This window comes from Microbacterium arabinogalactanolyticum (assembly GCF_030268005.1).
Classification (GTDB): Bacteria; Actinomycetota; Actinomycetes; order Actinomycetales; family Microbacteriaceae; genus Microbacterium; species Microbacterium arabinogalactanolyticum.
The window spans coordinates 746,926-856,671 of sequence record NZ_BRZC01000004.1; the positions used below are offsets into that span (position 1 = coordinate 746,926).

Annotated in this window: 114 protein-coding genes, 1 tRNA gene and 2 riboswitches (1 of these 117 only partly in view); of the genes, 48 read left to right on the plus strand and 67 right to left on the minus strand. The window is 70.0% G+C overall.

Translation table 11 applies throughout. From position 1 onward, the window contains the following. From MIAR_RS08035 to MIAR_RS08045, 3 genes are all read right to left on the minus strand, one after another. On the minus strand, window positions 1-786 hold a 786-nt coding region (locus MIAR_RS08035), incomplete at its 3' end, for an aggregation-promoting factor C-terminal-like domain-containing protein (protein WP_285633916.1). 321 nt (window positions 787-1,107) lie between these two features. After that, the gene (gene typA, locus MIAR_RS08040; RefSeq protein ID WP_285633918.1) at window positions 1,108-3,018 is read right to left on the minus strand and encodes a translational GTPase TypA; all 1,911 of its coding nucleotides are present in this window, start codon (window positions 3,016-3,018) and stop codon (window positions 1,108-1,110) included. Between the two features lie 93 nt (window positions 3,019-3,111). Further along, window positions 3,112-5,700 carry a UvrD-helicase domain-containing protein gene (locus tag MIAR_RS08045; RefSeq protein WP_285633920.1) on the minus strand — a complete coding sequence of 863 codons (2,589 nt, stop codon included), beginning with the start codon at window positions 5,698-5,700 and terminating at the stop codon, window positions 3,112-3,114. Between the two features lie 41 nt (window positions 5,701-5,741). Here MIAR_RS08045 and MIAR_RS08050 point away from each other — a divergent pair, with 41 nt between their 5' ends. After that, the gene (locus MIAR_RS08050) at window positions 5,742-6,539 is read left to right on the plus strand and encodes a CPBP family intramembrane glutamic endopeptidase (RefSeq protein ID WP_285633923.1); all 798 of its coding nucleotides are present in this window, start codon (window positions 5,742-5,744) and stop codon (window positions 6,537-6,539) included. 37 nt (window positions 6,540-6,576) lie between these two features. Here MIAR_RS08050 and MIAR_RS08055 read toward each other — a convergent pair whose 3' ends face one another. From MIAR_RS08055 to MIAR_RS08095, 9 genes are all read right to left on the minus strand, one after another. After that, window positions 6,577-7,152 carry a PH domain-containing protein gene (locus MIAR_RS08055; protein ID WP_285633925.1) on the minus strand — a complete coding sequence of 192 codons (576 nt, stop codon included), beginning with the start codon at window positions 7,150-7,152 and terminating at the stop codon, window positions 6,577-6,579. Then, window positions 7,149-8,825 (minus strand): dipeptide ABC transporter ATP-binding protein, encoded by a 1,677-nt coding sequence (locus tag MIAR_RS08060; RefSeq protein WP_285633927.1) that lies wholly within the window; start codon window positions 8,823-8,825, stop codon window positions 7,149-7,151. The genes MIAR_RS08055 and MIAR_RS08060 overlap by 4 nt, the downstream gene beginning before the upstream one ends. Next, the gene (locus tag MIAR_RS08065; protein WP_285633929.1) at window positions 8,822-9,763 is read right to left on the minus strand and encodes an ABC transporter permease; all 942 of its coding nucleotides are present in this window, start codon (window positions 9,761-9,763) and stop codon (window positions 8,822-8,824) included. The genes MIAR_RS08060 and MIAR_RS08065 overlap by 4 nt, the downstream gene beginning before the upstream one ends. Beyond that, window positions 9,756-10,682, minus strand: a complete 927-nt coding sequence (locus MIAR_RS08070) for an ABC transporter permease (protein ID WP_285633932.1) — start codon at window positions 10,680-10,682, stop codon at window positions 9,756-9,758. Before MIAR_RS08070 ends, MIAR_RS08065 begins: the two co-directional genes overlap by 8 nt. 92 nt (window positions 10,683-10,774) lie before the next feature. Continuing rightward, a complete protein-coding gene (locus tag MIAR_RS08075) occupies window positions 10,775-12,439 on the minus strand; it encodes a peptide ABC transporter substrate-binding protein (protein ID WP_285633935.1) in 1,665 nt (554 codons plus the stop codon). Window positions 12,440-12,618: 179 nt separating this feature from the next. Continuing rightward, window positions 12,619-15,438 carry an aminomethyl-transferring glycine dehydrogenase gene (gene gcvP, locus MIAR_RS08080; protein ID WP_425561587.1) on the minus strand — a complete coding sequence of 940 codons (2,820 nt, stop codon included), beginning with the start codon at window positions 15,436-15,438 and terminating at the stop codon, window positions 12,619-12,621. 56 nt (window positions 15,439-15,494) lie between these two features. After that, complete coding sequence (gcvH, locus tag MIAR_RS08085; RefSeq protein ID WP_285633941.1) at window positions 15,495-15,872, minus strand: glycine cleavage system protein GcvH; 378 nt, start codon at window positions 15,870-15,872, stop codon at window positions 15,495-15,497. Beyond that, window positions 15,869-16,975, minus strand: a complete 1,107-nt coding sequence (gene gcvT / locus MIAR_RS08090) for a glycine cleavage system aminomethyltransferase GcvT (protein ID WP_285633944.1) — start codon at window positions 16,973-16,975, stop codon at window positions 15,869-15,871. Before gcvT ends, gcvH begins: the two co-directional genes overlap by 4 nt. 50 nt (window positions 16,976-17,025) lie before the next feature. Then, window positions 17,026-17,141: riboswitch (glycine riboswitch) on the minus strand. Window position 17,142: 1 nt separating this feature from the next. Then, window positions 17,143-17,236: riboswitch (glycine riboswitch) on the minus strand. 79 nt (window positions 17,237-17,315) lie between these two features. Continuing rightward, entirely contained in the window at window positions 17,316-18,227 is a 912-nt protein-coding gene (locus tag MIAR_RS08095; protein WP_285633946.1) for an amidohydrolase family protein, read from the minus strand. Between the two features lie 72 nt (window positions 18,228-18,299). Here MIAR_RS08095 and MIAR_RS08100 point away from each other — a divergent pair, with 72 nt between their 5' ends. The 5 genes from MIAR_RS08100 (at window position 18,300) to MIAR_RS08120 (ending at window position 23,932) form a co-directional block, all read left to right on the plus strand. After that, window positions 18,300-18,923, plus strand: a complete 624-nt coding sequence (locus tag MIAR_RS08100) for an NUDIX hydrolase (RefSeq protein WP_425561588.1) — start codon at window positions 18,300-18,302, stop codon at window positions 18,921-18,923. A 107-nt stretch (window positions 18,924-19,030) separates the two neighbouring features. Then, complete coding sequence (gene nadA / locus MIAR_RS08105) at window positions 19,031-20,329, plus strand: quinolinate synthase NadA (protein WP_285633952.1); 1,299 nt, start codon at window positions 19,031-19,033, stop codon at window positions 20,327-20,329. Further along, entirely contained in the window at window positions 20,326-21,927 is a 1,602-nt protein-coding gene (nadB, locus tag MIAR_RS08110) for an L-aspartate oxidase (protein ID WP_285633955.1), read from the plus strand. Before nadA ends, nadB begins: the two co-directional genes overlap by 4 nt. After that, window positions 21,924-22,775, plus strand: a complete 852-nt coding sequence (gene nadC / locus MIAR_RS08115; protein ID WP_285633958.1) for a carboxylating nicotinate-nucleotide diphosphorylase — start codon at window positions 21,924-21,926, stop codon at window positions 22,773-22,775. The genes nadB and nadC overlap by 4 nt, the downstream gene beginning before the upstream one ends. Next, on the plus strand, window positions 22,775-23,932 hold the full coding sequence (locus MIAR_RS08120) for a cysteine desulfurase family protein (protein ID WP_285633961.1): 1,158 nt from the start codon (window positions 22,775-22,777) through the stop codon (window positions 23,930-23,932). The genes nadC and MIAR_RS08120 overlap by 1 nt, the downstream gene beginning before the upstream one ends. Before the next feature lie 147 nt (window positions 23,933-24,079). On the opposite strand, the gene MIAR_RS08125 is transcribed toward MIAR_RS08120, so the two are convergent. Beyond that, window positions 24,080-25,069: a squalene cyclase gene (locus MIAR_RS08125; RefSeq protein WP_285633964.1), complete on the minus strand. Its 990-nt coding sequence runs from the start codon at window positions 25,067-25,069 to the stop codon at window positions 24,080-24,082. Window positions 25,070-25,138: 69 nt separating this feature from the next. Here MIAR_RS08125 and MIAR_RS08130 point away from each other — a divergent pair, with 69 nt between their 5' ends. Both MIAR_RS08130 and MIAR_RS08135 read left to right on the plus strand, forming a co-directional pair. After that, complete coding sequence (locus tag MIAR_RS08130) at window positions 25,139-26,077, plus strand: glycosyltransferase family 2 protein (protein WP_344288638.1); 939 nt, start codon at window positions 25,139-25,141, stop codon at window positions 26,075-26,077. A 17-nt stretch (window positions 26,078-26,094) separates the two neighbouring features. Then, window positions 26,095-26,868 carry an SDR family NAD(P)-dependent oxidoreductase gene (locus MIAR_RS08135; protein ID WP_285633967.1) on the plus strand — a complete coding sequence of 258 codons (774 nt, stop codon included), beginning with the start codon at window positions 26,095-26,097 and terminating at the stop codon, window positions 26,866-26,868. Between the two features lie 33 nt (window positions 26,869-26,901). Here the strand turns inward: MIAR_RS08135 and MIAR_RS08140 are convergent, their stop codons facing one another. Next, window positions 26,902-28,905: an ABC transporter ATP-binding protein gene (locus tag MIAR_RS08140; RefSeq protein WP_285635705.1), complete on the minus strand. Its 2,004-nt coding sequence runs from the start codon at window positions 28,903-28,905 to the stop codon at window positions 26,902-26,904. A 170-nt stretch (window positions 28,906-29,075) separates the two neighbouring features. On the opposite strand from MIAR_RS08140, the gene MIAR_RS08145 reads away from it, so the two are divergent. The 3 genes from MIAR_RS08145 (at window position 29,076) to MIAR_RS08155 (ending at window position 32,531) form a co-directional block, all read left to right on the plus strand. Then, window positions 29,076-30,548, plus strand: coding sequence for an MDR family MFS transporter (locus MIAR_RS08145; protein WP_285633970.1), 1,473 nt, complete (start codon window positions 29,076-29,078; stop codon window positions 30,546-30,548). A 252-nt stretch (window positions 30,549-30,800) separates the two neighbouring features. After that, entirely contained in the window at window positions 30,801-31,904 is a 1,104-nt protein-coding gene (locus MIAR_RS08150; protein WP_285633973.1) for a 3-deoxy-7-phosphoheptulonate synthase, read from the plus strand. Window positions 31,905-31,952: 48 nt separating this feature from the next. Beyond that, window positions 31,953-32,531 (plus strand): carboxymuconolactone decarboxylase family protein, encoded by a 579-nt coding sequence (locus tag MIAR_RS08155; protein ID WP_285633975.1) that lies wholly within the window; start codon window positions 31,953-31,955, stop codon window positions 32,529-32,531. Between the two features lie 21 nt (window positions 32,532-32,552). Here the strand turns inward: MIAR_RS08155 and MIAR_RS08160 are convergent, their stop codons facing one another. After that, window positions 32,553-32,702 (minus strand): hypothetical protein, encoded by a 150-nt coding sequence (locus MIAR_RS08160; RefSeq protein WP_285633978.1) that lies wholly within the window; start codon window positions 32,700-32,702, stop codon window positions 32,553-32,555. A 110-nt stretch (window positions 32,703-32,812) separates the two neighbouring features. On the opposite strand from MIAR_RS08160, the gene MIAR_RS08165 reads away from it, so the two are divergent. Next, complete coding sequence (locus MIAR_RS08165) at window positions 32,813-33,286, plus strand: DUF6328 family protein (RefSeq protein WP_285633981.1); 474 nt, start codon at window positions 32,813-32,815, stop codon at window positions 33,284-33,286. Window positions 33,287-33,307: 21 nt separating this feature from the next. Here the strand turns inward: MIAR_RS08165 and MIAR_RS08170 are convergent, their stop codons facing one another. Then, a complete protein-coding gene (locus MIAR_RS08170; RefSeq protein ID WP_285633984.1) occupies window positions 33,308-33,952 on the minus strand; it encodes a DUF1345 domain-containing protein in 645 nt (214 codons plus the stop codon). 144 nt (window positions 33,953-34,096) lie between these two features. Between MIAR_RS08170 and MIAR_RS08175 the strand changes: the two genes are divergently transcribed. The 3 genes from MIAR_RS08175 to MIAR_RS08185 all read left to right on the plus strand — a co-directional run bounded on the left by MIAR_RS08175 (window position 34,097) and on the right by MIAR_RS08185 (window position 35,791). Continuing rightward, on the plus strand, window positions 34,097-34,387 hold the full coding sequence (locus MIAR_RS08175; protein WP_285633987.1) for a Fe-S cluster assembly protein HesB: 291 nt from the start codon (window positions 34,097-34,099) through the stop codon (window positions 34,385-34,387). Between the two features lie 130 nt (window positions 34,388-34,517). After that, complete coding sequence (locus tag MIAR_RS08180) at window positions 34,518-35,168, plus strand: hypothetical protein (RefSeq protein WP_285633990.1); 651 nt, start codon at window positions 34,518-34,520, stop codon at window positions 35,166-35,168. A gap of 44 nt (window positions 35,169-35,212) precedes the next feature. Next, window positions 35,213-35,791 carry a 1-acyl-sn-glycerol-3-phosphate acyltransferase gene (locus tag MIAR_RS08185; protein WP_285633993.1) on the plus strand — a complete coding sequence of 193 codons (579 nt, stop codon included), beginning with the start codon at window positions 35,213-35,215 and terminating at the stop codon, window positions 35,789-35,791. Between the two features lie 10 nt (window positions 35,792-35,801). Here MIAR_RS08185 and MIAR_RS08190 read toward each other — a convergent pair whose 3' ends face one another. The 6 genes from MIAR_RS08190 to MIAR_RS08215 all read right to left on the minus strand — a co-directional run bounded on the left by MIAR_RS08190 (window position 35,802) and on the right by MIAR_RS08215 (window position 39,959). Beyond that, window positions 35,802-36,128 (minus strand): YchJ family protein, encoded by a 327-nt coding sequence (locus MIAR_RS08190; RefSeq protein WP_285633996.1) that lies wholly within the window; start codon window positions 36,126-36,128, stop codon window positions 35,802-35,804. Window positions 36,129-36,135: 7 nt separating this feature from the next. Continuing rightward, on the minus strand, window positions 36,136-36,675 hold the full coding sequence (locus MIAR_RS08195) for an alpha/beta fold hydrolase (protein WP_285633999.1): 540 nt from the start codon (window positions 36,673-36,675) through the stop codon (window positions 36,136-36,138). Between the two features lie 120 nt (window positions 36,676-36,795). Next, window positions 36,796-37,719, minus strand: a complete 924-nt coding sequence (locus tag MIAR_RS08200) for a Dyp-type peroxidase (RefSeq protein WP_285634001.1) — start codon at window positions 37,717-37,719, stop codon at window positions 36,796-36,798. A gap of 152 nt (window positions 37,720-37,871) precedes the next feature. Continuing rightward, a complete protein-coding gene (locus MIAR_RS08205) occupies window positions 37,872-38,738 on the minus strand; it encodes an AraC family transcriptional regulator (RefSeq protein ID WP_285635708.1) in 867 nt (288 codons plus the stop codon). 78 nt (window positions 38,739-38,816) lie between these two features. Then, window positions 38,817-39,179 carry a hypothetical protein gene (locus tag MIAR_RS08210; RefSeq protein WP_285634004.1) on the minus strand — a complete coding sequence of 121 codons (363 nt, stop codon included), beginning with the start codon at window positions 39,177-39,179 and terminating at the stop codon, window positions 38,817-38,819. A 45-nt stretch (window positions 39,180-39,224) separates the two neighbouring features. Next, window positions 39,225-39,959, minus strand: a complete 735-nt coding sequence (locus tag MIAR_RS08215; RefSeq protein WP_285634007.1) for a class I SAM-dependent methyltransferase — start codon at window positions 39,957-39,959, stop codon at window positions 39,225-39,227. Window positions 39,960-40,113: 154 nt separating this feature from the next. On the opposite strand from MIAR_RS08215, the gene MIAR_RS08220 reads away from it, so the two are divergent. Both MIAR_RS08220 and arfB read left to right on the plus strand, forming a co-directional pair. Then, window positions 40,114-40,770 carry a dihydrofolate reductase family protein gene (locus tag MIAR_RS08220; protein ID WP_285634010.1) on the plus strand — a complete coding sequence of 219 codons (657 nt, stop codon included), beginning with the start codon at window positions 40,114-40,116 and terminating at the stop codon, window positions 40,768-40,770. A 17-nt stretch (window positions 40,771-40,787) separates the two neighbouring features. Beyond that, complete coding sequence (gene arfB / locus MIAR_RS08225; protein ID WP_285634013.1) at window positions 40,788-41,231, plus strand: alternative ribosome rescue aminoacyl-tRNA hydrolase ArfB; 444 nt, start codon at window positions 40,788-40,790, stop codon at window positions 41,229-41,231. Between the two features lie 27 nt (window positions 41,232-41,258). Here the strand turns inward: arfB and MIAR_RS08230 are convergent, their stop codons facing one another. Further along, window positions 41,259-42,080, minus strand: coding sequence for a DNA-formamidopyrimidine glycosylase family protein (locus tag MIAR_RS08230; RefSeq protein ID WP_285634017.1), 822 nt, complete (start codon window positions 42,078-42,080; stop codon window positions 41,259-41,261). 139 nt (window positions 42,081-42,219) lie between these two features. Next, complete coding sequence (locus MIAR_RS08235) at window positions 42,220-42,663, minus strand: hemerythrin domain-containing protein (protein WP_285634020.1); 444 nt, start codon at window positions 42,661-42,663, stop codon at window positions 42,220-42,222. Window positions 42,664-42,877: 214 nt separating this feature from the next. On the opposite strand from MIAR_RS08235, the gene MIAR_RS08240 reads away from it, so the two are divergent. Both MIAR_RS08240 and MIAR_RS08245 read left to right on the plus strand, forming a co-directional pair. Beyond that, window positions 42,878-43,480 carry a TetR/AcrR family transcriptional regulator gene (locus MIAR_RS08240; protein WP_285634022.1) on the plus strand — a complete coding sequence of 201 codons (603 nt, stop codon included), beginning with the start codon at window positions 42,878-42,880 and terminating at the stop codon, window positions 43,478-43,480. After that, window positions 43,477-45,318, plus strand: a complete 1,842-nt coding sequence (locus MIAR_RS08245; RefSeq protein ID WP_285634025.1) for an alpha/beta fold hydrolase — start codon at window positions 43,477-43,479, stop codon at window positions 45,316-45,318. Before MIAR_RS08240 ends, MIAR_RS08245 begins: the two co-directional genes overlap by 4 nt. 129 nt (window positions 45,319-45,447) lie before the next feature. Here the strand turns inward: MIAR_RS08245 and MIAR_RS08250 are convergent, their stop codons facing one another. From MIAR_RS08250 to MIAR_RS08260, 3 genes are all read right to left on the minus strand, one after another. Continuing rightward, a complete protein-coding gene (locus tag MIAR_RS08250) occupies window positions 45,448-45,618 on the minus strand; it encodes a hypothetical protein (protein ID WP_285634027.1) in 171 nt (56 codons plus the stop codon). Window positions 45,619-45,699: 81 nt separating this feature from the next. Beyond that, window positions 45,700-46,773, minus strand: coding sequence for a redox-regulated ATPase YchF (gene ychF / locus MIAR_RS08255; RefSeq protein ID WP_285634029.1), 1,074 nt, complete (start codon window positions 46,771-46,773; stop codon window positions 45,700-45,702). A 25-nt stretch (window positions 46,774-46,798) separates the two neighbouring features. Continuing rightward, window positions 46,799-47,458, minus strand: coding sequence for a Type 1 glutamine amidotransferase-like domain-containing protein (locus tag MIAR_RS08260; protein WP_285634032.1), 660 nt, complete (start codon window positions 47,456-47,458; stop codon window positions 46,799-46,801). A 115-nt stretch (window positions 47,459-47,573) separates the two neighbouring features. Between MIAR_RS08260 and MIAR_RS08265 the strand changes: the two genes are divergently transcribed. The 4 genes from MIAR_RS08265 to MIAR_RS08280 are packed head-to-tail and all read left to right on the plus strand — an operon-like array spanning window position 47,574 to window position 50,732. Beyond that, window positions 47,574-48,110, plus strand: a complete 537-nt coding sequence (locus tag MIAR_RS08265) for a hypothetical protein (protein ID WP_285634035.1) — start codon at window positions 47,574-47,576, stop codon at window positions 48,108-48,110. Continuing rightward, entirely contained in the window at window positions 48,107-48,409 is a 303-nt protein-coding gene (locus MIAR_RS08270; RefSeq protein WP_285634038.1) for a hypothetical protein, read from the plus strand. Before MIAR_RS08265 ends, MIAR_RS08270 begins: the two co-directional genes overlap by 4 nt. Then, complete coding sequence (locus MIAR_RS08275) at window positions 48,406-50,184, plus strand: alpha/beta hydrolase (protein ID WP_285634041.1); 1,779 nt, start codon at window positions 48,406-48,408, stop codon at window positions 50,182-50,184. Before MIAR_RS08270 ends, MIAR_RS08275 begins: the two co-directional genes overlap by 4 nt. A 23-nt stretch (window positions 50,185-50,207) precedes the next feature. Then, window positions 50,208-50,732, plus strand: a complete 525-nt coding sequence (locus MIAR_RS08280) for a hypothetical protein (protein ID WP_285634044.1) — start codon at window positions 50,208-50,210, stop codon at window positions 50,730-50,732. 19 nt (window positions 50,733-50,751) lie between these two features. On the opposite strand, the gene MIAR_RS08285 is transcribed toward MIAR_RS08280, so the two are convergent. Further along, window positions 50,752-51,462, minus strand: a complete 711-nt coding sequence (locus tag MIAR_RS08285; protein WP_285634047.1) for an HAD family hydrolase — start codon at window positions 51,460-51,462, stop codon at window positions 50,752-50,754. Continuing rightward, window positions 51,455-52,198 (minus strand): class I SAM-dependent methyltransferase, encoded by a 744-nt coding sequence (locus MIAR_RS08290; protein ID WP_285634050.1) that lies wholly within the window; start codon window positions 52,196-52,198, stop codon window positions 51,455-51,457. The genes MIAR_RS08285 and MIAR_RS08290 overlap by 8 nt, the downstream gene beginning before the upstream one ends. Window positions 52,199-52,258: 60 nt before the next feature. Here MIAR_RS08290 and MIAR_RS08295 point away from each other — a divergent pair, with 60 nt between their 5' ends. Beyond that, complete coding sequence (locus MIAR_RS08295) at window positions 52,259-52,852, plus strand: 3'-5' exonuclease (RefSeq protein WP_285634053.1); 594 nt, start codon at window positions 52,259-52,261, stop codon at window positions 52,850-52,852. Window positions 52,853-52,892: 40 nt separating this feature from the next. On the opposite strand, the gene MIAR_RS08300 is transcribed toward MIAR_RS08295, so the two are convergent. Next, a complete protein-coding gene (locus tag MIAR_RS08300; protein WP_285634056.1) occupies window positions 52,893-53,171 on the minus strand; it encodes a hypothetical protein in 279 nt (92 codons plus the stop codon). 127 nt (window positions 53,172-53,298) lie between these two features. Beyond that, entirely contained in the window at window positions 53,299-54,285 is a 987-nt protein-coding gene (gene glpX / locus MIAR_RS08305) for a class II fructose-bisphosphatase (RefSeq protein WP_285634059.1), read from the minus strand. Window positions 54,286-54,468: 183 nt separating this feature from the next. Between glpX and fbaA the strand changes: the two genes are divergently transcribed. Beyond that, window positions 54,469-55,497 carry a class II fructose-bisphosphate aldolase gene (gene fbaA, locus MIAR_RS08310; RefSeq protein WP_285634062.1) on the plus strand — a complete coding sequence of 343 codons (1,029 nt, stop codon included), beginning with the start codon at window positions 54,469-54,471 and terminating at the stop codon, window positions 55,495-55,497. Between the two features lie 67 nt (window positions 55,498-55,564). On the opposite strand, the gene MIAR_RS08315 is transcribed toward fbaA, so the two are convergent. From MIAR_RS08315 to MIAR_RS08325, 3 genes are all read right to left on the minus strand, one after another. Beyond that, a complete protein-coding gene (locus tag MIAR_RS08315) occupies window positions 55,565-56,095 on the minus strand; it encodes a COG4315 family predicted lipoprotein (protein WP_285634065.1) in 531 nt (176 codons plus the stop codon). Window positions 56,096-56,168: 73 nt separating this feature from the next. Further along, window positions 56,169-56,825: a zf-HC2 domain-containing protein gene (locus MIAR_RS08320; RefSeq protein ID WP_285634068.1), complete on the minus strand. Its 657-nt coding sequence runs from the start codon at window positions 56,823-56,825 to the stop codon at window positions 56,169-56,171. After that, window positions 56,822-57,379, minus strand: coding sequence for a sigma-70 family RNA polymerase sigma factor (locus tag MIAR_RS08325; protein ID WP_425561563.1), 558 nt, complete (start codon window positions 57,377-57,379; stop codon window positions 56,822-56,824). Before MIAR_RS08325 ends, MIAR_RS08320 begins: the two co-directional genes overlap by 4 nt. Before the next feature lie 47 nt (window positions 57,380-57,426). Here MIAR_RS08325 and MIAR_RS08330 point away from each other — a divergent pair, with 47 nt between their 5' ends. Continuing rightward, the gene (locus MIAR_RS08330; protein ID WP_285634073.1) at window positions 57,427-57,918 is read left to right on the plus strand and encodes a DUF2231 domain-containing protein; all 492 of its coding nucleotides are present in this window, start codon (window positions 57,427-57,429) and stop codon (window positions 57,916-57,918) included. Between the two features lie 104 nt (window positions 57,919-58,022). Further along, on the plus strand, window positions 58,023-58,625 hold the full coding sequence (locus MIAR_RS08335) for a DUF4822 domain-containing protein (protein WP_285634077.1): 603 nt from the start codon (window positions 58,023-58,025) through the stop codon (window positions 58,623-58,625). Window positions 58,626-58,690: 65 nt separating this feature from the next. Here MIAR_RS08335 and MIAR_RS08340 read toward each other — a convergent pair whose 3' ends face one another. The 3 genes from MIAR_RS08340 to MIAR_RS08350 form a co-directional block, all read right to left on the minus strand. Further along, entirely contained in the window at window positions 58,691-59,953 is a 1,263-nt protein-coding gene (locus MIAR_RS08340; protein WP_285634080.1) for a hypothetical protein, read from the minus strand. A 25-nt stretch (window positions 59,954-59,978) separates the two neighbouring features. Next, the gene (locus MIAR_RS08345) at window positions 59,979-60,518 is read right to left on the minus strand and encodes a DUF6264 family protein (RefSeq protein ID WP_285634083.1); all 540 of its coding nucleotides are present in this window, start codon (window positions 60,516-60,518) and stop codon (window positions 59,979-59,981) included. Window positions 60,519-60,601: 83 nt separating this feature from the next. Further along, window positions 60,602-61,591 carry a 4-hydroxy-3-methylbut-2-enyl diphosphate reductase gene (locus tag MIAR_RS08350; protein WP_344289115.1) on the minus strand — a complete coding sequence of 330 codons (990 nt, stop codon included), beginning with the start codon at window positions 61,589-61,591 and terminating at the stop codon, window positions 60,602-60,604. 139 nt (window positions 61,592-61,730) lie between these two features. On the opposite strand from MIAR_RS08350, the gene xseA reads away from it, so the two are divergent. From xseA to MIAR_RS08380, 6 genes are all read left to right on the plus strand, one after another. After that, entirely contained in the window at window positions 61,731-63,008 is a 1,278-nt protein-coding gene (gene xseA, locus MIAR_RS08355) for an exodeoxyribonuclease VII large subunit (RefSeq protein WP_285634089.1), read from the plus strand. A 259-nt stretch (window positions 63,009-63,267) separates the two neighbouring features. Further along, window positions 63,268-63,507, plus strand: coding sequence for an exodeoxyribonuclease VII small subunit (locus MIAR_RS08360; protein ID WP_285634092.1), 240 nt, complete (start codon window positions 63,268-63,270; stop codon window positions 63,505-63,507). Beyond that, the gene (locus MIAR_RS08365; protein ID WP_285634094.1) at window positions 63,504-64,145 is read left to right on the plus strand and encodes a DUF4245 family protein; all 642 of its coding nucleotides are present in this window, start codon (window positions 63,504-63,506) and stop codon (window positions 64,143-64,145) included. Before MIAR_RS08360 ends, MIAR_RS08365 begins: the two co-directional genes overlap by 4 nt. Then, a complete protein-coding gene (locus tag MIAR_RS08370; RefSeq protein ID WP_285634096.1) occupies window positions 64,142-64,813 on the plus strand; it encodes a carbonic anhydrase in 672 nt (223 codons plus the stop codon). Before MIAR_RS08365 ends, MIAR_RS08370 begins: the two co-directional genes overlap by 4 nt. Continuing rightward, entirely contained in the window at window positions 64,810-66,204 is a 1,395-nt protein-coding gene (locus MIAR_RS08375) for a class II fumarate hydratase (RefSeq protein ID WP_285634099.1), read from the plus strand. Before MIAR_RS08370 ends, MIAR_RS08375 begins: the two co-directional genes overlap by 4 nt. Before the next feature lie 198 nt (window positions 66,205-66,402). Beyond that, window positions 66,403-67,233 (plus strand): DUF559 domain-containing protein, encoded by an 831-nt coding sequence (locus MIAR_RS08380; RefSeq protein ID WP_285634101.1) that lies wholly within the window; start codon window positions 66,403-66,405, stop codon window positions 67,231-67,233. Between the two features lie 110 nt (window positions 67,234-67,343). Here MIAR_RS08380 and phoH2 read toward each other — a convergent pair whose 3' ends face one another. From phoH2 to MIAR_RS08395, 3 genes are all read right to left on the minus strand, one after another. Next, complete coding sequence (phoH2, locus tag MIAR_RS08385) at window positions 67,344-68,651, minus strand: RNA 5'-3' helicase PhoH2 (RefSeq protein ID WP_285635710.1); 1,308 nt, start codon at window positions 68,649-68,651, stop codon at window positions 67,344-67,346. 218 nt (window positions 68,652-68,869) lie between these two features. After that, window positions 68,870-70,000 (minus strand): aminotransferase class V-fold PLP-dependent enzyme, encoded by a 1,131-nt coding sequence (locus MIAR_RS08390; RefSeq protein WP_285634104.1) that lies wholly within the window; start codon window positions 69,998-70,000, stop codon window positions 68,870-68,872. Between the two features lie 46 nt (window positions 70,001-70,046). Next, the gene (locus MIAR_RS08395) at window positions 70,047-70,829 is read right to left on the minus strand and encodes an isoprenyl transferase (protein WP_285634105.1); all 783 of its coding nucleotides are present in this window, start codon (window positions 70,827-70,829) and stop codon (window positions 70,047-70,049) included. 89 nt (window positions 70,830-70,918) lie between these two features. Here MIAR_RS08395 and trhA point away from each other — a divergent pair, with 89 nt between their 5' ends. Next, entirely contained in the window at window positions 70,919-71,653 is a 735-nt protein-coding gene (gene trhA / locus MIAR_RS08400; RefSeq protein ID WP_285634107.1) for a PAQR family membrane homeostasis protein TrhA, read from the plus strand. Between the two features lie 74 nt (window positions 71,654-71,727). Then, a complete protein-coding gene (locus tag MIAR_RS08405; protein WP_285634109.1) occupies window positions 71,728-72,201 on the plus strand; it encodes an S-ribosylhomocysteine lyase in 474 nt (157 codons plus the stop codon). 19 nt (window positions 72,202-72,220) lie between these two features. On the opposite strand, the gene MIAR_RS08410 is transcribed toward MIAR_RS08405, so the two are convergent. Next, a complete protein-coding gene (locus MIAR_RS08410; protein ID WP_285634112.1) occupies window positions 72,221-72,514 on the minus strand; it encodes a hypothetical protein in 294 nt (97 codons plus the stop codon). Window positions 72,515-72,609: 95 nt separating this feature from the next. Here MIAR_RS08410 and MIAR_RS08415 point away from each other — a divergent pair, with 95 nt between their 5' ends. Both MIAR_RS08415 and greA read left to right on the plus strand, forming a co-directional pair. After that, a complete protein-coding gene (locus MIAR_RS08415; protein ID WP_285634115.1) occupies window positions 72,610-72,996 on the plus strand; it encodes a DUF4307 domain-containing protein in 387 nt (128 codons plus the stop codon). A gap of 122 nt (window positions 72,997-73,118) precedes the next feature. Then, the gene (gene greA, locus MIAR_RS08420; protein ID WP_285634117.1) at window positions 73,119-73,607 is read left to right on the plus strand and encodes a transcription elongation factor GreA; all 489 of its coding nucleotides are present in this window, start codon (window positions 73,119-73,121) and stop codon (window positions 73,605-73,607) included. An 81-nt stretch (window positions 73,608-73,688) separates the two neighbouring features. Here greA and ilvA read toward each other — a convergent pair whose 3' ends face one another. Then, window positions 73,689-74,918, minus strand: a complete 1,230-nt coding sequence (ilvA, locus tag MIAR_RS08425; RefSeq protein WP_285634119.1) for a threonine ammonia-lyase — start codon at window positions 74,916-74,918, stop codon at window positions 73,689-73,691. After that, window positions 74,915-76,111 carry an AI-2E family transporter gene (locus tag MIAR_RS08430; RefSeq protein WP_285634121.1) on the minus strand — a complete coding sequence of 399 codons (1,197 nt, stop codon included), beginning with the start codon at window positions 76,109-76,111 and terminating at the stop codon, window positions 74,915-74,917. Before MIAR_RS08430 ends, ilvA begins: the two co-directional genes overlap by 4 nt. A gap of 69 nt (window positions 76,112-76,180) precedes the next feature. Between MIAR_RS08430 and MIAR_RS08435 the strand changes: the two genes are divergently transcribed. Continuing rightward, window positions 76,181-77,440 carry a winged helix-turn-helix domain-containing protein gene (locus MIAR_RS08435; protein ID WP_285634123.1) on the plus strand — a complete coding sequence of 420 codons (1,260 nt, stop codon included), beginning with the start codon at window positions 76,181-76,183 and terminating at the stop codon, window positions 77,438-77,440. A gap of 30 nt (window positions 77,441-77,470) precedes the next feature. On the opposite strand, the gene MIAR_RS08440 is transcribed toward MIAR_RS08435, so the two are convergent. The 3 genes from MIAR_RS08440 to MIAR_RS08450 all read right to left on the minus strand — a co-directional run bounded on the left by MIAR_RS08440 (window position 77,471) and on the right by MIAR_RS08450 (window position 80,673). Next, on the minus strand, window positions 77,471-78,037 hold the full coding sequence (locus MIAR_RS08440) for a LemA family protein (protein ID WP_285634126.1): 567 nt from the start codon (window positions 78,035-78,037) through the stop codon (window positions 77,471-77,473). Between the two features lie 72 nt (window positions 78,038-78,109). Next, window positions 78,110-79,423, minus strand: coding sequence for a D-arabinono-1,4-lactone oxidase (locus tag MIAR_RS08445; RefSeq protein WP_285634128.1), 1,314 nt, complete (start codon window positions 79,421-79,423; stop codon window positions 78,110-78,112). After that, the gene (locus MIAR_RS08450) at window positions 79,420-80,673 is read right to left on the minus strand and encodes a type III PLP-dependent enzyme domain-containing protein (RefSeq protein WP_285634131.1); all 1,254 of its coding nucleotides are present in this window, start codon (window positions 80,671-80,673) and stop codon (window positions 79,420-79,422) included. Before MIAR_RS08450 ends, MIAR_RS08445 begins: the two co-directional genes overlap by 4 nt. 103 nt (window positions 80,674-80,776) lie before the next feature. Between MIAR_RS08450 and MIAR_RS08455 the strand changes: the two genes are divergently transcribed. After that, window positions 80,777-80,849 (plus strand) — tRNA-Leu (locus MIAR_RS08455). Window positions 80,850-80,863: 14 nt separating this feature from the next. On the opposite strand, the gene MIAR_RS08460 is transcribed toward MIAR_RS08455, so the two are convergent. Next, window positions 80,864-81,316: a MarR family winged helix-turn-helix transcriptional regulator gene (locus MIAR_RS08460; RefSeq protein WP_285634134.1), complete on the minus strand. Its 453-nt coding sequence runs from the start codon at window positions 81,314-81,316 to the stop codon at window positions 80,864-80,866. A 117-nt stretch (window positions 81,317-81,433) separates the two neighbouring features. Between MIAR_RS08460 and MIAR_RS08465 the strand changes: the two genes are divergently transcribed. Together MIAR_RS08465 and MIAR_RS08470 are read left to right on the plus strand one after the other, a co-directional pair. Then, window positions 81,434-82,627 carry an MFS transporter gene (locus MIAR_RS08465; protein WP_285634140.1) on the plus strand — a complete coding sequence of 398 codons (1,194 nt, stop codon included), beginning with the start codon at window positions 81,434-81,436 and terminating at the stop codon, window positions 82,625-82,627. A gap of 22 nt (window positions 82,628-82,649) precedes the next feature. Further along, window positions 82,650-83,477 carry an aldo/keto reductase gene (locus MIAR_RS08470; RefSeq protein WP_285634141.1) on the plus strand — a complete coding sequence of 276 codons (828 nt, stop codon included), beginning with the start codon at window positions 82,650-82,652 and terminating at the stop codon, window positions 83,475-83,477. Between the two features lie 60 nt (window positions 83,478-83,537). Here the strand turns inward: MIAR_RS08470 and MIAR_RS08475 are convergent, their stop codons facing one another. The 10 genes from MIAR_RS08475 to MIAR_RS08520 form a co-directional block, all read right to left on the minus strand. Beyond that, the gene (locus MIAR_RS08475) at window positions 83,538-85,088 is read right to left on the minus strand and encodes an NAD(P)/FAD-dependent oxidoreductase (protein ID WP_285634144.1); all 1,551 of its coding nucleotides are present in this window, start codon (window positions 85,086-85,088) and stop codon (window positions 83,538-83,540) included. A 20-nt stretch (window positions 85,089-85,108) separates the two neighbouring features. Then, window positions 85,109-86,482, minus strand: a complete 1,374-nt coding sequence (locus MIAR_RS08480) for a S8 family peptidase (RefSeq protein ID WP_285634147.1) — start codon at window positions 86,480-86,482, stop codon at window positions 85,109-85,111. Continuing rightward, entirely contained in the window at window positions 86,479-87,015 is a 537-nt protein-coding gene (locus MIAR_RS08485; protein ID WP_285634150.1) for a DUF501 domain-containing protein, read from the minus strand. The genes MIAR_RS08480 and MIAR_RS08485 overlap by 4 nt, the downstream gene beginning before the upstream one ends. A gap of 52 nt (window positions 87,016-87,067) precedes the next feature. Beyond that, entirely contained in the window at window positions 87,068-87,622 is a 555-nt protein-coding gene (locus tag MIAR_RS08490) for an FtsB family cell division protein (RefSeq protein ID WP_285634153.1), read from the minus strand. A 44-nt stretch (window positions 87,623-87,666) separates the two neighbouring features. Then, window positions 87,667-88,947, minus strand: a complete 1,281-nt coding sequence (eno, locus tag MIAR_RS08495; protein ID WP_285634155.1) for a phosphopyruvate hydratase — start codon at window positions 88,945-88,947, stop codon at window positions 87,667-87,669. Between the two features lie 118 nt (window positions 88,948-89,065). Then, window positions 89,066-89,725 (minus strand): O-methyltransferase, encoded by a 660-nt coding sequence (locus MIAR_RS08500; RefSeq protein WP_285634157.1) that lies wholly within the window; start codon window positions 89,723-89,725, stop codon window positions 89,066-89,068. A gap of 71 nt (window positions 89,726-89,796) precedes the next feature. Next, window positions 89,797-90,777 (minus strand): CPBP family intramembrane glutamic endopeptidase, encoded by a 981-nt coding sequence (locus tag MIAR_RS08505; RefSeq protein ID WP_285634159.1) that lies wholly within the window; start codon window positions 90,775-90,777, stop codon window positions 89,797-89,799. 11 nt (window positions 90,778-90,788) lie between these two features. After that, on the minus strand, window positions 90,789-91,844 hold the full coding sequence (locus MIAR_RS08510; RefSeq protein ID WP_285634161.1) for a DUF1648 domain-containing protein: 1,056 nt from the start codon (window positions 91,842-91,844) through the stop codon (window positions 90,789-90,791). Beyond that, on the minus strand, window positions 91,841-92,878 hold the full coding sequence (locus MIAR_RS08515; RefSeq protein WP_285634163.1) for an SdpI family protein: 1,038 nt from the start codon (window positions 92,876-92,878) through the stop codon (window positions 91,841-91,843). The genes MIAR_RS08510 and MIAR_RS08515 overlap by 4 nt, the downstream gene beginning before the upstream one ends. Then, window positions 92,875-93,225, minus strand: coding sequence for a GntR family transcriptional regulator (locus MIAR_RS08520; protein WP_285634166.1), 351 nt, complete (start codon window positions 93,223-93,225; stop codon window positions 92,875-92,877). Before MIAR_RS08520 ends, MIAR_RS08515 begins: the two co-directional genes overlap by 4 nt. Window positions 93,226-93,356: 131 nt before the next feature. On the opposite strand from MIAR_RS08520, the gene MIAR_RS08525 reads away from it, so the two are divergent. Both MIAR_RS08525 and MIAR_RS08530 read left to right on the plus strand, forming a co-directional pair. Further along, window positions 93,357-93,830 carry a PaaI family thioesterase gene (locus MIAR_RS08525; RefSeq protein WP_285634169.1) on the plus strand — a complete coding sequence of 158 codons (474 nt, stop codon included), beginning with the start codon at window positions 93,357-93,359 and terminating at the stop codon, window positions 93,828-93,830. Between the two features lie 105 nt (window positions 93,831-93,935). After that, the gene (locus MIAR_RS08530; protein WP_285634172.1) at window positions 93,936-95,168 is read left to right on the plus strand and encodes an APC family permease; all 1,233 of its coding nucleotides are present in this window, start codon (window positions 93,936-93,938) and stop codon (window positions 95,166-95,168) included. Window positions 95,169-95,174: 6 nt separating this feature from the next. Here the strand turns inward: MIAR_RS08530 and MIAR_RS08535 are convergent, their stop codons facing one another. Beyond that, window positions 95,175-95,951, minus strand: coding sequence for a helix-turn-helix domain-containing protein (locus MIAR_RS08535; protein ID WP_285634175.1), 777 nt, complete (start codon window positions 95,949-95,951; stop codon window positions 95,175-95,177). An 81-nt stretch (window positions 95,952-96,032) separates the two neighbouring features. On the opposite strand from MIAR_RS08535, the gene MIAR_RS08540 reads away from it, so the two are divergent. Beyond that, on the plus strand, window positions 96,033-96,566 hold the full coding sequence (locus MIAR_RS08540) for a VOC family protein (protein ID WP_285634178.1): 534 nt from the start codon (window positions 96,033-96,035) through the stop codon (window positions 96,564-96,566). Between the two features lie 27 nt (window positions 96,567-96,593). Here MIAR_RS08540 and MIAR_RS08545 read toward each other — a convergent pair whose 3' ends face one another. Next, complete coding sequence (locus MIAR_RS08545; protein ID WP_285634181.1) at window positions 96,594-97,379, minus strand: SGNH/GDSL hydrolase family protein; 786 nt, start codon at window positions 97,377-97,379, stop codon at window positions 96,594-96,596. A 197-nt stretch (window positions 97,380-97,576) separates the two neighbouring features. Continuing rightward, on the minus strand, window positions 97,577-98,854 hold the full coding sequence (locus MIAR_RS08550) for a histidine--tRNA ligase (RefSeq protein WP_285635713.1): 1,278 nt from the start codon (window positions 98,852-98,854) through the stop codon (window positions 97,577-97,579). Between the two features lie 161 nt (window positions 98,855-99,015). Between MIAR_RS08550 and MIAR_RS08555 the strand changes: the two genes are divergently transcribed. Next, window positions 99,016-99,570, plus strand: a complete 555-nt coding sequence (locus tag MIAR_RS08555; protein WP_285634184.1) for a GNAT family N-acetyltransferase — start codon at window positions 99,016-99,018, stop codon at window positions 99,568-99,570. Between the two features lie 81 nt (window positions 99,571-99,651). Here the strand turns inward: MIAR_RS08555 and MIAR_RS08560 are convergent, their stop codons facing one another. Both MIAR_RS08560 and MIAR_RS08565 read right to left on the minus strand, forming a co-directional pair. Next, window positions 99,652-100,320, minus strand: coding sequence for a nucleoside triphosphate pyrophosphohydrolase (locus tag MIAR_RS08560; protein WP_285634187.1), 669 nt, complete (start codon window positions 100,318-100,320; stop codon window positions 99,652-99,654). Window positions 100,321-100,330: 10 nt separating this feature from the next. Beyond that, window positions 100,331-101,494, minus strand: a complete 1,164-nt coding sequence (locus tag MIAR_RS08565) for a Na+/H+ antiporter NhaA (protein WP_285634191.1) — start codon at window positions 101,492-101,494, stop codon at window positions 100,331-100,333. A gap of 104 nt (window positions 101,495-101,598) precedes the next feature. Here MIAR_RS08565 and MIAR_RS08570 point away from each other — a divergent pair, with 104 nt between their 5' ends. Together MIAR_RS08570 and gdhA are read left to right on the plus strand one after the other, a co-directional pair. Further along, window positions 101,599-104,265 carry a phosphoenolpyruvate carboxylase gene (locus MIAR_RS08570; RefSeq protein ID WP_285634193.1) on the plus strand — a complete coding sequence of 889 codons (2,667 nt, stop codon included), beginning with the start codon at window positions 101,599-101,601 and terminating at the stop codon, window positions 104,263-104,265. Window positions 104,266-104,456: 191 nt separating this feature from the next. Continuing rightward, window positions 104,457-105,773 (plus strand): NADP-specific glutamate dehydrogenase, encoded by a 1,317-nt coding sequence (gene gdhA, locus MIAR_RS08575; RefSeq protein ID WP_285635716.1) that lies wholly within the window; start codon window positions 104,457-104,459, stop codon window positions 105,771-105,773. Between the two features lie 121 nt (window positions 105,774-105,894). On the opposite strand, the gene MIAR_RS08580 is transcribed toward gdhA, so the two are convergent. The 3 genes from MIAR_RS08580 to MIAR_RS08590 all read right to left on the minus strand — a co-directional run bounded on the left by MIAR_RS08580 (window position 105,895) and on the right by MIAR_RS08590 (window position 107,486). Next, window positions 105,895-106,491 (minus strand): gamma carbonic anhydrase family protein, encoded by a 597-nt coding sequence (locus tag MIAR_RS08580; protein ID WP_285634196.1) that lies wholly within the window; start codon window positions 106,489-106,491, stop codon window positions 105,895-105,897. 84 nt (window positions 106,492-106,575) lie between these two features. Further along, window positions 106,576-106,734, minus strand: a complete 159-nt coding sequence (locus MIAR_RS08585) for a hypothetical protein (protein ID WP_285634199.1) — start codon at window positions 106,732-106,734, stop codon at window positions 106,576-106,578. Window positions 106,735-106,919: 185 nt separating this feature from the next. Beyond that, a complete protein-coding gene (locus MIAR_RS08590) occupies window positions 106,920-107,486 on the minus strand; it encodes a TetR/AcrR family transcriptional regulator (protein ID WP_285634202.1) in 567 nt (188 codons plus the stop codon). Between the two features lie 60 nt (window positions 107,487-107,546). Here MIAR_RS08590 and MIAR_RS08595 point away from each other — a divergent pair, with 60 nt between their 5' ends. After that, on the plus strand, window positions 107,547-108,020 hold the full coding sequence (locus MIAR_RS08595; protein WP_285634205.1) for a DUF1772 domain-containing protein: 474 nt from the start codon (window positions 107,547-107,549) through the stop codon (window positions 108,018-108,020). Window positions 108,021-108,123: 103 nt separating this feature from the next. On the opposite strand, the gene cydB is transcribed toward MIAR_RS08595, so the two are convergent. Next, window positions 108,124-109,161, minus strand: coding sequence for a cytochrome d ubiquinol oxidase subunit II (gene cydB / locus MIAR_RS08600; RefSeq protein WP_285634208.1), 1,038 nt, complete (start codon window positions 109,159-109,161; stop codon window positions 108,124-108,126). A gap of 21 nt (window positions 109,162-109,182) precedes the next feature. Further along, window positions 109,183-109,746: the final stretch of a cytochrome ubiquinol oxidase subunit I gene (locus tag MIAR_RS08605; RefSeq protein ID WP_285634211.1), read on the minus strand. The gene runs 1,017 nt beyond the window's last position; only the last 564 of its 1,581 coding nucleotides appear in the window; its start codon lies beyond the right edge, outside the window; the stop codon is at window positions 109,183-109,185.

Sequence of the window (109,746 nt, forward strand, 5' to 3'; positions counted from 1 at the left end):
CGACCATGCCGAGCAGGGCGAGCCGTAGGCGCGCTTGATGTAGTCCAGGCCCCACGCGATCTGCGTCGCCGCGTTCGTGCGCCAGTCCGCGCCTGCGGTGGCCATCTTGCTGCCGGGCAGCGCCTGCGGGATGCCGGTCGCGCCGCTGGGGTTGTAGGCCTTGTAGTTCCAGCCGGACTCCTTGTTCCACAGGCTCGACAGGCAGGAGAACTGGCCCGCGCCCCAGCCGTACTTGCTGGCGGCCATGGCACGCGCGGTGGCGCGCGCGCCGTCCGGGGTGTTCGCGGCGGCCAGCGCCGCAGCGGCGACGCGCTGCTGCTCGGCGGCCTGCTCGGCGGCGATGCGCGCGGCCTCGGCCTGCTGGCGCGCGATCTCCGCGGCCTTGGCCTCCTTGGCCGCGGTCAGCGACTCCTGCAGCGCGGCGGTGTCCCGCTGCACGAGCACGGTGCTCCGGACCACGTCATCGGTCATGTCAGCGAGCTGGTCGGAGCTCGGCTGCTCGGCGCTCGACAGCACCTTCACATCGTGCATCAGGTCGGTGATCGCGACGTCCTTCAGCGTGGTCCCGGGCAGCACATCCGCCGACTCGGCCACGTGGTTCAGCGCGACGGCGTTGTTCAGGGCGATCCTGCCGTCGCTCTCCGCCTGGGATGCCTTGTGGACATCGGCCTGCGAGGGGGCGGCGAGAGCGGGAGCGGCGAGGATGCCGGTGGCCGCGGCTGCGGCGAGGACGGCGCCGACGGCGACGCCGACCAGCGGCTTGCGCATCGCGGAGCGGGCGGACACGGCGGCATGCACCCGGCGGGACGCACGGGTGTGGAGGGTATGAGGCATTCGGGTTTCGACTTTCGGGTCGTCGTCGGCCCGGAACCCGCGGAGGGCTTGCTCATCGGGAGCGGTTTCCCGGGCACGAAGAACGAGTCTGCGCTCCCGTTCTGGACGGAACATGCCACGGACCTGGACATTCCGTGCCTGGTTCGTGGGAATCCCGGCTTCACGCTCCCAAGAAGATGTGTTATGCGTTCGTTACTTCGTCGTCGACGGCCCGCCGCGAAAAAGCGAAGGCCCCGGTCGGAACCGGGGCCTTCGGGTGGATCGGAACGCGCGTCAGGCGTTGGCGTCCTGACGCTTCAGGCGCGATGCCTCACGACCGCGGACGGTCTGGTCCAGGATCACCTTGCGGATGCGGACGGCATCCGGGGTGACCTCGACGCACTCGTCCTCGCGGGCGAACTCGAGGGACTCCTCCAGCGACAGGATGCGCGGCGGGGTCATCGACTCGAACGTGTCGGCCGTGGAGGAGCGCATGTTGGTGAGCTTCTTCTCCTTGGTGATGTTCACGTCCATGTCGTCGGCGCGCGAGTTCTCGCCCACGACCATGCCCTCGTAGACCTCTTCGGTGGGACGCACGAAGAACGACATGCGCTCCTGCAGGGCGATCATGGCGAACGGGGTGGCCACGCCGGCGCGGTCCGCGACGATCGAGCCGTTCTGGCGGGCCACGATGGACCCGGCCCACTCGTCGTAGCCGTGCGAGATCGCGTTCGCGATGCCGGTGCCGCGGGTGATCGAGAGGAACTCGGTGCGGAAGCCGATCAGACCGCGCGAGGGCACGATGAACTCCATGCGGATCCAGCCGGTGCCGTGGTTGATCATGTTGTCCATGCGGCCGCGGCGGTTCGCCATCAGCTGGGTCACGGCACCGAGGTGCTCCTCCGGGACGTCGACCGTGAGGTGCTCGTAGGGCTCGTGCACCTTGCCGTCGATCTTGCGGGTGACGACCTGCGGCTTGCCGACCGTGAGCTCGAAGCCCTCGCGGCGCATGTTCTCGACCAGGATGGCGAGCTGCAGCTCACCGCGGCCCTGCACCTCCCAGGCATCCGGACGGCCGATGTCGTTCACGCGGATCGAGACGTTACCGATGAGCTCGCGGTCCAGACGGTCCTTCACCATGCGGGCGGTGAGCTTGTGGCCCTTGACCTTGCCGACCAGCGGCGAGGTGTTGGTGCCGATCGTCATCGAGATCGACGGCTCGTCGACCGTGATCTGCGGCAGCGGGCGCACGTCCTCGGGGTCGGCGATGGTCTCGCCGATCATGATGTCGGCGAAGCCGGCGATCACGGCGATGTCGCCGGGGCCGGCGGACTCGGCCGGGTAGCGCTCCAGCGCCTTGGTCATCAGCAGCTCGGTGATACGCGCGTTCTGCGTGGTGCCGTCCTGGCGCACCCAGGCGACGGTCTGACCCTTCTTCAGCGTGCCGTTGAAGACGCGCAGCAGCGCGAGGCGGCCGAGGAAGGACGAGGAGTCGAGGTTGGTGACCCACGCCTGCAGCGGGGCCTCGTCGTCGTAGGACGGTGCGGGCACGTGCTCGAGGATCGCCTCGAAGAGCGGCTCGAGGTCGTCGTTGTCGGGCAGGTCGCCGTTGGCGGGACGGGTGCGGGATGCCGCGCCGGCACGGCCGGAGGCGTACACGACCGGGACGTCCAGCAGGGCGTCGACATCGAGGTCGGGCACGTCGTCGACCAGGTCGGATGCCAGGCCCAGCAGCAGGTCCTGCGCCTCGGCCTCGACCTCGGCGATGCGCGCGTCGGCGCGGTCGGTCTTGTTGACCAGCAGGATGACGGGGAGCTTGGCCTCGAGCGCCTTGCGCAGCACGAAGCGGGTCTGCGGCAGCGGGCCCTCGGAGGCGTCCACCAGCAGCACGACGCCGTCGACCATGGACAGCGCGCGCTCGACCTCGCCACCGAAGTCGGCGTGGCCGGGGGTGTCGACGACGTTGATCGTCACCGGGGTCTCGCTGTGCTTGCCCTTGTAGGTGATCGCCGTGTTCTTGGCGAGGATCGTGATGCCCTTCTCACGCTCCAGGTCGTTGGAGTCCATCGCGCGCTCTTCGACGTGCGCGTGCTCGCCGAACGAGCCCGTCTGGCGGAGCATGGCGTCGACGAGGGTGGTCTTGCCGTGGTCGACGTGTGCGACGATCGCGACGTTTCGGAGGTCAGAGCGGAGGGCGTGCGCCATTCAAAGGTCCTAAGAAGGTGGGATTTGTGCGCCGGGATGCCGACGTTCCAGGATAGCGCACGCCATCAGCACCTTCCTGAAGGCCCGGTCAGGCTAGCGGGTGAACACCTGACGACGACGGTCCGGCCACTCGACCTCGACGCGGATGCCGTCGAAACGCGCCCACGGGTGGTCGAGCACGTCCCGCGCGTGCAGCTCGGCGGCATCCATCCGCGTGACCCAGTGCGCACGCCCGCCGGACGGCTCGTAGCGGAAGCCGCCGTCGGCCGTGAGCAGGCTCTTGCTCTCGTGGAAGTCGTCCCAGGAGAGCAGCCAGCGCCCGTCGTACATGCCGTTGTACACCCGCACGGTCGCGCGTCGCACGGCCGGCGCGCCGAGGGCGGGAGCGACCGACGCCCAGTCCGTGCGGCGCACGGCGGGCAGCAGCGAGGCGCTCTCCCAGAGCGGTGACGGATCGTCCTCGCGACCCGTCACGACGTCGAGCCAGCGGCGGGGCCTGCTCACGCCGACGTAGAGCAGTCGTCGCTCCGCGGTGAGGATCGAGGCGAAGGAGTCGCCGAACACGCGGCCTAGCTGCCACGTCGGATGCACGTGCGGGAACGCCCATCCGGCCACGCCCACCAGGATCACCGCATCCGCCTCCCGGCCCTTGTAGGAGTGGATGGTGCCGACGTCGCAGCGCGCGACGGCATCCGTCGGCACGACCCGCCCAAGGCCCGCGACGGCGCGCTCCGCGACCTCGCGGGTTCGCGCCAGCACGGCCACCGTGCGCCCGTTTCCGAGGTGCTCCTTCACCAGTCGCAGCACGGCGGACGTCGACGGACGGCCGAGCCGCTCCTCCTCGGGCGTCGGCTCGAAGCCGTCCATCCCGAACTGCCTGATGCGGCCTGTGAGGTCCGCCGTCGCCCTGGCCGGTCTGCCGCGCCCGGCCATGACGCTGTTGCCGACGTCGACGATGTCGGCGCTGGACCGCTGATTCCCCAGCATCCGCAGTCGGATCGCTCCCGGGAAGCGGGCGGTGAAGTCTGCGAAGTACTCGGTCGACGACCCGGCGAACTCGTTGATGGCCTGCCAGTCGTCGCCGACGGCCATGACCCTCGCCCGGGGCGCCTGGCCGAGCACGGCCTGGATCAGGGCGTCGAAGCGCGGCGTGAAGTCCTGGAACTCATCGATGACGATGTGCGTGATCGCGCGGACGTCGCCGCTGCGGCCACCACCGGAGAAGTCGGTCAGCCCCTCCCCGACCCGCGCAGCCGCGCGCCAGACGATCCCGGGGAAGTCCTCTTCCTGAGCTTCGGCGAGCGCCTGCACGTAGAGGTCGAGCATCCGGGCGCCGAGCTCGATCGCCCCTCGACGGGACTCGTCCCCGTCGCGCAGCTGCCACTCCCGCAGCAGGTCCGCGCCGCTCCACATGCGCTGCCGCGCCCGCATCACGATCTGCGTGATCGCCCGCAGCAGCCTCTCGCCGATCGATCCCCGGATCGCCTCCCAGAGGCGGTCGTCCATCTCGGCGGTCGGCACGCCCGCCGAGCGGAGATCCCGGCGCAGACGCTCCTCGAACCCGCTCGCCGCCGTGGTCCGCTCGTCGTAGCGCAGGTCGGCGGAGAACGGGCGGCGCGGATCGGTGATGGCGATCCGCAGCCGTGACCCGCCATCCGCGTCGAGCAGCTCGAAGACGGAGCTGCTGCGGTGGAACCGGAAGTCGCGCCCATCGCTGCCCAGCCCGCTGCGCAGCAGGGCGTCGGCGATGCTCTGCGCGGCACGGCTCGGAAGCGCATCGCCGCGCAGGCTCCAGTACCTGGCGCCCGACTCGCCGTCGGCGTCCGCCCGCACGAACGACAGCACCAGTTCCCGCATCTCGTCCTGCGACGCCGGGTCGTGCCACAGGGATCGCACGATCTCCTCGACGCGCCGATCCGCGTCGTCGGCGAGAACACGTTCCGCCGGACGGACCAGGCGGTAGGCGAGCGCGTCCAGCGTCATGATGTGCGGCTGCGCGTCCACCGGCAGCCACTCCCCCGCGCGGCGCCGCAGATCCGCGGCTGCGGCGCTGTTGAACGCGAGCATCAGGATCTCGTCGGGCCGTACACCGCGCCGCTCGATCAGGTAGGCGGCGCGGGCGATCATGGTCGTGGTCTTCCCGCTCCCGGCGCGGGCCTCGACGAGCGCATGCCCGTGAGTCGTGCCGATCACGGCCGCCTGTTCGGGAGTGGGCCGGAATTCCGGATGCTCCTCACGGGCCCACTCGAGAACGGCGTCCCCGACCGGTGCCTCCGGCTGCGGTGCGGGCGTCGCGTGCGTCGCGTGCGACGTCGGTGCGGGCGTCGCGTGCGACGTCGATCTCCGCACGCCGGCGAGCAGGCTGCTGTCGCGGAACGTTCGCGCCTTGGCGATCGTCGGTGCGGAGTCCTTCGCGACGCGGGCGACGTTCTCGGCCAGCGCGCGCCACTGCCGCTCGGTCATGGCGGCGTGCAGGTCGGTCAGCAGCTCGCGCTCGACGTCCGAACGCGCGGCGGCGACGTGATCGGCGACCACGGAGGGCAGGAACCACGTCTGGTACCAGGCCGACTTCTCGTCGTAGTCCCGCCACGTCGCGAGCAGAGCGCGAAGCACCACCACCGACCTCGGCGCGGGAGCGGGTGCTGTGCCGCCGCTCGCGGCGCGTCGTGTCGTGCTCGTCATTCCTCGGTCAAGCCTACTGACGCACTGGGTAGCATCTGGCTATGCCCGCTGCCAGAATCCTGCCGTCCGTCGAGCCCGTCCCCGGCCGCACGCGACTGTGGTGGGAGATCGGCATCGTGCTCGCACTCGGCCTCGGGCAGTCCGCGATCTACTCGATCGTGCAGCTGGCCTACCGGCTCACCGACAGCACTCCCCTGGCGGACCAGACGACCACGCTGAACCCGTCGCGCAGCGACAGGGAGGCCTTCGACCTCATCTACCAGCTGCTCTCGATCGGGTTCGCGATCGTGCCCGCCCTGCTGGTCTGCTTCCTGCTCTGGCGTTCCCGGCGCCCGCACCTGCAGGCGCTGGGCCTGGACGGCCGGCGCTACGGGCGCGACACCGGCTGGGGCGTCCTGCTGGTGCTGGCCATCGGCATCCCCGGCATCGGCCTTTATCTGCTGGGTCGGGCGCTCGGGCTCTTCGTCGCGGTCGACCCGGGTGGGCTCGCCGCGCACTGGTGGACGGTGCCGATCCTGCTGCTCTCGGCCGCGCGGGCCTCGATCCAGGAGGAATTCGTGGTGCTCGGCTACCTGTTCGCCCGGCTGCGGCAGCTGGGCTGGGGAACCTGGCCGATCATCGTCGCCACCAGCGTGCTCCGCGCCAGCTACCACCTGTACCAGGGTCCGGGCGCGTTCATCGGCAACTTCGCGATGGGGATGCTGTTCGGCTGGCTCTTCGCCCGCACCGGGCGCCTCATGCCGTTCCTGGTCGCCCACTTCCTCATCGACGCCGCGGCGTTCGTCGGCTATCCGTGGGCGGCTGCGACGTGGCCGGCCCTGTTCGGGCTGCCCGGCTAGCAGCCCGTCGGGGTCAGCGTCTGGCGGCCCGTCGTGGTCAGCGGGTGACGGAGATCGAGACCGCGGCCCACACCGCGATCACGAGCAGGGCGCCGAGGGCCGGCCAGTCCCAGCTGCGGCGGATCGGAGCATCGGCATCCTGTCGCCCCGCCTTCCAGCGACTGCGGATGTCGGCGAGCTCGCGCACGCCGGACGGCGGCTTCACGCCCTCCACATCCCGCTCGCGGGCGGTCTGCCGACGAGGCCGGGAACGTGCAGGACCGCCCATCGCGGTGGCCTTCGACCCGTCGTCGAGCGAGAACTCCAGCTGCCAGCGGAAGTCGACGTCCTTCACGTGCGCCCAGCCGAAGCTGATCCGGCGCAGCAGGTTCTGCATGGTCACGCCATGCTCGTCCAGGCGCAGCAGCGAGGCCGCGGACGCCGCGTAGACGACCCACAGCGCCAGAAGCACCCAGGGGGCGAGCAGCATCATCTGCCCGAACCCGGCGCGCACGGCGGCGTCGATGAGCAGGTACGCGACCACGAGCGCCGAGATCGCGAGGAAGACGAGTCCCGTCCACGCACGGTAGGTGCGCGGACGGGACTCGTTGGTCTCCTTGTCAGGAGAGCTCACAGGCCGCCCCCGCCGAGCTGGATGGAGGCTCCGGGAATGGCTTCGAGCAGACGCTGGGTGTACTCCTGCTGCGGGTTCGCGAAGATCTCGTCGACGCTGCCCTTCTCGACCAGCTTGCCCTTCTCCATCACGGCCACCAGGTCGCTGGAGACGCGCACCACCGCGAGGTCGTGCGTGATGAACAGATAGGTCAGCTGCAGTTCGCTCTGCAGCTCGGCGAGCAGCTTCAGGATCTGCGCCTGCACGAGCACATCGAGCGCCGAGACGGCCTCGTCGAGCACGACCACGTCGGGCTTGAGCGCCAGCGCGCGCGCAATGGCCACGCGCTGACGCTGACCGCCGGACAGCTCGTTCGGGTAGCGCGAGACGACCTCGCTCGGCAGTGCGACCTGCTCCAGCAGCTCGAGCACGCGCTCGCGCCGCGAGGACTGGTCGCCCACGCCGTGCACGACCATCGGCTCTGCGATGGTGTTGCCGATGTTGCGCAGCGGATCCATCGATCCGTACGGGTCCTGGAACACCGGCTGCATCCGCCGCCGCAGCGCGAACGACTGCGCGTTCGACAGGTGCGACACCTCCTCGCCCGCGACCTCGATCGTGCCGGAGGTCACGGACTCGAGCTTGAGCACCATCCGCGCGACCGTGGTCTTGCCCGAACCGGACTCGCCCACGAGCGCGAGCGTCTTGCCCCGGGGGATGTCGAAGCTGACGTCGTCGACAGCGCGGAACAGCTCGCTGCGGAAACCGCCCTGCCGGATCTTGAAGTCCTTCGTCAGCCCGGCCACGCGCACCATGGTGGGCGCGTCCGCCAGCGACTCCTCGGTCTGGATGCCGTGCTCGGTCACCTCGGCCTGGATCCGCTGCGAGGCGATGCTCGGAGCGGCAGCGACCAGGCGCTTGGTGTACGGATGCCGTGGATCCTCGAGGATCTCGCGGCTGGGACCGGCCTCGACGATCTCGCCCTGGTTCATCACGATGATCCGGGAGGCGCGCTCGGCGGCCAGGCCCAGGTCGTGCGTGATGAGCAGCACCGAGGTGCCGCGATCCCGCGTGAGGCTCGCCATGTGGTCGAGGATCACGCGCTGCACGGTGACGTCCAGCGCCGAGGTGGGCTCGTCCGCGATGAGCAGACGCGGATCGGCCGCGAGGCCGATGCCGATCAGCGCACGCTGGCGCATGCCTCCCGAGAACTGGTGGGGGAACTGGTGCAGGCGCCTCTCGGCATCCGCCAGACCCGCCTGCTGCAGCACCTCGATCGCGCGGCGCTTGACCTCGGCCCTGCCCTGGGCGATGCCGTTGGCGCGGATCGCCTCCTTGACCTGGAAGCCGATGCTCCACACCGGGTTGAGGTTCGACATCGGGTCCTGCGGGACGAAGCCGATGTCCCGGCCGCGCAGGTGCTCCATCTCACGGCGGCCGAGCTTGGTCAGCTCGCGTCCGTCCATGACGATCGACCCGCCCGTCACCTTGCCGGTGCCGGGAAGCAGGTTGACGATGGCCGCCGCGGTCGTGGACTTGCCGGAGCCCGACTCGCCCACGATGGCCACGGTCTCGCCGGGGAAGATGTCGAAGCTCACGCCGTGCAGCACCTCGCGCACGCCGTGCTGGCCGCGGAACGCGACCTTCAGGTCGCGGATGCTGACCAGCGGCTCCTGATCGATCGAAGCGTTCATCGGGTGGCCCTCGCCTTCGGGTCCATGGCGTCTCGGAGGAGCTCGCCCAGCACGACGAACGACAGCACGGCCGTCGTCAGCGCGATCGACGGGTAGATCAGTGACATCGGGGCGACCCGCAGCGTCGATTGAGCGCGGCTGATGTCGGCACCCCAGGACATCGTCTCCGTGCCGAGACCGACACCGAGGAACGCCAGGGTCGACTCCGCCACGATGCCGCCCGCCAGGGCGAGCGTGCCGAGCACGATCAGCGGCGCGATGGCGTTGGGCACGACGTGAGCCATCAGGGTGCTGAACTTCGAGCGCCCGACGGCCTTGGACGCCGTGATGAACTCCGCCTGCCGCACCCGCATCACCTCGGCGCGGACCACGCGTGCGGTGGCCGCCCACGCGAACCCGCCGATCGCGAGCGACAGCGTGAAGACGTTGCGGTACTTCTCGAACACCGTCATCACGACCACGGCGGCCAGGATGTAGGGGATCGAGAAGAACATGTCACCGATGCGCGAGAGCAGCGAGTCGACCCAGCCGCCGTAGTAGCCGGAGATCGTGCCCATGATCCATCCGATGCCCGAGCCGATGATCGTGGACAGCAGACCCACGCTCAGCGAGGTGCTCGCGCCGTGCACGATGCGGGAGAACACATCGCAGCCCTGGAACGTGAAGCCCAGGAGGTGCCCTTCAGTCGGCCCCTTGTTGGAGTTCTCCAGGTGACAGAGGTTGTCCGGAGGCACCTGTGTGAACAGCGTCGGCCACGCGGCCATCAGCAGCAGCAGAGCCACGAACGCCAGCGAGATCCAGAACAGCGGGCGACGTCGCAGGTCGTACCAGGCATCGCGCCACAGGTTGGAGGGCTTGCCGCTGACGCGCACGGCGTCGGTGGGCAGCTGCTCCGTGGTGACGGGGGCGACATAGCGCCGGGACAACGGGTCAGACATAGCGGATCCTCGGATCGAGCAGCCCGTACAGCAGGTCGACGAGCAGGTTCACCAGCACGTACAGCACGACGAAGATCGTGACGAACGAGACGATGGTCGGGCCCTCATGCTGCAGGATGGCGCGGAACAGGGTGTTTCCGACGCCGGGGATGTTGAAGATGAACTCGGTGACGGTCGCGCCGACCAGCAGCACGCCGAAGTTGGTCGCGGAATTCGTGATCACCGGGATCAGCGAGTTGCGGATCACGTGCACAGGAAGGACGCGGTACTGCGGCAGACCCTTGCTGTAGGCCGTGCGCACCCAGTCCTGGTTCATGGTCTCGATGACGGAACCGCGCATGAGCCGCATGCTGGTGGCGTACAGGCTGAGGCCCAGCACGATGGCGGGCAGCCACATGTCGCCCCAGCCGTTCTGCCCGCCGACCGTCGGCCGGAACCAGCCCAGCTGGATCGCCAGGAAGTACTGAGCCAGGAAGCACATCACGAAGATGGGCATCGACAGGAACACCAGCGCGATGATCAGCGCGACGTTGTCGGAGACCTTCCCCTTGCGCAGCGCCGAGAACGTGCCGACGATGATCGACAGCAGGAACTCGATGCCGATCGACAGCACTGCCAGGCGGCCGGTCACCGGCAGAGTGCGGGCCAGCACGTCGTTGACGGACTGGCCAGAGAAGGTGGTGCCCATGTCACCGCGGACGAGGCCCGACATGTAGTAGTAGTACTGCACGATGAAGGGCTGATCCAGGTGGTACTGGGCGCGGATCGCGTCCAGCAGCTGCTGGCTGGGTTGCTTGTCGCCGAACAGCGCGGCGATCGGGTCGCCCGGCATGGCGAAGACCAGGGCGTAGATCAGCAGCGTGGATCCCAGGAAGACGGGGATCAGCTGCAGGATACGGCGGACGATGTAAGAGAACATCCACTCTCGATTCGTGCGGACGATGCACTCCGTGGGCACGCCGTGAGGCGACGACGTTCACGTCGCCGCCTCACGGTCAGCCCTGCGGAGCCTTACTTCGTCTTGTCCTTGGTGATGTCTTCGAACAGCGGCACGGAGTTCCAGCCGAACTTCACGTTGTGCACGCTCTCACCGAAACCACCGATGGAGTTCTGGTACCACAGCGGGATCGCCGGGAGGTCCTTGACCAGGATCTCCTGCACCTTGGTGTACTTCTTGGCCGAGTCCGCCGGGGTGTCGGCGGATGCACCCTCTGCGAGGAGCTTGTCGACCTCGGGGTTGGTGTAGTCGCCGTCGTTGGACGAGGCGCCCGTCGAGTACAGCGGGAACAGGAAGTTGTACACACCCGGGTAGTCGGCCTGCCAGCCTGAACGAGCCGCGGTCTTGAAGGTGCGCTTGCCGTTGGCGTCCTTGGCGTTGATCGCCGCACGCAGCGTGGCGAAGTCGACGTACGAGGCGCCGGCCGCGTCGATGCCGAGCGTGTTCTTCAGCGAGTTGGCGACGGCCTCGACCCAGGCCTGGTGCGGGCCGTTGGCGTTGTAGGCGATCTCGAACTTGCCCGACCACGGCGAGATCTTGTCGGCCTCGGCCCACAGCTTCTTCGCCTCCTTCGGGTCGTACTTCAGCGCGTCGCCGCCCTTGAGGCTCTTCTGGTAGCCGTCGAGTGCGGGCGAGGTGAAGTCGGTCGCGGGGACGCGGGTGTCGTTGAAGATCGTCTTGGTGATCGACTCGCGGTCGATCGCCATCGACATCGCCGCGCGACGCAGCTTGCCCTCGTCGCCGGAGAAGTGCTCGATCCACTCGCCGATCGTGAACGACTGGAAGATCGCGGCGGGCTGGTTGACCGCGCGGTCGCCGAGGTCGCTCTGGAACGTCGCGATCGAGGCGTCCGGGATGCTGTCGATGACGTCGAGGTTGCCACCCAGCAGGTCGGCGTAGGCCGCGTCGTACGAGGTGTAGAACTTCAGGGTCAGACCGCCGTTGGCGAGCTTGCGCACGCCCTTGTAGTCGGGGTTCTTGACCAGGTCGATCTGCACGTCGTGCTGCCAGGCGCCGTCGCCGGCCAGCTTGTAGGGACCGTTGCCGATCGGGTTCTCGCCGAACTTCGCCATGTCGGTGAACGCGACATCGGGAAGCGGGTAGAACGCGGAGTAGCCGAGGCGGGTCGCGAAGTCGGCGGCCACCGGGCTGGTCAGCTTGATGGTGAACTCGGTGTCGCTGACCTTCTTCAGACCGGTGAGCTCGGAGTCCGCCTCAGCGCTGAAGCCCTCGATGTCCGCGAACCACGACTGGTTCAGCTGCTTGTTGGAGAACAGCGCTCCGTAGTTCCAGGCCTTGATGAAGTTGTCGGCCTTGACGTCGCTGCCGTCGGTGAACTTCATGCCCTTCTTCAGGGTCACGGTCAGCTCGTCGGGTGCGGTGACCTCGATCTTGTCGGCCATATCGTTGACGAGCTTGCCGCTGCCGTCGTAGTAGGCCAGACCCGCGAAGATCGAGTCGAGGATCTTGCCACCGCCGACCTCGTTGGTGTTGGTCGGGATCAGCGGGTTCTCGGGCTCGGAACCGCTTGCCGTGATGATGGCCTTGGGATCGGTGTTGTCGTTCCCCGTGTCGGCGCTCGGCTTCGGGTTGGAGCCGGACGACGAGCAGCCTGCGAGCACGGTGACGCCCGCGACCAGAACTGCCGCACTGGCGAGTGCGATCTTGTTGCGCTTCACTTTGTGTCCTCCTATGGACTTCAGAGCGTGACGCCATCCTCAGCTGCGAGGGCGGCGCATGAACCGATCCTAAGACGGACTCCCACGAAGGACCCGCTCCGTGGGACAAGCGTTATGACGTCTTAACCGAATCACCCCGTCGCCGGAACCGGCGACGGGGTGATCACGAGGGAGCGCTCTCAGGCGAACGCCTCGATCGGCGGGCAGGCGCACACCAGGTTGCGGTCTCCGTACGCCTGGTCGATGCGGCGCACCGGCGGCCAGTACTTCGTCGCGACGAGCGCGTGCACGGGGTATGCGGCCTCCTCGCGCGTGTATGCGTGAGTCCACTCCCCCGTGATGAGCGATGCGGCGGTGTGGGGTGCGTTCACCAGCGGGTTGTCGTCCGCGGGCCAGCGACCGGCGGCCACGGCATCCGCCTCGGCCTTGATCATGATCATCGCCTCGATGAACCGCTCCAGCTCGCCCAGGTCCTCCGACTCCGTCGGCTCGACCATGAGCGTGCCCGCGACGGGGAACGACATGGTCGGCGCGTGGAAGCCGAAGTCGATGAGACGCTTGGCGACGTCGTCGACGCTGATGCCGGTGGCCTCCTTGAGCGGACGAAGGTCCAGGATGCACTCGTGGGCGACGCGGCCGTTCTCACCGGTGTAGAGCACCGGGTAGTGGTCGGCCAGGCGCGCGGCGATGTAGTTCGCCGACAGCACGGCCGCAGCCGTGGCGTTGCGCAGGCCGTCCGCGCCCATCATGCGCACGTACGCCCAGGAGATGGGCAGCACGCCTGCCGAGCCGTACGGCGCAGCCGAGACGGGGCCGCCCTCGAACACGTATCCGCCCGCGTGCACGTCCTTCTGCGCCTGCGGGTGGCCGGGAAGGTGCGGCGCGAGGTGCGCCTTGGCAGCCACCGGGCCGATGCCCGGTCCGCCGCCGCCGTGCGGGATGGCGAACGTCTTGTGCAGGTTGAGGTGCGAGACGTCGCCGCCCAGGTCGCCGAAGCGGGCGTATCCGAGCAGGGCGTTGAGGTTGGCGCCGTCGACGTACACCTGGCCGCCGGCGTCGTGCACGGCGGAGGTGATCTCGACGACCTGCTCCTCGTACACGCCGTGCGTGGACGGGTAGGTGATCATCAGCGCGGCGAGGCTCTCGGCGTGCTGCTCGATCTTGGCGCGCAGGTCACCCAGGTCGACGTTGCCGAGCTCGTCGGTCGCCACGACGACGACCTTCATGCCCGCGAGCACGGCGGATGCCGCGTTCGTGCCGTGCGCCGACGACGGGATCAGGCACACGTCGCGGTGCGTGTCGCCGTTGGCGTGGTGGTAGCCGCGGATCGCGAGCAGGCCGGCGAGCTCGCCCTGCGAGCCGGCGTTCGGCTGCAGCGAGACCGCGTCGTAACCGGTGACCTCGGCGAGCCATGCCTCGAGCTGGTCGATCATGGCGAGCGAGCCCTCGACGTCGTCCGCCGGGGCGAACGGGTGCAGCTGGGCGAACTCCGGCCAGGTGATGGCCGCCATCTCGGTGGCCGCGTTGAGCTTCATCGTGCACGAGCCCAGCGGGATCATGCCGCGGTCGAGAGCGTAGTCGCGGTCGGCGAGCTGCTTGAGGTAGCGCATCATGGCCGTCTCGGAGCGGTGCGCGTGGAACACCGGGTGCGTGAGGTACTCGTCCTCGCGCAGCAACGCGCCGGGAAGCGCGGTGAGACCGTCGGCGAAGCCGAACACGCGCTCCTCCTTGCCGCCGAACAGCACCGCGACGCGGTGCAGGTCGGTGACGGTGATGGTCTCGTCGATCGCGATGCCGACGGTGCCGGCATCCACCAGGCGCAGCAGGGTGCCGGCCTCGTGCGCCTTCTCGACCAGTGCGGCCGCGCCGCCCGCCACCCGCACGTTCAGTGTGTCGAAGAACGCCTCGTGCACGACCTCGGCACCGGCCTCGACGAGCCAGTCACGCAGCAGCATGGCCTTCCGTGCGACGTCGCTCGCGATCGCCTTCAGCCCGTCGGGGCCGTGGTAGACGGCGTACATCGAGGCCATCACGGCCAGCAGCACCTGGGCGGTGCAGATGTTCGAGGTGGCCTTCTCTCGGCGGATGTGCTGCTCGCGCGTCTGCAGGGCGAGACGGTAGGCCGGGTAGCCCACGGCATCCTGCGAGACGCCGACGAGACGACCCGGCAGCTGACGCTCGAGGCCCGCGCGCACGGCCATGTAGCCCGCGTGCGGTCCGCCGAAGCCCATCGGCACGCCGAAGCGCTGCGTGGTGCCCACCGCGACGTCGGCGCCGAGCGAGCCCGGCGAGCGCAGCAGCGTGAGACCGAGCAGATCGGCTGCGACGACGGCGATGCCGCCGGCCAGGTGCGCGGCGTCGATCACGGCCGACGGGTCCCAGACCAGACCGGATGCGCCGGGATACTGCACGAACACGCCGAACAGCTCGGCGGGCAGCTCCTCGCCGGCCGCGAGATCGCGCTCGACCAGCTGGATGCCGACGGCTGCCGCGCGGGTGGCCAGCAGCGCCTTGGTCTGCGGCAGGGCGTCGGCGTCGACGACGAACACGTCGGTCTTCGCCTTCGAGGCGCGTCGTGCCAGCAGCATGCCCTCAGCGACCGCGGTCGACTCGTCGAGCATCGACGCGTTGGCCGTCGAGAGCCCGGTGAGGTCGGAGACCATGGTCTGGAAGTTGATCAGCGCTTCCAGGCGGCCCTGCGAGATCTCCGGCTGGTACGGCGTGTACGCGGTGTACCACGACGGGTTCTCGAGCACGTTGCGCTGGATCACCGAGGGCGTGAAGGTGCCGTAGTAGCCCAGGCCGATCATGGCCCGGTTCACGGTGTTGCGGTTCGCGAGCGAGCGCAGCTCGGCGAGTGCCTCGGCCTCGCTGGCGGCGGCCGGGATGACCGAGTCGCCGGCGGCGGTGAAGATCGACGCGGGCACGGCCTGGCGCATCAGCGCCTCGACCGGGCTCCAGTCGGCCAGCTCGGAGCTCACCCCGAGCGCGTCGAGCATCTGCCGCTGCGCGTCGGAGGTCGTCCCGATATGACGGTCTGCGAAGGAGACCACTCTCAGCCCTCCGTGATCGCGGTGTAGCCGTCGCGGTCGAGCAGACCGTCGAGGGCGCCGTCGGCGACCTCGACCTTGATCATCCACGCGTCCTCGAAGGGCGAGGAGTTGACCAGCGACGGGTCGTCGACGATGGCCTGGTTGACCTCGACGACGGTGCCGGCGACGGGCGCGTACAGCTCGGAGACCGACTTGGTGGACTCGGCCTCGCCGAAGACGTCGCCGCTGCTCAGCTCGGTGCCGACCGCGGGAAGCTCGACGAAGACGATGTCACCGAGGGCGTCGGCGGCGTAGTCGGTGATGCCGACGGTCGCGACGGAGCCCTCCAGGGCGACCCACTCGTGCTCTTCGCTGTACTTGAGGGTGGTCAGATCGGTCATTTCTTCCTCCGGTAGAAAGGCAGGGCGGTCACGGTCGCGGGGATCTTCGTCCCGCGCACATCAAGGAATACTGCGGTTCCCTCCTCAGCGGAAGAGGGGTCGACGAAGGCCATCGCGATGGGGTGGCCGAGCGTCGGGCTGAGGGCGCCGCTGGTGATCTCACCGAGGGTCGCGCCCTCGGCATCCACCACGGCGTAGCCGGCACGGCCGGCGCGGCGGCCCTCGGCCTGCAGGCCGACGAGCACAGGGGCGCCCTCGGCGGGCGTCACGGCGCCCTGACCGACAAAGCGCTCCTTGTCGGTCACGACCACGCGGCCGAGCCCGGCCTGAGCGGGCTTGATCTCGCGGTTCAGCTCGTGGCCGTACAGCGGCATGCCCGCCTCGAGGCGCAGCGTGTCGCGGGAGGCGAGGCCGCAGGGCACGAGGCCCTTCGACTCGCCGACGGCCAGCACGGCGTCCCAGAGCGACTCCGCGTCGGCGGCGGCCACAAGCAGCTCGAAGCCGTCCTCGCCGGTGTACCCGGTGCGGGCGAGCAGCAGCGGCTTGCCGTTCCACGTCGCGTCGGCCCAGGCGTAGTACTTCTGCTCGGCCCAGGGGATCGAGACGTCGCCGATGCCGGCGACCTCGACGAGGATCTGCTCGGCGGCGGGGCCCTGCACGGCGATCAGCGCGTAGTCGTCGGAGGCGTCCACCGTCTCGACGTCGAACCCGTCGGTGCGGGCGAGCAGCGCCTCGCGCACAGCATCGCGGTTCCCCGCGTTGGAGATGATCAGGAAGTCGTCGTCGCCGAGGCGGTAGACGATCACGTCGTCGATGATGCCGCCGTCCTCGGCGAGCAGCAGCGAGTACTTCGCCTTGCCCACGGTCATCGCCGACAGGCGGCCCGCGAGCGAGTAGTCCAGGTACGCGGCGGCGTCAGCGCCGCGCACGGTGAACTCGGCCATGTGCGAGATGTCGAAGATCCCGGCGGCCTCGCGCACGGCGTGGTGCTCGGCGAGGTCGGAGGTGTAGCGCACCGGCATCTGCCAGCCGCCGAAATCGGTGAAGGAGGCGCCGAGCGCCTCATGGCGCGCACGGAGCGGGGTGTAACGGGGTTCGGTCACGGAGTTCTCCCGGTCGGGTTGCAGGACGACATCATCGGCGTCCTCGGAACTCCCCCTCTGTCATCGGGCCTGAGAGCTTCACCCACCCTGCGACGGTCTCGGGGACCCATGTCAGGAGAGAGGCTTTCACCGTCGGCGGATGCCGGAGCATCGCTTTTCAGAGCGGCCGGACCAGCACGGTAGGGGTACCTGAGAGATTGGCGGGGAGGCTTGCTCCTTCGGTGTCCGGCTGCGATCACCGGACTCTCCCGCACAGGTCGTTCGGCCTGTGTTCAGTTAGGCCTCCAGCATAGCGGCACGGCGGCGTGTCCCGCGGCGTTCTGCGGCGGAGCCGATCCTGTCAGCCGGCGTCGCGGAGCCCCAGGAGACGAGCGCCGTTGCGCCACAGGACGGAGCGCATCCAGTCGTCTCCGAGCCCGAGGTCGGCGAGGGCGGACAGCTGCCGCGCGTACGGGTACGGGATGTTCGGGAAGTCCGATCCGAGCACGATGCGCTCCTGCAGCGCGCCGAGGCGGTCGAGGTACCCGTCCGGCCACACGGACGGTCCGTCCAGGAACCCTGTCGCGAACATCGTCGTGTCCAGGTGCACGTTCTCGTACTGCTCGGCCAGGTCGGCGAAGGCGTCGTACTCCGGCATCCCCATGTGCGCGATGACGAAAGCGAGGCGCGGGTGGCGCGCGAGCACCGCGCCGATGGCATCCGGGCCGGTGTGCGCACCGGGCAGCGGCCGCGAGCCGGCATGGATGACCACGGGCACGCCGGCGCGCTCCAGCGCCGTCCACGCCGTCTCCAGCACCGGATCGTCCGGCGCGAACCCGCCCACCTGCACGTGCACCTTGAACAGCCGCGCCCCGGCCTCGAGCGCCTCGGGCACGTAGGATGCCGAGCCCGGTTCCGCGAACAGCGTCGCGCAGTGCACGACGTCGTCGTGCGCCGCCGCGAAACGCCGATTCCAGTCGTTCAGCCAGGCGGCCATCCCCGGCTTGTGCGGATAGGTCAGCGCCGGGATCGCCCGCATCCCCAGCTCGCGTGCGATGGCGAGCCGGGTGTCGTCGTCATACCGGTACTGGATGGGCCAGGCGTAGCCGTAGTTCTGCTCGGCTGCGTCGAAGTACGACCAGACCTTGTGCAGCATCCGTTCCGGGAGGAAGTGCACGTGCACGTCGGCGAGCCCGGGGATGCGCAGCGCGGAGAGGTAGGCGGGGACCTCGGCGTCGGTCGCGGGCCCGGGAGTGGTGTCGGATGCCGGCATGCCCCCATCCTCTCCCCTAGGCTCGTCGGTGTGAGTGGCACGACAGGCGAGCACGATGCGATCCGCGTCGCCGTGTCGACCGTCATCTTCTCGCTGCGCTCGGCGCCGGAGGGCGATCGGCTCATGCTGCCGCTGGTGCGCCGCACGCGCGAGCCGCACCTGGGAGCGTGGGCGCTGCCCGGCGGATGGCTGGATCCGGCCGAGGACCTGGATGCCGCGGCATCCCGCACGCTCGCCGAGACCACGGCGCTTAAGCCGAGTTACCTCGAGCAGCTGTACACGTTCGGCGACGTCGACCGCGCGCCGAGCCGGGCCATCTCGATCGTGTACTGGGCTCTGCTGCGGTCGGACCTCGTCGATGCGCAGCGCTCGGCGGCGGATGCGCCGGAGAACGTCGAGTGGTTCGACGTCGACGCCGTTCCACCACTGGCCTTCGACCACAACCGCATCGCCGAGTACGCCCTGGACCGCCTCCGCAACAAGGTCGGTTACAGCCGCATCGCCGCGGGCCTGCTGCCGGACGAGTTCACCCTCACCGAGCTGCGCGAGGTGTACGAGGCGGTGCTGGGCCGCCGCCTGGACCCCTCCAACTTCCGCCGCCTGCTGGAGGGATCTGACGAGCTGGTGCCGACCGAGTCGTTCCGCACCGGCAAGCATCGCCCGGCGCGCCTGTACCGCTACAACGCCGACTCCTGAGGGGTAGGCGCACGGCGTCGTCGCGTCCCTCCGATTGCACTTCTGGTCAGATCGACATAATCTGATCGCACACACTAAGTGTCGAAGTGACCAGAAGGCGGCGCCTGATGTCTGAAACCTCTCTGCTCGACCCCTCGGTCGACCACGCGATCCAGGCGATCGTGCTCGGCGGCTCCACGGAGTCGACCTGCACCACCGACCTCGCGGCGGGCCCCTGGGACTTCGACATCCGCCCCGGCTACGGGCCCGGCTCCTCGATGGGTGACGTCATCCCCACGGGGTCGCCGCGCCAGGGCGAGTTGCCGCAGGAGTACCGCGATGCCGGCGAGGACGAGCTGCACGACCGCATCCGCGCGGCCAAGCTGACCCTCGGCGAGCGCGTCGTGGTGCTCGGCCACTTCTACCAGCGCGAGGAGGTCGTGCGGCACGCCGACTACGTGGGCGACTCCTTCCAGCTCGCGAACGCCGCGCTGGAGCATCCGGACGCCGAGGCGATCGTGTTCTGCGGCGTGCACTTCATGGCCGAGACCGCCGACCTGCTCTCCGGCCCCGAGCAGTCCGTGATCCTGCCGAACCTCGCCGCGGGCTGCTCGATGGCCGACATGGCCGACATCGACCAGGTGGAGGACTGCTGGGAGCAGCTCGCAGATATCTACGGTCCGCTGGACGCGGCCGACGACGAGGGCCTCGTGCCCGTGATCCCGGTCACCTACATGAACTCCTCGGCGGCCATCAAGGGATTCGTCGGGCGGCACGGGGGCATCGTCTGCACCTCCTCGAACGCCGCGACCGTGCTGGAGTGGGCGTTCGCCCGCGGTCGCCGCGTGCTGTTCTTCCCCGACCAGCATCTGGGGCGCAACACCGCCAAGGCGATGGGCGTGGAGCTGGAGCGGATGCCGATGTGGAACCCGCGGCGGCCGCTCGGCGGTTCCACCGCCGGCGAGCTTCGCGATGCCCGTGTCATCCTGTGGCACGGCTTCTGCTCGGTGCACCGCCGGTTCAGCGTCGACCAGATCCACAAGGCCCGCACCGAGCACCCGGGCGTGCGCGTGATCGTCCACCCGGAATGCCCGATGGAGGTCGTCGACGCCGCGGACGAGGCCGGCTCCACCGACTACATCCGCAAGGCGATCGCCGCGGCCACGGAGCCCACCGCCTTCGCGATCGGCACCGAGATCAACCTCGTCCGGCGGCTCGCCGCGCAGTTCCCGCAGCACGAGATCTTCTGCCTGGATCCCGTTGTCTGCCCCTGCTCGACCATGTACCGCATCCACCCCGGCTATCTCGCCTGGGTGCTGGAGGAACTGGTCGCCGGGCGCGTGGTCAACCGCATCCGCGTCTCGGACGATGTCGCGAGCCCGGCCCGCGTGGCGCTGGAGCGGATGCTGGCGGCGAAGCCACGATGAAGATCCTGATCGCGGGCGCCGGCATCGCCGGACTGACCGCCGCGCTCCGGGCCGATGCCCTCGGCCACGATGTCGAGGTGCTGGTGAAGGGCGTGCTGGGCGAGGGCTGCACCGCGCACGCACAGGGCGGCATCGCCGGCGAGTACGGCCCGGGCGACTCGCCTGCGCTGCACGCTCTGGACACCATGCACGCGGGCGACGGGCACGGGGACCCGGTCGCGATCGCGGCGCTGGTCGACGGTGCCATCGCCGCCCTGGACGCGCTGGTGGTGGCGGGCGTGCCCTTCGACCGCGCTTCTGACGGCTCGATCGCTCGGGGCCTGGAGGCCGCGCACAGCCTGCCGCGCATCGCGCACGCCGGCGGTGACGCGACCGGGAAGGCGATCTCCGACGCACTCGTCGCCCGGGTGCGAGCGAGCGCCGTGCGGGTGCGGGAGGGCGCGTTCGCCGCGGATCTGCTGACGGCGGGCGGCCGCGTGCGCGGCATCCGCCTGCTGACCGGTGAGGAGATCGAAGCGGATGCCGTGGTGCTCGCGACCGGCGGCGCCGGGCGCCTGTACCCGTTCACCACCAACCCCTCCGGCACGACGGGCGACGGGATCGCGATGGCGCTGCGCGCCGGGGCATCCGTCGCCGACCTGGAGTTCGTGCAGTTCCACCCGACGGTACTGTCCGGTGGGGAGCCGTTCCTCATCTCGGAGGCTGTGCGCGGCGCGGGTGCGGTGCTGCGGGATGCCGAGGGCCGGCGCTTCATGCTCGACGAGCATCCGGATGCCGAACTCGCACCCCGCGACGTCGTCGCCCGCGCCGTCGCACGCCATGCGCTCGCGCAGGGCTCCCCCGTCATGCTCGATGCGACCGGCGTGCACGACCTCGCCGCTCATTTCCCGACGATCGACGCCGAGCTGCGCTCCCGCGGCATCGGCTGGACCCGCGAGCCCGTGCCGGTCTCCCCCGCCGCGCACTACCTGATGGGCGGCGTCGTCACCGACGTCGACGGCCGAACGACCCTGCCGGGCCTCTGGGCCGTCGGCGAGACGGCGCGGACCGGCGTGCACGGCGCGAACCGCCTGGCCTCCAACTCGCTGCTCGAGGGCGGGGTGTTCGGTGCCCGCCTCGCCGAGGCGCTCGACGCATCGGCACCCGACGCCGAGCGACTGTCCGACGCCGAGGCTCCCGGGTCGCCGTTCGTGCCGCCTTCCGAACTGCTTTCCGGGACGGATCGCGACCTGGCCGAGAAGGCCCGTGCCCTCTCCGGGGCGAATCGCGACGTGGAGGCGACTCCCGAACCGTTCTCCCGGGCGGCTTTGCAGCAGCTGATGTGGGAGAAGGTCGGGCTGCTCCGCGACGACGAGGGGCTCGCGGACGCCGTGCGCACGCTGCACACGTGGGAGGCGCCCGCACCGCGCACGCCGGCCGAGCAGGAGGACGCGAACCTGCTCCTGGTCGCGCGGGCCGTGGCATCCGCCGCCCTCGCCCGCAGGGAGTCGCTCGGCGCGCACTTCCGGCTCTCCCCCGCACCGACCGATCAAGCCCCGGCTGCTCCCACCTCGACCGATCCCGCCCTGACCCCGTCCGCCCTGATCGGAGCCGCATGATCACCCCCGCCACCCTGCACCGCATCGTCAGCGCGGCCCTGGAGGAGGATGCGCCATGGGGCGACATCACCAGCACCGCGCTGCTGCCGGCCGATGCGCAGGCGACGGCCGACCTCATCGCCCGCGAGGCCGGGGTGTTCAGCGGCGGCGAGGTGTTCGCCGCCGCGTTCGCGCTCACCGATCCGAGCATCCACGTGGATCTGCACGTCGCCGACGGCGATCGCTTCGAGGCCGGCGATGCGCTGGCATCCGTGTCGGGTCCGGCGCGCAGCATCCTGACCGCCGAGCGCGTCGCGCTGAACTTCACCCAGCGGATGAGCGGCATCGCCACGCTCACCGCCGCCTACATCGACGCCGTCGTGGGCACCGGTGCGCGGATCGCCGACACGCGCAAGACCACCCCGGGGCTGCGCGAGTTCGAGCGGCATGCCGTCGTCAGCGGCGGCGGCAGCAACCACCGCCGGTCGCTGTCGGATGCCGTGATGGCCAAGGACAACCACCTGGAGGTGCTGCGCGAGAGCGGGCAGGATCTCGCCACCGCCCTGCGCGAAGCGCTCTCCCGACTGCCGCACACCACGCACGTGGTGGTCGAGGTCGACCGCCTGGATCAGATCGACGCGGTGGTGGCGGGCGGCGCCGACACCGTGCTGCTCGACAACTTCACCCTCGACGATCTGCGCACGGCCGTCGGCATGCTCGCGGGTCGTGCCACCGTCGAGGCATCCGGCGGGGTGACCCTCGACACCGTGCGCAGCATCGCCGAGACCGGCGTGCAGGTGATCTCGGTCGGCGCGCTGACCCACTCCGCACGCGCTCTGGATCTCGGGCTCGACCTGCGGATGCGGTGATGCTGTACCTCGACCACGCCGCGACCTCACCGGTGCGCCCGGAGGTCATGGATGCCATGCGCCCGTACCTGACGGACGTCTTCGGCAACCCGTCGAGCCATCACACGGCCGGAGAGGCGGCGGCGGATGCCCTGGAGAGCGCCCGCACGCGCGTCGCGTCCGCCCTGGGCATGCGCGCGGGCGACGTGGTCTTCACCTCGGGCGGCACCGAGGCGAACAATTCGGCGGTGAAGGGCATCATGCTGGGTGCCCTCGGCGCCGACCCACGCCGCAGGCACCTCATCACGACCCCGATCGAGCACGAGTCGGTGCTGGAATCCGCGCGGTATCTGGAGCGGTTCCACGGCGTGGATGTGACGCTGCTCCCCGTATCCGAGAGCGGCGTCGTCGATCCCGACGACCTCGCCGCGGCGCTGCGCCCGGAGACGGCGCTCATCTCGATCGCGCACGCCAACAACGAGATCGGGACGGTGCAGGACATCGCCGCACTCGCGAGCGTCGCGAGGGAGCACCGCGTGCCGATGCACGTCGATGCGGTGCAGTCGGCCGGCTGGCTGGATCTGCGCACGCTCGGCCGCGACGCGCGGGTCGATGCGATCTCGATCGCCGGGCACAAGCTCGGCGCACCCAAGGGCACCGGCGCTCTGGCGGTGCGCGCACGGGTCCCGCTGGAACCGCTGCTGCACGGCGGCGGACAGGAGCGAGGGCGACGGAGCGGCACCGAGGACGTCGCGGGAGCGGTCGCTCTGGCGACTGCCCTCGAACTCGCCGAGGCGGAGCGCGCGCGGTCATCCGCCGCGGTCATGGCGGCGACGGAGGCGTTCATCGCCGGAGTGCTGAGGGCCGTCCCGCAGGCGCGCCTGACCGGGCATCCGGCCCACCGCCTGCCCGGCACGGCGAGCTTCACATTCGCGGGCGTCAGCGGCGAGTCCGTGCTGCTGGAGCTCGAGCGGCGCGGCGTGATCAGCTCCAGCGGATCGGCATGCGCCGCGGGATCCGATGAACCCTCGCACGTATTGATCGCGTGCGGCATCGACCCGCTGGTGGCGCAGACCTCGGTGCGGTTCACCTTCGGACGCACTCCGCTGCCTGACGGTGCGCCCGCTCAGCTCGCGGCGCTGGTCGCCGCATCCGTCCAGGCCGTCGCGAGGCCCTGAGCCGAGCACTTCCCGCGGACTCGTGCACTGCCTGCGGACGAGCACCGGGAGATCCGTACGCACGAAGCGGACTTCTCCGCGCGACGTGCACGCGGTGTCGGCGCACCTTGCGGCAGCGCGGCTGTGCCCGTGCCCACGCGGTGGCGCTCAGCGCTGCACGGCATCCCACCAGTCGAGCACGCGCGTGCCGATCAGCGTGAGCCACTTCGAGGGCTCGCCCCGCGGTGCGTCGATCTCCACCCACACCGCACCTCCCGGCACCTCGCCCTGCAACCACGTGCCATCGGGCTGCCGCGCCGCGCGGACCAGCTCGACGGCCTCGGCCAGGCGCGGGTCGGGAGCATCTCCCTCCAGCAGCGCCGCAGCGCGGAAATGATCGAGCGCGGCGAGCGCGCTGTACTGCCAGCGGCTGGGTGCGATGAACTCGCTCACCCACGGGGCGACGGTCTCTCCGGTGGAGAGCCGGCGCATCAGGGCGCGCTCGAGCAGATACTCCTCCCCCGCATGCCGCGTCGCCCTCAATGACGTGTCTCCGGTGAGACGCTCGTACTCCCGCATCCCGACGACCGCGTTGAGGGTGGAGTGGAAGGACGAGCGCACCGAGTTCCCCTCCTCTGCCTCGCAGTTCCATCCGCCGTCGGCGAGCCTGTGCGCGGGGAACCAGGCGGCCAGCCCAGAGACGTCCGCACCCAGCCAGGCGCCGTTCGCGAGGGTGAAGGCGTTGATGCACACATCCACCTCGCCACCCCAGTAGGGCAGGTCGTCGTACTCCCAGCGGCTGCTCTCGGCGAGCTTCTCCGCCGTTCCGGCGAGCGCCGTCGCGTTCAGGCCGAGATCGCGCAGGTCCTTCAGCGCCCAGGTCGTCGCGATCCAGGGCTGCGCGTCCTCGTCCCTCTCGATGATCCCCAGCCCGGTCAGGTCGCGCTCGCGCGACGGGAAGTACGCCCCGCCGGCCCACTGCCCGTCCGGATCCTGATGCGAGAGGATCCGCGCTCCGAACCCCTCGGTGGCGATCCGGTCGCGCGTCGCCTCCCAGACATCGGCAAGATCACCGAGCAGGTCGCGCTGCACCTGCCAGCGCAGGGCCGGGTCGGAGTCGAGCAGCCAGTCCGTCTTCTCGGTCGTCAGCGATGACATGCTGCGACGCTACGCCGCGCCCCTGACATCCGAAAGCCCGCCCCCTCCGGGAAAAGTAGGATCGGGGTCGTGCACCCGCTCGTCACCATGATCGTCCCGGGGCGCGACATCGCCTCCTTCGCACCCGCCGCGATCGCATCGCTGCGGGCGCAGACCGTGCCGCGATGGCGAGCGCTGCTCATCGACGACGGCTCCGTCGACGGCACCGGGGCCGTGTTCGCGGATGCGGCGGCATCCGACGGCCGGTTCGAGGTGCTGCACCACGTCGAGGCGCGCGGCCTGGGCGCTGCCCGCAACATCGGTCTGGATCGCGTCGACACCCCGTTCCTGGGGTTCCTCGATGCCGACGACGAGCTCACCCCGTCGGCGATCGAGCTGTGGCTGGGGACTCTCCAGGAATCCGGCAGCGACTTCGTCGCCGGTGCATACGTGCGCAATCGGGCGAACGGCGCGGGCTATATTCCGGGGCGCGTCCAGCCGTGGGTGGCGAAGGCCACCTCGCCGCGGCGTCTCGGCGTGACCCTCGCCGAGCATCCGGATGCCTCCGCGAACATCGTGGCCTGGTCCAAGCTCAGCCGGACGAGTTTCTGGGACGGCCTGCGCTTTCCCGAGAACGTCGCCTATGAGGATCAGATCGTCGCACAGCGGATGTACACCGAGGCGCGGGCGTTCGATGTGATCCCCGACATCGTCGCGCACTGGCGGCTGCGCGCCGACGGCACCTCGATCACGCAGGGCAAGGATCGGATGCCGGTGCTCCGCGACTACCTCGCGGCGCTCCGCGGCGGCATCCAAGTGCTGCACGATGCCGGTCACCGCGCCGCCGTCGTCGCCCGCCTCGACCTGATCCTCGCCATGGATCTGCCGCCGCTGCATCGCATCGCCGCCGAGCATCCCGACCCCGGGTACTCCGCAGCGCTGGCGGACTTCGAGGCCGAGCTCCAGGAGCTTCCGGAGTTCGCCGACGCCCGCCCCGACCCCGCCCTCGCAGCCGCCCTCGCGTGGTGAACCTGAACGGAGACACCGTGACCGCCTACCTCGACTCGCTCTTCTCGCTGCACGGCCGCACCGCCGTCGTCACGGGTGGTTCCTCCGGAATCGGCCGCGGCATCGCCACCGCACTCGCGAAGGCGGGCGCGGCGACCGTGATCGCCGCCCGCGGGCCGGATCGCGTGGAGCAGACCGTGCAGGAGCTGACGGATGCCGGATGCCGCGCCGCCGGCGTCATCGGCGATCTGAGCACCCGGGAGGGCATCCGGAAGCTGGCGGATGCCGTGGCCGAGCCGTTCGGCGAGCCGGACATCCTGGTGCACTCGGCCGGCATCAACATCCGTCCGCCGATGACCGAGATCACCGATGACGACTGGGATGCCACCCTCACCGTGAACACGCACGCCCCGTTCCTGCTGGGGCAGCGGTTCGCACCGGGCATGGCTGAGCGCGGCTACGGGCGGATCATCCACATCAGCTCGCAGCAGGCGCATCGAGCGTTCGTGTCCAGCGGCATCTACGGCGTCTCGAAGGGTGCGATCGAATCACTCATGCGCTCGGAGGCCGAAGCGTGGGGCGGGACCGGCGTCACGAGCAACACGCTGGTGCCCGGCTTCGTGCTGACCCCGCTGAACGCCCGGCTGCAGGAGGATCCCGCGAAGGTCGCCGAGCTCGCGGCTCGCACCATGATCGGCCGCAACGGGCTGCCGGACGATTTCGCCGGTGCCGCGGTGTTCCTGGCCGGCGCGGGGTCGGGGTATGTCACGGGGCACTCGCTGTTCGTGGACGGCGGCCTCTCCGCTCACTGATGGCGTGCAGGAACGCGCGCCGATCGGCTGCCGCTATGCGTCGGGGTCGAGGTGCGGCACGTCGGGCACCGGGACGGATGCCGTGAGCGCGCGCACCGCCTCGTCTGCCGCAGAGTCCTTCGGCGCCTGATCGGCGCGCCGCTCCGGCAGGGCGGGAGTGTCGTCCGAGAGCACGTTCGAGGCGGCCATCTGCTGCGCCGCGAGCTCGGTGTACAGCCCGCCCGCGGCCAGCAGCTCGGCGTGCGTCCCGGACTCCACGATGCGGCCCGCCTCGATCACGTGGATCATGTCGGCGCCCATCACGGTGGAGAGCCGGTGCGCGATCGTGAGCACGGTGCGCCCGGCGGCCGCCTGATCCAGCGCGTGCTGCACCACACGCTCCGAGACGGTGTCCAGGGCGCTGGTCGCCTCGTCCAGCAGCAGCACCGGAGGATCCTTCAGCAGCACGCGCGCGATGGCGATCCGCTGCTTCTCACCACCGGAGAGCCGGTAGCCGCGCTCGCCCACGACGGTGTCGTACCCGTCCTCGAAGCCCGCGATGATGTGGTGGATGTTCGCGGCGGTGCAGGCCGCGATCAGCTCCTCCTCAGTGGCTTCCGGCTTGGCGTAGAGCAGGTTCTCGCGGATGGTCGCGTGGAACAGGTAGGTCTCCTGCGACACGATGCCCACATCGTCGATGATCGACTCCTGGGTGAGCGTGCGCACGTCCGCGCCGCCGAACAGCACCTCGCCGGAGGCTGCGGCGTACATCCGCGGCGCGAGGTAGAGGATCGTGGTCTTGCCGGCTCCCGAGGGCCCCACGAAAGCGACCTGCTGCCCTGGCTCGGCCACGAACGAGACGCCCTGCAGCGTCGCGCGCGCATCGGGCGCGGCATCCGGGTAGCGGAAGACGACGTCGCGGAACTCGACCCGTCCCCGCGGGCCGGGTGCCTGCGACACGGGGATCGCATCCGGGGCGTCCTGGATCTCGGGGACCATGTCGAGGTACTCGAAGATGCGCGCGAACAGGGCGGAGGAGGTCTGCAGGTCCAGCGCGACGCGCATCAGGCCCATCATCGGCATGAGCAGACGGGCCTGCACGGTGGTGAAGGCGACGATGGTTCCCGCCGTGATCGCGCCGGTGCCGCCCGCGACCAGATAGCCCGAGACCAGGTAGATCACGGCCGGGATGGATGCCATCAGCACCTGGACCACGGCGAAGAAGCCCTGGCCGCTCATCGCCTGGCGCACCTGCAGGCGCACCTGGTTGCGATTCTCCTGCTGGTATCGCGAGGACTCGGTGCGCTGCCTGTTGAACGACTTCGACAGCAGGATGCCCGACACGCTCAGGGTCTCCTGCGTGATCGCGGTCAGCTCCGACAGCGACTCCTGGGTCTGGCCGGCGATGCGCGCGCGCACCTGCCCGACCCGGCGCTGCACCAGCACGAGGAGCGGCATCAGCACGACGGCGATCAGCGTCAGCCGCCAGTCGATCAGGATCATGGCCACGAGCGAGGCGATCACGGTCACGACGTTGCCGAGGATGCTGGTGATCGTGTTGGTGAGCACGCCGGACACCCCGCCGACGTCGTTCTGCAGCCGCGACTGGATGACTCCGGTCTTGGTGCGGGTGAAGAAGCCGAGCTCCATCGCCTGCAGATGCTCGAACAGCCGCACTCGCAGATCGCCGGTGACGCTGTTTCCGACCGTGGAGGTGAGCCAGGTCTGCGCGACCCCGAGCCCGGCCGAGAGCAGGAACAGCCCGATCATGCTCAGCACGAGCCGCAGCAGCAGACCGAGCACGGGCTCGCCGCCGCCGACCGGGAACAGCGCGTCGTCGAAGATCCGCTGCACCAGCAGCGGCGGGATCACTGCGATCGCGGCGCCCAGCACCACCAGCACGACGGTCAGTGCGATGCGTCCGCGGTACGGGCGGAAGAGCGCGACCACGCGCTTCCCGAGGTCGGCGATCCTCGGGGCCTCGGCGTTCAGCCTTCGCTGCGCCGCCTCGTCGACACCGCGGAACCCGCGACCGCCCCCACCGCGAACGCCACCCATGCTCATCGCCCCAGGCTAATCCGCCCATCCGACGTCGAAGCCCGTTCAGGGCGCGTTCATCGGAAAGATCCTGCGAACCGGAATGGAATGTCGGTGGCTCCGGTTACGCTGTAACGCTGATCAGTCGCACTCGCGAGAACACCGCACATCAAGATCTCCTGAGGAGTCCCATGTCCACCGCCGACACCGGCACCACACCCGCCCAGGGCGCTTCCCCCGGCTTCATCCCGGCCAAGGACATGGCCGTCATCTGGGTGCTGCTCGCCGCCGCCTTCGTCGCGATCCTCAACGAGACGACGATGGGCATGGCGATCCCGCACCTCATCACCGACCTCGGCATCACGCCGATCGCCGCGCAGTGGGTGACGAGTGCGTTCATGCTGACCATGGCCGTGGTCATCCCGATCACGGGGTTCCTGCTGCGCCGTTTCACGACCCGTCAGATGTTCCTCAGCGCCATCGCGCTGTTCTCCGTCGGCACGCTGCTCGCAGCGCTGGCGACCGGATTCCCGATGCTGCTCGGCGCCCGCGTCGTGCAGGCATCCGGCACGGCCGTCATGATGCCGCTCCTGATGACGACGATCATGAACCTCGTGCCGGCCGCCTCCCGCGGCCGCATGATGGGCCGCGTGAGCGTGGTCATCTCGCTCGCTCCGGCGATCGGGCCGACCATGTCCGGCTTCCTGCTCGACCACTTCGGCTGGCGCGCCATCTTCGTGGTCGTCCTGCCGATCGCCCTGGTCGCGATGTTCATCGGATGGCGCTGGCTGACGAACGTCGGTGAGACCATGCACGCCCCGATCGACGCCCTGTCGATCGTGCTCTCGGCCTTCGGATTCGGCGGCCTCGTGTTCGGTCTCAGCCAGATCGGCGGCATGGGCAGCGGCGCCAGCTGGATGCCCATGGCGATCGCCCTCGCGGTCGGCGTGGTCGGGCTCGGTCTGTTCCTCTGGCGCCAGGTGGCGCTGCAGAAGGAGGACGACGCGCTGCTCGACCTGCGTGTGTTCGCGTCGCGCGACTTCTCGCTCTCCATGGCGCAGATGTTCCTGCTCTCGCTGGCCTTCTTCGGCAGCATCACGGTGATCCCGCTCTTCCTGCAGGACGCCCTGCAGCTGAAGGCGCTCGACGCCGGCCTGGTCGTGCTGCCCGGTGCGCTCGCGATGGGCCTGCTGGGCCCGGTCATCGGCCGGATCTACGACAGCCACGGCACCAGGATCCTTCTCATCCCGGGGTCGATCCTCGCCGCCGCCATGCTCTGGCTGTTCACGACGCTCAGCACCGGGAGCTCGGTCTGGCTGGTGATGGTCGCGCAGACGCTTCTGTCGGTGGGGCTCGCCCTGTCGTTCACGCCGCTGTTCACCGCGTCGCTGGCCTCGCTCAAGCCTAAGTTCTACTCCTACGGGAGCGCGGTGATCGGCACCATCCAGCAGGTCGCAGGTGCCGCGGGCATCGCGGTGATGATGGCCGTGTTCACCACGATCGTGAACGCGGGCGGCGGCACCGAGGTGCCGGCGGCCGTCGCCGCGGGCACGCGCACCTCGGTCACGATCGGCGCGGTCATCGCCACGATCACGATCATCGGCGCCTTCCTGATCCGCAAGCCCGAGGACGACGGCGAAGGGCCGCAGCACGGCGGGCACTGACCGCTGTCGCATCGTCACATGGCACTGCCGCGCGCCCGGACTCCCCGGGCGTGCGGTAGTGTTCCCGGTATGACCCGTTGGTTCGCGTATTTTGGGCCGGCTCTGGAGGAGCCGGCGCGAATGTAGCGCGCACCGACACCTTCAGAGCCGGCAAAGGCAGAGCATCCGCTCTGCCTTTCGTCATTTCGGGGCGAAGCCCCGTGCCGTTTCGGCGGGCTCTGCACGGGGTCCGCCTTCGAGAGGACTGGACCCATGAGCAGCATCACGACATCCGACCGCACCGCCGACCTGCACGTCAGCGGCTTCGCCACCCTCCCCTCCCCGTCGGAGGTGATCAGTGAGCTTCCGGTCGACGGCCTCTCCGTCGTCGTCTCCCGAGCCCGCGACGAGGTGCGGGCGATCATGTCCAACGCAGACGACAGGCTCCTCGTCGTCGTCGGCCCGTGCTCGATACACGACACGGACGCCGGGCTCGAGTACGCCCGCCGACTGGCATCCGAGGCGGAACGCCACCGCGACGACCTGCTCATCGTCATGCGCACCTACTTCGAGAAGCCGCGCACCACGGTCGGCTGGAAGGGCCTGATCAACGATCCGCATCTCGACGGCAGTCACGACATCGAGGCGGGGCTCCGCCTGGCCCGCGGCTTCCTGCGCGATGTGACCGCGCTCGGTCTGCCCTGCGCGACGGAGTTCCTCGAACCCATCAGCCCGCAGTACACCGCCGACCTCATCGCCTGGGGCGCGATCGGCGCGCGCACGACCGAGAGCCAGATCCACCGGCAGCTCGCCTCCGGTCTGTCCATGCCGATCGGTTTCAAGAACGGCACGGACGGCGGACTGCAGGTGGCCCTGGACGCCGCATCCGCGGCATCCGCTCCGCAGGCGTTCCTCGGGATCGGCGCCGACGGGCGCGCGAGCCTGGTCGCCACGACGGGCAACCCCGACACCTCGGTGATCCTGCGCGGCGGCGCCGACGGCCCGAACTTCGGCGCCGAGCATGTGCGGCGGGCGTCCGAGCGGCTCGCCGCCGCGGGACTCACCGACCGGCTGATCGTCGATGCCAGCCACGGCAACAGCGGCAAGGACCACATCCGGCAGTCGGAGGTGGTCGTGGAGCTCTCGGAGCAGATCGCGACCGACGGCCGCGCGGTGGCCGGCGTCATGCTCGAGAGCAACCTGGTCGCGGGGGCGCAGAAGCACGACGTCCGGAACGGCGCGGCGGGTCTGGTGCGCGGTCAGAGCATCACCGACGCGTGCATGGGGTGGGATGCCACGGTGGACGCACTCGCCACCCTCGCCGCCGCGAGCGCAGCGCGCGCCTCCGCCATGTCAGGGATGCCTGTGACGTCCTGACGATCCGAGGCTTCCCCGCACGGCGACGGCGGAGTACTGTGCGGTGCCATGATCATCACTCCTCCGGCGCGGGACGGCGCCAGCGGTCACGTCGCGGAGATGTATGAGGAGGACATCTCCGGCGACGGCTTCATCCACACGTACACCGCCGCGATGGCGGTGAACCCGGAGGCGCACGAGGCGTTCATGGCGCTCGTGAGGGCGGTCGTGCCGTCCATCGGCGTCCGCATGTACGAGGCGGCGACCCTGGGTGCGGCGCGTGGCATCGGGTCGGCGCACTGCCTGATCGCGCACGCGCGCAAATCGCTGAAGGCGGGGGTCGTGGACGAGGTCGGGCTGCGCGGCTTCGCCGAGGACGACGACAGCGGGTTCGACGAGGCCGAGCAGGCGGTGATCCGCTACGCCGAGAAGCTCTCGACCGCGCCGGCCTCGATGACGGATGCCGACTCCGAGGCCCTGCGGGCCGTCGGATTCACGGATCGGCAGATCCTGGACATCACCCTGGCCGCAGGGCTGCGCAACCACTTCAGCCGGTCGCTGCTCGCCCTGGCCGTGCCTCTGGACGACGACCCCCAGCTGGACGCGGAGATCGCGGCCGCGCTGATGCGGCGCGCCGGGCGGATCTGAGCGCAGCGGAATCGGCGCGGCTCACTCCGCGGGTCGGGGCGCCTGGCTGCCGGGCAGCACGCAGTAGCCGTCGGTGCACAGCCCGACCTCGGCGTCCGTGTGGAGCAGCTGCAGGGACGGCGGCGCAGCGAGCGTCGTCACCGTCGTGTCATCTGTCTGCTGATCGGCCATCCTTCGATGGTACGCCGCCCCGGCGGGACGGGCTCCGGCACAGGCCGAGCACCTGCAGCGTTGCGCGCGCCCTGTCGCTCTCCCGGTCGGTCGCGAGTAGCCTGCCGCTCATGGAAGCACCGCAGCAGCGGCCCGGCGAGACGCCCCTCGAACGCGCCGACCGCAACTGGAACGAGCTCATGCAGGAACTGCGCGTCATGCAGACCGGCACGCAGATCCTCACCGGCTTCCTGCTCGCGGTCGCCTTCCAGCCGCGATTCGCAGACCTGGATGCGGTGCAGCGGACGCTGTACGTGGTGCTCGTGCTGCTGGCTGCGACCGCGACCGTGCTTGCGCTGGCGCCGGTGGGCATGCATCGCCTGCTGTTCCACCAGCACCGCAAGATCGCCCTGGTGCGGACGGCGAACCGGCTGGTCAAGGCGAACCTCGTGGTCATCGGCGCGGTGACGGTCGGCGTGGTGGCGCTGATCCTCGACGTCACGCTGAACCGGCCCAGCGCGATCGTGGCATCGGCGCTCGGCGTGGTCGCGATCCTGCTGCTGTGGGTGGGACTGCCAGCGATGCTCAAGCGCGGCCAGGACTGACCCGCACTCACCGCTGCGCGATCAGCCGCCGAGGCTTGTGACGAGATTGATGACGGTGGCGAGGATCACCGCGCCGAACAGATAGGCGAGCATGGTCTGAGCCACCACGACCCGCCTGATCGAGCTGGTCGACACGTTCGTGTCGGCGACCTGATAGGTCATGCCGAGGCCGACCGCGAAGTAGGCGAAGTCGCTGTACTGCGGGTCGTCGTGCTGGTTGAACGAGATGCCTCCGGCGGGCTCGGAGTAGTACATCCGGGCGTAGCGCAGCATGTAGTCGGCCTGGATCAGCACCCACGAGGCGACGACGCTGAGCACCGCGGTTCCGGCGAGCAGATAGCTCTGGATCTCAGGCGCGTGCCGTGCCTGCACGACGACCACGCCGACGGCGGCGAGGCTGACGACGCTGCCGATGATGGCGACGATCCGCGCCACCCGGCGCCCCGGATCCTCCGCCAGCGCATGAGCCCGGGTCGCGGCGGCATCCATGGGCCACACGATCAGCAGCACCCAGATCGCGTTGACCAATGCGAGGGTGCCCCAGCCGCCCAGGATGCCTGCGGCGGGGCCGAGCCAGAGGCCGATGCCGGCACCGGCCAGGATGCCGATCACGACCGAGACGGAGGTCCTCACTCGCACGGAGGCGCGAACGGCTTGATCGTCCATGAGCGAATGCTACGCGCCGGATCCGGCTCAGATGTGAATGGCCTCCGAGTCGGGCGGTTCGGGTTGTCCGTCGACGCCTGGTGCGGAATCGTGGCTCGGACACCGTGCTGGACGGTGCGGTGTCCGCAACCGGAAGGAGAGCTCATGCTCACCCTGACCGAGAACGCAAACACGATCGCGGCGACCATCGTTGCCCAGCAGAGCACGACGCCGGATGCGGGCCTTCGCATCCACTCGTCGGGGACGGAGGCGGAGCCGCGCTTCGCCGTCACGGTCGCTCCGACGCCCGAACCCGGTGACGAGGTCATCGGGGACGACGAGATCCACGTGTTCCTCGAGCACGCCGCCGCCGAGGCTCTGAACGACAAGGTGCTCGACGCCACGGTCGATGAGCAGGGTGCGGTGTCGTTCACACTGCTCCCCCAGGCGGCTTGACCGTCCGCACCGAAGAGACCGCCACCTGCCTTTGCGGAGGTGGCGGTTTCTTAGTGCGTCGCCGATGACCCGCGGCCGCAGCTCACGATCGTTATCAGAGGTCGCCCGTCACCCCGCTAGCATCGTGCTCATGAGGCTTCGACCACTCCTTCTGATCGGGTCGCTGAGTACGATCATCGCCCTCAGCGCGTGCACGGCACACGATGGACCGGTGGCTCAGCCGCTTCAGGCCTCGCCCACCACCTCATCTGTAGAAGTCGGGAATGTTCCGGCGCCGAACAGCACCCCGCGCGTTATCGAGATCTCACTGGACGGCATGTCAATCGATGCCGGCGAAGAGATCCCATATTCCGATCGGTCTGGAGTCCTCGAAGCGCTCAGCGGCGTGTTGGGACCACTCGACGACGCGACGCCCAGACCTGACAGCTACGGCTTGGTCGTCTACGAGTGGGGCTCTGTGAAGGCGAGCATGTTCGAAGAGGGAGATGTCGGGATCTGGATCGCCTCGCGCGAACAGAACGAGGTTGAGTTCCAGGGGCCAGAGGGGGTGATGGTCGGCTGGACGAGGGAACAGGCTCTGGCTGCGGGTGCTGAGGACATCGCGTACGACGCGGATGGTGATGGCAAGGCCGATCAACTGGCCATCGGCGCGAGGGAGGTGGCTGGCACGGTGTCTCTCACCGATCCCGGACGCACCGGCCGCGAGTACATAGTCCTTGACATGGAGGGCGACAAAGTGACACACATCATCAGCAACGGCAACGACTTCAGCGACCTCTGATCATCATGCCGTACCCGGCATGTTCCTTGTCCTAGCGTTGAATCATGCTCCGCCGCCTGATCTCCCGGGTGTTCTGGACGTTCAGCCGCTGGACGCTGACGACCGAACCCGCCCCCTCTCGACCGACGGTGCTGATCGGCGCGCCCCACACATCCAACTGGGACTTCGTGCTGATGCTCGCGATCGCCTGGCGGCTGGGGATCGATGTGCGGTGGCTCGGGAAGAAGAGCCTGTTCGACCGGTGGCGCGGTCCGATCATGCGCGCACTCGGCGGCATCCCGGTGGACCGCAGCGATCCCGGGCGCGTGGTCGGCGACGTGGTCGCAAAGGTGCAGGACGGCGAGGTCTTCGGCCTGGTCGTCACTCCGGACGGCACGCGCAAGGGGCACTCGCACTGGAAGTCCGGCTTCTACCGCATCGCGCGCGAGACCGGGATGCCGGTGACCCTCGGCTATGTCGATCGCACCACGATGACGACGGGCCTCGGGCCGACCATCGAGCTGACCGGCGATGTGGCCGCCGACATGGACCGCATCCGCGCCTTCTACGCCGACAAGGCGGGCCTGCGGCCGGAGCACCGCGTCGAGCCGCGACTGCGCGAGGAGCAGCCGCCCGCCTCGTGAGCGGCGGGCGCTACCCGAAGAGATCGCCGTCCACGTAGTACCAGCGACCGTCCTCGCGGACGAAGCGCGAGCGCTCGTGCAGGATGCCCAGCTCTCCGTCGTCCTGCAGGTAAGTGGCGCGGAACTCGACGACGCCGGATCGGGCATCCGCTCCCCCGTCCACGACGTCGACGATCTGCAGCCCGCGCCAGCGCGGGTTGTCGCCGAGGTCGAGATCGTGCGGCCGGGTGGACGGATGCCAGGTGCGCAGCAGCCACGCCGCATCCGCACTCTTGAACGCGGCGAACCGCGAGCGCATCAGCTCCTCAGCGGTGGCAGGCTCCTCCTGGCCGGTCATGACGTGGTCAGTCCCAGTCCAGGTACTCCTCGATGATGTACGCGGTCTCGATCGGGTGAGTGACCGGGAAGTGGTGGTCGGCACCGGCGAGAGTCTTCACACTCGCGCGCTCCGGCGCCGTGGCCTGCAGGCGGTCACCGTTCGCCGGCGGGGTGACATCGTCCTCCGCGCCCTGGATGATGAGCACGGGCAGTGCCGGGGCGAGCGCGATGTCCTCGTCCTCCACGCCCAGGAGCAGCAGGCCGTTGGAGCGCTCGTGGTGCGCCGCGACGACGTGGCGCGCGAGCGTCCCACCCGAGCCGTGACCGCCGATCCAGGCATCCTCCAGGCCCAGGTGATCCATCACCGCGATGACGTCGTCGACGGTATCCGCGCCGATCTGCACGACACGGAAGCCGGCTTCCTCGGCGAGATAGTGCGCGATCACGCCGAGCGCCTCACCGGTGCGGCCGATGCCGTGGATGAGCACGAGACCGACGGGTCCCTCGCCCTCGTCGACGTAGTCGACGGCACGGCCGTCCGGCTCGAAGGTGCTGCTCTCTGCCACTGGATGCTCCTCAGGGTCGTGAACGGGGGTGCGCCCCATCAACCCTACTTGGCCACCCTGGCGGCGGACTTCGGATGCGCCCGGGCGGTGACCTCGGTCGGGGGCGGGGCGAGAGTCGACTCAGCGCGTCGGCACGCCGTCGAGGAAGTCGACGGTGGGGACGAAGAAGAGAGTGCCCGTGCGTGCAGTCGAGAAGTCGAGGATCCGGTCCGTCTCGCCCGATGGTCCGCCGAGGAACATGCGGCGCAGCATCTCTTCGATGACAGCGGGATCGGCGGCGTAGCCGACGAAGTACGTTCCGAATTCACCGCTGCCGAACGCGCCGAACGGCATGTTCTCGCGCCGGATCTGCTTCTGAACGCCTCCCGCGTCGGTGATCACGTTCAATGCGATGTGCGAGTCCGCCGGCTTCACGGATTCGGGCATCTCGATATCGTCGAGTTTGCTCCGGCCGATCACGCGTTCCTGCTCCTCCACAGCCAGGGCGTTCCATGCGCCCAGGTCGTGGAGGTACTTCTGCACGATCACGTAGCTGCCCCCGCGATACTCGGGGTCCTCATCGGAGATGAGCACGGCCGAGTCCGCCGCAGCGCCCTGCGGGTTCTCCGTTCCGTCGACGAAGCCCAGAAGATCGCGCTCATCGAAGTACCGGAATCCGTGAGTCTCATCGACCACCTCGACGTGGCCGCGAAGGCGGTTCATGAGCTGTCTGGAGAGCTCGAAGCAGGAGTCCATGTGATGAGCGCGGAGGTGCAGCAGCAGGTCACCCGACGTCGCCGGTGCCGCGTGGCGTGCTCCGTTGAGCGGCACGAACGGATGCAGGCCCTTCGGCGCCGTGGCGTCGAACAGACGCGCCCATAGCGCGGACCCCAACCCGATCACGCAGTCGAGGTCGTCGTCGGGGGTGCGGAAGGACACCGATCGGGCGATACCGGATGCGTCGGCCAGCAACTCGCGGACCTGCTCCTCGCTGCCTTCGTTCACGGTGAGCACGAGGAACAGCGCGGCACGCGCCGGCGCGGCGATGACCTGCTGAAAGCCCATCCCGGTCCTTCTCCTTCTTCCGAATCGGTCCGTCCCGATCACTCTGCCACTGTCGACGGGAGAAAGGGTGGCATCCGCGTGTGCCGGGAGCATCATTCGAGACGGCCGCGGACGCCCGGCATCCGGTGCATCCGCGGCCGCACGGCCTCGATTCAGCTCCGCTCGATCGGCAGCCACAGCTCCGTCGTCGCGGTGCTGAAGTCCTCGGCGCGGTCGAGCACGGTGACGATCGACGGCCCCGGGCGCAGACGCCAGGGGTTGGACGGGAACCACTCGGTCGCGGTCGCGGCCCAGGTGGACTGCAGTGCGGCCGGATATGCGCCGGAGGTGCGGAACACCGCCCACGCCCCCGCGGGCACGGCGACGGCGTCCAGATCCGCCGGCACGTCGGTGTCGGCGGTGACCGCGACTCCGTGCAGGTACGTCAGCTCGCTCCCCTGCGTGTAGTCGGGGTCGACGTCGGCGCTGACCTGCAGGAGCCCGGCGGGCTCGGTGTCGCTCAGCCGCTTGAGGCGCGCGTGCTCCTCGATCGGCAGCGAGGCGATGTGCGCCTGGATGTGCGGATTGATCCCCTCGTGGATCAGCGGCACGCGCGCGGCGTGCCCGATCAGGCGGAAGGCGGGTCGTTCGGTGATGCGGGCATCCATGGGGGTGCTCCCTTCTACGGTCAGGCGGAACCTGAGCTGCGGTTGACTGCGAAGGGGGCCGCCGTCACGCCGGACATCACCGTGGCTCGCACCGTGCACGGCACGGAACGCCCGGCCGAAGGCCTCGGTCGAGCCGTATCCATAACGCACGGCGATGGTCAGCAGATCGTCGCCGCCGATCAGGTCGGATGCCGCGACCGTCATCCGACGCCGTCGCACGTACTCCGACACGGGCATGCCCGCGAGCGACGAGAACATCCGCCTGGCGTGATACCCGGTGGTGCCCAGGCGCGCGGCCAGCGCGTCCACGTCCGTCTCGTCGCCGAGATGCGCTTCGATCTCGTCGACCAGGTGGTTGAGCACTTCGATCATGGCTGCTCCCTTCGGCATCCACTCTCGTCTCAGCGACCGTCGCGGCGCCCGATCATCGCGGTCCGATTCGATCGGATGCTAATCCTCCGGGACCGGCATCCCGTCCTCCCCGAACCGGACGCCTTCGCGCTCCAGGCGCTTCCGCGTCTCGTGATGCACCACACCGCGGCGGCGCGGGTCGGTCTCGAGCATGCGCAGCAGGGTCGCGCGGTCCGTGCGTGGGTGCTCGGCGACGGCGAATCTCACGCTCCAGAAGCGGTCCGACGCGAAGCGGTCGAGCACGGCCGCGCTGGCATCCGGGTTCATCGCCGCGGCGTTCCGGATCGCCTGGTTCGTGTCGGTGAAGAACGGCTCGAAGTCCTCGTCCGTGTGCGCGGCGCTCGCGAGCGCGTAGCGGCGCTCCTCGTCGGCCCGTTCCTCCGGTGTCTTGCGCCTGCCCATGCACATCCCCCTCGTTCTCGCGCCCCTACCAGGGACGATTCGATGCTATGCGGTCGGCGTGGCCTCGAAGATCATGAGCCTCTGCCGACCGTCGAACGGCGCACGCGCCCAGTCTCCCCACACCGCGGCGGTGTCGAAGCCGGCGGTCTGCAGATCCTGGATGATGCGCTCCTCGGTGCGGAAGGTCAGCACCTGCTCCTCGACGACCGTCTCACCGGTGCGCTCGAAGCGATTGAACGCGCGCAGCAGCACGACGCCGCCCCCGCGTTCCTCGATCTCGCTCCATTCCGTCAGTGCCCCGTGCATCGTCTCCCTGACGGACGGCTCCTCCCGGGTCCACGACTCCCAGGCGCGCGCCGCGGGGTTACGGCTCTCGAAGGCGAGCATCGCGCCAGGAGCCGCGACGGCACGCAGGTGCCGCAGCGTGAGCATCCACGCCGGGTCGGGGATGTGCTGGGCGACGTTGCCCGTCATCAGCATCAGGTCGAATCGTCCCTCGGGCAGCATCCGGGTGTCGCCCTCGACCCACTCCACCTGCTCCCCGCCCACGCGAGTCCGCGCGAAGGCGAGCATCGTCGCGGAGGGGTCGACGCCCACGACGCGCCTTCCCTCGGCCGCCAGGGTGACGGTGAGGATGCCGGTGCCGCATCCCAGGTCCAGGATGCTCCGCGCGTCACGGAAGTCGGCCAGCGCGCGGTAGAAGTCGTGATCCGGCCCGTCGGGATTGTCGAGGTCGTAGAGATGGACGATCCGCGCGTCGTAGTCCTGCAGGGCACTCATCCGAACAGGCTAGCCGGATGCCGTCGTCTCGAACGCCCGCCCCGCGCGGCGCTCACGCCGAGCACGGCGCCGCCGAGAGCTGCGGGAAGTCGGAGAGGTAGATTACCCGGAGCACGATTCGCAGATCACCGTCGCTCAACCGTGGGAGTCGCTCATGTCGCAGGTTCGTGTCCACAACTTCTCCGTCTCGCTCGACGGCTTCGGCACAGGCGACGGCATCACGGTCGACGCCCCGTTCGGCCACGCCGGCGAGCGACTGCACGAGTGGATGTTCGCCACGCGGTTCTGGCGGTCCATGGTCGGGGAGCCGGGCGGTTCCACGGGGATCGACAACGTGTTCGCCGAACAGCACGGTCTCGGTTTCGGCGCCGAGATCATGGGCCGCGGCAAGTTCAGCGCGTCCACCGGCCCCTGGACCGGCATCGGCACCGACGACGAGTGGCGCGGCTGGTGGGGGCCCAACCCTCCGTTCCACACACCCGTCTTCGTCCTCACCCACCACGCCCGTCCGTCGATCGACATGGAGGGAGGCACGGTGTTCCACTTCGTCGACGCCTCACCGGCAGAAGCGCTCGACCTGGCGCGCGAGGCGGCTGGCGATCTGGACGTGCGGATCGGCGGCGGGCCTGCCCTGCTGCGAGATTTCCTCGCGGCAGGACTCATCGATGTCGCCCACGTGGTGCAGGTGCCGATCCTGCTCGGACGCGGCGTCCGGCTCTGGGACGGTCTGGATGCTCTCGACGAGCGTTACGCGATCGAGGCCGTGTCCTCCCCGAGCGGGGTGACGCACCTGACCCTCACCCGGCGGTGATGTGACAGCCTGGACACGTGGACGATCTGCACGTGATGCCGGGCCCTGGCGCGCCCCGGGGCATCGTCGTGCCCGCAGCGGATCTCGTCGAGCAGTTCTCCCGCGCATCAGGACCGGGCGGACAGGGCGTGAACACCACGGATTCGCGCGTGCAGCTCATGATCGATCTCGGAACGACGAGCGCCCTCGACGAGACGCAGCGTCGCCGCGTGCTGGCGCGGCTCGCGCCGCGGCTGACCGGAACGACGCTCATCATCAGCGCGAGCGAGCAGCGCTCCCAGCGGTTGAATCGCATCGCCGCGAGGGAGCGGCTCGCTGCGCTGCTGCGTGATGCCGTCGTGCCGGCCCTCGTTCGAAGGGCGACTCGCCCGACGAGGAGTTCCCAGCGACGGCGTCTCGACGACAAGAAGCGGCGCTCCGAGACGAAGGACGCGCGCCGGCGTCCCGGTGCTGCCGACTGAGCAGTCGTACGTGATCGGCGCGTGCCGTCAGCTGTCGTGCTCGGGCTGGCACTGCGGGCACGACTGCGCGGATGCCCCGCCGAACGTCTGGTCGACGATCGTGGAGCCGCATACCGGACATGCCTCTCCGCCCCGACCATGCACGGCCATCGCTGAGACCTTCGCCTGCTTGAGCTCATCGGGGCGGAGGCCGCGGCGCTCGTGGGCAGCTGTGGTCATGGTCTCGACGACCGCGGTGAAGAGCCGCTCCCGGTCCGCCGTGCCGAGCAGGGCGGCATGGGTCGCGAGCGGGATCCGTGCCCGATGCAGGATCTCGTCGGAGTACGCGTTGCCGATGCCCGCGAGTGAGGTCTGCTCCTGCAGCAGCGCCTTGATCTGCTTGCGGCGGGTGCCGAGTGCGCGCTCGAGGTGATCGGCCGCGAAATCTGCGGAGAGCGGGTCCGGACCGAGCGCGGCGATGCCTGCGACATCCGTCGGGGTATCAACCACCGATGCCGTCACGGCGAGGAAGTCGCCCGTGTCGACGAGCTGCATCACGGCGCCGTCGTCGAGGATGATCCTGGCGACCTCCGGACCGTGCGGATCGAGAGCCGGATCTCCGGATGCCTGCCATCGTATCCAGCCGTTCCGGCCGAATCCGATCATGAGCCAGCCCGCCGTCGTCTCGAGCCCGGCGTGCTTGCCGAACCGTCGCATCCCATTGATGCGGGCGCCTGCCAGCGTGGCGGGAAGGCGGTCGCGCGTCTTGATGATGCGGAACTCGACGACGTCCACCTCGGTGATCTCGCGACCTGTGATCCGCTCATCGAGGAACTCGACGAGCGCCTGGACCTCCGGCGATTCGGGCATGCGTACATCCTCGCACCGCACCGTTGGGTTCGGCCCCGGGGGTTGAGGTCTCTCACCCTCCATGGCCCGGGCAGATGTCTCGGGCACGAGCGGGCCCGTTCCCCGGTGTGGGCGACATGCGTCGCCCACACCGGGGGCCTCAGAACGGTCCGAGCGCGCGACTCGGCTCGGCATCCAGGGCGAGCGTCTCCAGCACGGTGAGCAGCTGCCGCTCCTCGTAGCGGAAGTGGCTCTCCATGATCGCGGAGACCCCGTCGAGGTGCCGTGCGAGCTCGTCCGGCGCAGCCCGGCTGTCGACCGCCGCCTGCAGCCCGCCCATCAGGTGGGCGATCATCGAATGATCCTGCTCGAGCTTGCGCAGCGTCTCCCGCAGGTGCGGATGCTCCGCGGCGATGGCGGGGAACAGCTCCCGGTCCTCCGCCACATGGTGCCCGGTCAGCGCAGTGCAGAATCCATGACAGAACAGCAGCAGATCACGACTCGCCGTCTCAACCGATCCGCCTTCGGCTGCGGCATCCTGCGCGATCCGCAGCGCCTTGCGCAGCCGTGCATGCACGCTCCGCAGCTCTTCACTCCAGGCCACCAGCCTGGTCTTCTCGCCCTCAGTCACGCTGGGGCGAAGGGGTGGACATCGTCAACGTCCGTCTCCTTCAGGTTCCACGCCTCCATGCCTGACACGGTCTGCCACCGGCACGCGACGCTGAAGGCCAGCGTAGTGCAAACCCTGGGGATGCCTTGGCTCGTCGCGAGGCCCGTTCCGTTTGCAGACAATATGTAGACCGGTCTATTCTTAATTCATGACGATGTCCAAGGGAGACCTGACCAAGGCTCGGCTCGCAGAATCCATGCTCGAGCTCATCCAGACCAGCGGATACAGCGGCACGGGGTTGAACGCCGTGATCGATCACGCTGCCGCGCCGAAGGGCTCTATCTACTTCCACTTCCCCGATGGCAAGGAGGGCCTCGGCGTCGCGGCGGTCGATCTCGCTGCCGCTCAGTTCGGGACGCTGATCGCCGAGGCTGCGGAATCCGCCCGCGGGGCGGCGCAGGCTGCGCGCGCGGCGATCGAGGCCCTGACCTCGATCGTCAGCCGGAGCGACTACCGACTGGGCTGCCCGGTCTCGGTCGTGACGCTGGAGATGGGCGCGGAGAGTGAGCGGCTGAGGCACGCGTGCGCCTCCGCCTTCGATTCGTGGATCGTGCCGACGGCGGCGCTGCTCGAGGCGGACGGCATCGATGCGGAGGGAGCCCGCTCTCTGGCCACGGTCATCGTGGCCACCATCGAGGGGGCGGTCATCGTGTCCCGCGCGATGCGGAGCCCTCAGCCGCTGGAATCTGCCGCCGACGTCGTCGCGGACCTCATCGAGCAGCGCATCCGGACCGCAGCGGTGCAGCGATGACGCCGCGCGAGGACTCCCGCCATGCGCTCGTCTTCGGTGCCTCCGGCCTGATCGGCCGGCACCTCATCCTGTCTCTCGCCGCATCAGGGGCGCGGGTCACGGCCGCCGTGCGGTCTGCCGATTCCGGAGCGCGCATCGAGCGCTGGCTCACGTCGCATGGACTGAGCCAGCCGATCAGCACCGTGATCGTCGACTTCAACAGCCCGGAGCTCCTCCCGGGCGGCCCCGCGGCAGTCCCATTCGTCACCGAGATCCACAACTGCGCCGGTTCCTTCCGCTTCGGGATGCCCGCGGAGGAGGCACGACGGGCGAACGTCGGCATCGTCGAGACGCTGATCGACTTCGCGGCCGGCCTTCCGCGGCTGCAGCGCATCGTCCACATCTCGGGCTATCGCGTCGGCGGTCAGGATCCCGCGCTCGTTCCGTGGTCCGAAGAGCATCGCGCCGCGGTGTACCGGGACCTGGGCGGATACGAAGGCTCGAAGGTCGAGTCCGACGCGATCTTCCAGGCCCTCGCGCACGCGCGCGGCATCCCGTGGACGATCGTCAACCCGGCGACCGTGATCGGAGACAGCGTCACCGGCGAGTCGGAGCAGCACGTCGGCCTTGCGAGCAGCGTCGAGGAGCTCTGGAACGGCACAGTGGCGGCCCTGCCCGGAGACGAGACCACCTTCGTCCCGATCGTCACCGTCGATCATCTGGCGGCCTTCATGGCGGTGGCAGCCATCGATGAGGCCGCCGTCGGCAGGTCGTACTGGGTTCTCGACGACGCCACGCCGCCGCTGCCGGACATGCTGGCGCACCTCGCCCACCATCTGGGCGCGAAGGTTCCGCGGCTGCGGATCCCCGTCGCCGCCATCAAGAGGCTCCCCCGGCGGATCACCAGGGCCGATCCCGAGACGATCGGCTTCCTCTCCGCGGACCGCTACCCGACCGCACCCGCGGTCGAGCTCGCCGGCCGGCACGGCCTGAAGATGCCCGACGCCCGAGTGTCGCTGGAGCGGTGGGCGGACTACCTGACCGCGCATCGCTTCGGCTCTGCCGGCGCGGATGCCCGCCGATTCGTCGATGCCGGTGGTGTGCGGACGTTCCAGCTCGGGGCACCGGAGTCCTCTCGCCTGGTCCTTCCGGGTCTGCCGATCAACGCGGACAGCTGGTCCGACGTGGCGGGTGGCATCGGCGCGCGCGTCGTCGATCTGCCCGGCCTGGGCCTCAGCGGCGGCGCCGGTGTCGAGGACTGGGACCTCTGGCTGCCCGCGATACTGGGCGACGAACCCGCCGACCTCATCGGCCATTCGATCGGCGCCGCTGCGGCGGTCGTCGCCGCGAACCGGATGCCGGAGCGGATCGCGTCGCTCACGCTGATCGCCCCGTTCTTCCTCCAGTCGCCGTCAGGGGCCGCCACCAGACTGACCCCGCTCGTCCGCGCGTACCTGCGCCACACCGATCCCGGACGGCTGTCACGGCAGCTGACCGGCTCGGACGCGAGCGCGGCCGCTCTCGAGTCCAGCATCCGCGACCTGAGGCGCGGCAGCGCCCCGCGGGCGGCTGCGCAGCTCGCCCGAGCGGGATCGAAGAAGTGGCGCGCCGAACTGCGAGCGGCGCTCGCGCGGTTCAGCGGTCCGGTGCGCATCGTCACCGGCAGTGAGGATCCCCTCGATCCGCGCGCGATCGAGCAGTTCGGGCCCCTCCCTCAGGTGGAGCTGATCACGCTGGAGCGCGCCGGGCACCACCCGCAGCTGACCCATTCCGATGCACTCGTCACCCTGCTCGGAGATCGGCCGGGGCGCCGCGATGAGGTCGGCTCGATCGCGGGGCGCGACGGGCTCAGACGGTGAAGCGCAGCACGGCCGGGCCGCGTCGCGGCTCGGCTTCTGCCCCGCTCTCGCGCCGCGGCATCAGCGCGTTCCTCGACGAGACCTGCCAGTCATGCCGTCAAGGCGCCAGAGCATCGCGCGAGACGCGAGTCAGCCCTCAGCGTCCCGCTCCTCGAGTTCGTCGACCCTGGCCTCGAGCATCCGGATCCGGTTGTAGAGGTCCACGAGCGTGACGCCGTCGGCGACGACGCCGGGGCGCTGAGAGAAGCGGCGGACGAAGTGCTCGCGTGTCTCTCCCGGCAGCTGATCGAACTGGCCCATGAATCCCCTCCGCGTCGAGTGTCTGTTCAGGATAGCGATCGCTGGGGAGATGCGATGCGCAGCCGCATCCGGCTGCTCGAGCTAGACGTTGAAGCGGAACTCCACGACGTCGCCGTCCTGCATGACGTAGTCCTTGCCCTCCAGGCGGGCCTTGCCCTTCGCGCGCGCCTCGGCGACCGAGCCGGTCTCGACCAGGTCCTCGAACGAGATGACCTCGGCCTTGATGAAGCCCTTCTCGAAGTCGGTGTGGATCACGCCGGCGGCCTGCGGGGCCTTGTCGCCCTTGTGGATCGTCCAGGCGCGGGCCTCCTTCGGACCCGCCGTCAGGTAGGTCTGGAGACCAAGGGTGTCGAACCCGATGCGTGCCAGCTGGTCCAGGCCGGACTCCTCCTGGCCCGTGGAGGCGAGGAGCTCGGCGGCGTCCTCCGGGTCCAGGTCGATGAGCTCGGACTCGATCTTCGCGTCCAGGAAGATCGCCTTCGCGGGGGCGACCAGCGCCTCCAGCTCGGCCTTGCGCGCAGCATCCGTCAGCACCGACTCGTCCACGTTGAACACGAAGATGACGGGCTTCGCGGTCAGCAGACCGAGCTCCTTGATCGGCGCGAGGTCGAGACCGCTCACCGACAGCAGGATGCCGCGCTCCAGGGCGTCCTGAGCTGCCTTGGCCATCTCCAGGACGACCGGCTCGGTCTTCTTGCCCTTGACCTCCTTCTCGAGACGCACGATGGCCTTCTCGAGGGTCTGCAGGTCGGCGAGCATCAACTCGGCGTTGATGGTCTCCATGTCGGATGCCGGGTTCACGGCGCCGTCGACATGCACCACGTCGTCGTCGGCGAAGCCGCGCACGACCTGCGCGATGGCATCCGCCTCACGGATGTTGGCGAGGAACTGGTTGCCCAGGCCCTCTCCCTCGCTCGCGCCGCGCACGATACCGGCGATGTCGACGAACGACACCGCGGCGGGCAGGATGCGCTCGCTGCCGAAGATCCCGGCGAGCACGTCGAGACGCTTGTCCGGCAGGCTGACGACGCCCACGTTCGGCTCGATGGTCGCGAACGGGTAGTTCGCCGCGAGCACGTCGTTCTTGGTCAGCGCGTTGAAGAGGGTCGACTTGCCGACGTTGGGCAGGCCGACGATTCCGATAGTGAGAGCCACGGGATACGAGTCTACCGGCGGGCAGCTACTCCAACCGCTTCCAGTGCCCCTCCGAGATCACGTCGACGTCGTCCCCGACGACGCGGATCGCGGTCTGGTCGTCGATCGCATATGCCGGCCCGTCGATGTGCTCGGCCCACCGCTCGGCGTGCGCGAGCGTGTTCTCCGGGAAATCCGGGTAGTCCAGATGCGGGAACAGCGAGAAGTCCACGATGCCGAGCGTCCCCTCCCCCGGCTCCGGCGACGTCCAGCGCTCGAACTCCGCGCCGATGCGCGGCGTCATCACCATGCTCCCGGCGCTCACGCCGACCCAGACGGTCCGCTCCAGACGGGGGAAGAGCTTGAGCAGCCCCGACCGCCGGATCCAGTACGCCAGATAGGTCGCGTCTCCGCCGTCCACGAGCAAGGCGTCCGCCTGCTCCACCCACGGGACCCACCGCTCCCCCTCCATCGACGGCAGGGCGGTGAGTTCGAGCAGACCGGCGGACTTCCAGCCGAGCGCGGTCATCGACCAGTCGCTGCTCGCCGAGCGGAGGGTCACCTCTGGCGTGCACGACGGATGCCCGTACTGCGCGGTCGGGATGAACAGCGCCGTCGAATCCTCGATCGGCTTGCCGAGCATCTCCACCAATGCCCTGCGGATGCTGGGGTTCGTCACTCCACCGGAGGTGAGCAGCAGTCTCATCGCGCCAGCCTACGACCGCGACGGGCAACCGGGCCGATCAGATGGGGACTAGTCCCCCTGCCGCCGGACGCCGGCAGGCCGCTAGCGTGGTGCCATCCGATCAAAGGAGCCCAGCGTGCCGGACGACGTCAGCGCAGACGAGATGAACGACCCGTTCTGGTCGGTCGTGCACCGCCGGCATCCCGACCTGGACATCGTGCTGCTGCCGCCGGAGAGGCCGGCACCCGCCATGTCGGGTCTGCCTGAACGTGCGCCAGGGCCGTTCGCGCAGATCCAGCTGACGGACGCCGATAATCTGTGGCGCATGCTCGTCGGGCATGGCATGCCCCGACGCGAAGCCCGGTGGATCCCCGGCCCCACGCGCGACTCCGTGCGGCACGCCATCACGCTGACTCTGCGGGACGTCGGCACGCCGGCGGGTATCGAGCACCTGCGCGAGGCACGTGGTCTGCTGACCGCGGACGGCTGGCATCTGTTCATCCCGCCGACCGGGACGCCGCGCATCATAGCTGACCGCGCGGGCGAACTGGGCGCGGAAGAGCTGCTGGCCGGATTCGACGCCGAGCACGGCCGCCTGTTCATCCGTCTGACCTCGACCGGCCTGCCGGTCGGCGTCGATCGTGTCCGCGAACTGATCGGGGCCGCAGCATGACCGACGGAGTCACCTACAACCCTGTGATGCCGGGTGAGCTGGACCGGCGCTGGAGCTCGCAGGCCGCGCAGATGAGCGCGCTCATGAAGTCCCTCTCCTCCGCGCCGACCGGCGGGCTGCCCTCGGTCGCCGTGGGGCCCGCACGCACCTTCCTCGCTTCGTGGGAGAAGATCGCGCTCCAGGCCAAGACCTCCTCTGAGGTGTACGCCGATGAACTGCGCGAGACCGGGGTCTCGTACGAGAATCTCGACGCCGAGGTCGCTCGCCGGATGGCTGCGCTCGGAGGCGGTGCGGTATGACGACGACGATCAACATCCCCGCTGTGATCGACCCTGTCGACCGCCCCGAGGGCGATCCGGCCGGCTCCGAGTCTCTGGCGACCTCGTTGCTGAGCGGCGCCGTCCGCCTCACGGAGTTCTCCGAGGAGGCGCTACTGCTCGCCGAATCCAAGTGGTACTGGGCCGGTAAGGCGGCTGAGGCGTATGGCGACCACGCCAAGAACTTTGCGCAGAACCACCAGCCGATGGGAGAGACGCTCAAGCGGGTCGCCCGCGGTGTCGACGTGTTCGCCGACCAGTTGCGGACCCTGCAGAGCGATCACACCACGATCAGCAGCGACATCACTTCGTACCATCGCGAGCGCGCCGACCTCATCACGGATGTGAATCTTGCCGGCGAAGTCGCGGAGGCGGAGATCGCCGCCCTGCAGGAGCGCGCACGCGCGCTGACCAACCGTCGTGCGGGGATCACGACCGACATCACCGACCTGCAACGGCGCGTCACGGAGAACGAGCAGTTCCTGGTGCAGCTCTTCACCGGTGCCGACACCGCCGCCGAGGCGAGCTCGCCGACCGGCGGCATCAGCGCACTCGCGCTCGGCGCCATCGGGCGGAAGCCGTCCGCCGCAGACGGACCCAAGGCGATGAACGCGTGGTGGAACAGCCTGACGGAGGCGGAGCGGGATGCCCTGATCGCGGCCTACCCGGATCAGCTCGGCAGTGCCGACGGCCTCCCGGCTTCGGCGCGCGACGCCGCCAACAGGCTGCGCCTCGACGCCGATCTCGCAGAACTGGAGATGAAGGAGCGCGACGGCACTCTTCTTCCCGAGGAGAAGCAACGGCTCGCCAACGCCCGCGCGACGCGGACAGCGCTGGAGCACGCGGACGGATACGTCGTCCCCGGCACCGACGACAGACCGGGTGGACAGCTGTGGCTGTATGACCCGGATGCGTTCGGCGGTGACGGCCGGGTGGCGATCGCCGTCGGCGACCTGGACACGGCCGACGACGTCTCCGTTCAAGTGCCGGGCATCCGCACCGAGATGGATGACGCCCCAGGCGGCGTGGACGAGGCGACTCGGTTGTACGAGAGCGCCCGTTACAACGGCGACGGATCGAGCGTGGCGACGATGTTCTGGCTCGGCTACGACACACCTGCCGGTGACCTTCTCGAGTGGGGGGAGGTCCCCTCGGAGGATCGTGCGGCAGACGGCGGCGCTCGTCTCGCTGCCGCAGTCGACGGGCTTCGCGCGTCGCGCGCTCACGATCCGGCGCACATGACGGCGATCGGGCACAGTTACGGTTCGACGACGACGTCCTACGCGGCGACGGACCACGGTCTCGCGGTCGACGACATCGCGCTGATCGGCAGCCCCGGGACGGGCCCGGCAGATCACGCATCCGACTTCAGCGTCGGCGCCGACCATGTGTACGACGGCCGCAACAGCCGTGACTTCGTCGCGTTCCTCGGAGATGAAGGGTGGGTGCGCAAGGACCAGTTCTTCGACACCGGCCTGGGCATGGATCCGTCGTCCGAGGATTTCGGGGCGCATCGCTTTCAAGCGGAATCACCCCAGCGCGGATGGGGGCCGAACTTCGACGACCATTCGCGGTACTACGACCGGGACAGCGAATCCCTGTACAACCTGGGCCGCATCGTCGACGGTCACGGCGACGACACGAACAGCGCGCCGCAGTCGTACGACCCGTGGTGGGGCGACCCTGTAGACCCCGAGTGGGATCGCGATCCCACGTCCGGAGAGGCTGGCCGCTCGAAGACTGGCTTGACCCCATGAGGAGATCGGCCATCATGGGTGCTGTGGGACTTCTCGCCTTCCTCCTCAGTGGATGCTCTCCGGTGCCGTCGAACCCCCGCGCGGTGCTCGAAGCGAAAGCAGCGGCCATCGACTCAGCCACTCAAGATGTGCTCGACTCACTGCACGCGGCCGGCCTCGACGACGCGACCGCGAAAGGCCACGTGGACGGATGCCAGAGTGAGCCCACTCCCGGTGTGTCCTATCGAGCAGGCATCTCGGCGAAGGCGGGTTCCGATCTCGCCGGCGCCTTCGACGCGCTGGTCGAGCAACTCGGCGCGTCGGGCTGGAAGCCGACGGATGCCTATCGCGACGTCAAGATAGATCCCGCCAAGCCCATGGGCCGCTTCGTGCGCGACGACATCACACTCGATGTTGCAACCGGCGGGGCCTCCAGCGGAGGCGTCTGGTACGGCGCCGACGAGATGCAACTCGGCGTCACCATCAAGGACTACTGCGTGCGGGTTCCCGACGGCGGCTACATCAGCAAGGTCGAGGACCTCGCGAAGGACATCCTCCCCCGCTCCTGAGCCTCCCGGCGCGGGCGGGTCAGCCGACCAGCTCCAGCACCGCTCGCAGCGAGTCGCCCTCGAGATGCCGCGGGGCGTTGTGCGGCGCCGCGATCCGCTCTCGGTTCAGCCAGAACGCGGAGAGTCCCGCGCCCACAGCACCCATGACATCGGCCGGGAAGCTGTCGCCGACGTGAAGGGATGCGGCCGAGAGCACTCCGGCCCGATCGAGAGCGTGCCGGAAGATCTCGGCGTCCGGCTTCAGCACTCCGATGTCCCCCGAGGCGACGACCACGTCGAACAGGCCGTCGATCCCGACCGTGCGCAGCTTCTCGCGCTGGAACGCCGAGGGCCCGTTGGTGATCAGCCCGACCGGGACACCCCGTCGACGCAGCTCCACCAGCACGTCACGGCTGTCCTCGAACAGCGCGAACGTGCTTCGCTCCGCCGCCAGGTGCAGTTCCACCGCCTCGTCCACGAGCTCCGCACCCGCACCGGCGTCGGACAGCGTGCGCCGCCACACCTCCCGTGTCAGGGCGTCGTCCTCCAGTTCGCCGCGCATCCACTGCTCGCCCTGTGAGGCCCAGCATCCGCTCCACACCGACGCGTTCGCCGTGCGCATCGCGTCCGTGTCGAGAGCAGGATGCCTCGCGGCGAGCTCGTCGATCGCGAGCAGCGCGGCGTCGACGGCGCCGTCTCCGACCAGAGTGTCGTCGAGGTCGAAGAAGACGGCGCGGATGGGGTCAGTCACGGCGTCGCGCCCGGAACGCCGTCGTCACATACGGCAGGTCGATCGTGTCGTCGCCGGTGACGCCCAGCTCGTCGAACAGGGCGTCCATGCCCTCGTGGATGCTCGCCCGCTCCTGCTCGGAGGCCGTGATCAGATAACTGCGCGAATCCGCCATACGGTGCAGCTGCGCGCGCGTCATGGGGCGCACCCACTCCCAGCGCTCCGTCTCCAGCTCGCCGAACGGCGCGGCCACCGTGGGGCCGCCTGCATCCAGCATCTCCTCCGCGGCACTCGCGTGCATGATGGCGGTGAACCGGCGCACCCAGTCGACGCGGTTGTCGCGCGCGTTCCAGATCAGCCCGAGCGTCCCGCCGGGGCGCACGACGCGGCCGATCTCGGCCGATGCCTTCTCCGGGTCCACCCAGTGCCACGCCTGCCCGAGCACGACGGCATCCAGGCTCGCATCCGGAAGCGGCAGCGACTCGGCCGTGCCCACGTACGTCGGGACACCGGGGACGGTGTCGCGCAGCTTGGCCAGCATCGCCGCATCCGGATCCACCGCCACGACCTGCGCATCCGGAGCATCCGCGATCACCCGGGTGAGCTTGCCCGTACCGGCTCCCACGTCCGCGATCCTCCGCGCACCGTGCGGCAGCTTCTCCAGCATCCAGGCGACGGCCTCGAAGGGATAGTCCGGCCGCGCCGCCTCGTAGGTGTCGGCCTCGGATCCGAAGGAAGTCGCTCGCACGTCACTCATATCGCTCAGCCTACGGCGAGCCTGCGACGTCGGCGCCGAGGTCGGCGCGAGAGTGGGACCGTGCCATTGGACTTCACCGCGATCGACTTCGAGACGGCGAACTCCAGCCCCGCCTCCGCCTGCTCCGTCGGACTCGTCCGCGTGCGCGACGGGAAGGTCGTCGCGCAGACCGGCTGGCTGATCCGCCCGCCTGCAGGCCATGACGAGTTCAACGAGTGGAACACCAGGATCCACGGGCTGTACGCGCACGATGTCGTCAATGCGGCCTCCTGGGTTCAGCAGATCGGCAGGCTCTGCGCCTTCGCCGGGTCCGACGTGCTCGTCGCGCACAACGCCGGCTTCGACATGAACGTGCTGCGCCGCGCCTGCGAAGCGACGGGCATCGAGGCGCCGCCCTACCGGTCGCTGTGCTCTCTCGCGGTGGCCCGCAAGACCTACGAGCTCGACTCCTACCGGCTTCCCAAGGCCGCCGCGGCGGCGGGCTTCGGCGACTTCCCGCACCATGACGCCCTGGCGGATGCGCGGGCCTGCGCGCAGATCGTGATCGACGCCGCGCGTCTGGCCGAGGCACCGGACGTGCATGCGCTGGGCGCCGCGCTCAGCATCTCGCTGTCCGCGCCTCTGGCATCCGCCCCGCAGCGCGCGGTCGCCTGAGCGACCCTTCACTCCCCACGCCCCGCCGGGCCACGTGCTCTCAGGCGCCGCCGGGCACTCCCGACAGCAGGGCGACGACGATGCTCGCGGTCAGCAGGAAGGCGCCGATCATCCACCACGAGCTGAGCTCGTGGCCCTCTTCGCGACGCACGCGGAACAGCACGTCCTTGCGGCGGGCCGGATCGGGAATGGAACTGGCTGCGGCCTTCGCCGCGGCGGCTGCAGCGAGCTGCTCATCGGTGACACGCAGGATACGACCGGTCTTCGTGGTGATGTGCTGAGCGCTGCTCTGCTTCTCGGACTGCTCGCTCGCTGACATCCCGAGCTCTCCTGTTCTGACCAACTCCAACGCGCTGAGGGCGCCGGATCCACACCCATTGTGCCAGCCGCGGCTGGGAATCGCGGGATGGGCGGGCCACCACGGTCAGAACGTTACCTCGTCGTGCTCACAGCCACTTCGACACGAGGTGATCGGACGTGATGCGGCGCAGCGTGCCCGAGGCGGAGCGAAGCACGATGCTCTCGGTGTAGAGATAGCGTCCCTCACGGCGCACGCCTCGGACCAGCTGGCCGTCGGTCACGCCGGTGGCGACGAAGATCGTGTTGTTGCCCTGGACGAGGTCATCGGCCTCGTACACGGTGTCCATCTTCAGCCCGGCGTCGATGCCGCGCTGCCGCTCCTCGTCGTCGCGCGGCCAGAGGATGCCCTGGATATGCCCGCCGAGCGCCTTGATCGCGCATGCGGTGACGATGCCCTCCGGGCTGCCGCCGATGCCGACGCACATGTCGGTGCGGGCGTTGTGGCGTGCGGCGTTGATGCCACCCGCGACGTCGCCGTCGCTCATCAGCCGGGTGCCGGCGCCGGCATCCCGGATCTCCTGGATCAGCTGTTCGTGACGCGGGCGGTGCAGCACCGAGACGACCATCTCCTCGACCGGCTTGTCGAGCGCCTTGGCGAGGCGGCGGATGTTCTCGCCGATGGGCAGTCGGATGTCGACGACGCCGACGCCCGCGGGGCCCGTGACGAGCTTGTCCATGTAGAAGACGCTGGACGCGTCGAGCATCGAGCCCCGGTCGGAGACCGCCAGCACGGACAGCGCGTTCTGCCGGCCCGCCGCAGTCAGAGAGGTGCCGTCGATCGGGTCGACCGCGATGTCGCACTCGGGGCCGACGCCGGTGCCGACCTCCTCGCCGTTGAACAGCATCGGGGCGTTGTCCTTCTCGCCCTCGCCGATCACGACACGGCCCCGGAAGTCGACCGTGCCGAGGAACGCGCGCATGGCGTCGACGGCGGCGCCGTCGGCCGCCTCCTTGGCCCCGCGGCCGATGAAGGGCACCGCCCGGATCGCGGCCGCTTCGGTCGCGCGGACCAGCTCCATCGCGAGGTTGCGGTCGGGACGAAGCGGGCTGAGATCGGCTGTAAGGCTCACCATGCGGTCAGCCTAGTGATCCGGCCGTGCGGAACAGGCGAGTTTTCCCGTTTTCCCGACGAAGGATTCGATGTTCTTAACAAGCCTTCAAGATCCGCGCCCCGACGCCCCGAAACAGCCGAGAAGAACCGGCATCCGCGCGGATAGAGTGAGCATGACCCCCGCACATCAGAAGCAGGAGAATCCATGCCCGTCGCCACTCCGGAACAGTACGCAGAGATGCTCGACCGCGCGAAGGCCGGTGGCTTCGCGTACCCCGCTTTCAACGTCTCCAGCTCGCAGACGATCAACTCTGTGCTGCAGGGTCTGACCGAGGCCGGCTCCGACGGCATCATCCAGGTCACCACCGGTGGCGCGGACTACTTCGCCGGGCACACCGTCAAGGGCCGCGCCACGGGCGCCCTCGCCTTCGCGCGCTTCGCGACCGAAGTCGCCAAGAACTATCCCATCACCGTGGCGCTGCACACCGACCACTGCCCGAAGGACGCGCTGGCCGGCTTCGTCGAGCCGCTCATCGCCGCCTCCGAGGAGGAGGTCAAGGCCGGACGCAACCCGATCTTCCAGTCGCACATGTGGGACGGCTCGGCCGTGCCGCTCGCCGAGAACATCGAGATCGCCAAGGAGCTACTGCCCCGCATGAAGGCGATCAACGCCATCCTCGAGGTGGAGATCGGCGTCGTCGGCGGCGAGGAGGACGGCGTCGCGCACGAGGGCTCCAACGACGCCCTCTACACGACCTTCGGTGACGTCGACCAGGCCGTGCAGGCGCTGGGCCTGGGCGAGCAGGGCCGGTACATCGCCGCCCTCACCTTCGGCAACGTGCACGGCGTCTACAAGCCGGGCGGCGTCAAGCTGCGCCCCGAGCTGCTGGGCGACATCCAGGCGCAGGTCGCCGCGAAGTACGGCACCGGCAAGAACCCGCTCGACCTGGTCTTCCACGGCGGCTCGGGCTCGTCGGACGCTGAGATCGCGACGGCCGTCGCCAACGGCGTCATCAAGATGAACGTCGACACCGACACCCAGTACGCGTACACGCGTGCGATCGCCGACTACATGTTCAAGAACTACGACGGCGTGCTCAAGGTGGACGGCGAGGTCGGCAACAAGAAGCAGTACGACCCGCGCGCCTGGGGCAAGATCGCCGAGACCGCCATGGCGGCCCGCGTGATCGAGTCCACCCGCCAGCTCGGCTCGTACGGCCAGTCCAAGAGCTGACACGCACGAAGAGCAGCGGATGCCCCGGATCGTCCTCGATCCGGGGCATCCGTCGTCTGCGCGTCGGTCAGCCGCCGATCTTCTCGCCGGCGGGCGAGAGCACCCACCAGATGCCGCCGACGCCCTGACCGTTCACGTCGCCCTTCGCCGCGTCGCCCGCGAAGGTGTACAGCGGCCAGCCGTCCAGCGTGACCTGGTGCTTGCCGTCGGGGGTGTCGATCGTGGCGAGCGTGCCCGTGACGCCGTCTGCCTTCGGCGTCGAGGAGTCGGACAGGATCGGCGGCCACTTCGCCAGGCACTCACCGGTGCAGGCGCTGGTCTTCGTGCCCTGAGTGTCCTTGTCGAACATGTAGGCGGTCATGCCCTCGCCGTCGACCACGATCTTCCCGAGCGAGCTGTCCGCGACGCCGAGGCCGGACGCCGCCGGCGCCGGGGCCTGCGATGACGGCGCCCCGTAGCCGCCGGAGCCGGAACCGGAGCCACCGGAACCGCCCGTGCCGCCGGAGCAGCCGGCGAGGAGGAGTGCGAGGGCGATGCCCCCGATGGCGAGCGCGTGGCGCCCGTGTGCCCTGTGCCCGTATGCCCTGACCAACATCATGCCGTCCCTTTCGTCTGAGCAGCCTCCGCGATGGCGGCTGTTCCCGTGACACGAGACCGACAGGGCGAATGGTTCAGCCGAACTCGTGCTTCACGACGACTTTCCCGGCGGCGTCCCGGATCTCGACGGACCGGATGTCGGACTCCGACAGCCCCGTGCCCGCCGACAGCCGCGCGGTGGCCCCGGATTCCACGTTCCAGTTCGACAGCGTGGTGGTGGTGCCGTCCCGCGAGGTGACCGCCAGCTCGTAGGTGCCGCTCCATCCCGAATACCCCTCATAGGCGCACACCACGTCGAGCCTGGTGCCCCACGGCACAGTCGTGAGCGCCACCGTCGCCACGACCGGCGCTCCCCCGACGGGCTCCAGCGCCACGGCCTCAGCCGGGCGGGGCATCAGTATTGCGACCGACACCACGGTGGCCACGACGACCGCGGCCGCCGCACCGACCGCCCACGCGGCGATCCTCCGTCGCCTGGTGCGCCGGGCGCGTGCGGCGGCCAGCACCCGCACGGGCGCCGCACCGTCGGCATCCTGATCCGCGATCCGCTGCGCATCCTCCGACCTCACCTGCGACAGCAGCACGACGGTCGATGTGAGCTCGGCGACGGCCTCACGGCACCGCGGGCAGTGCGCGAGATGCTCCTCGAACTCTGCGCGGTCCGATGCCGAGAGCGCCCCCAGCGCATATGCGGCATCCCAGGTGGCGTACCGCTCGTGGTCGGCGTTCACCTCGTCACCCCTCTCTCCTGCAGTGCGAGCCGCAGGGCCCGCAGTCCGTAATGCATCCGGGACTTCACGGTCCCCTCGGCGATCCCCAGTTCCTGCGCCACTTCGCGAACGCTCCGCCCGCGGTAGTACGCGGCGATCACGACCTCGCGGTGCTCCGGGCTCACCGCAGCGAGCGCGTCCTGGATCAGAAGCGCGTCGAAGAGCCGGTCGGTGTGATCGTCGGACGCCCGCTCGGGAAGCTCCGCGACCGGGTTCTCGTGCCTGCGGCGGGCGCTGCGCGCCTCGTCGATCACGATGTGTCTGGCGACGGTGATCATCCACGCCCGCGACGTGCTCGGGTCCTGCTCCAGGATGCGTGGCGTCCGCCAGGCGCGCAGCAGCGTCTCCTGCACCACGTCGTCGGCCGAACCGCCCCGATTGCCGGTGATGCTCACCACGTACCGCCGGATCGGGCCGGCGTGAAGCTCATAGAGCGCGGTCAGTCGCTCGTCGTCCTCTTCGGTCACGGATCGCCTCCTCACGATGAGAACGAGGCAGGACGGTCGCCGGTTCATTCTCGGGTCGCGATGAACCGGATCGGCGCGGAGATCGTTGTCTCCGTATGGACATCTTCGCCGACGCGGACGGATTCCGCATAGCAGGTCTGCCGCTGCATCCGTTGCTCGTCCACGCCGTGGTCGTGCTCACGCCCCTCACCGCACTCGCGGTGGCGCTGGTCGCGGTGTGGCCGGCCGCACGCCGGCGGCTCGGGTGGGCGCCGCCGGTCGCAGCGCTGGGGGTCGCGGCCCTGGCGCCGGTGACCGTGCTCGCAGGGCAGTCGCTCGCGTCGACGGTCGGCTACACCCCCGCGATCCTGCATCACGAGGCGCTCGGCCTCATGCTGATCCCGTGGACGATCGCCCTGCTGATCGCGTCCGTCGCCGTCGCGGTGGGTGATCGGATGCTGCCGCGGCTGCGCCGCACGCGACCTCGGATGAGCCGCATCCTCGCCGTCGCGATCATCGCCGCGGCTGTCGTCGCCGCCGCCGGGACCATCGTCGTCACCGTGCTGACGGGAGACGCCGGGGCGCGCGCGGTGTGGGGCGCGGTCTGACCGCCGATGCCCGGTGGCCCAGGGCACGCTCACCCCATCGGCGTGCCCAGGAATAGCCGATCGGACGATGTCACGGCCCGACGCCGATTCGTAGCGTTGAAGACATGAACATCACCTCCCGGATCTCCCGCCGCTCCCTCATCGCCGCGTCGACCATCGCCCTCGCCGCGATCGCCGTCGTCCCCACCACGGCAGCCGCCGCCGCTCCCGCCCCGGCCGCCGCATCCGCCTCGTGGAAGACCCTGACCCCGTCCGAGACCCTCGCGTCGACGCCGTGGAAGACCACGAGCGCCCTCGACCAGGACGGCGACCGCGTCGCTCTCGACAACCCGGCGGTCGCGAGCTTCGTCGGCTGGGCGTACTTCAAGGCCGACGGCACCTACACGATGTACAACCTCGACGACAGCCCGAAGCTGCACGGTGACTGGACCGTCGCCGCCGACGGCTCGTCCCGCTGGATCAACGCGAAGGACGCGAACGGCAACGTGCTGTTCCAGCGCGTCGTCCCGATCACCGAGCTGACCAGGAACGTCTTCACCTACCGCGTGTTCCCGAACGCGGCCGACACGTCGGTCTACTACGACATCGTGCACACCAGGTCCAACCACGTCGAACCCGGCACCGACGGCCGCGGTCCCGGCGCGCACGGAAGCCACGGCATCAACGGCAGCGGCGAGTACCACTTCAACAACGGCAACGCCCGCTGAGCCGCACCGATCCACCGATCATGAGCCCGGTCCCCGCGTGGGGCCGGGCTCATCCGCGTGCGCGGTCAGCGCCGGCGGATGCGGACGGTCCAGAGCACGAGATCCGCGAGCGCATCGACCACGAGCAGGATGCCGAGACCCCGTGCGCCCCGGGAACGCCCCCGCCCGAGAGCGACGCCCAGCGCCAGCTCCGCCGTGCTCAGCGCCGCTCCGAGCAGAGGACGCTTGCGCAGGAAGCGGGCGAACCGCACCGCCGGCCGGCCGCGGTCCGTCAGCGACGCGAACTCCACCAGGCCACCCATCACGACGTCGCCCGCCGTGCGCGGCCAGCCCTGCGGCGCGAAACGACGACCACCGGCAGTGTCATCCAGCCCCGCCGCGACCAGCGAACGCGGCACGCCGAAGGCGAGCACGAGAGCGCGCACCCTGGTATCCGGCCCCGCGACCCCGCCGAGCGCCTCGGGCAGGCAGGCGCGGCGCACGGCATCCGCATCGACCGCACTGCCCAAGTCGAGCTCGGCGAGCTCGTCGCCGGCACCGTCGATCTCCTGCAGCATCCGGCGGTAGAGCTCGGCGCTCTCCGAAACGGAGATCGAGTCGGGGTCGAGGACCGGTCTGGTGAGGCGCTCCGCGTTCGGCCAGAACATCGCGGCCCGACCGTGCGGACCGCTGACCTCCACCCACGCCTCGCCCTGCGGCGGCACGTTGACCTCGATGACCGGGCCGTCGGACCTGCCGCCCGCGATCGCACCGTGTGCGCGATCGGTACGGTACCGGTACACCGACCAGGCGCTGTCCTCCAGGTAGTCGACCGGGGTGTCCAGCAGCTGCGCGGTCAGTCGCGCGGCCCACGGGCCCCGGCGCGAGAACTCCGCGACGCGAACGGGGTCCGGTGCGAACAGACCCGCGTCCCCGGCATCCGGCATCCCGAAACCAGGCAGATCGTCGGCGGCGTCGTCGAGCTGCTCGAACGCCTCGCCGAACTCCTGCTCCAGCTCGGCGTCGACCTGCCCCAGCGCGTCGTCGGCGGCATCCCGCGCGTCGTCGGCGAGACCGAGCCGCAGTGTCAGTCCCTGAGCGGCGAGCAGTGCGCCCAGGCGCACGGCGCTGAGGTCGAAGCGCAGCAGACCGCCGTCGTCCAGTGCCACGACGTCCGCGCCCTCGGTGATCGGCAGCAGCACGGTCGCTGTGCCGCCCTCGGAACCGCGCACGGCGGCGAGGACGCGCTCCTCGCGCAGCATCCGCTCCGTACGCTCGAGCGGATCCGATCCGTCCCCGGAGTCGACCGAGGCGAAGGTGATCTGGAACGCGATCTGCTCTGCTGACACCTCTCGAGGCTACCCGGCCCGACAGCTACCCGGCGGGCGGCGTGAGCAGACTCTGCGTGAACGCGGGATCGCCGAACATCGGCACCGAGACGCAGATCGACACGGCGACCATGGTGACTGCGAAGCCCACCAGCGGCACCCACCACGACGAGCGGCTGCGCCGGATCCGGCGCACCGACAGCCACACCGTGGCCGCGAAGCCGGCAACCAGCACGAGCACCGCGATGATGCCCCACGTCCTGGCGACCGCGAAGTTGGAGAAGGTCCCCTCGCCGCCCATGAGCTTCAGGGTCTGCTGGAGCGTGGCGGAGAGATTCAGGAACTGCGGGATCGACGAGAGCACGTTCACCATGCCGACCCCGAGCATCACGGCGGTGATCAGCACCTGGGCACGGCCCCCGGATCGCGCGGCCGGGGCGGTGGGAGCGACCGGCTGCTGCGGCACGGGCGGGGCGGGCGCCGGCGCGGATGCCGTCGGCATCTGCTCGACGGGCGGCAGGCCTGCGCGCGCACGCTGCTCCTCGGGCGTTGCGTATTCGCCGTACTGCGGCCGCTCGACACTCATGGCATCCACGCTACCGCCCGGGCCTTGGGCGGGGATGTGAACGCCGCCGTCGGGTGAGACGGCGACCGCGCGGGACCGCGGGGTCAGTGCCCCGAGCGTCCGCCCAGGGCTCGCTCGTCGCGCTTGCCCGCGGCGTCCTGGCGCAGTTCCTTGGGGAGCGAGAACATCAGGTCCTCCTCGGCCGTGCGCACCTCTTCGACGTCGCCGTAGCCGGCCTCACTCAGGGCCTCGAGCACCTCACGAACGAGCACCTCGGGCACCGAGGCACCGCTCGTGACGCCGACCGTCCGCACGCCGTCGAGCCATTCCTGCTTCACCTCGTCGGCGTAGTCCACACGGTAGGCGGCCTTCGCACCGTGCTCGAGGGCGACCTCGACGAGGCGGACGCTGTTGGACGAGTTCGCGGAGCCGACGACGATCACCAGATCGGCATCCTTCGCGACCTTCTTGATCGCCACCTGACGGTTCTGCGTGGCGTAGCAGATGTCGTCGGACGGCGGGTTGTGCAGCTCCGGGAAGCGGGTGCGGAGCCGGTTGACCGTCTCCATGGTCTCGTCGACGGAGAGCGTGGTCTGCGACAGCCAGACCACCTTGCTCGGATCCTTGACGACGACCGTGTCGGCCTCGTCCGGGGAGTTCACGATGGTCACGTGGTCGGGAGCCTCGCCCGCGGTGCCCTCGACCTCCTCATGGCCGTCGTGGCCGATGAGCAGGATCTCGAAGTCATCCCGTGCGAAGCGCACGGCTTCGCGGTGCACCTTGGTCACCAGCGGGCAGGTCGCGTCGATCGCGTGCAGGCCGCGGTCGGATGCCGCGTTCACGACGGCCGGCGCGACACCGTGCGCGCTGAAGACGACATGAGCGCCCTCGGGCACCTCGTCGACCTCGTCGACGAAGATCGCACCCTTCTTCTCGAGCTCGGTCACGACGTGGATGTTGTGCACGATCTGCTTGCGCACGTACACCGGCGAGCCGTAGCGCTCGAGGGCCTTCTCGACTGCGACGACGGCGCGGTCGACGCCCGCGCAGTACCCGCGCGGTGCCGCCAGCAGCACGCGCTTCGCGCCGTCCACGGGACGGTCCTGGAGGGGCGCCGATCGACGGGCTGGGCGCGGGGGCTCGGGAAGCCTGACGATGGTTGCACTCACCCTTGAAGTCTACCGAGGGCGCCTGATGAAGGGCCGTGTCGGCGGCATCCGGGACAATGGAGGCATGACCGTCTTCGAAGCCGCCGCGCTCCCCGGCGAGCCTCCGCCTGCGGATTCGGTCGCGCCGCGCGACTCCACACCGGATGCCCCGACATCGGTCGCCCGGCTGAACGGGACGATCCGCGACTTCATCGCGCGCTGGAACACGGTGTGGGTCGAGGGCGAGATCACCTCATGGAACCTGCGCGCGGGCAACGTGTTCGCGCGGCTGAAGGACGTGCGCTCGGACGCGCAGATCTCCGTCCGCGTGTGGTCGAGCGTGCGCGCGCGCATCCCGGCCGACCTCGCCGTCGGCGATCACGTGGTCGCCGCGGTGAAGGCGGACTACTTCGTCAAGGGCGGGGATTTCAGCTTCATCGTCTCGGCCATGAAGCACGTCGGCCTGGGCGACCAGCTGGAGCGGCTCGAGAAGCTTCGTGCGCAGCTGCGTCAGGAGGGACTGTTCGACGCGAGCCGCAAGAAGGACCTTCCGTTCCTGCCGCACTGCATCGGCCTGATCACCGGCGAGAAGTCGGATGCGGAGAAGGACGTGCTGCGCAACGCCGAGCTGCGCTGGCCTCAGGTGCATTTCCGCACCGCGCACGTGGCCGTGCAGGGCGACCGCAGCGTGCCCGAGGTGCTCGCCGCGCTCAAGCGACTGGACGACGACCCCGAGGTCGATGTGATCATCATCGCGCGCGGCGGCGGTGACCCGCAGACGCTGCTCGGCTTCAGCGACGAACGACTCGTGCGCGCCGTGGCCGCAGCATCCACCCCGGTCGTCAGCGCGATCGGACACGAGAACGATCACCCCCTGCTCGACGACGTCGCCGACCTGCGGGCCTCGACTCCGACGGATGCCGCGAAGCGCGTCGTCCCGGACGTGGGCGAGCAGCGCGCATTGATCGCCCAGCTGCGCGCCCGCGCCACCAGCCGTCTCACTCAGCGGATCTCGCATGACATCGCCCAGCTCGAGCAGCTCCGCTCGCGCCCCGTGCTGCGCACGCCCGATCCGATCATCGACGACCGCGCCCAGGAGGTGTGGCTGCTGGCATCCCGCGGCCGCGACACCCTCACCCGGCGCCTGGACACCGCCCAGCGCACCACCGCCGAGCTGCGTGCATCGCTGCGGGCCCTCTCCCCCGCGGCGACGCTGGCTCGCGGCTACGGGATCGTGCACCTCGACGACGGGCGCATCGTGCGCGACGCCGCGGATGCCCCGGCCGGCACGCCGCTGACGGTGACCGTCGACCGCGGCTCGCTGCGCGCCCGCTCCGAGGGCGAGATCCCCGAGGCAGGCTGACCGCACGCGCCTCCGCGGTGTTCGTCCGCCGGTGTCCGTGCATCCCGGTGTTCACCCACGCCGGTGTCTGTACACCCCGGCATCCGTACACCCGGCATCCGTCCCACCCGGCATGCGCCCGCATCCGGCCGTGCCACTCCGGGGGCCGACACGCCAGATTACGGACGTTTTCGCGGGAAGCGTCCGTGATGTGGCGTGTCGGCCCCCCGATCTGTGCCGCCGCCCCGCCCGGACGGGGCGTCCGTGACACGCCGGTAGGATGGATGTCGTGACTGCGTCCAACGACTCCCCCGTCGAATCGCTGTCGTTCGAGGCCGCGCGCGACGAACTCGTGCGTGTCGTCGCCGAACTCGAACAGGGATCCCCCACTCTCGAGCACTCCCTCGCCCTCTGGGAGCGGGGTGAGGCGCTGGCCGCCCGTTGCGAGGAGTGGCTGCTGGGCGCGAAGCGCCGTCTCGAGGCCGCCCGCGACGCGGCATCCGCCGGAGAAGAGGCATGAGCCGCAAGCCGGGGATCGTCGCCGAGCTCGGCCGCCCGGAGACTCCGCAGGAGACAGCCGACCGCAAGGCGGAGTCGAGCCGCGTCTACCGGTCCAGCCAGACCTTCCGCAACCTCATCGCCGCGCTGATCATCACCGTCGCCGTCGTCGCGGTGATCGTGTTCGCCGTCCCCCGTGGCGAGCCCACCGCGCGCCCGACCATCGATGTCGCCAAGATCGCGGCCGACGTCTCGTCGACCTCGGATCGCCCGGTGATCGTGCCCGAGCTGGGCGACTTCTGGCGAGTGAACGCCGCAGGACTGGACGGCGGCGCCACCAAGGTGTGGAGCATCACCCTCGCCCCCGCGGGCGAGCGCGAGCGCGGCTTCATCAAGCTCGCGCAGGCGTTCGACGCCGACGTGAAGTGGGCCCCGCAGGTCACCGGGGGCATGGCACCGACCGGCACTGAGCAGATCGACGGCGTGACCTGGGACGTGTTCGATCTGAACGATCGCGGCACGGCCAACGTCACCTACGCGCTCGGCACCCAGGCCGGCCGCGACTACGTGCTGCTCTACGGCTCCCGCTCCGCGGACTCCACCAAGAAGCTTGCTGAATCACTCACCTCGCAGTTGAGCGACCTGAAGGAGGCCGGATGACCACGACACTCACCCCCGCTGAGGCCTGGACGAAGCTGATCGAGGGCAACAGGCGATTCGTCGCCGGCATCTCCGAGCACCCCAACCAGGATGCCCACCGCCGGGCCGAGATCGCGGGCGGACAGAACCCGTTCGCCACCTTCCTGGGCTGCTCCGACTCACGCGTCGCCGCGGAGACCCTCTTCGACGTCGGCCTGGGCGATCTGTTCACCACCCGCAACGCCGGCCAGATGGTGACGGACTCGGCAGTGGCGAGCATCGAGTTCGCCGTCGCGATGCTCGACGTCCCGCTGCTGGTCGTGCTCGCTCACGACTCCTGCGGCGCGGTCGCCGCCGCCGTGCGCGGCACGGCGATCGATGCGGAACCGATCCCGCCGAAGATCTGGAAGCTCATCGCCCCGATCGTCCCCGCCGCACGTCGCGTGCTGAAGGAGAGCGGCGGCACGACCGTCGAGGACATCGACCCCGAAGAGGTCGGGCGCGAGCACCTGCGCGGCACCATCCTGGGCCTGCTGGAGTCGTCCGAGATCATCAGCGACGCCGTCGCCGAGGGTCGTCTGGCCATCGTGGGCGCCAAGTACCGCCTCACCGACGGCAGCGCCGTCCCCATCGCACAGGTCGGCCTCGCCGACTCCGACATCCCCTCACTCTCGAAGGAGCAGAAGTGACTGAGACCGAATACCGCATCGAGCACGACACCATGGGTGAAGTGCGTGTCCCCGTGAACGCGCTGTACAGCGCGCAGACGCAGCGCGCCGTCGAGAACTTCCCGATCTCGGGCAAGGGCCTCGAGCCTGCGCAGATCGCCGCGCTGGCTCGCATCAAGAAGGCCGCCGCGCTCGCGAACAAGGACCTCGGCACCCTGGACGGCGCCATCGCCGACGCGATCGCCCAGGCCGCCGACGAAGTCGCCACCGGTGCCCACGACGGCGAGTTCCCGATCGACACGTACCAGACCGGTTCCGGCACCTCGTCGAACATGAACATGAACGAGGTGCTCGCCACGCTCGCCTCGCGGATCCTCGGCTCCGCGGTGCACCCGAACGACCACGTGAACGCGTCGCAGTCGTCGAACGACGTGTTCCCGACCTCCGTGCACGTCGCCGTCACCCAGGCGCTGATCGACGACCTCATCCCGGCTCTCGACCACCTCGCCGTCGCTTTCGAGGCGAAGGCGGATGCCTGGAAGAGCGTCGTCAAGTCGGGCCGCACCCACCTGATGGACGCCACCCCGGTCACCCTCGGCCAGGAGTTCGGCGGCTACGCCCGCCAGATGCGCCTCGGCATCGAGCGCGTGCAGGCCGCCCTTCCCCGCGTCGCCGAGGTCCCGCTCGGCGGCACCGCTGTCGGCACCGGCATCAACACCCCGCTGGGCTTCCCGCAGAAGGTCATCGAGCTGCTCGCCGCCGAGACCGAGCTGCCCATCACCGAGGCCAAGGACCACTTCGAGGCCCAGGCCAACCGCGACGGCCTGGTCGAGGCATCCGGCGCCCTGCGCACCATCGCCGTGTCGCTGACCAAGATCAACAATGACCTGCGCTGGATGGGCTCGGGCCCCAACACCGGCCTCGCCGAGATCCATCTGCCCGACCTGCAGCCGGGTTCGTCGATCATGCCGGGCAAGGTCAACCCGGTCATCCCCGAGGCCGTGCTGATGGTGTGCGCCCGCGTCATCGGCAACGACGCCACGATCGCCTGGGGCGGCGCATCCGGCGCCTTCGAGCTGAACGTCGCCATCCCCGTGATGGGCACCGCTCTGCTCGAGTCGATCCGCCTGCTGGCGAACGCCACCCGCGTGCTGGCCGACAAGACCGTCGACGGCCTGCAGGCCAACGTCGAGCGCGCCGCGGCCCTGGCCGGCATGAGCCCGTCGACGGTGACCCCGCTGAACAAGATCATCGGCTACGAGGCGGCGGCCAAGATCGCCAAGCACGCCGTCGCCAAGGGCATCACGGTGCGCGACGCCGTGATCGACCTCGGCTACGTCGAGCGCGGCGAGATCACCCTCGAGGTGCTCGACCAGAAGCTCGACCTGCTGAGCATGACCCACGCGGGCTGACGCCCGCGTCGTCCCGTCCCGATCGGCTGCGCCCGTCCCGATCTGCTGACATTCTCCGCGAGATCATCAGCAGATCGGGACCGGGTCCGCTGACGGGGCGGGACGTTTCCTCTCCACAATCGCTCACGACGGCCGATCATCCACAGGGAATGCGTTCAGGGACCATCGAATGCTGCGGCCTCGGCCACACTCTGTGGCATGCTCTCCGCATCCGAAACCGTCCGACGCCTGGGCGGCATCGCCTCTGGCAGACACCTGCAGTCGCTGGGATTCACCCGACGTACGCTCTCCCGCTGCGTGCAGCGCGGGGAGATCGAGCGCCTTCGTGACGGCGTCTTCGCGGTCGGCCCGTTGCGTGACGATGTCCGGGCTGCGGCCGCGCACGGCGGCGCGCTGACCTGCGCGAGCGTGCTGCGAATGCTGGGCGTCTGGATCCTCGACGCCGACGATGCACCACACGTGTGGCTCGGCGCCGACAGGCACGCCCACACTCACAACGGATGCTCGTGCGTGTCGCACTACTACCGGGGACGGCCCCCGCTCGGGCGCACGAACGTCGAGACTGCTCTCCTCCACTTCCGCCGCTGCGGTGGGGACGAGGCGTTCTTCGCCGCATTCGAGTCAGCCTGGCGCAAGGGTCTGCTCACGAGAGGTGGTCGGTCACGCATCCGTTCGGGCCTTCCTGCGTCCTCCCGTTGGCTCGTCGACATCGCGCGAGGGGATGCCGACAGCGGCCTGGAGTCCCTGCTCCGATTGCGGCTGCACATCCTCGGGCTGCGGCTCGAGTGCCAGATCACGATCACCGGAGTCGGCAAGGTCGACTTCGTGGTCGATGGCCGGCTGATCCTCGAGGCTGATGGCAAGGACAACCACGACGGTGAATCCATGCGGCACAAGGACCTGGTGCGCGATGCGGCGGCATCCCGCCTCGGGTACGAGACGCTGCGTTTCGACTACGCGCAGATCGTCCACGACTGGCCGACGGTCCAAGCAGCTATCCTCGCCGCCGTCCGGCGCGTCCGCGGCTGACCCGATTCACGGACGTTGTCCCGATCTGCTGACGTTCTGGACGGATTCGTCAGCAGATCGGGACACCTTCGGCGGATCGGGACGCGCCCGATCCGCCGAAGCGAATGACGTCAGCTGAGCTCTCCGCCCTCCAGCAGCTCCGTGACCAGCGCCGCGATCGCGGAGCGCTCCGACCGGGTGAGGGTGACGTGCCCGAACAGGTCGTGCCCCTTGAGCGTCTCGATCACACTCGCGATGCCGTCGTGCCGGCCGACCCGCAGATTGTCGCGCTGTCCCACGTCGTGCGTGAGGATGACACGCGAGTTCTGCCCCATCCGGCTGAGCACCGTCAGCAGCACGTTGCGCTCCAGCGACTGCGCCTCGTCGACGATCACGAAGGCGTCGTGCAGCGAGCGGCCCCGGATGTGCGTGAGTGGCAGCACCTCCAGCATCCCCCGCTCCACCACCTCGTCGAGGACGTTGCCCGAGACGACGGAGCCGAGGGTGTCGTACACCGCCTGGCCCCACGGGTTCATCTTCTCCTCGCGGTCACCCGGGAGGTAGCCGAGCTCCTGCCCGCCGACCGCGAACAGGGGCCGGAACACGATGATCTTCTTCTGCTGCTGCCGTTCCAGCACGGCCTCCAGGCCCGCGCACAGCGCCAGTGCCGACTTGCCGGTGCCGGCTCGCCCGCCGAGCGAGACGATCCCGACCTCGGGGTCGAGCAGCAGGTCGATCGCGATGCGCTGCTCGGCCGATCGCCCGTGCAGTCCGAACACCTCGCGGTCGCCCCGCACCAGGCGGTACTCCCCGTCGCCGGTGACCCGGCCGAGAGCCGAGCCGCGCTCGGAGTGGATGATCAGGCCCGTGTTGACCGGCACACCGCGCACCTGCTCGCTCAGGCCGACCTCGCTCTCGTAGAGGTCGCTCATCTCGTCGCCGGAGAGGTCGAGCGGCGCGATGCCGGTCCAACCCGAATCGATGGCCTGCTCGGCGAGGTACTCCTCGGCCTGCAGGCCGAGGGATGCCGCCTTGACGCGCATCGGCAGGTCCTTGGAGACGATCGTGACGGCCTGCCCGTCCTGCGCGAGCTGCGCGGCCGTGGCGAGGATGCGGCTGTCGTTGTCGCTCAGCCGGATGCCGGCGGGCAGGATCGACAGGTCGGCGCTGCCGAGCTCGACGCGCAGCGTGCCGCCCTCGCCGACTTCGACCGGAAAGTCCAGCCGCCCGTGCTCGACCCGGAGCTCGTCGAGATGCCGCAGAGCGCGACGCGCGAAGTAGCCGAGCTCGGGGTCGTGGCGCTTCGCCTCGAGCTCCGAGATCACCACGACCGGCAGGACGATCGAGTGCTCCGCGAAGCGGAACAGGGCCTGCGGGTCGCTGAGCAGCACCGATGTGTCGAGCACATAGGTGCGAAGAGCCGTGTCATCGTGTGACACGGCTCCGGTTGCGACGGCCTTGCGGGTGGACTGCTGCTGCGCTGAACGTGTGGTCACGATCCACTCCCCTACCCGGGATGATCCCGGCTCTGCAGCGAGTCGACCAGGGGGCCACGAGTCGCGATCCTGGAGGCCGACTCGATCGGGCACGGTGTCCGATGCCTAGAAGGTACGACCCGCTCGGTCCTACGCCGCGAACGACGCGCGGGCGTGTCGTGTTAAGAGGTGATGAACGTCCGGTTTCCGGATGCCGTGAGCGCGTCGTCCAGCATCCGCAGCGTCTCCGCACCGGTGCCGGCGTGCGCGGCGACGCGCACGGCCCCGCCGCGCACGGTGACGGCGAGCCCGGCGTCACCGAGGGCCCGGCCCAGCCCCTCCGCATCGTCGGGGACGAGGGAGACGATCCCGCCGCGCCGCGCCGGATCGGACGGCGTCGCCGACCGGATGCCGTGGCGCTCCGCGATCGCGAGGATCTCGTCGACATTGCGCTGCACGGCCTTCGCGATCGCCGAGACGCCCACGTCGCGCATCTCGTCCAGCGCGGCCGCGAGCCGCACCGCGGCGAGGTGGTCGGGCACGCTGGCGCTGAAGGCACGGGCAGCGGATGCCGGCGGAGGCACGGCCCCGGAGAACGGCCCGTCGGCATCGATGCCGGTGATCCCGCTGAGCACCGGACGGAGGCGCTCCACGGCGCGGTCGGAGAAGCGCGCGAAGCCGGTGCCCCGCCCCGACCTCAGCCACTTGTACCCGTGCCCGGCCACCACGTCGGCGGCGCTCCAGTCCTCGTCGACGACGCCGAACGACTGGACCGCGTCGACGATGAGCAGCCGATCGGGGCCGATCAGCTCTCGCAGCGCCGCCAGATCCGCGCGATAGCCGGTGCGGTAGTCGACATGGCTGACCGCCACGGCCGTCACGTCGTCGTCGAGCGCGGTCGCGACGGCATCCGTCGTGACCCGCCCGTCGACCGGGTCGATCCAGCGCGGTGCGAGCGCACCGGACGACGCGTCGGCGGCGCGCTGCAGCGTGAGGCTGATGCTGGGGAACTCGCCGGATGCCGCGATCACCGCGCCGCTCAGCCCGTACAGGGCGTGCTGCAGGGCATCCGTCGAGCTCGGACGCAGCACGACCTCCGCCCGCTTCGCGCCGAGCATCTCCGCGACACCGGCGACGGCGCGGCCGGTGCGAGCGGTGATAGTCGCATGCTCGCGTGGACTGTATCCGCCCATCACCTCGACCGCGTCGTGCATCGCGGATCGGACCGCCGGCGCGAGCGGGCCGAACGCCGCCCAGTTCAGGTAGCCGGTCTCCCCCGCGAACGACGCGACGTAGTCATCCAGAGCGCTCATCCGTCCAGTCTCGCGCATCCGGCCGAGCTCGTCGCGCCGCGAGCTGTCAGCGACCGAAGCGGCGGTCGCGGTCGGCGAAGTCGCGGATGGCGCGCAGGAAGTCCACCCGCCGGAGGTCCGGGCCGAGCGCCTCGACGAAGTAGAACTCGCTGTGGGCGCTCTGCCAGAGCAGGAAGTCGCTGAGGCGCTGCTCGCCGCTGGTGCGGATCACCAGATCGGGGTCGGGCTGGCCGCCCGTGTACAGGTGCTCGCCGATCATCTCGGGGGTGAGATGGGCCGCGAGGTCCTCCAGCGTGCCGCCGGACGCGTTGTGCTTGCCGATGATGCTGCGCACCGCATCCACGATCTCGTTGCGACCGCCGTAGCCGACCGCGAGGTTCACGTGCAGCCCGGTGTGGTCGCGGGTGCGCTCCTCGGCATCCGCGAGCACGCGCGCCAGCTCCGACGGCAGGATGTCGGCCCTGCCTACATGCTGCACTCGCCAGTCGCCGTGCTTCGACAGGGTGTCCGCGAGTTCCGCGATGATCTCGATGAGGTCGCCGATCTCCTTCGAATCCCGCTTGGTCAGGTTGTCGGCGGACAAGAGGTAGAGCGAGACCACGTCCACGCCGAGCTCGTCGCACCAGCCGAGGAACTCCCGCATCTTCGCCGCGCCCGCGCGGTGGCCGTCGGCTGCCGACTCGTAGCCGAGCTGACGGGCCCAGCGCCGGTTGCCGTCGATCATCATCGCGACGTGGTGCGGCACGGTCGCCGGGTCGATCCGACGTCGAAGACGGTTCCCGTAGAGCCGATAGAGGGGTCCCCGCCCCGAGCTCTCGCGTGCACTCACATCCCTACGCTACCTCCACAGGCCGGGAGGCACCGGAGTGCGCAGGTTATGTACGGCGTACGGAATGCGGCCGCGCCTAGAGTGAGCACGTGAGCACCCGAGCCGCAGGCAGTCCCGATGTCCCCCAGCTCCCGCTTCTCGACGCCGCGGCGAACGACGCCGCCGTCGAGATCAAACCGAGCTGGCGGGGATGGATCCACGCGGGCACCTTCCCCGTCGCGATCGCCGCGGGCATCGTCCTGATCGTGCTCGCGCACGGTGCCCCGGGCAAATGGGCCGCCGCGGTGTTCATGGCCACCTCGCTGCTGCTGTTCGGCAACTCCGCGCTGTACCACCGCTTCAACTGGGGTCCGAAGACCAAGATGGTGCTCAAGCGCATCGACCACGCGAACATCCTGTTGCTGATATCGGGCACGTACACGCCGTTGGCGGTGCTGGCGCTGGAGCCCGGCAAGGGCACGCTGCTGCTGATCATCGTGTGGAGCGGCGCGATCCTGGGCATCCTGTTCCGCGTCTTCTGGATCAATGCGCCGCGCTGGCTGTACGTCGCGCTGTACCTCGCACTCGGCTGGGCCGCGGTGATGTACATGGTCGACCTGGTGCAGGCCAACGTCGCCATGATGGTGCTGGTCTGCGTGGGCGGCGTGCTGTACACGATCGGCGCGGTGATCTACGCGATGAAGAAGCCCAACCCGTGGCCCGGCCACTTCGGCTTCCATGAGCTCTTCCACGTCTGCACCGTGCTGGCGTTCCTGTGCCACTGGACGGCCTGCCTGCTCATCTCGCTGGCGCCGCACGCGCCATCGCTGGGGCTCGCCGGCTGACACCGGGCGTCATCCGCTGCCGCGCCTGCGGTGCGGCGTGGCATCCTGACAGCTGAACGATCTGGAGGATCACCATGGCCGACGTCGAGAGCTTCACCCTGGACCACACCGCCGTGCAGGCGCCCTACGTGCGCCTGATCGGCGTCGAGCGCGGCCCGAAGGGCGACGCCATCTCGAACTTCGACGTGCGCTTCGTGCAGCCCAACGAGGGCGAGATCCCCACCGCGGGCCTGCACACCATCGAGCACACCATGGCGAGCGTGCTGCGCGACGAGATCGACGGCGTGATCGACTTCTCGCCGTTCGGATGCCGCACCGGCTTCCACCTGATCATGTGGGGCGAGCCGGCAGTGGTCGACGTCGTCGCGGCGGTCCGCGCGGGCCTGGAGTTCATCGCGGGCCCCGCGCAGTGGAGCGACGTGCCCGGCGTCTCGGCGGTGGAGTGCGGCAACTACCGGGACCACAGCCTGCACTCCGCCAAGGAGTGGGCGAAGCGGATCCTGGATCAGGGGATCAGCCAGGACGCCTTCCAGCGCGTCGGCGTCTGACGCGGGGAGAGCCCGCGGGTCAGCGCGTCGCGCCGCGGTCGTCGTCGGGCTCGGTCGGCGTGACGGTCTCGGCAGGCGCCTCGGCGCCGGCGGGACCTTCGGATGCCGCGGCCAGCTCGGCATCCAGTTCGTCCCGCACCTCTTCGCGGTAGCGGACCCGGCGGATGCGGCGGTTCATGTCCCAGATCAGCAGGATGACGGCCGCGACGACCACGATCACGACGGCGAAGCCGGCGAAACCCGGGGTCACGATCTCGGGCGGGACGGTCGAGGTCGGCGTGGGCATGGGGGTGTTGTCGCCGAACAGGATCATGGTGCGCCTTTCATCCTCAGGTCGAATAACCTGGGAGTACCAGCCTATCCGCCGATGCGGAACGGCCCGTCCCTCCACGAAGGATCAGGAGACCCGTGACCACCGCACGCGAGCTCGATGAGCGCTATGGTCGCACCGGTCGCCGACGGCTGCCCTGGATCATCGGCGGCACCGTCGCGGCGCTGCTCGTGGGCGCGTTCGGCTGGATGACCGTGGTGAACGAGATGAGCACCGTGAGCGCCGACGACATGGGCTTCACGCTCAACGACGATCACAGCGTGGACGTCCGCTTCCAGTACACCGCGCCGCGCGGCGCCGACGTCGTGTGCGTGGTGCAGGCCCTCGACGAGGAGTTCGGCATCGTGGGCTGGAAGGTGCTCGAGATCCCGGCCTCGCAGAAGCACACCTCGGCGCTGGACGTGCGCATCCCGACCGTCGCGGCTGCGACGACCGGTTTGGTGAAGTCCTGCTGGGTCGCTTAGACTCGTCCGCAAGACGACCGACGCCCCGGCCCACGCCGGGGCGTCTTGGCATATCCGCCGAGCCGCAGCAGACGGTTCGGAATCCTCAGCCCCTGAAGGGGCCCGCACCGAAGGAGCACGCTGTGTCCGCAGACGCTCAGGTACCGTTCCTCACGCAGGAGGCCTACGACCGGCTCGCCGAAGAGCTCGAACGCCTCTCGACCACCGGTCGCGAGGAGATCGCCGCACGCATCGAGGCCGCCCGTGAAGAGGGCGACCTCAAGGAGAACGGCGGCTACCACGCAGCCAAGGACGAGCAGGGCAAGCAGGAGGCGCGCATCGTCACGCTCCAGCAGCTGCTGAAGACCGCGAAGGTCGGCGAGGCCCCCACCAGCCGCGGCATCGTCGAGCCCGGCACCGTCGTCACCGCGATCGTCGCGGGTGGCGAAGAGGTGTTCCTGCTCGGCAGCCGCGAGATCGCCGTGGGCGCCGACATGGACGTCTACAGCGAGGCCAGCCCGCTCGGACAGGCCATCCTCGGCCTGAAGATCGGCGAGAAGACCAGCTACGAGGCTCCCAACGGCCGCGCGATCTCGGTCGAGATCACCGGCGTGGAGACCTACACCGGCTGACCACGGCCCGGCACGGAAGAAGGCGGGATGTCCCTGAGGGGCATCCCGCCTTCTGCGTCTCGGAGTGCGAGAAGGCGGGGATCAGTCCGCCACGATCTCCGGCTCGAAGCCCGCCGCGCGCAGCGTGTCCAGGGCGAGCTGGGTGTGCTCGGGGCCGCGGGTCTCGATCGAGAGCTGCAGGATCATCTCGCTGATCTGAAGGCCGTGCCCGTGCCGGGTGTGCAGCACCTCCATGACGTTCGCGCCGACCTGCGCGAGGATCTCGGAGACCTTCGCGAGCTGACCGGGGCGATCGGGCAGCGGGATGCGCACGGTCGCGTAGCGGCCGGAGGCAGCGAGCCCGTGCGAGACCACGCGCTGGAGCAGCATGGGGTCGATGTTGCCGCCGGAGAGGATCGGGACGGTCTTGCCGGTGCCCTTGACCTTTCCCGCGAGGATGGCTGCGACGCCGACCGCGCCGGCCGGTTCGACGACCACCTTGGCGTGCTCGAGCAGCACCAGCAGCGCCCGGGCGATGTCGTCCTCGGTGACAGTGACGACCTCGTCCACGAGCTCCTGGATGATCTCGAAGGGGATGTCGCCGGGCCGGGCGACCAGGATGCCGTCGGCGATCGTGGGGTGCGTGGTGATCTCGACCGGCTCCCCCGCCTGCAGCGACGGCGGCACGGCGGCGGCGTTCTCGGCCTGCACGCCGATGACCCGCACCGTGCGTCCGGCCTCCGCGGCCGCCTGCTTGATGGCGGCGGCGACACCGGCGATCAGCCCGCCGCCGCCGATGCCCATGATCACGGTGTCGACGTCGGGGACGTCCTGGAAGATCTCCAGTCCGAGCGTCCCCTGACCGATGATCACGTCGCGGTGGTTGAACGGCGGGATCAGCACCGCACCGGTGCGCTCCGCGAACTCGGCCGCGAGGCGCAGCGAGGTCGCCACCGTCTCGCCCTCCAGCACCACCTCGGCGCCGTAGCCGCGCGTCGCCAGCAGCTTCGGCACCGGCACGCCCAGCGGCATGAAGATCGTCGCCGGGATGCCGAGGGACTGCGCAGCGAGCGCGACGCCCTGCGCGTGGTTTCCGGCGGACGCCGCGACCACGCCGCGCGAGCGCTCCTCGGCGGTGAGCTGGGCGAGCCGGTACGTCGCACCGCGGATCTTGAACGAGCCCGTGCGCTGCAGATTCTCCATCTTCAGCAGCACCGGCGCCCCGACGATGTCGCTGAGCGCGCGCGACAGCTCGGTCGGCGTGTGCGAGATCACCTCGGACAGGCTCTCGGCTGCGGCTGAGAACTCCGCCAGGCTCGGGACTGCGGTCATCGATTCCTCCTCGTCCGCTCACGCGGGACTGTGCTCCAGATGAGATCGGCGGCGGGCTCCTCGCCCGTGCGCCAGGCGCCGGTGCTGATGGTCACCGCCGCGACGTTGATGAAGGCCGCCAGCGGGACGGCGAACAGGGCACCCGGGATGCGGGCGATCATCGCGCCTCCCGCGACGACGAGCACGACGGCAAGCGGATGCACCTTCACCGCCGAGCCCATCAGGATCGGCTGCAGGATGTGCCCCTCCAGCTGCTGCACGAGCAGAACGACGCCGAGCATCGCCAGGGCGATCCAGGGGCCGTTGTACACGAGCGCCAGGAACACCGCCACAGCCCCGGTCACGACGGCGCCGACGATCGGGACGAACGATCCGAGGAACACCAGCACGGCCACCGGAATGGCCATCGGCACCCCGAGGAGAGCGGCGCCGACGCCGATGCCCACGGCGTCGATGCCCGCGACCAGCATCTGCGTGCGCGCGTAGTTGATCACGGTCTCCCAGCCGTTGCGAGCCGCGGCGTCGACGGCGGGCCTCGCCGTGCGGGGAAAGAGCCGCAGCGTCCACTTCCAGATGCCGCCGCCGTCGGCCAGCAGGCAGATCAGGATGAACAGCGAGAGCACGGCGCCCGTGAGCACCTCCGCCGCCGTGCCGGTGACCGCGCCTGCGGCGCTCCACAGCCAGTTCTGCTGCTCGGTGAGCAGCGTCTGCAACTGCGCAATGTAGCCGTCGATGTCGGAGGCGGTGAGATGGAACGGACTGTCGAGCAGCAGGACCTTGAGCTGCTCGATGGCCACCAGCGTCCTCTCCTGGACGTCCTGCCATTGCGCGCGCACCTGCCAGATGACCAGCCACAGCAGGCCCGCCACGATGGCGATCGTGCCGATGACCGTGGTGGCGATGGCCAGCCAGCGCGGGAACCGCGCGCGGAGCATGATCTGGAATGCCGGCCACAGCAGTGCCGTGATCAGGATTCCCACCATGAGCGGGATAACGAGCGCCTTGAGCAGCATCACCAGCCAGATGAACAGGGCGATGGCCCCGGCGATGACGAGCAGACGCCACGCATACGCGGCGGTGACGCGCAGCGGCTTGGGCACCGCCTCGTCGACCTCGGTGGTGACGGTGCGGTCCGTCACCGGCGGATAGTGGCGGAACGGATTGCGGAACCTCGGTGTGGGGTTGTCGCTCATTGTGCAATTCTACGTACGCTCCCCCGCCGCGCCCCGTTCCGTGTCGGAGGGCCCGGATAGCCTGAACGGGTGACGTCGACGACCACCTCCCTCAGCGCCGGAGAAGCGCGCCGGATCACCCTCGCCGCACAGGGCTTCTCCCGACGGATGCCGGATGCCGTGGCATCCCGCCACCTGCACCGGGCCATGGATCGCCTGGGCGTGCTGCAGATCGACTCCGTGAACGTGTTCGCACGCTCGCACTACATGCCGATGTTCTCGCGGCTCGGCGCCTACGACACGGCGCTGCTCGATCGATCGTTCCTCTCCCGCACGACGCACTACGTCGAGTACCTCGCCCACGAAGCCGCCTTCATGCCCGTCGAGGACTGGGCTCTCTGGGACTTCCGGATGCGGGCGTGGCGGCACCGGGCATCCCGGCCGGACAGCTGGATGCACGCGAACGCGCGCACGCTCGACTGGGTGCGCGCCGAGCTGCGCGATCGGGGCCCGCTGCGGCCGGCGGATCTGCGCGACGATGCGCCGCGCGAGCGGGGGCCCTGGTGGGACTGGGATGCCGCGAAGTCGGCGCTGGAGCACCTCTGGCGCTGCGGCGAGGTGGCGATCGCCGGACGGATCGGGTTCGAGCGGCGCTACGGCCTGGCCGAGCAGATCGTGCCCGCGAACGTGCTGGCGGCCCCGGTGCCCGAGCGGGACGCCCTGCGCGAGCTGGTGCGCCGCGCCGCGCGCTCCTACGGGGTCGCGACGGTCGCCGATCTGAACGACTACTACCGGTTCCGGGACCAGTCCGCCGTGCGCGCGGCGGTCGCGGACCTCGTCGATGCCGGCGAGCTGGAGCCTGTGGCCGTGCGGGGCTGGGATCGTGGCGGGAGGGCGGTGTCCGCCTGGCGGCACCGCGACGCCGCGCTCCCCCGCCGCATCGACCGCGCGGCCCTGCTGACGCCGTTCGATCCGGTGGTGTGGTTCCGTGACCGCGCCCTGCGGGTGTTCGACTTCGACTACCGGATCGAGATCTACGTCCCCGCGCACAAACGGCGTTACGGGTACTACTCGCTGCCTGTGCTCGTCGGCGACAGGATCGTCGGGCGCACCGACCTGAAGGCGGATCGCGCGGCCTCCGTGCTGCGCGTGCAGTCGGCGTGGTGGGAGCCGCAGGCGCGGCCCGAGGCCGACGCCCCGCGGATCGCCGAGGAGCTCGTCCGGGCGGCCGCCTGGCAGGGTCTGGAGCGCATCAGCGTGTCGGGGTGGGGTGACGCGACGGATGCCGTGGCGCGGGCGCTGCACGGCGGCGAGGCGCCCCTCGACCGCCACGCGCACCCGCGGGAATGAGAAAGGCCCCGCCGGAGCGGGGCCTTTCCGTCAGAACTGCACGCGGGGTGGTTCTGAGATCGCGTTGCCGTCGGCGACCTCGAAGAACTCGCGCTCGGTGAAGCCGAGGCCCCGGGCGAACATGTTGTTGGGGAACACCTTGATCTTGGTGTTCAGCTCGCGCACGCCGCCGTTGTAGAAGCGACGGGCCGCCTGGATCTTGTCCTCGGTGTCGACCAGCGAGTGCTGCAGCTGCAGGTAGTTCTGGCTGGCCTGAAGCTGCGGGTAGGCCTCGGCCACCGCGAACAGACTGCGCAGCGCCTGCTGGAGGTGTCCCTCGGCGACTCCGGCCTCAGCGGGGCCCGTCGCGGAGAGCGTCTCAGCTCGTGCCCGGGTGACGCCCTCGAACACGGACTTCTCATGGGCCGCGTAGCCGCGTACGGTCTCGATCAGGTTCGGGATGAGGTCGGCTCGGCGCTTGAGCTGGACGGTGATGCCGCTCCACGCCTCGTCCACGCGCACGTTCAGCTGCACGAGTGAGTTGTAGGTCGACCACAGATAGATCCCGATGAGCACGACGATGCCCACGATGATCAGTACCGGCCACAGCCATTCCATGGATGCCCCCTCTTGGATCTTGATCCATCCTATGTGCGCGACTCTGCGCATCGGCTGGACGACAGGCGGTTCTCAGGCTCCGAGAATGCGCTCGAGATGCCTGTTGCCGAACACGCGCTTCGGGTCGAGCCGGTCGCGCAGGGCGATGAAGTCGTCGAAGCGCGGGTATCGCTCCCGGAGCTGCTCGGCCTCCAGGCTGTGCAGCTTGCCCCAGTGCGGGCGTCCGCCGTGCCGGAGCATGATCTGCTCGACGGCGTCGAAGTAGGGGCGCGGATCGGTGCGCCAGTAGCGGTGCACGGCGATGTACGCGCTGTCGCGCCCCGAGGCGGTGGACAGCCACAGATCGTCGGATGCCGCGAAGCGCACCTCGACGGGGAACTCGATCCGCCAGCCGCGATCGGCGACGAGTGCCCGCACCTCCTCGAAGGCGGGCACGAGGTTTTCGGCGGGGATCGCGTACTCCATCTCGCGGAATCGCACGTTGCGGTGGTGGATGAGCACGCGGTGCGACTCGTCGGAGTACTCGCCGTCGCCGGTCAGCTTGACCGCGAGCCGGTTGAACGGCGGGATGATCGCCGGGACGGCGCGGCTCACCGCGCAGAAGGCGCCGAAGACGCCGTTGGTCAGCACGGTCTCGTCGAGCCAGTGCTGCACCGGAGGGATCGGATGCCGCTTCGCGGACTCCGGCAATCGTGTCTGCGTCTTCTTCAGCGCCACGTCGGTGTGCGGATGCCAGTAGAACTCGAGGTGGTCGGCCGCGGCTGCCTGCTCGTGCACGGTCTCGAGCGTCTCGCCGAGCGGCGCGGGCGCGTCCACGGCGTGCAGCACGAACGCCGGCACGCACTGCAGGGTCACCTCCACGACCACGCCGAGCGCCCCGAGGCCGACGACGGCGCCGGGCAGCAGTTCGCTGTCGTGGGTCTCGTCGATGCGCAGGAACTCGCCGTCGGCCGTGATGAGAGTCAGGCCGCGCACCTGCGTGGCGATCCCGCCGAATCCCGTGCCGGTGCCGTGCGTGCCGGTGGAGATCGCGCCGGCGATGGACTGCCGGTCGATGTCTCCGAGGTTCTCCATGGCAAGGCCGTAGGGGCGCAGCAGCGATGGGATGCGATGCAGCCGGGTGCCCGCGAGCAGCGTGACGCGTCCGGTGGCCGCGTCCGCCGAGACGAGGCCCTGCATGTCGTCCAGTTCCAGCAGCACGCCCGGAGCGACCGCGATGCCGGTGAAGCTGTGGCCTGCGCCGATCGCCTTGACCGTGAGGCCCTGGGATGCCGCCGCCTTGACCGCGCGCTGCACACCCTCGGGCGAGCGCGGGCGTTCCACCCGCACGGGGCGCACGGATGCGGAGCGCCCCCAGTTCTGCCAGGTTCCGCCGGGACGCGTCATAGGAAGGCCTTCCCCTCACCGCGATAGGTGGGCAGTTCGTCGACGACGGAGCCGCCGGCGACGAGGTGGTAGCTCAGGATCCGCTCTGCGGGTTCGCCGCTCTTGGCGTGCCGGAACCAGACCCGGTCGCCGATCTTCAGCTCGCGCGCCGCTTCGCCCTGGAGCGGCGTCTGCACCTCTCCGGCGGCTTCGCGCGGCAGCGTGCGCAGGCGCGGCGGCCAGACGGGTTGCGGCTGGCGGGACTCCACCGCGGGTCCGGAGGCGATCCATCCGCCGCCGAGGACGGTGGCGATGTCGGGGGCGGGTCTGCGCACGACATCGAAGGCGAAGCCGGTGGCCGGTGCAGGCCGGAAGGACCGGTAGCCGTCGAACAGCCGGCCGGCGAGCAGCCCGCTCCCGGCGGTCGCCTCGGTCAAGGACTCGTCGCTGCCGGTGAACTCCAGGGATCCGGTGCCGCCGCCGTTGAGGAACTCGAGCGGGGCGACGCCCAGCATGGCATCCGCGATCTCCGCGCGACGGCGGCGCAGCTCCGCCCGGGAGCGGGACTGCATGGCCCTGATCACGGGCGCGTCGGGGCCGGCCGCGTCCCCCTGGCCCGCGATCTGCGCCTCGTACATCTGCAGCCCGACCAGGCGGAAGCCGGGCCGGCGCACGACCTCGCGGGCGAAGCCCGCCACATCCGCCGCGGTGAACAGCGGCGAGCGCCGGACGCCGAGGTGGCCGAGCCCCGGGGCTTTGAACGAGGCGTCCACGTCGATCGCGACGCGCACCTCGGGTCGCCTCCCGGGCGCGGCGATGGAGTCGATCAGGTCGAGGTGCCCCAGGTCGTCGATCATCAGGGTGATGCGCGATGCGAGCCTCTCGTCGGAGAGCAGCGTCGCCAGCCCGGCGCGATCCACCGTCGGGTAGCCGAGCACGATGTCGTCGTGGTCCTCGGCGAGCCAGAGCGCCTCGGCGAGGGTGAACGACAGGATGCCCCGGAACCCCGGTATCGCGAGCACGGCGTCCAGCACCGAGCGCACCCGCACCGACTTGGTGGCGACGCGGATGGGGATGCCGCCGGCGCGCACCAGCAGGTCCATCGCGTTGTGCCGCAGGGCATCCCGCTCGATCACCGCGACGGGCGCGGGAAGGTGCGCTGTGGCCTCCGTGAGGCCGCGCCAGTAGCGCGCAGGATCCTGCCAGGCGAGGTCGCGGGCAGCGCGGCCCTCGTCGGCGGTGGGGCTCAGTTCGGCGGTGAGGTCGAGCACTCCCCCACCCTACGACGTTCCGGAACCCGGAATCACCATTGTTGACACCCGGTTCAATACTGATCCCGCTCCGTGCGCGGGCGCGGCTAGGCTTGCGGCGCGGGCCCCCATAGCCCAACGGCAGAGGCAGGCGTCTTAAACACGCTTCAGTCCGGGTTCGAATCCCGGTGGGGGCACAGAGCGACGGAGCTCAGCTCGCGGTGACGTGCTCGCGGTGCAGCGCATCGACCATCGGCGCCAGCTCGGGCTGATCGGCCGCCTCGGCGAGGACCCGCTCGAGGGTCGCGTCGTGCACGGGGCGGGCACGGTCGTGCAGCTCCTGACCCGCGGCGGTCAGCTCGGTGTAGATCCCGCGACGGTCGTCCATGCAGAGGATGCGTGTGAGCAGCCCGCGGTCCTCGAGCCTGTTGACCAGACGCGTGGTCGCACTCGGACTCAGCGCTGCGGCACGGGCGAGCTGCTGCATCCGCATGTGCCAGCCGTCCTGCCGGTTCAGCGCGTCGAGCACCGTGTACTCGACGACCGACAGGCCGGCCTCCGCCGTGAGGGCGCGTTCGAGCTCGGCCTCGATCATGCCGTGCAGCGCGGCCAGCGTGCGCCAGCCCTGTGCCCTGATCTCGACGGCGTCATCCGCGATGCCCATGGGAGCTCCTCTCAGCGATAGTTGCTTGCGCCGGTTAGTTGCGTGTGCAATCATTGTTCCTGCATCCGCAAAATCCAGCGTCTGCAACTACTTGGCAAGTCTAACAGGAGAACCCTCATGCCTCTCGGACTCATCGCCCTCGCCATCGGAGCGTTCGGCATCGGTCTCACCGAATTCGTCATCATGGGTCTGCTGCCGGAGGTCGCGACCGACTTCGGCGTCAGCGAGGCGACCGCGGGCTGGCTGATCTCCGGGTACGCTCTGGCCGTCGTGATCGGAGCCCTGCTGCTGACCGCGCTCACCATCCGCCTCCCCCGCAAGCCTCTGCTGCTCGGACTGGTCGTGCTGTTCATCGTCGGCAACGTGCTCACCGCCGTCGCCGACACCTACGCGATCGCCATGGTCGGCCGCATCATCGCCGCGCTCGACCACGGAGCGTTCTTCGGAGTGGGTTCCGTGGTCGCCTCGGGCCTGGTGCGCCCCGAGAAGAAGGCGGGCGCGATCGCCATCATGTTCACGGGACTCACCGCGGCGAACGTGCTGGGCGTGCCGTTCGGCACCTTCCTCGGCCAGCAGCTCGGCTGGCGGTCCACCTTCTGGGCCATCTCGCTGATCGGCGTCATCGCCTTCGTCGGCATCGCCGCGCTCGTCCCCGCGCAGCGCGGAGCGCAGCAGCAGGTCAGCCTGCGCGCCGAGCTCGGCGCATTCCGCTCCGGCCAGGTCTGGCTGTCCCTCGCCGTCACCGTGCTCGCCTACGGCGGGATGTTCGGCGCGTTCACCTACATCGCGTACACGCTCACCGAGGTCAGCGGATTCGCCTCCAGTTCGGTTCCCTGGCTTCTCGTGCTGTTCGGCGCCGGCCTGGTCGTCGGCAACTGGCTGGGCGGGCGCCTGGCCGATCGCTCGATCGACCGCACCCTGCTCGCCTTCATCGGCGCCCTCGTCGTCGTACTGGTCTTCTTCGGCTTCACCGCGCAGTGGCAGATCGCCACGATCGCGTCGCTGTTCCTGATGGGCGGTTTCGGCTTCGGGACGGTTCCGGGCCTGCAGAGCCGCATCATGCAGTTCGCGGGCCAGGCCCCGACGCTGGCATCCGGCGCCAACATCGGCGCCTTCAACGTCGGCAACGCCCTGGGTGCGTGGGCCGGCGGAGTCGGCATCGCGGCCGGCCTCGGCCACACGGCCCCGATCTGGATCGGCGCCGGCATCACCGCGGCCGCCCTCGTCGTGATGGGCATCGCCATGGCCACCGCGAAGGCGGGCGGCACGGTATCCGTCTCCACCTCCCCTGAACTCGCCCACGCGAACTGACCCACTTCCTCGAAAGGAAATCATGTCCATCCCCACGATCACTCTGAACAACGGCATCGAGATGCCGCAGCTCGGCTTCGGCGTCTTCCAGGTGCCCGACGACGAGACGACCGCGGCCGTCGCCGAGGCCCTGCGAGTCGGCTATCGCAGCATCGACACCGCGGCCGTCTACGGCAACGAGGCCGGCGTGGGCCGCGCCATCGCCGACTCGGGCATCGACCGGTCCGAGCTGTTCATCACCTCGAAGGTCTGGAACTCCGACCAGGGCTTCGACGCCACGCTCCGCGCCTATGACGAGGCGCTGGAGAAGCTCGGCCTCGAACAGCTGGACCTGTACCTGATCCACTGGCCCACGCCGGAGCGCGACCTCTACCTGGACACCTGGCGGGCACTCGAGCGGATCCACGCCGAGGGGCGCGTGCGCGCCATCGGCGTGTCGAACTTCCAGCCCGCACACCTGGACCGCCTCGTCGCGGCATCCGAGGTCGTCCCGGTGGTCAACCAGGTCGAGCTGCACCCGGCCATGCAGAACCGCGACGTGATCGCGGCGAACGCTCGTCACGGCATCGCGACCGAGGCGTGGAGCCCGCTCGCCCAGGGCGCCGTGCTGCGCGACCCGGCCGTCGTGGCGATCGCCGAGGCGCACGGCGTCTCCCCCGCACAGGCCGTGCTGCGCTGGCACCTGCAGCAGGGCCGCATCGTGATCCCGAAGTCGGTGACGCCGTCGCGCATCGCGGAGAACTTCGACGTGCTCGGCTTCGACCTCACCGCTGACGAACTGGGTGCGATCGACACGCTCGAGCGAGACGGCCGCACCGGCCCGCACCCGGACGAGTTCCACGCCGCCTGAGCGACGCCCGCACAGCGAAAGGCCCGGATCCGATCGGATCCGGGCCTTTCAGCGTCGATGTCACGCCTTGGTGTCGGCGGTCTCCTTGGCGGGAGCCTTCTTGGCAGCCGGCTTCTTGGCGGGAGCCTTCTTGGCGGGGGCCTTGGCCGCAGCAGCCTTCGCCGGCGCATCCTTCGATGCGGCATCCTTCGCGACCGGAACGTCCTTCTCGTCGGCGACCTGCGCCGGAGCGGGCTTCGCGGCAGGAGCGGCCGGGGCCGCAGCGGGAGCCGCCGGACGGGGTCGAGCTGCGAACTCCTCGAAGACGTAGCGCGGGTTCTGCACGGTCTCGAGGTTCACGATGTCGCGACCGAGCCACAGGTTGTTCCACCAGCCCCACAGCACGCGCCACTTGCGCTCCCACGTGGGCATGGCCAGGCCGTGGTAGCCGCGGTGCGCGACCCAGGCGACGAAGCCCTTCAGAGCGATCTTGCCGGACTGGAACACGCCGTTGTACAGGCCGAGGCCCGCGACCGCACCGAGGTTCTTGTGGAAGTAGTCCTTGGTCCGCTCGCCCCGCAGCACGGCCACGAGGTTCTTCGCGAGGACCTTCGCCTGACGCACGGCGTGCTGGGCGTTGGGAACGCAGTAGCCGCCGACACCACCGCCGGACAGGTCGGGGACGGCCGAGACGTCACCGGCGGCCCAGGCGCCCTCGACGGCCTCCTCGGCGGTGCCGACGCGCAGGTCGGCACGGGTGCGGATGCGACCGCGCTCCTCGACCGGCAGGTCGCCGCCGCGCACGACGGTGGGGTTGGCCATGACGCCGGCGGTCCAGACGATCAGGTCGGTCGGGATGACCTCGCCGGTGGACAGCTCGACGTTGCCGTCGATGGCGCCGGTGACCTGCGTGTCGAGGTGCACGCTGGCGCCGCGCTTGGCGAGGTCCTTCAGCACCCACTCGCTGGTCTTCAGCGAGACCTCGGGCATGATGCGCCCCATGGCCTCGATCAGGTGGAAGTGCGTGTCGTCGAACGACAGCTGCGGGTACTTCGCGACGAGGGCGGATGCCAGCGAGCGCAGCTCGGCGAACACCTCGATGCCGGCGAACCCGCCGCCTACCACGACGACGGTCAGCAGACGGTCGCGCTCGGGGCCCGCCGGGATGGAGGCGGCCTTGTCGAAGTTCGACATCAGCTTGTCGCGCACGGCGACGGCCTCTTCGATGGTCTTGAGCCCGATCGCGTTGTCGGCGATGCCGGGGATCGGGAAGGTGCGCGAGACGGCGCCGGCGGTCACGACGATCTGGTCGTACGCGAACTCGTAGGACTCACCCAGCGGCGGGGTGATGGTCGCGACCTTGTTCGCGTGATCGATGCCGGTCACCTTCGCGGTGATGACGTTGGTGCGCTTGAGGTGGCGACGGTGCGCGACCACCGCGTGACGCGCCTCGATCGAGCCGGCCGCGACCTCGGGCAGGAAGGGCTGGTAGGTCATGTACGGCAGCGGGTCGACCATGGTCACCTCCGCCTCGCCCTTGCGAAGGTGCTTCTCGAGCTTCCAAGCGGTGTAGAAACCTGCGTAGCCTCCACCGACAATCAGAATGCGGGGTGCAGTGCTGTTCTGAGGCACAGGGGGACAACTCCTCGTCGTCAGGGTGTGGGAGTGCGTCTACCGCGCTCCGATCGGATACGCCGGGCAGCTGCGGTGACGCCAAGCGCTATCAGAGTACCAGGGACTGTGAGCGCCAGGAGCGGCAGGGTACCGTACCGCAGCGTCTCGGCGGACGGGAGCAGGGGCGATCCGGGCTCGGAGGGCGCGTCCGCGGCGGGCAGCGGCGGCACCGGGACGGGAGTCGCGGTCGCGTCGGGAGTCGGGTCGGCGGGCGAAGCCGCGCGCCGGTACAGGCGGATCCACTCCTTCAGATCGCCCATCGGGTTGGCCTTCACCTTCGGCACGGATGCCGTGACCGCGGCGTTCGCGTCCAGCAGGCCGTAGCCGTACTGCACGTCCGGGGTCTTGGTCATCTCGGGCACCTTGATGGCCGTCCTGATGATCCGGTTGATGACGTTGGCGGCATCCAGCTCGGGATGCGCGGCGCGCACGAGCGCGGCCACGCCGGCGACGATCGGAGCGGCGCCGCTGGTGCCGTCCCAGGAGACCACGCTGCCGTCTGCGGTCAGCCCCAGCAGGTGCTCGCTGGGCGCCATCACGCCGATGAAGATGCCCTGGGTGGATGCCTCGACGCTGGCCGTCCCGGTCTGGTCCACTCCCCCGACCGTGAGCACGCCGGGGATCGTTGCGGGTGCGCCGACGATCGATGTCCCGCTCCCCCGGTTCCCCGCGGCGACGATGACGACCACATCGTGCTCGAAGGCGTACAGGAACGCGTCGTCCCAGCTCCGGTCCCAGTCCAGAGTGTTGGTCGTGAACGACAGGTTGATGACCTTCGCACCGTGGTCCACGGCCCATCTCATGCCCTCGGCGACCTGTTCGGTGAACGGCTTCGTCGCCGAGGACCCCGGGAAGCCCAGCGATATCGACAGCAGCTTCGCGCGGGGCGCCACGCCGATCATCCCGGTGCCGTCGGCGTTCCCGGGCGCCGCGGCGGTCGACGCCACCAGCGTTCCGTGGTCGCTGTTGATCACGCCCACCGGCGAGCGGCCGTCCTTGCTGCCGACGCCGGACTCGTCGACACCGCCCGCGACGGAGTCGCCGAAGGCTCCCGCCGCCTTGCCGATGCCGGTGTCGAGCACGGCGATCGTCACGCCCTCGCCGAGGGTCGTATTCCACGCCTCCCGGATGCGGGCGCCGTCGAGCCAGTACTGCTGTGCGCGGACCGGGTCGGCGGGATCGTCGGGCACGGGCGGCGCTGTGGGCGCCGGCGTCTCCGCCTGCACCGGCACGGACGTGACCGGCGCCGGTGCGGCGGGTGCCGCGGCGACCGCCGGCGAGGCCGCCAGGACGACGGATGCCGCCATCGCCGCGGACGCGGCGAAGCTCGACAGCATCCGGCCGCGGGTCATCCCGCCGCGCTCGTTCCGACCGCAGCGCCCGGCTGCACGCACGCGCACCGCTCGGGAGACCAGCTGGAGCGGGCGAGCGCCGCATCGCCGATCGGGTTCACGCCGGGACCGGCCGCGAGCGCGTGACCCGCGAGGGCGTGCAGGCACTTGACGCGGGTGGGCATGCCGCCAGCGGACACGCCGGAGATCTCGGGCACGTCGCCGAAGCCGGCGCGGTCGGCGAGGTAGGCGTGGTGCGCCGCGAGGTACGCGGCAGCGACGTCCTCGTCGTCCTCGAGCAGCGCGGCGAGCTCGGGCATCACGTGGTCGGCCTCGAGCGTGGACATCGCGGCGGTGGCCGCCGGATGCGTCAGGTAGTAGAACGTCGGGAACGGCGTGCCGTCGGCCAGACGCGGAGCCGTGGCGACCACGGTCGGGTTGCCGCACACGCAGCGTGCGGCGATGCCCACCACGCCCCGGGCCTCGCGTCCGAGCTGGCTGGACACGACGGCGATCTCAGCGGCGGTCGGCGTCTCGTAAGGCGGGGTCGTCACCTCACCAGCGTACGGGTCGCGACCTGTGTGAAGACTCAGTGCGCGGCGCGATTCAGCCCGCGGGCGTCTCCACCGCGCTCTTCGCCAATCCGGCGCCGGTGAGGCTGCGCAGCAGTTGCGGCATCCAGTCCGACGGACGCTCCTGGATCTTGTCGCTGACGTGCTGCTGGGCGGGCGGGACGTCAGCGGGGTCGAGGTCGTTGTCGACGAGGTAGATGACCTCGCCCGGCTTGGTGTAGTAGAGCCTCTCCCGCGCCTGCGTGGTGATGTAGGCGGGGTCGTTCCAGCGGGTGCGCTCCTGCTCGAGCGCGGCGATCTGATCCTTGGTCAGCTGCACCGAGTGCTCGAGCGCGGCGATCTTCTGACGCTGGTCGAGGTAGGTCCCGATCGACGGCACCAGGACCCAGGTGCCGAGGACCACGAGCGACAGCATGATCACGGCGAAACCGGAGAGGCGGATGCCGCCGGCCCACTCGCGCACGTCGACGCGTCGGCCCTCGCCGCGAACAGGGCGGTCCCGCGGCTGCGAACGGTCCTGTCCGGTCGTGCGGTCCTTGCCCGGGCGCTTCGCCGGGGACGCCGAAGGGGGAGCCGGACGTCTCGCCATGGCTCCCCCTTCGTTCGTCGGATCTCTGCGGCCAGGACCCCTGATCAGGCCTTGAAACGCGGGAAGGCCGAGCGGCCCGCGAACACCGCGGCGTCTCCCAGCTCCTCCTCGATGCGCAGAAGCTGATTGTACTTCGCGACGCGCTCGCTGCGTGCGGGCGCACCGGTCTTGATCTGACCCGAGTTCACGGCGACGGCGAGGTCGGCGATCGTGGTGTCCTCGGTCTCGCCGGAGCGGTGCGAGAGCATCGTGGTGTAGCCGGAGCGGTGAGCGAGGTTGATCGCGTCGAGCGTCTCGGACAGCGTGCCGATCTGGTTCACCTTGACCAGCAGCGAGTTCGCCACGCCGGTGTCGATGCCGCGACGCAGGCGCTCGGGGTTGGTCACGAACAGGTCGTCGCCGACCAGCTGCACCTTGGAGCCGATCGCGTCGGTCAGCGCCTTCCAGTTGTCCCAGTCGTCCTCGGCGAGCGCGTCCTCGATGGTGACGATCGGGAAGTCGCGCACGAGGCCCTCGAAGTACTCGATGAGCTGCTCGGGCGACCACTCCTTGCCCTCGACGCGGTACACGCCGTCGGAGAAGAACTCGGTCGCGGCGACGTCGAGGCCGACGGCGATGTCCTTGCCCGGGGTGAAGCCGGCCTTCTCGATGGCCTTGAGCAGGAAGTCCAGGCCCTCGCGGTTGCTGGGCAGGTCGGGGGCGAAGCCGCCCTCGTCGCCGAGACCGGTGTTGAAGCCGGCGGCCTTCAGCTCGCTCTTGAGCACGTGGTAGGTCTCCACGCCCCAGCGCAGCGACTCGGAGTAGGTGTCGGCGCCGATCGGGGCCAGGAAGTACTCCTGGAAGTCGATGCCGTTGTCGGCGTGCTCGCCGCCGTTGATGACGTTGAACAGCGGGACGGGCAGCAGGTGCGCGTTCGGGCCGCCCAGGTAGCGGAACAGCGGCAGGTCGGCCGAGTCGGCGGCGGCCTTCGCGACCGCGAGGCTGACGCCGAGGATGGCGTTGGCGCCGACGCGGCTCTTGTTGTCGGTGCCGTCGACCTCGATGAGGATCTCGTCGATGACGCGCTGCTCGCTGGCCTCGACGCCCTCGATGGCGGGGCCCAGCTCGTCGATGACCGCCTCGACGGCCTTCAGCACGCCCTTGCCGCCGTAACGGCTCTTGTCCCCGTCGCGCAGCTCGTATGCCTCGAAGGCGCCGGTGGATGCGCCGGAGGGGACGGCGGCCCGCTGCACGATGCCGTCATCGAGGAGCACCTCCACCTCGACGGTCGGGTTTCCGCGCGAGTCCAGGATCTCGCGTGCGCCTACAGCCTCGATCAGTGCCACGGGTGTGCTCCTTTTCAGGGAGGGAAGGGTGGTGGTGTGGAGCGACGTCGATCCGCGGTTCAGTCTAGTCATTCGACGTCGCGGGCCCCGAGGGTGTTTCCGCCGAGCCGATGGCTCCTCAGACCACGACCGCGACCGCGAAGCCGTCCCAGCCCTTGATGCCCACGGTCTGCAGGGCGGTCGCGTCGAAGCGGGGGTCCTCTCCCAGCATCCGCAGTCCGTCCCTGGTTCCGACGACCTTGGAATCCGGACTGGTGTCGTTCACGATCTCGCCGTCGCGTCCGATGTTGTCGACGATGACCACGGTGCCCGGGTGGCCGAGCCTGGCCGCCCAGTCCAGGTAGAGCGTGTTCGACTCCTTGTCGGCGTCGATGAACACCAGATCGAACCCGCCGACCAGGGTCGGCAGCACGTCCGCACCTCGACCGACCCGGATGTCGACGCGGTCCCCCACGCCTGCCGCGTCGATGCTCGCCCGCGCGACGGCGGCGTGCGCGGCCTCCGCCTCGATCGTGACGACGCGGCCCTGCTCCCCCACACCACGGGCCATCCAGATCGTCGAATAGCCCCCGAGCGTGCCGATCTCCAAGACGCGGGCGGCGCCGGAGATGCGCACCAGCAGGTTCAGCAGCTTGCCGGCGACCGGTGCGACCTCGATCTCGGGCATGCCCGCCGCGCGCTGGGCGGCGAGCGCCGCCTCGAGGGCGGGATCGTGTCCGACGAGGGTGTCGGCGAGGAAGTCGTCTGCGGCCCGCCAGGCCGCCGGGGTGGAGTCCATGTGCTCAGCCAACCGCGGTGGCCGCGTGCGGTCAAGGGAGCGCGCGGCGGACGACCGGTCCTCCGACGGCGTCAGGCTCCCGGATGCCGTGGACGCGGCTCCGCGAGCGCGGGCTGCCGGCGGAACTCTCCGGTCAGCAGCAGGATGATCACCACCACGGCGCACGCGATCCAGCCGGAGATGCCCAGCGCGAGCGCGAAGGCGGGATCGGGGCGGGTTCCGGCCGCGAAGAGCACGAGAGGGAGACCCGCGGAGGCGTTCAGGGCGCCATGGGCGAACACGGCCGGCCACATCGACCCGGACCTCAGCCGCAGATAGCCGAACAGCACGCCCCAGGCGATGCATCCGCCGGTCATCAGCAGCACCCCGGTGATGTCGGTGCGGCCGAAGTCGTATCCGAGCAGGATCACCGGCGCGTGCCACAGACCCCAGATCGCCCCGCTGACGAGCAGCGCCGTCCAGGTGCCGTATCGCCGCAGCGCCGGGACCAGGAAGCCTCGCCAGCCGAGCTCCTCTCCGAAGGCGGCGAGCGCGTTGATCGTGATCGCGGCGAACGGCATGGAGAGCAGCTGGGTCAGGATCAGCACGCCCAGCGGCGGCAGCGCCGTGCCGGAGGCAGCCACCAGGGGGTTCGCCTCGAGGGCCTCCCTGTAGCCCGAGAAGTCGACCAGGTCGAGCGTGATCCAGCCGAGCATCGACGCGATCGCGAGCGCCAGGAGCACCACCGCGAACGCACCGAAGACGGCGATGACGCTCATCCAGATCACGCGTTTCGCAGGGCGCAGCGGCCACATCCCCAGGAACCTGAGCCGCTGGCCCTTCGGAATCGGCCGCATCACGAACAGGACGATCAGCACGGCAGCCGCGGGGGCGTACATCATCACCGGGAGCAGCAGGCCGGCGCCCGGAGTCGTCAGCCCGTTCCCCAGCCACAGCGGCAGCGCCACCAGCCACGCGAGGCCCATCGCCACCACCACGTAGGCGATGATCGCGTTCAGGCCGATCCTCGGCATCCGCTCGCTCGGCCCCTCGACGTTCTGCGTCTCGCTCATCTCCACACTCCTCACCTCGCGGCCGACGATGCCCGCCGCAGTCCCTCCAGCACGGCCGCCGCATCGTCGGCGCCGTCGACGGTCACGGCGAACCGGCGTCCGCTGATGCGGGTGATCTGAAGCGCCCGCCCAGCGCGCAGCACGACACCGCGTCGACCGTCGACGGCGATCCGCCACCCCCAGCCTCCGAAGTCGCGCAGCGGATCGACATCCAGGACTTCGACCTTCGCGATGTCTGACAGGCGGATGCGCGTGCTCGGGAGTCCGACGATCGAGCGGACGCGCAGCCCGTCCGTCGTCACTCGCACGCGGAACACGAGGCTGGTGCCGACGGCGAGCAGCAGCAGTGCCGTCACGCCGATCATCAGCAGGGCGGAGCCCCAGCTGCCGGTCAGCGAAGCGCGGGCGACGAGGACGCCCGTCAGCGCGACGGTGATGAGGACGCCGATCCCGAGCAGCACCTGCCCGCTCCGGGCCATCACGACCGAGCCCGACCATTCGGTGCGTCCCGAGGCCGACGGCTCGACGGATTCCGCACGCTGGTCACCGTCGGACGCGGCCGGTTGCGCGAACCAGCCGGCGAGGGTCGCGACGACCGCGCACGCGCTTCCGACAGCGGCCCAGCCGCTGATGTCGGGTGCGTCCGCGGCATCCGCCACACCGAGCTGGACGCCCATGCTCGCGACGGATATCACCGTCAGCATGACGGCCAGCCCGAGGTTCACCGCGGCGAGGAATCGCGCCGTGGAGACGGTCGGGGCCGGCCCCTGCGACAGTGCCGCCGGGCCGGGACGGGTCTGCTGCAGACGCGGGAGCGCGCGGGCGAGCCAGGCGAACAGGATGACGAGCACCACGCCGATCCCGACCGGAAGCAGATTGAGCCAGGGCGAGGCGAAGCCGTCGGGCCTCCCATCGCCCGACCAGTGCACGGCCGCAGGGTCCGGCACGTGCGGCAGCAGGACCACCACCACGATCGCCCCGACGAGCAGGGTCGCCAGCGGGACGATCAGCCCCACCCAGCGGATGCCGCCGCCACGGCGTCGCTCGTCGACCGACGCCGACGTCATGAGCTCTCCGCCCGCCGGTCGAGATACGCCTGCAGGGTCGCGGCGCCCACCTCCGCGCCGTCGACCGTGACGACCAGGGGCCGCTTGTCGCGCCGCTCCACCTCGATGGCGGGGCCGGTGCGCAGCACGATCCCGGTGCGGCCGTCCATGCCGACCCGCCAGCCGAAGCCGCCGAACTCGCCGAAGGGGTGACACTCCACCGCGCGCACCGACACGATCTCGTCGAGCGGGACGTGCACCTGGGGGAACCCCACCTGCGAGCGGACGGTGAGTCCGTCGGCGCCGGCGCGCACGCGGAAGGACGCCGAGGTCGCAAATGCGAAGCCGATGATCACGAGCGTGAGCAGCGGGATCCAGAACGCCTCGTGCGCCTCGAACACCATCACCGCGGTGATGCCGACCACGAGCACGACGATGAATCCGATGATCAGCATCGCAACCCGCGGCATCGAGGCCGTGGCCATCCAGACCACCCGCTCCCCTGCCGAGATCGACGCGAGATGCGCGGGCTCGAGCGGCTTCGCCGGAGTCGGACGCACATCCGGCTGCAGCACCCAGCCCACGGCGGTCAGCACCAGAAGGGCGCAGAAGCCGCCGACCACGACGGGCCAGATCGGTCCCACCTGGGCGGCCTCCGACAGGCCCCGCTGCAGGGCGACGGATCCGCCGTTGATGACGGCGCTCAGCGCCGAGAGCCCCAGCGCCATTCCTCCCAGCAGACGTGAGGCACCGCCCCACTGGGTGCGGCCCATCGCCAGCACCATGGCGACGATGAGGACCGGGAGTCCCAGCCCCACGCCGATCGCCAGCCACAGATACATCGTCGGCGAGCCGAGGCGATCGACGCCGCCCACTCCCCAGTGCGTGGCGGCCGGGTCGGGTAGCGACGGCAGCCAGCCGATGATGAGCACGACGACCACGGCAGTGATCACGACGGGACCCAGCAGGCCGATGGTGACGAGCATCCGGCGCGCGCGGCGCAGATCGCTCGCATGCTGCGCGGTCACGGACTGCTCGGTGGAACGGTCGGTCATGACGCCATCTCCTTGATGATCGCGGCCAGCGTGGCCGGGGTGAGTCCGAGTTCGGCGCCGCGGCGGACGAGTGCCGCGATCTCGTCGGCGAGTTCCGCGAGGGGTGCGGCGGATGCCGAGACGACGGCACCGCGGCCGCGGCGGAGCTCGATGAGCCCCTCGTCGCGCAGCTGCTGGTAGGCGCGCAGGGCGGTGTGCACGTTGACGTCGATGCCGGCGGCGAGCTCGCGGGCGGCCGGCAGGCGATCCCCCGGGTGCAGCCGGCCGGCGAGGACCTCGGCGCGCACCGACGCCGCGATCTGCTCGAACAGCGGCGTCGCGCTGTCGGGTTCGACTCTGATCAGCATGGGATCACCTCCGTTGGTTTAATCTAGCGCAACTAGAACAACTAGTACAAGTAGAACTACCATTGAAGACTTTTGTCGGTACGCTCCAGCGGATGCGGCGCGAGCGGATGCGGGTGCGCAGACTGACAGGCATGCGCATCACTCCCCGACGCCTGGCCCTGGGCATGAGCCTGTGGATCCCGAACCTGTTCAGCGGCATCCGCGTGCGACGATTCAGCGAGGACTGGACCCACGCGACCGTAGAACTGCACGTGAACGTGTTCACCCGCAACTACGTGAAGACGGCGTTCGGCGGGTCGATGTCCGCGATGACCGACCCGTACTTCTTCATGCTCGTGATGCACCAGCTCGGCCGGGATCACGTCGTCTGGGACACCCGCGGCGAGATCGAGTTCGTCAAGCCGGGACGGGGCGTGCTGACCGCCGAGTTCTCGGTGCCGAAGGAGAAGGCCGAAGAGCTGCGCGAACGCGCGCGGGGCGGCGCGAAGGTGCTGGAGTGGTTCGAGACCGAGATCACCGACGCCGAGGGCGACGTCGTCGCGCGGGTGCGCCGCGAGGTCTACGTGCGCGAGAAGAAGCGCGTCACCGAGGCCGGTCGGGCGTAGCAGTCCCGTTCACCTGACCGCGGGCCCGCGCGAAGCCAAGCTCATCACGCGGTCGGGGCGAGAGCAGGTCACCCGCCGTTCACCGCGCGGTGCCAGGATGGGCGGATGCCCCTCGCACGCCGCCTGTCCCTCGCAGATGCCGTCGCGATCGGACTCGGCTCGATGATCGGCGCGGGCGTGTTCGCCGTCTGGGCCCCCGCGCTCGGCGCGGCCGGATCCGGCATCCTCGTCGCCCTCGCGATCGCCGCCGTCGTCGCGTTCTGCAACGCCACCTCCTCCGCGCAGCTCGCGGCCGTGCATCCGGTGTCCGGCGGCACCTACGCGTACGCCCGGGCCGAGATCGGCCCCTGGACGGGCTTCGTGGCCGGCTGGTGCTTCGTCATCGGCAAGACCGCCAGTTGCGCCGCGATGGCCATGACCTTCGCCGCCTACGCCGCACCGGACGGATTGCGCACGCCCGTCGCGGTCATCGCCGTCGCCGCGCTGGCCGCCGTGAACTGCTTCGGCGTGACGCGCACCGCGATGCTCACCCGCATCCTGGTGGTCGTCTCGCTGCTGGGCCTGGCCGTCGTCGTCGCGGCCGGGTTCTCGAACTCCGCGAACGCCACGCCCGCTCCCCTGCCGGACGCCACCGCCTACGGGGTGCTGCAGGGGGCGGGCCTGCTCTTCTTCGCGTTCGCCGGGTACGCGCGCATCGCGACCATGGGCGAGGAGGTCGTCGACCCCGCACGCAACATCCCGAGGGCGATCGTGCTCGCCCTCGCCGGCGCCGTCGTCGTCTACGTCGTGATCGCCCTGTCGGTCACGCTGACGCTCGGAGCGGATGCCGTGGGCAGCGCGCATCCGGTCGCCGACGTCGCCGCCGCAGCCGGCTGGACCTGGGCGGGCCCGGTCGTGCGGATCGCCGCAGCCGCCGCATCCCTCGGCGCGCTTCTGGCGCTGCTCACGGGCATCGGACGCACCACGCTGGCCATGGCCCGCGAGGCGGATCTGCCCCGCTGGCTCTCCGTCATCGACCCGCGCTGGCAGGTGCCCCGCCGGGCCGAGATCACGATCGGACTGATCGTGATCGCCGTGGTGCTGATCGCCGACCTGCGCGGCGCGATCGGCTTCTCGTCCTTCGGCGTCCTGCTGTACTACCTGCTGGCGAACGCCTCGGCCTGGCGGCAGTCCGCCGACGTGCGGCGCTATCCGAGAGCGCTGCAGGTCATCGGGATGCTCGGATGCCTGGCGCTCGTGGTCACGCTTCCCGTGCTCGGGGTCATCGTCGGCGCAGAGGTCGTCCTCGCCGGCGTGGCGTACCGTCTGCTGCGACTGCGGTTCGCGTCGCGGTCCTGACCGGGGTCAGAACCCCTGCCGGTAGCCGCTCGGCGCCATGCCGAGCACGGTGCGGAAGTCGCCGGTGAGGTGAGCGTGATCGGCGTAGCCCAACTCGGCCGCGAGAGCGGCGAGGTCGAGCCCGGGGTCGTCCCGCAGCCGCTGCGCCGCCTCCTGCAGCCGTCGACGCCGGATCATGGCGAGGGGCGGAAGCCCGACGTGGCGGTGCGTCATGCGCTGCAGCGTCCGCAGCGAGACCGCGAGTCGCGTGGCGGCCTGCTCGGCGCTGCGGATGCCGGGGTCGGTCATGATCAGCTCGGACATCGCATTGGCCTGCAGACCGGCATCCGTCGGCGCTCCGGCGCGCTCGGCGAGCCACCCCGACATGATCGCGACCGCGTGGGGCAGCCGGTCACCCTCATCGCCGTCCATGACCGCTGCGATGGGTTCGAGCAGGTCAGGAGCGGCCAGGATCGTCCACGAGTCCCGCAGCTCGGCCGGCTTCTCGGTCAGGGCCGCGACAGCGGTGGGACGGAGCAGCGCACCGACGGCCCACCCTCGGCCGGTCAGGTCACGATGGGTCGCCGTGGTCGTCGCCCCCACGAGTTGCACGCCGGAGGGCTCCACCACCAGGTTCAGGGCGGGATAAGCGACGATCTCCTGCCGCGACGTCTCCCCCGGGTCGAGCTCCCATTCGGGGATCCAGAACCACGCGACCAGGTGCTGCGCGTCCGGCGTCGGCGGCAGCCGGTGGAAACGCGGCATCCGGTCGGGATACAGGACTCCGCGTCGCGCATCGATCATTCCAACGACGATAGGCGCGGTCTCGGACATCTGTCGCGAATCTTCAAGCCCCGGGTGAGGCGTCGCTCGTACCGTCGGATCATGGAAACCACGCAGAACCAGACGAACAGCGGCCTCACCGGCATCCACACCACCGACGGACGCCCGAACCGCTCCACCTCGCTGACACCGTTCCTCGCGATCCCGGACGCGGCTGCGGCCATCGCATTCTACCGTGACGTGTTCGGCGCACGGGTGATCGACGTCACCGAGTTCGGCGGTGTCGTGGCCCACGCCGACCTGGACTTCGGCCTCGGCGGCCTGCAGCTCGGCGAGCCGTCGCCCGACTATCACCTCGTCGCGCCGCCGCAGGGCGAGGACGACTGCTACTCGATGGGCATCTACGTGCCCGACGTCGATGCCGTGGTCGCCCGCGCCGTCGAAGCCGGGGCCGTGGTGCGCGAGGCGCCGTCGGACTTCGTGTCGGGCGACCGGTTCGCCAGCATCCGCGATCCCTTCGGGGTGCGCTGGTCGGTGATGAGCCGCGTCGAGGACCTCTCCGAGGAGGAGAGCGCCCGCCGCGTCGCCGAGTGGGCGGCATCGTTCTCGTCCGCTCCGGAGGACAACGCCGGCTGACCGGCATCCGCGGCGCCCGGGTCGGAGTCAGCCGGTCACGGGCGCCGGCAGCGCGGCGACGACGGCGGGGAGCAGCGCCTCGGCCGTGCGGCGATAGCCGAGCGCACTCGGGTGGAAGCGGTCCAGGCTGAACATCTGCTCGGGCTCGTCGAGGAACAGCGGGCCGACGGTGCGGCGCAGGGAGACGGATGCCGCACCGGCGCGTGCCGCCCCCTCGGCCTGTACCTCCGCCAGCCGGCGGGAGAGCCGGGATGCCAGTGTGCGCAGCGGTTGCGGCACGGGCCGCAGTGCACCGAGGTCCGGGCAGGTGCCGACGACGACCCGCGCACCGCGCTGCTGCAGTCGCTGGATCGCCGCGACGAGATGTCCGACCGATTCGGCCACGGGGATGCGGTGCGTCACGTCGTTGCCGCCGACGACGATCACGGCGACATCCACCCTGTCCTCGGGCGTCAGCCGGTCGACCTGGGCGGCGAGGTCCGGCGACTCCGATCCGACCACGGCGAGCGACCGCAGTCGGACTGGTCGGCCGGTCCGCTTCGCGAGCCCTTTCGCGAGCCGCCCGCCGAGCGTCTCCTTCCGCCGGCTCGCTCCGAGCCCCGCGGCGAGTGAGTCGCCGACGATCAGCAGATCGATCGGGTCACCGGGCAGGCGCCTCCGCCACACGCGATCCACCGCGAGCGCGTCCTCCCCCAGCGGCTTGCCGATGCGACGACGGGCGATCGCCGCCTGCCGTGCGAGGCCGAAGCGGACGCCGATGGCGGCCGCGGCGAGCACGGCGACGGTCAGGAGCGCTGGGCGGGCGGGGTTCATGCATCCGATCCCAGCGTCCGGGCGTGAACGCCGCATGAACACCGGAGGACGGGTGTTCGGTGGACGCCGGGCACCCATCGCCCGTCGTCGGCACAGATCGGGGGCCGACACGCCAGATCTCGGACGTTTCCCGCGGATTCGTCCGAAATGTGGCGTGTCGGCCCCCAGAGTGCAACGCCAGGACGCTCGGATGCCGCTCAGGCCAGCGGCTTGACCTCCGCCGAGCCCGGCTCGTCACCGGCGCGCACCGACACGAAGCCGGTGTACCCGTCGGCGGCGGAGCGCTCCAGCAGACCCTTGAGGTTCTTCGGGCGGCGCTCCAGGCGCACGCGCCCGCCGCTCTTCGACAGGCTCAGCGACCGAAGGACCGCCGCCTTGTGCGCGAGCAGTTCGGAAACCGGCACGTCGGCGTCGTGCACGAGCACGATCGCCTGCGCGGCGTCCGCCTCCTGCTCGGCGACCAGGTCGACGATCCGCTCGAAGCCGATCGAGAAACCGACGGCGGGGACCTGCTGGCCGAGGAAGCGCCCGATCATGCCGTCATAGCGCCCGCCGCCGCCCAGCGAGTAGCCCACCGAGGGGTGCGCGAGCTCGAAGATCGTGCCGGTGTAGTAGCCCATGCCACGCACCAGGAACGGGTCGTAGACGAGCGGCGGCTCACCGGCGTCCGGACGGGCGGCGACGACCGCCTCGCCGAGTCCGACCAGGTGCGCGACCAGCTCGTCGGGTGCACCCTCGGGCAGCGCCTTGCGGATCTGCCGCTCCCCGTAGGGGTGGTACTCCATGGTCTGCGGGCGCACGAGGAACGCGGCGAAGGCGTCGACCGCGGATGCCGTCGCACCGCGCTCGCGCAGTTCGGCGGCCACGCCGTCGGGCCCGATCTTGTCGAGCTTGTCGATCGTGATCAGCACCCCCGCACGCTCATCCTCGGTGAAGCCGAAGGAGTCCAGCATCCATTCCAGCGCGCGCCGGTCGTTGACCCGCACCATGCCGCCCTCGAGTCCGAGTGCATCGATGGTGTCGAGGGATGCCACGATCAGCTCGGCCTCGGCGCGGGCGCTCTCGTCGCCCATGATGTCGATGTCGCACTGCACGAACTGGCGGTAGCGGCCCTTCTGCGGCCGCTCGGCACGCCACACGGGGCCGATCTGGATCGAGCGGAAGACAGCGGGCAGCTGACCCCGGTTGGTGGCGTAGAACCGCGCGAGAGGCACGGTCAGGTCGTAGCGCAGGCCCAGGTCGCTGAGCGCAGCCGGGTCGTCGGCGGCCTCGCGGATCGCGTCCGCGTCGAGTCCGCGGCGCAGGATGTTGTACGACAGCTTCTCGTTGTCGCCGCCGATGCCGGCATGCAGCCGGTCGTACTCCTCGACAACGGGGGTCTCGATCTCGTCGAATCCGTGCGCGCGGTAGCGCTCGCGGATGACGGCGAGCACGCGCTCGCGTCGGGCCTTGTCAGCGGGGAGGAAGTCGCGCATTCCGCGCGGCGGGTTCACGTTTGCCACCCGTCCATCTTTCCAGGTGCGAACGGTGTCCTGTGCGACGGGTGCTCACGCACGTTTTGACATAGTGGAAGGATGCCCGAGAACGATGCGCGCCCGATCGTCGCGGCGCCGGCCATGGAATGAGCGCGACGCCGATGCTCGCCCATCCCTCCGCCGACCGCTTCGCCGAATGGATCCAGTTGGTCGAGGACTACGGCGGCCCGGAGTCCACCGAGCTCGTGGGGTCCGGATTCCACGGCAACCGAGAGCCGCGGGTCCCCGTTCTCACCACGGACGGCTATGCGACCTGGCTCGCGATGCTCGCCGAGGAGGCGGATGAGTCCGTCCCACCCCACCCGGGGCGGGTCAAGAGCTCGTGGTTCTGGATTCTCGACGACGGCGGCGCGTGGGTCGGGTTCCTCGCCCTCCGACGCAGCCTGAACGCCGCGCTCCTCGAGACCGGCGGGCACATCGGCTACTCGATCCGTCCGTCACGTCGTGGCGAGGGTCTTGCCGCACGGGCCCTGGCCGATGCGCTCGTCGAAGCCTCCGCGATCGGATTGGAGCGCGTGCTGATCACCTGCGACGTGGACAACATCGCCTCGGCGCGGACGATCGAGCGCAACGGCGGCGTCTACGAAGACTCTCGCGGCGGGAAGCGGCGTTACTGGGTGCCGACGGGACCGAAACGGACGATGGAAGGAGGATAAGGCCGGTTTCGGAGGCTCGCCGACGACGTCTTCCTTCTTGCATCCTCTTCGCGGAGCTCGGCGCGCGTCCTGCGGAGAGGTTCAGCCTGCCTCTGCCGCGCGGACCTCGTCCTCGAGCCCGCGGAGACGCTCGCGCAGGGCGCGCTCCGCGTCCCAGCCGTTCTCGCGGGCCTGGGCCACCAGAGCGAGAAGGGCATCGCCGAGGGCGGATTCGGATGCGAGGGCGGGCCCTTCGACGGACTCAGGGCCCGGGGCGGAGCCGACGACCTTCGCTGCCCGCCCGAGCACCTTCTGCGCGCGTGCCAGAGCCGGCATGCCGGCGGGCACCCCGTCCAGCACGCTGCGCCGCTCGCGCTTCTCGGCAGCCTTGGCCGCGTTCCAGTGCACGAGCACCTCTTCGGGCGTGGTGGCCACCGCGTCGCCGAAGACGTGCGGATGCCGGCGCACCATCTTCTCGGTGAGGCCGCGGGCCACGTCGTCGATGTCGAACGGCTCGTCGGGATCCTGCGCGGCGACGGCGGAGTGGAACAGCACCTGCCAGAGCAGGTCGCCGAGCTCCTCGCGCAACTCCGCGCGATCGCCGGTCTCGACCGCGTCGATCACCTCGTGCGACTCCTCGATCAGGTACGGCACGAGGTCCCGGTGCGTGATCCGCTGCGACCACACGCAGCGCTCCCGCACCTGCCGCATGGTCTCGGCCGCGGCGCGCAGCGGGTCCGACACGTCGCGCAGCGGATCGGGGTCGGTCATGGCGTCCTCCTCAGGCGGTCTTCGCCAGCATCCGGTAGTGACGCGCGCGCATCGAGACGATCGCGCCCGACAGCACCAGCGCGATCAGCGAACCGGCCAGCACACCCAGGATCGCCTCGTCCCGGATGTCGCCGCCACCGGCGAACGCGAGGTTGGCGAGCAGCAGGGACACCGTGAATCCGATGCCGCCGAGCACACCGGCGGCGATCAGGTCCGGCAGCACCAGGGCCGGTGCCGTTCCGCGCGGGCGCAGCTGCAGACTCAGCCAGCCGAACAGCGTGATGCCGACCACCTTGCCGACCGGCAGGGCGATGAGGATGCCCCAGAACGCGGGCGACAGCTGCGCCGGCGACACCTGCGGGATCACGACGAAGGCCGCCACGAACGCGAACACCGGCAGGATCAGCCCGTTCACCGTCGGCTCCAGCGCATGCCTCACGCGCTCCGCGGGCACGGGGGCCATCACGAGTCCGAGCAGCACGCCGGCGATCGTCGCGTGGATGCCGGAGACCGCCATGAGGCCCCAGGCGATCACGCCGACCACGCCCATGGCCACGGCGATGCCGGAGTGCCCCGTGGCGTGCAGCCAGTGGCTGAGCGCCCAGAACACGGCGACGGCGACCACCGAGAGCGCGAACATCAGCCAGTTCACGTCGTGCGCGAACAGCACGGCGATGAAGATGATGCCGATGATGTCGTCGAGGATCGCCAGGGCGAGCAGGAACACGCGCACGGCCGCCGGCAGTCCCTTGCCGAACATGGCCAGCACGCCGAGCGCGAAGGCGATGTCGGTCGCGGTGGGAATCGGCCAGCCGACATGCGTCTCGCCGCCGCCGGCGATTAGCAGGTAGACGAGGATCGGCACGATCACGCCGCCGGCGGCGGCGATCGCGGGCTGCACGGCCTTGCGCACCGAGTTCAGTTCGCCGTGGGTGAGCTCGTGCCTCAACTCGATCGCGACGACCAGGAAGAAGATCGCCAGGAGGCCGTCGGCCACCCATTCCTCGACGGACAGGTCGAGCGCGGTGCCGGGGATCGCGATGTGCGCCTCCAGCACTGCGGCGATCCCGTCGTGGGTGGACAGGTTGGCCAGCAGCAGCCCGAGCGCCGCAGCGGCCAGAAGGAGGGCGGAGGGGAACTGCTGACCACGAAGGGGGTTTACCGAGATGCGCATCCCCTCCATCGTAGGTCGTCGGGTTCCGCGGCCTGCGGAGACGGGCTTCCGATCGCCTGTCACGAAGAACGGACGCCGTGCACGCCCGGGTTACGCTCGGGAACATGACCCTCGAGCCGACGAACACCGAAGCCATCCGCGTCATCACCCGTTTCGAGGCGTCCAACGGCATTCCGGACAGCATGCGCTCGGATGTTCGCATGCTGGGCGGGCTGCTCGGTCAGGTGCTGCGCGAGTCGGGCAGCCCCGGCCTGTTCGAGGACGTCGAGCGGCTGCGTCTGGCGACCATCCAGGCGGCGGATGCCGATGACGAGGCGTTCGCGCGCGCCGCGTCCATCGCCGACTCGTTCACGATCGAGCGCGCCGACGAGGTCGCGCGCGCCTTCACCTGCTACTTCCATCTAGTCAACCTCGCCGAGGAGCATCAGCGCGTGCGGATCCTGCGCGAGCGCGCCGGCCAGCCGGGCCGCGAGGACGCAGCCGACACGGTCGCCACGGCTTTCGCTCAGCTGAGCCGTGAGGTCGGCGAGGACGAGGCTCGCGAGCGCCTCTCCGAGCTGCGGTTCCACCCGGTCTTCACCGCGCACCCCACCGAGGCGCGCCGGCGAGCCGTGTCCAGCAGCATCCGCCGCCTGTCCGAGCTGCTCACGCAGAACGACGCGGCGAGCGTCGGCGGTGCCGAGCAGGCACGCGCGCACCGGCGGATGATGGAGGAGATCGACACGCTCTGGCGCACCGCCCCGCTGCGCGCTCAGAAGCCGTCGCCCACCGATGAGGTGCGCACGGTGATGAGCGTGTTTGACGAGACCCTGTTCACCACCGTCCCGCACGTCTACCGGCGGATCGACGACGCACTCCGTGGCGAGGACTCGGGCAACGGCGCCCCCCTCGTCCCAGCCTTCGTCCGCGTGGGCTCCTGGGTGGGCGGCGACCGCGACGGCAACCCGTTCGTCACGGCTGCCGTCACGCGGGAGGCCGCCGAGATCGCTGCGGACCACGTGCTGCGCGGCATCGAGCGCTCCATCGAGCGGATCGGGCGCACCCTCACGCTGGATGCCGAGGGGACCCCGCCGAGCACCGCGATCGAGGCGCTGTGGACGGCGTTCGAGCGGGCGCAGCCCGAGCTGGCGGCCGCGATCGCGAAGCGCTCCCCCGACGAGCCGCACCGTCGCGTCGTGCTCTCGCTCGCGCATCGCGTGCACGCCACCCGGGTCGGCGGCGACGACGCCTACTCCGCACCCGAGGAGCTGCTGGCCGATCTGAGGACCGTGCAGTCCTCGCTGGCCACCGCCGGCGCCACCCGGCATGCGTTCGGCGGCGTGCAGCATCTGATCTGGCAGGTGGAGACCTACGGCTTCCACCTGACCGAGCTCGAGGTGCGACAGCACTCACAGGTGCACGCCGAGGCGCTCGCGGAGCTGGATGCGGGCGGCGAGCTCAGCGAGCGCACCCAGGAGGTGCTCGAGGTCTTCCGCGCGGTGGCGGACATCCAGAAGCGCTACGGACTCCGGGCCGCCGGGCGCTACGTGGTCTCGTTCACCCGGTCGGCGGCCGATCTCGCCGCCGTGCACCGCCTCGCCGCCTACGCGCTGGGCGAGGACGCACCCGTGCTCGACGTCGTCCCGCTGTTCGAGACGTTCGCCGACCTGCAGGCCGCCCCCGGTATCCTCGCCGAGGTCGTGGAGTTCCCGGAGTTCCGCGCCCGGCTGGATGCCACCGGAAACCGCCTCGAGGTCATGCTCGGCTATTCGGACTCGTCGAAGGACGTCGGTCCGGTGGCCGCGAACCTCGCGCTCTACGAGGCGCAGCGCGACATCGCGCAGTGGGCGGTGGATGCCGGCATCCGGCTCACCCTCTTCCACGGCCGCGGCGGCGCGCTCGGTCGCGGCGGCGGTCCTGCGAACTCGGCGATCCTCGCCCAGCCGCCGCACTCCGTTGACGGCCGTTTCAAGCTCACCGAGCAGGGCGAGGTGATCTTCGCCCGCTACGGCGAGCCCGCCATCGCGATGCGGCACATCGATCAGGTGGCCGCCGCGACCCTGCTGGCGTCCTCGCCGACGGTCGAGCAGCGCACCAGCGGCGCGGCCGAGCGCTTCGCACCGATCGCCGCCACGATGGACACGGCGTCCCGCGAGCGGTTCTTCTCGCTGGTGGCGGCCGAGGGCTTCGCCCCCTGGTTCGCGACCGTCACTCCCATGGAGGAGATCGGCCTGCTCGCCCTGGGCTCCCGTCCTGCGCGGCGCGGACTCTCCGTCGAGTCGCTGGAGGATCTGCGGGCCATCCCGTGGGTGTTCGCATGGACGCAGGCGCGCATCAACCTGGCCGGCTGGTTCGGGCTCGGCACCGCGCTGGAGGCCGTCGGCGACGAGGCCGCGCTGCGCGAGGCGTACCGCGAGTGGCCGCTGCTGCACACCATGGTCGACAACGTGGCGATGAGCCTGGCGAAGACCGATGAGCGCATCGCACGGCAGTACCTGGCGCTGGGTGACCGCGACGACCTCGCCGCCATCGTGCTCGACGAGCTGCGACTGACCCGCGAATGGGTCATCCGGCTCACGGGCGGCGACGCGCTGCTGCAGAACAAGCCGATCCTGCAGCGCGCCGTGCAGCTGCGCACGCCGTACGTGGACGCGCTCTCCCTGCTTCAGCTGCGGGCGCTGCGCGCCCTGCGGACGCCCTCGACCGTCGAACCCGTGCCGGATGCCGACCTGCAGCGCCTGCTGCTGCTCTCGGTCAGCGGGGTCGCGGCAGGCCTGCAGAACACCGGGTGAGACCCGCGGCGGGGGCGGCTGACACGTCCGCCAGAGCCCTCCGGCGATCGTTGTAGGGTGAAAATCAGCCTGATCCGGCGAAGCATCCATGCGACACGATCGCTCGCATCCCCCATCCCTCTCCGAGAAAGCTTCCCCGCGTGACCGAAACCACTGCCGACTTCCATCCGCTCAGCGCTGCCGCACAGCCGATCTTCGACACCGTGCGCTCGCTCAACCCGAACGAGCCGGAGTTCCACCAGGCAGTGCACGAGGTGCTGCACTCCATCGGCCCGGTGCTCGAGCGGCACCCGAAGTACATCGAGAACGGCATCCTGGAGCGCCTGGTCGAGCCCGAGCGCCAGATCATCTTCCGCGTGCCGTGGATCGACGACAGCGGCCGGCTGCGGGTCAACCGCGGATACCGCGTGCAGTACAACTCGGCTCTCGGCCCGTACAAGGGCGGTCTGCGCTTCCACCCCTCGGTGAACATCTCGATCATCAAGTTCCTCGGCTTCGAGCAGATCTTCAAGAACGCGCTCACCGGCCAGGGCATCGGCGGCGGCAAGGGCGGATCGAACTTCGACCCGCACGGCAAGAGCGAGGCCGAGGTCATGCGGTTCTGCCAGTCGTTCATGAACGAGCTCTACCGTCACATCGGCGAGCACACCGACGTCCCCGCGGGCGACATCGGCGTCGGCGGCCGCGAGATCGGCTACATGTTCGGCATGTACCGCAAGATCACCAACCGCCACGAGTCCGGCATCCTGACCGGCAAGGGCATCGGGTGGGGCGGCGCGCAGGTACGCACCGAGGCCACCGGCTACGGCGCGGTCTTCTTCGTGCAGTCGATGCTGGCCGTCCACGGCCAGACCCTCGAGGGCAAGCGCGTCGCCGTCTCCGGCTCGGGCAACGTCGCGATCTACGCGATCGAGAAGGCCCAGCAGCTCGGCGCACGCGCGATCACGGCATCCGACTCCTCCGGCTACATCGTCGACGACGCCGGCATCGATCTGGGGCTGCTGCGTCAGATCAAGGAGGTCGAGCGCGGCCGCATCGTCGAGTACGCGAACCGCCGGCCCGGCGCCCGGTTCGTCGAGGGCGGGAACGTGTGGGAGGTGCCGGTCGACATCGCCGTGCCCTCGGCCACGCAGAACGAGCTGAACCTCGACTCCGCCCGGATGCTGATCGCCAACGGCGTGCGCGCCGTCGCCGAGGGCGCCAACATGCCCTCGACCCCCGAGGCCGTCGGCGCCTTCCAGGACTCGGACGTGCTGTTCGCGCCCGGCAAGGCCGCGAACGCCGGCGGCGTCGGCACCTCGGCGCTCGAGATGAGCCAGAACGCCTCGCGCCAGCGCTGGAACTTCGATCACAGCGAGCAGAAGCTGCGCGACATCATGACCGACATCCACGACGCGTCCTTCCGCGCCGCCGAGCGCTACGGCACTCCCGGCGACTACGTCGCGGGCGCCAACATCGCCGGCTTCGAGCGCGTCGCCGACGCGATGCTGGCCCAGGGCGTCATCTGACCCGACTCGGCCGGCGAGACCGCCGAGCCACCACGCAAGCGCCGAGCCACCACGCAGATCACGTGATCCTGCGTGGTGGCTCGGCGTTTCGGTGGTGGCTCAGTGGAATGCTCCGCGAGCATCACACCTGACGGTCGTCGGCGTGCCGGGCCAGTGAGCTGGCGTAGCGCTCCGTGAGCTGCACCATCAGATCGGGGGTGTCGCGGTCGACGCCGAAGACGTGACCGGGGAAGTCCAGATCCGGCATCGCCTCCGCGATCTCGTCGGCCTGGTCGGGCGAGAACATCCGCACCGGATGCCCGGCCGCGATCCAGCCGATCGGCACCACCGTGCCCTCCGGCAGCACCGCGCGCCGCTGCACGATCGCGTTCACGCGGATCTCGCACTGCGAGCCGACCAGTGCACCGTTGAACACGCGGGCACCGGAGGCGAAGAACACCTCCTCGCCGACCGTGGCGCCGGCGATGCTCGCGAGGGTTCCCACCAGCGTGTGATCGCCGATGTGCACGGCGTTGGCGGCGGTCGCGCGGATGAGCGCGTTCTCCATCACGATGACGTGCTCGCCCAGCGTGATCGGTCCTCCCTCGGCAGTGATCACGGCGCCGTGCAGCACCTGGCAGTTCGGACCGATCTCGACGTCGCCGGAGATCACAGCGGTCGGCGCCACGACGGCGGTGTCGTGGATGCGGGGCCGAGCCCCGAGGTGCTCGTACATCATGCGGCCAGACTAGTCCGGCCCGCGCACGCGGTCAGCACGGACCGGCGGCGGGTCCTTCGCCGCGCCGCCGAGTCGTCGGTCCGGTCAGGCGTCGGTGCGCCCCTTGCGGAAGAGGCCGAACACCAGGGTGACCAGGAACAGCACGATGCCCAGCACGGCGAGCCAGAGCAACCCCTTCACCACGAATCCCAGGACCGAGAGTCCCAGCCACAGCACCAGCAGCACGATCAGCAGAGTCCACATGCCCGCCAGCATGCGTCGGGCGGGGCACGAAGCACAGGGCGTTGACCGAGGCATCCGCGTCCGCTACGGAGGGTTCGCGGCCCTCGACGTGGCATTCCGGATGCCTGCAGCGACGGTCCTGCTGGTCGGCTCCGGGAGACCGCGGACCCGGAGGTCGGCGGTGCAGGCCGCTGAGGCTCCGGCGCTCAGGACTCCGCTCGCGGGGCGCCGAAGAGCGCGATGATCTCATCGGCGCGGATGTCGTCGAGCGCGGCGTCGAAGCGACCGTCCGTGTCGAGCCGGCTGGCGCCGTGCAGCGTGCTCCACAGCAACTCGGCGCGTACCGCGCGGTGCCGCGGCGTGCCCCCGCCAACGGCCCGCTCGAACATCGCGAACCCCTCCCGCAGGATCTCGGGCGTCTCGGCGGAGGCGAACACGATGCCCGTGCGCGCCGAGGTCATCGCCTCGTAGACCGCGGGATTCTCGCGTGCGAAGGCGAGGTAGGCGGTGACGAGAGGCGCCAGGCCCTCACCGCCGGCGCCGATCGCCGCGAGGAGCTCGGTGTAGCCGTCGATGACGACCTGGTCGATGATCTCCTCCCGCCCGCGCGGGAAGTGCCGGTACAGGATCGGCTGGCTGAAGCCGATGGCGTCGGCGAGGCGCCGCACGGTGACGGCGGTCCAGCCGTCCTGCTCGGCGATCTCGCGGGCAGCAGCGACGATCCGGCGTTCCCGCTCGCGGATCCGCTCGATGTCTTGCGCAGCTCGGGGCATGAGGTTAGATTAGCACCGCTAACAGTTAGCACTGCTAACACGAATCGAACCGGAGGAACCATGACCGTCATCATCGCCATCACCGCGGCTTTCGCCGTCCTCGGCCTCGCCGTCATCTTCGGCGCGGACGTCGTCGGCCTGCTCGTCCAGCGCTCCGTCTACGCCGACCTCGACGACCGCGCCCTGGTGCAGGTGGTCGGTCGCGGCCACTACTACGCAGATCGCAGGATGCCGGGTGTCGGCATCCCCGCGACGATCCTCACCGCGGTCACGGCCGTCGCCGCGTTCATCTGGGGTACGACACTCCTGGGCATCCTCTCCGCGGCAGGGCTGGTACTGCTCGTCACCTGGCTGCTCGTCTACGCCCGCATCGCGAAGCCGATCAACACCACGCTGACCGCGGCGGCTCTCGCCGACGAGGTGCCCGCCGACGCCCGAACTCTGCAGGCCCGCTGGGATTCGATCCTCCCGCTGCGGGTGTCGCTCATCGCGGTGACCCTGCTCCTGCTGCTGGCCACGCTCGCCCTGCTGTGAGAACGGGCCCTCGCGGACTCAGCCGGTCCGATGACGACGGCCCCGGAGCACGCCGCCGGCCGGTCCTGCCACCAGGTCCGGCCGGAGCGGGGCGACGGCGCTGTCAGCGCGCGCGGAGCACGGCCGGCAGCACGATGTGCACCTCGGGGATCATGCCCGGGGTCACCCGCTTGCGGAAGATCCAATAGCTCCAGGCCTGGTACAGCAGGATCACGGGCAGCGACACGGCGGCGACCACGGTCATGACGCCCAACGTGTACGGGCCGTTGGCTGCGTTCCAGACGGTGAGGTCGAAGGCGGCGTCCACAGTCGAGGGCAGCACGAGCGGGAACATCCCGGCGAAGATCGCGGCGACGCCGAAGAGCCCGAAACCGGCGAATCCCAGGAATGCGAACCCCTCACGGCGGACGCGTGCGGCGATCCATCCGGCCACCGCGGCGACGACGGCCAGGGCGAGGAACGTCCACGACAGCGGGCTCCCGCCGCGCTCGACCTGCACGAGGATCGCCCACGCCGCCGCAGGGACCAGGCACAGCGGCGCCCATCGTCCGGCGAAGCGTCCGGCGCGCTCGCGCACCGGCCCGTCGGCCTTGAGCCCGAGGAAGGTGGCGGAGTGCAGCAGCGCGAACCCGACGACGGCGAGACCACCCAGCACCGCCGGCAGGGTCAGCCAGACGAACGGTCCGCCGACGCGGTCGCCGTTGGCATCCAGCGGCAGGCCGGTCGAGGTCAGCGCCAGGGCCGCACCCACGCAGAACGCGACGATCAGCGAGCCGAGACCGATCATCCAGGTCCACAGCGTGCGCCAGCGCTCGGTGTGCAGCTTGCCGCGGTACTCGATGCCCACGGCCCGGATGATCAGCCCGATCAGCGTGATCGTCAGAGGGACGTAGAGGGTCGAGAACAGTGCCGCGTACCAGGCGGGGAAGGCCGCGAACATCGCGGCGCCGGCGGTGATCAGCCACACCTCGTTTCCGTCCCACACCGGCCCGATGGTGTTGAGCATGACGCGACGATCGCGCTCGGACCGGGTGGAGAAGATCATGTGCATGCCGACACCGAGGTCGAAGCCCTCGAGCAGCAGGTAGCCGGTCCAGAGCACGGCGATCGCGATGAACCAGACGACGGGAAGCGGTTCCATTTTCGTTGTTCCTCTCAGCGCTCAGTACGCGAACGCGAGCACGTCGTCGCGGTGGTCACCGGACGGGTGGTCGTCGTCGGAGTCGGATGCCCGTGCGGTGAGTTCGGGCATGGACGCCGCGACCCCACCGCGGATGTAGGTGACCATCAGCACCAGCTCGATCACGAGCATGATCCCGTAGACCGCGCTGAGCGTGATCACCGAGAACAGCAGCTCCCCTGCTGTGACTCCCGGCGAGACAGCCGCGGCCGTGAACATGTACACCCCGTCGACTCCGGTGGGGTTGGGCGCCACGACGAACGGCTGCCGTCCCAGCTCGGTGAAGATCCAGCCGGCGATGTTCGCCGCGAACGGGGCGACGATGCCCAGCAGCGCCAGGCGCATGATCCACGGCGAGCGCGGCACAGTGCCCTTGCGGGTCAGCCACAGGGCGACCAGGCCGCCGAGCGCCACGACGCCGCCCAGGCCGATCATGAGGCGGAAGCCCCAGTAGGTGACCCACATGACCGGCACGTACTGCACGTCGCTGCCGGCCAGGTCGCCGTAGATCGCCTCGTCCGGGATCGTCTTGCCGTACTGGTCGAC

What these genes read in the sequence shown, in the direction of transcription:
- MIAR_RS08545 (WP_285634181.1), bottom strand. Translation starts at nt 97,379, where the DNA reads ATGAACCCCGCCCGCCCAGCGCTCCTGACCGTCGCCGTGCTCGCCGCG.
- MIAR_RS08505 (WP_285634159.1), bottom strand. Translation starts at nt 90,777, where the DNA reads ATGAGCGAGACGCAGAACGTCGAGGGGCCGAGCGAGCGGATGCCGAGG.
- MIAR_RS08270 (WP_285634038.1), top strand. Translation starts at nt 48,107, where the DNA reads ATGACCGACGGAGTCACCTACAACCCTGTGATGCCGGGTGAGCTGGAC.
- cydB (WP_285634208.1), bottom strand. Translation starts at nt 109,161, where the DNA reads ATGGAACCGCTTCCCGTCGTCTGGTTCATCGCGATCGCCGTGCTCTGG.
- MIAR_RS08150 (WP_285633973.1), top strand. Translation starts at nt 30,801, where the DNA reads ATGAGCAGCATCACGACATCCGACCGCACCGCCGACCTGCACGTCAGC.
- MIAR_RS08060 (WP_285633927.1), bottom strand. Translation starts at nt 8,825, where the DNA reads ATGAACGCTTCGATCGATCAGGAGCCGCTGGTCAGCATCCGCGACCTG.
- MIAR_RS08500 (WP_285634157.1), bottom strand. Translation starts at nt 89,725, where the DNA reads ATGGACTCCACCCCGGCGGCCTGGCGGGCCGCAGACGACTTCCTCGCC.
- MIAR_RS08140 (WP_285635705.1), bottom strand. Translation starts at nt 28,905, where the DNA reads ATGGGTGGCGTTCGCGGTGGGGGCGGTCGCGGGTTCCGCGGTGTCGAC.
- MIAR_RS08045 (WP_285633920.1), bottom strand. Translation starts at nt 5,700, where the DNA reads ATGACGAGCACGACACGACGCGCCGCGAGCGGCGGCACAGCACCCGCT.
- MIAR_RS08365 (WP_285634094.1), top strand. Translation starts at nt 63,504, where the DNA reads ATGAGCCGCAAGCCGGGGATCGTCGCCGAGCTCGGCCGCCCGGAGACT.
- fbaA (WP_285634062.1), top strand. Translation starts at nt 54,469, where the DNA reads ATGCCCGTCGCCACTCCGGAACAGTACGCAGAGATGCTCGACCGCGCG.
- MIAR_RS08325 (WP_425561563.1), bottom strand. Translation starts at nt 57,379, where the DNA reads ATGAACCGGCGACCGTCCTGCCTCGTTCTCATCGTGAGGAGGCGATCC.
- MIAR_RS08185 (WP_285633993.1), top strand. Translation starts at nt 35,213, where the DNA reads ATGCTCCGCCGCCTGATCTCCCGGGTGTTCTGGACGTTCAGCCGCTGG.
- MIAR_RS08250 (WP_285634027.1), bottom strand. Translation starts at nt 45,618, where the DNA reads ATGGGCCAGTTCGATCAGCTGCCGGGAGAGACACGCGAGCACTTCGTC.
- MIAR_RS08290 (WP_285634050.1), bottom strand. Translation starts at nt 52,198, where the DNA reads ATGAGTGACGTGCGAGCGACTTCCTTCGGATCCGAGGCCGACACCTAC.
- MIAR_RS08155 (WP_285633975.1), top strand. Translation starts at nt 31,953, where the DNA reads ATGATCATCACTCCTCCGGCGCGGGACGGCGCCAGCGGTCACGTCGCG.
- MIAR_RS08160 (WP_285633978.1), bottom strand. Translation starts at nt 32,702, where the DNA reads ATGGCCGATCAGCAGACAGATGACACGACGGTGACGACGCTCGCTGCG.
- MIAR_RS08580 (WP_285634196.1), bottom strand. Translation starts at nt 106,491, where the DNA reads ATGATGTACGAGCACCTCGGGGCTCGGCCCCGCATCCACGACACCGCC.
- MIAR_RS08560 (WP_285634187.1), bottom strand. Translation starts at nt 100,320, where the DNA reads ATGACCGACCCCGATCCGCTGCGCGACGTGTCGGACCCGCTGCGCGCC.
- MIAR_RS08065 (WP_285633929.1), bottom strand. Translation starts at nt 9,763, where the DNA reads ATGTCTGACCCGTTGTCCCGGCGCTATGTCGCCCCCGTCACCACGGAG.
- MIAR_RS08570 (WP_285634193.1), top strand. Translation starts at nt 101,599, where the DNA reads ATGACCCTCGAGCCGACGAACACCGAAGCCATCCGCGTCATCACCCGT.
- nadA (WP_285633952.1), top strand. Translation starts at nt 19,031, where the DNA reads ATGTCTGAAACCTCTCTGCTCGACCCCTCGGTCGACCACGCGATCCAG.
- MIAR_RS08210 (WP_285634004.1), bottom strand. Translation starts at nt 39,179, where the DNA reads ATGGGCAGGCGCAAGACACCGGAGGAACGGGCCGACGAGGAGCGCCGC.
- MIAR_RS08515 (WP_285634163.1), bottom strand. Translation starts at nt 92,878, where the DNA reads ATGACCGACCGTTCCACCGAGCAGTCCGTGACCGCGCAGCATGCGAGC.
- MIAR_RS08520 (WP_285634166.1), bottom strand. Translation starts at nt 93,225, where the DNA reads ATGCTGATCAGAGTCGAACCCGACAGCGCGACGCCGCTGTTCGAGCAG.
- MIAR_RS08590 (WP_285634202.1), bottom strand. Translation starts at nt 107,486, where the DNA reads ATGCCCCGAGCTGCGCAAGACATCGAGCGGATCCGCGAGCGGGAACGC.
- MIAR_RS08330 (WP_285634073.1), top strand. Translation starts at nt 57,427, where the DNA reads ATGGACATCTTCGCCGACGCGGACGGATTCCGCATAGCAGGTCTGCCG.
- MIAR_RS08050 (WP_285633923.1), top strand. Translation starts at nt 5,742, where the DNA reads ATGCCCGCTGCCAGAATCCTGCCGTCCGTCGAGCCCGTCCCCGGCCGC.
- nadB (WP_285633955.1), top strand. Translation starts at nt 20,326, where the DNA reads ATGAAGATCCTGATCGCGGGCGCCGGCATCGCCGGACTGACCGCCGCG.
- typA (WP_285633918.1), bottom strand. Translation starts at nt 3,018, where the DNA reads ATGGCGCACGCCCTCCGCTCTGACCTCCGAAACGTCGCGATCGTCGCA.
- MIAR_RS08405 (WP_285634109.1), top strand. Translation starts at nt 71,728, where the DNA reads ATGGCCGACGTCGAGAGCTTCACCCTGGACCACACCGCCGTGCAGGCG.
- MIAR_RS08120 (WP_285633961.1), top strand. Translation starts at nt 22,775, where the DNA reads ATGCTGTACCTCGACCACGCCGCGACCTCACCGGTGCGCCCGGAGGTC.
- MIAR_RS08220 (WP_285634010.1), top strand. Translation starts at nt 40,114, where the DNA reads ATGTCGCAGGTTCGTGTCCACAACTTCTCCGTCTCGCTCGACGGCTTC.
- MIAR_RS08555 (WP_285634184.1), top strand. Translation starts at nt 99,016, where the DNA reads ATGCTCGCCCATCCCTCCGCCGACCGCTTCGCCGAATGGATCCAGTTG.
- nadC (WP_285633958.1), top strand. Translation starts at nt 21,924, where the DNA reads ATGATCACCCCCGCCACCCTGCACCGCATCGTCAGCGCGGCCCTGGAG.
- xseA (WP_285634089.1), top strand. Translation starts at nt 61,731, where the DNA reads ATGACCGTCTTCGAAGCCGCCGCGCTCCCCGGCGAGCCTCCGCCTGCG.
- MIAR_RS08300 (WP_285634056.1), bottom strand. Translation starts at nt 53,171, where the DNA reads ATGTCAGCGAGCGAGCAGTCCGAGAAGCAGAGCAGCGCTCAGCACATC.
- MIAR_RS08205 (WP_285635708.1), bottom strand. Translation starts at nt 38,738, where the DNA reads ATGATCGAAGTGCTCAACCACCTGGTCGACGAGATCGAAGCGCATCTC.
- MIAR_RS08345 (WP_285634083.1), bottom strand. Translation starts at nt 60,518, where the DNA reads ATGAGTGTCGAGCGGCCGCAGTACGGCGAATACGCAACGCCCGAGGAG.
- MIAR_RS08070 (WP_285633932.1), bottom strand. Translation starts at nt 10,682, where the DNA reads ATGTTCTCTTACATCGTCCGCCGTATCCTGCAGCTGATCCCCGTCTTC.
- MIAR_RS08535 (WP_285634175.1), bottom strand. Translation starts at nt 95,951, where the DNA reads ATGATCGATGCGCGACGCGGAGTCCTGTATCCCGACCGGATGCCGCGT.
- MIAR_RS08215 (WP_285634007.1), bottom strand. Translation starts at nt 39,959, where the DNA reads ATGAGTGCCCTGCAGGACTACGACGCGCGGATCGTCCATCTCTACGAC.
- MIAR_RS08095 (WP_285633946.1), bottom strand. Translation starts at nt 18,227, where the DNA reads ATGCCGGCATCCGACACCACTCCCGGGCCCGCGACCGACGCCGAGGTC.
- MIAR_RS08440 (WP_285634126.1), bottom strand. Translation starts at nt 78,037, where the DNA reads ATGGAATGGCTGTGGCCGGTACTGATCATCGTGGGCATCGTCGTGCTC.
- MIAR_RS08370 (WP_285634096.1), top strand. Translation starts at nt 64,142, where the DNA reads ATGACCACGACACTCACCCCCGCTGAGGCCTGGACGAAGCTGATCGAG.
- MIAR_RS08410 (WP_285634112.1), bottom strand. Translation starts at nt 72,514, where the DNA reads ATGATCCTGTTCGGCGACAACACCCCCATGCCCACGCCGACCTCGACC.
- MIAR_RS08175 (WP_285633987.1), top strand. Translation starts at nt 34,097, where the DNA reads ATGCTCACCCTGACCGAGAACGCAAACACGATCGCGGCGACCATCGTT.
- MIAR_RS08315 (WP_285634065.1), bottom strand. Translation starts at nt 56,095, where the DNA reads ATGATGTTGGTCAGGGCATACGGGCACAGGGCACACGGGCGCCACGCG.
- MIAR_RS08190 (WP_285633996.1), bottom strand. Translation starts at nt 36,128, where the DNA reads ATGACCGGCCAGGAGGAGCCTGCCACCGCTGAGGAGCTGATGCGCTCG.
- MIAR_RS08380 (WP_285634101.1), top strand. Translation starts at nt 66,403, where the DNA reads ATGCTCTCCGCATCCGAAACCGTCCGACGCCTGGGCGGCATCGCCTCT.
- MIAR_RS08200 (WP_285634001.1), bottom strand. Translation starts at nt 37,719, where the DNA reads ATGGGCTTTCAGCAGGTCATCGCCGCGCCGGCGCGTGCCGCGCTGTTC.
- MIAR_RS08470 (WP_285634141.1), top strand. Translation starts at nt 82,650, where the DNA reads ATGTCCATCCCCACGATCACTCTGAACAACGGCATCGAGATGCCGCAG.
- MIAR_RS08390 (WP_285634104.1), bottom strand. Translation starts at nt 70,000, where the DNA reads ATGAGCGCTCTGGATGACTACGTCGCGTCGTTCGCGGGGGAGACCGGC.
- MIAR_RS08275 (WP_285634041.1), top strand. Translation starts at nt 48,406, where the DNA reads ATGACGACGACGATCAACATCCCCGCTGTGATCGACCCTGTCGACCGC.
- MIAR_RS08540 (WP_285634178.1), top strand. Translation starts at nt 96,033, where the DNA reads ATGGAAACCACGCAGAACCAGACGAACAGCGGCCTCACCGGCATCCAC.
- MIAR_RS08585 (WP_285634199.1), bottom strand. Translation starts at nt 106,734, where the DNA reads ATGTGGACTCTGCTGATCGTGCTGCTGGTGCTGTGGCTGGGACTCTCG.
- MIAR_RS08595 (WP_285634205.1), top strand. Translation starts at nt 107,547, where the DNA reads ATGACCGTCATCATCGCCATCACCGCGGCTTTCGCCGTCCTCGGCCTC.
- MIAR_RS08480 (WP_285634147.1), bottom strand. Translation starts at nt 86,482, where the DNA reads ATGACCCGCGGCCGGATGCTGTCGAGCTTCGCCGCGTCCGCGGCGATG.
- gcvP (WP_425561587.1), bottom strand. Translation starts at nt 15,438, where the DNA reads ATGCTCGACGCGCTCGGGGTGAGCTCCGAGCTGGCCGACTGGAGCCCG.
- MIAR_RS08490 (WP_285634153.1), bottom strand. Translation starts at nt 87,622, where the DNA reads ATGGCGAGACGTCCGGCTCCCCCTTCGGCGTCCCCGGCGAAGCGCCCG.
- MIAR_RS08525 (WP_285634169.1), top strand. Translation starts at nt 93,357, where the DNA reads ATGCGCATCACTCCCCGACGCCTGGCCCTGGGCATGAGCCTGTGGATC.
- MIAR_RS08260 (WP_285634032.1), bottom strand. Translation starts at nt 47,458, where the DNA reads ATGAGACTGCTGCTCACCTCCGGTGGAGTGACGAACCCCAGCATCCGC.
- MIAR_RS08465 (WP_285634140.1), top strand. Translation starts at nt 81,434, where the DNA reads ATGCCTCTCGGACTCATCGCCCTCGCCATCGGAGCGTTCGGCATCGGT.
- MIAR_RS08165 (WP_285633981.1), top strand. Translation starts at nt 32,813, where the DNA reads ATGGAAGCACCGCAGCAGCGGCCCGGCGAGACGCCCCTCGAACGCGCC.
- MIAR_RS08460 (WP_285634134.1), bottom strand. Translation starts at nt 81,316, where the DNA reads ATGGGCATCGCGGATGACGCCGTCGAGATCAGGGCACAGGGCTGGCGC.
- MIAR_RS08230 (WP_285634017.1), bottom strand. Translation starts at nt 42,080, where the DNA reads ATGCCCGAATCGCCGGAGGTCCAGGCGCTCGTCGAGTTCCTCGATGAG.
- MIAR_RS08565 (WP_285634191.1), bottom strand. Translation starts at nt 101,494, where the DNA reads ATGCGCATCTCGGTAAACCCCCTTCGTGGTCAGCAGTTCCCCTCCGCC.
- MIAR_RS08430 (WP_285634121.1), bottom strand. Translation starts at nt 76,111, where the DNA reads ATGAGCGACAACCCCACACCGAGGTTCCGCAATCCGTTCCGCCACTAT.
- ilvA (WP_285634119.1), bottom strand. Translation starts at nt 74,918, where the DNA reads ATGACCGCAGTCCCGAGCCTGGCGGAGTTCTCAGCCGCAGCCGAGAGC.
- MIAR_RS08360 (WP_285634092.1), top strand. Translation starts at nt 63,268, where the DNA reads ATGGATGTCGTGACTGCGTCCAACGACTCCCCCGTCGAATCGCTGTCG.
- MIAR_RS08530 (WP_285634172.1), top strand. Translation starts at nt 93,936, where the DNA reads ATGCCCCTCGCACGCCGCCTGTCCCTCGCAGATGCCGTCGCGATCGGA.
- MIAR_RS08445 (WP_285634128.1), bottom strand. Translation starts at nt 79,423, where the DNA reads ATGACGCGTCCCGGCGGAACCTGGCAGAACTGGGGGCGCTCCGCATCC.
- MIAR_RS08125 (WP_285633964.1), bottom strand. Translation starts at nt 25,069, where the DNA reads ATGTCATCGCTGACGACCGAGAAGACGGACTGGCTGCTCGACTCCGAC.
- MIAR_RS08180 (WP_285633990.1), top strand. Translation starts at nt 34,518, where the DNA reads ATGAGGCTTCGACCACTCCTTCTGATCGGGTCGCTGAGTACGATCATC.
- MIAR_RS08145 (WP_285633970.1), top strand. Translation starts at nt 29,076, where the DNA reads ATGTCCACCGCCGACACCGGCACCACACCCGCCCAGGGCGCTTCCCCC.
- MIAR_RS08510 (WP_285634161.1), bottom strand. Translation starts at nt 91,844, where the DNA reads ATGACGTCGGCGTCGGTCGACGAGCGACGCCGTGGCGGCGGCATCCGC.
- MIAR_RS08245 (WP_285634025.1), top strand. Translation starts at nt 43,477, where the DNA reads ATGACGCCGCGCGAGGACTCCCGCCATGCGCTCGTCTTCGGTGCCTCC.
- MIAR_RS08240 (WP_285634022.1), top strand. Translation starts at nt 42,878, where the DNA reads ATGACGATGTCCAAGGGAGACCTGACCAAGGCTCGGCTCGCAGAATCC.
- glpX (WP_285634059.1), bottom strand. Translation starts at nt 54,285, where the DNA reads ATGGTGAGCCTTACAGCCGATCTCAGCCCGCTTCGTCCCGACCGCAAC.
- MIAR_RS08335 (WP_285634077.1), top strand. Translation starts at nt 58,023, where the DNA reads ATGAACATCACCTCCCGGATCTCCCGCCGCTCCCTCATCGCCGCGTCG.
- MIAR_RS08170 (WP_285633984.1), bottom strand. Translation starts at nt 33,952, where the DNA reads ATGGACGATCAAGCCGTTCGCGCCTCCGTGCGAGTGAGGACCTCCGTC.
- gcvH (WP_285633941.1), bottom strand. Translation starts at nt 15,872, where the DNA reads ATGACCGATCTGACCACCCTCAAGTACAGCGAAGAGCACGAGTGGGTC.
- MIAR_RS08550 (WP_285635713.1), bottom strand. Translation starts at nt 98,854, where the DNA reads ATGCGCGACTTCCTCCCCGCTGACAAGGCCCGACGCGAGCGCGTGCTC.